The organism is Paenibacillus sp. FA6 (genome assembly GCF_051550225.1).
Lineage (GTDB): Bacteria > Bacillota > Bacilli > Paenibacillales > Paenibacillaceae > Paenibacillus_AQ.
Genome location: NZ_CP188820.1, coordinates 2,652,883 through 2,768,225, shown reverse-complemented (window position 1 = coordinate 2,768,225; position 115,343 = coordinate 2,652,883). Strand labels below are relative to the sequence as shown.

The following is a 115,343-nucleotide window of genomic DNA, read 5'->3' as shown; positions in this document are numbered from 1 at the left end:
CCAGTAAGTGGAATGGTCTGAGTAACTCCGCCGATGTTAATAAAAGCTTGAATAGCAACGAGACCCATGACTCCAATCCCTACTAACGTACCGAAGGGGTCTGGACATCGGAGTGAAACAATAATGCCGCGCCAGATGAAATATAAGTAAATCAAAAGGAAGAATGAAGTGCCGATAAATCCGAATTCTTCCCCAATAACGGCAAAGATAAAGTCATTGTAAGCATTCGGAAGATAATGAAGTTTCTGAATGCTTTGTCCGAACCCCGACCCGGTAATACCCCCTTGTCCAATTGCGGTAAGAGATTGGATAAGATTGTATCCTGAACCATCCGCGTCTTCAAAGGGGTCTAAAAAGGCAGATATACGATCCTTTTTATAGCTCTGATCTACAGTGGCCGAAGCTTCGGTATGAGAAAATGAACCAATGAGTGCACTCATTCCAAGCACGAGACCTGCACCTAGAACAATGAGTGCGATAGAACCCATAATATGCTTCATGCTAGCTCCACCTGCATAGATAATAAGACAACAGGTTGCGACTAGTATCAGACAAGATCCTAAATCAGGCTGCATCATAATGAGCCCAGCAACGGCCCCAGCAATCATGATGACGGGAATAAAGCCTTTCTTGAGATCGCGCATTCGCTCACCTTTTTTGGTGATTAATGCGGCAAGATACAGAATCGTTGCAAGTTTAGCAAATTCAGTGGGTTGAATACTGATCGGTCCGAAGCGGAACCAGCTTCGGGCACCATTTTGCAAGACTCCCAAATAAGGTACTAGAATAAGCATCAGAATAGTCACAATAAAAAAAGGGATAAATAATACTTTATATTTATTATAAGGAATATTCATAGCAATAAACATAAAAAAGGCACCTAGAGCAACGGAAATGAATTGACGCTTTGTGAAGAAAAGAGCATCATTGTTAAATTTCTCATTGGCAACGGCTAAGCTCGAGCTAGCACTAAAGACCATGACTAGTCCAAATCCTACAAGCAGTAGTGTTAGGATAAGTAATTGAAAATCCGGGGCCCCCTTTTTGGGAAGGGGATTATTTTCTTTCATCATTTTTTATTCACACTAAGCTTCAAGCATAGTTTTGAATTGTTGTAACTTTTTATTTGCAATAATAAGGATAGGACCCGGAATAGGTGTCTCATAATCTAAACCATGAGGGTATGTTGCTTTGCCCATGTATACGCCTTCTACTTCAAGAATGGTATCTGGATCTTCTAGTTTCCCTTGAACTGCTCTTGTATTGAATCGAACAAAATACTCGCTCTTATTACTTTTGTCCTCAATTTTATATTCGTAAGTTGCACGATAATATTCCCATTGCCAACGGAAAAAACCAGCCTTCTCCGCCGTATCATCCATATAAGCCAAATCACATTTAAGGCCATTCAAGCCCGTGTCTTCAATAATCATGCTTATTCATCTCCTTATTCGTTAATCTCTAAACTTCTTTATTCATGATATTATGTTTCGAGAACTTCTGCAAGCGAGAGTGTCGTGATGAATAGCCACTCTTAAGCCATTTCTGATACAATAGATGCAATATATTGTTGTTCCAACTTCATTGATTCATTGGCTACATGATTTATATATATTAGGTAACATCCTGAAACGGAGCGGATTGTAATGATAGAAGAATTATTGCTCAATGAAATAGAACTTAAGATGATACAGTGGAGAAGGCATTTGCACCGCCACCCTGAACTGTCTTATCAAGAAGAGAACACTGCCATCTTCGTAGCGACGATATTGCGTGAACTTGGATTAGAGGTACAGACCGGATTCGGTGGAGGTTACGGAGTCGTTGCTACCCTTAAAGGAACACTACCAGGCAAGACAATCGCTCTTCGTGCAGATATGGATGCACTTCCGATTCAAGATGAGAAGGGGTGCGAATATGCTTCTGAGGTGAAAGGTGTCATGCATGCCTGCGGGCATGATGGACATACGTCTATACTGCTAGGGGTCGCGACCTATTTCAGTCATCATCGAAGCAAGCTTCAAGGGGAAATTATTTTTATATTTCAACCCGCAGAAGAAGTGTGTCCTGGTGGAGCTCAGGGAATGATTAAGAGTGGGGTATTGAATGAAGTGGATGTCATTTATGGGTTACATTTATGGACACCACTTCCAGTAGGAAGTGTCGGGAGTGCTACGGGTGCACTTATGGCAGCAGCTGATGAATTCTTTATTGATATCATTGGAAGGGGTGGACATGGTGGGATTCCCCATGTGACGATTGATAGCATCGTAGCTGGATCAGCGCTTGTTATGCAACTGCAAAGCATTGTGAGTCGTTCGGTAGATCCTCTTCAACCTGCTGTCGTGACGGTAGGAACAATTGAAGGAGGAGGAGCTCAGAATATTATTTCAGAGAAGTGTAGAATAACAGGAACAGTTCGTACATTTGATGAGGACACGAGGCAAATGATTCGGCAACGGATTGAATCCATGGCATCACATACGGCTCAAGCTTACGGTGCGACAGCTGTTGTTGACTATGTTATGGGTTACCCACCGCTTGTGAATGACGATTTAGAAGTGGAGCGTTTCTTTGCTGTAGCAGAGAAGACTTTTGCAAGTGATCGTGTTCTGTCGTTGCCTAAGCTAATGCCCGCAGAAGATTTCGCTTATTATGTTCAACAAATACCGGGATGCTTCATGTTTGTAGGGGCAGGGAATAGTGACAAAGCGATGATCTACCCTCATCATCATCCGCTCTTCGATTTTGATGAAGAGGCGTTGCGTAACGGGCTTAAACTTTTCATTGCTATGGTTGAATCCCATAAGTCAAAGAGCTGAAATATAGAATACTCCACCTTCAATTGGGGAAAGCTATCTCTCAATTGAGAGGGAGGTCGTTATGGGTAACAGCAGAGCGTGTATTGTACAGCGTGATCGCACGGTATTACTAGAATGCGGGCATGAGGCATTTGAAGAAGCTCGAGAACAGCTTTTCTGTTATGCAGAATTAATGAAGAGCCCCTCTACTTTCCATACCTATCGGATTACGCCGCTATCCCTTTGGAACGCGGCCTCTTTAGGTTGGTCGGCTACGATGGTGACGGATAGTTTACAGTCTTTGTCACGCTGGGATGTTCCAGCAGGCTTAATGCAGGATATACATGAGATTGTTTCTCGCTATGGGAAGCTAACTCTTGAAATCGATGCTATCATTCCACATCAGCTTATTCTGAGAAGTTCAGAACCGCAGCTAATGGATGAAGTCATTCAGTGGGTGGGAAAACTCAGCGTTGGATTGCAACGAACCTCTTTAACAGAGATGACTTTAAATGTAGCTTCTCGGGGGTTGCTGAAACAAGAATTAACTAGGCTTGGATATCCGGTTCTAGATTTGGCTGGTTATGATGATGGGCAGACTCTGTTGCTGTCTTGGAAGTGCAAGGGTGGGGAGCCACTAGTTCAATTACGAGATTATCAGAAGGATGCAGTCAAAGCGTTTGAAGGCTTACCTGGAAGTGGTGGTAGTGGGGTGGTAGTTCTTCCGTGTGGCTCCGGTAAAACGGTGATTGGGATGGCTATTATGGCCCAATTGCAGTGTGAAACACTTATTTTAACCTCGAACACAACATCTGTGAGGCAATGGATGGATGAACTGAAACTCAAAACAACTCTAATATCTGCTGAGATCGGCGAGTATTCGGGACAAAAGAAAGAAGTTAAACCTGTAACGGTAGCTACGTACCAAATCCTTACGCATCGGCGGAATAAAGAGAGTGAATTTGAGCATATGAAGCTCTTTAATGAACGGCGATGGGGACTCATTATATATGATGAGGTTCATCTACTACCGGCACCTATATTTCGTGCGACTGCCGAGATTCAGGCGACACGTCGATTAGGTTTAACAGCTACATTGGTACGCGAGGACGGTTGCGAGCAGGACGTATTCTCATTGGTGGGACCGAAAAGGATTGATATTCCATGGAGACAACTGGAGACCAAGGGGTGGATCGCAAAGGTTGATTGTGTGGAGATCAGGGTGCCGATGACGATGGAAGTAAAGGAACAATATCATGGTGCTGAAGGTAAACATAAATTTCGGATTGCGGCGGAGAATCCAGGTAAAGTACCTGTGATCCATCGCATAGTGCAACGACATGCAGACGCTGGTATCCTCATTATTGGACAATATCTAGACCAATTGGAGTTGATCGCCTCATCTATTCAAGCTCCGCTTATTAGTGGGAAGATGCCACAGCAGGAGCGAAATCAGTTATATGATTCTTTTAGAAAAGGTGAGGTAACTGTTCTTGTCGTGTCTAAAGTGGCTAACTTCGCCGTAGATCTACCGGAAGCATCTGTGGCTATCGAAGTGTCGGGCAGCTTTGGATCTCGGCAGGAGGAGGCTCAGAGGCTTGGTAGAATATTGCGTCCCAAATCCCTAGATAATAAAGCGTATTTCTACACGTTAGTCTCCAAGGATAGTAAAGAGGAGTATTTCGCGATCCGGCGTCAAATGTTTCTGTATGAACAAGGATATGAATATGCTATTCAGATTCAACCAGATATAGAGTGCGTTCCGTATGCTAAAGATGATGACATAAAGGGGCGGATTCTCCAATGACAGTAGCGGATGAATTCAACGGCGAATATCGACCCATCTTAAGATCATTACATTCAAGTGAGCGAGAGTTGTTGAGAGTAATCTACATGGGTTTCGCAGGTCAACTGTTCAGTGATGTCCAATTCATGAATCTAAGAATGTTGGGACGTAGCGGGGCAGAGCATTATCTCTTGCTTATATCGCTAAGGAAGAAAGGCAGGATACGGGCTGTTATGAAATCATGGGGTGAGCAGTTGTATTACATCCCGATCGAACAGTTACCAAGACTTCACAATGAATTTTATGGGCATGTCCCAAAGGAAGTGAAAGAAGAATTCCGAATTGTAAAGGAAGCGAAACCTGGATTGGTGTTTGATATGTTCCAAATGCTAGTGTTTATCGGACAGGATCGGCTTTTACTCAGCGCTAAAGGGTTTATACATAAGAAAAGTATTCAAAAGATGGAGGAGAGAGTACATCTGCGGGCTGAGGACTTGAATCAGCTATCATTACAATTACGAGATGCTGGGGACGCCCCATTGCATATCGCATTTCTGTTAGATTTGCTTGATTGTCTAAAGCTTGTACATAGGAATAGTAGGAACATCGTTATCCAAGAGAAGGCTTTGTCTACCTGGTTAAAGATGAGTACGGAACAAATGACGAGCGTTCTTGTAAAAATAGTAAGTGAGCGATATTGCTCATATGATTCTGATATGGAGCATCTGTACTGTTTGATTTCTCAACCTGCATTGCTGTCAGGTCAATGGGTTGAAATTGAACTTCTTATTGAAGGGCTGGTTGAGCAACAACTACTTGATCGTTCACGAACACATCAGATGATCGAGCGTGCAACAGCTTGGGTATCAGCTCTTGCTGGATTGGGATGGATGGATGTGGGGATACTTGCAGACCATCGGAGTTGTTTTCGCTGGAGGATCTCAAGCGATCAAGTTCTGAATGCATTATTTTACGACACTGTGAAATATCGGACATCGGAACCTGAATCTGTCTCAACGAACCCATTTTATGTGCAACCTGAATTTGAGATCATTGTATTACCGGATGTACCTAATCTATTGCACTATAAATTATCGATGTTCACAAGTCTCCTTATAAGTGATCGCATGTCCATATATAAACTGACGGAGGATAGTGTTACTCAAGCTATACAAAAAGGGATTAGGGTTAAAGACATGATTTCTTTCATTTCTGTCAATAGTGAAGTGCCTGCTCATGTATTATTGACACTCCAGAAATGGGACGCAGAGATGAAGCCGAATGAGGACGTTTTGAATTCATTCCCAAGTCATCGTTGTCTTGAAATTTTGTCAGTAGATGATGAGCAAGAGTTAGGTGGCGTTGGAGGGTATAATTTGATCCTAGAAGATATTAGTCGGTATCCATATGATGTGAACGATGAACTTCCAACACCGCAATCATTATTTCCTGATCTTGAGCAAATACCTCTCAGATGGAGAAAGGATTTCAGAAGCTATCACTTATCCACGGTTAGACAAATGATAGAACAAGCTATTTTGTGGAAGACCAAGGTGAAGCTATCTTTTCATGGGAATGAGGTGGATTTCATCCCCTTAAAGGTTTCCAATAATTGTGATATAATTTCAGGAGAAATATTTAACCCTATAATACAACAGTATGAAGTGACTGAATTAACTTGTAGTGATTGGAAGGAAATGAGAATGGTGATTCCTGAATTTACCTAATATGAACCTGTTTCACGACATGAAAACCTCTTCATAAGCTGTGTAGGATATGTTATGATAAAATAGTCTACATGATAAATAGTAGAAAATCTTCAATAAGAATAGAGGATGAAGTTCATGAGCGTATCAGAATTACAAACATTTGACATGGCAGAAGTGTTGACATACGCCTATGAATTAGGCGATTTAATCAATCAGTCTGTCGACGTGTCAGATTATCTATATTGGAAGCGGCAAGTAGATGCCCATGAGGGAATCCAGGCCTTGGTTAAGAAATTAGCTACAAAGAAAGAATTGTTTGATGAAACGGAGCGTTTCGGGCATTTCCATCCCGACTATCATGCTGCTCAAGATGCTGTGCATAACGTGGAATTGGAACTTGAATCGCATGAGGAAGTTCGAAATTTCAAATGGGCAGAGAAGAAGTTGGATGATATGCTACACCAGATGTCTGAGACCATTGCGTTCTCAGTGTCAGATAGTATTAAAGTGCCTAGTAATGATCCACAGCCTAAGGGATGCGGTAGCGGCGGCAAATGTTCTTGTGGTTAATTTAAAATATAAGAAAGTATAAGTTTCACTTGAATCAATTTCATAATCGCCGATGCAGTTAAATCGGGTTGCGTAATTATGAAGTTGATTCTTGATACTCTATTTCTTATATTTCGGCAGAGACGGATACCTTAAAGTGATACGAAGTATCGCTAGCATCGGAAGCATAAACTCCTTCAAAAGGACGGCATAGCCGTTTCTGCTTGAGAAGTTGTTAAAAGAGAGGTGGCAAGCAGATGTTTGCGGAACGAACAGGTTTTATTATTTGGGTGAATGATATAAAAGCAGCTCGGAACCTGGAGAAATACGGAACGGTTCATTATATATCCAAAAAAATGCATTACGTAGTCATGTATGTAAATGGTGATCGTGCAGAAGAAACTGCCAAGAATATTCGTAGACTTTCTTATGTTCGTAAGATTGAACGCTCCTATCGTAATGAAATTCAGACTGAGTATAGCAGTGATATCCCGGATAAAACAAGCTATTATGGTCTCTAGAATCGCGTAGTAAGACAGTCAATACCAGTTCAACATTGTTTTAGATATGACAACGATACGGTCCTTATGGGCCGTTTTTTTAATATACTAATATCTATGAAATCTAACTTTACGTTACAATAGGATGACGAAGAAAGGGGAAGACAACTATGAACTTTCACCAACTCCATATATTCCATACGGTTGCTGAACGTGGGAGTTTCTCCTCAGCAGCCCAGATGCTACATATGACACAACCAGCTGTAACGATGCAGGTTCAAGCGCTTGAGGATTACTTTGGGACGAAGTTACTCAATCGGTCCACCAAAAAAATTGAATTTACGGAAGCGGGGATGACTCTTTTTCCTTACGCTCAACGAAGCATTGATATTATGAGAGAAGCGGATGTGGCGATGTCTTCCTTTACACATATGTTGCAGGGAAGATTACAGCTTGGAGCTAGCCTAACGATTGGTGAATATGTATTGCCGAGGTTGCTAGGTCCATTCGGGCAACAATATCCTGAGATTAATATCGTCATGAAAGTGATGAACACGACACAGATTATAGATGAAATATGTAAACACCAACTTAATTTCGGACTCATTGAGGCACCCATTCAGCATCCAGATATGGTCATTGATGTGGTTATGCAGGATGAGTTGAAGCTGATCGTACCCGCTGAACATCCGTTGGCTGAGCAAGATGTGGTCAGCTTGGAAGACGTGCTTGAGTACCCTTTTGTGTTGCGTGAACAGGGATCGGGAACACGTCAAGTTATGGAACATCAATTTCTTAATAAAGGAATTAACCTAGACCAACTTCAGGTGGTTATGGAGTTAGGAAGCACAGGAGCTGTGAAATCAGCTGTCGAGGCAGGACTTGGCATTACGATGCTGTCTCCTGCGTCGGTCAAGCATGAAATAGCACTGGGACTTGTTAAGATGATTGATATCCGAGATGTGGAGTTTAAAAGGCAGTTCTATGCTATACATTTAAAGTCGACACTATTACCTATTTCAGCAGTCACCTTTCTCACCTTTCTAAAGCAACAAAAGTAAGTGATGAGTTCTGACTATTTAGCTAAAATTCGAAGGGGATGACTAGATGAGCAAAGGGCAAGGGAAGTGTGATCTTCATACTCATACGCAAGCTTCCGATGGAATGCAAGCACCTTCGGTCAATGTTGTGCTTGCCAAAGATAGGGGACTTTCTGCCATAAGTATCACAGATCATGATACCGTAGCTGGAATTGAAGAAGCGTTGGCTGCGGGTGAAGAATATGGAATAGTCGTTGTTCCAGGCGTTGAAATCAGTACCCGATCAGGGGGAAAAGATATTCATATACTTGGATATTACGTAGATCATAAGGATGAACTATTTCTACAAAGGCTTGTGAAGCTACGTGAAACTCGGCAGTTAAGGAATGGGCGAATCATTGATAAATTGCAAGGGTTAGGTGTCAACATCACATTGGATGAAGTGATCAACGGATTAGGTCGTCCGTTATTAGCTGATGAGAGCATTGGACGCCCTCATATAGCAGATGTATTAGTTCATAAAGGGTATGCTTCCGATATGCGAGATGCGTTCGATCGTTATTTAGCTGAAGGAGCACAGGCTTTTGTATCCGAACCACGAATTTCTCCTGAGGATGCATGTTTATGGATTAGGGAAGCGGGAGGTTCGCCAGTACTAGCCCACCCAGGCATATATGGGGATGATACTCTTGTTAGAGATATTATAAAGAGAGCTAACCTAGCAGGGATTGAAGTCTACCATTCTGATCATAGGGAAGAGGAAGAATTACGTTATCTAGCCATGGCATTGAAATATGATCTGATTGTAACTGGAGGATCAGATTTCCATGGAGCAAGGCAAGGCGTTGTGTTCCATGGTGATATCGGTAGTGTCACGGTTTCCGTAGAGGTGTTAGAACAGTTGAGTAAAAGTATAGATAAATAGCAAAAGGACCTGACGATGCATGATCCGTCAGGTCCTTTTGCTATGATTTGATTGGTTATGGGCTTAATTTTTAATGATGCTTGGCATGTCTTTGATCCGTCGTTCGTCAGGAGTGACGAATAGCGTCTTCTGATGGTCATAAATGACAAAACCAGGTTTCGATCCGCTCGGTTTACGTACGTGACGAATTAACGTGGTATCGACAGGAACGCTACTGGATTCCTTGGCTTGACTGAAATAAGCAGCGAGCTGAGCGGCTTCATCTAACGTGGCTTCTCCGAATTTCTCACTACGGATGACCACATGAGATCCAGGGATATCCTTCGTATGTAGCCAAGTGTCATTAGGGCTAGCTAAACGATTGGTGACATATTCATTCTGTAAATTATTTTTGCCGACATAAATTTCTATTCCCTCAGATGATGTAAATACATGAAGTGTTGGACGATCTGTCTTCTTCTTGACCTTCTTCTTACGTGACTTTTTGCTTCTATCTCGCAAGTATTGTTGTTGAATTAATTCCTCGCGGATTTCTTCAATATCGTTCATAGAGGCATAGGAAAGTTGTTGCAATAGATCATCCATATAGCGAATTTCTTCACGGGTCTTTATCAGCTGTTGATCTATGACGACTAGACTATTTTTGTATTTATTATATTTCTTGAAATATCGTTGAGCGTTTTCGGTAGGGCTTATGAGTGGATCGAGTGGAACGGTGATCATCGCTTGTTCTTCATCATAGAAATTGGTTAATTCGACGGTTTTGTCACCTTTATGGATCAAGTGAAGGGAAGCGAAGATCAACTCACCCCAGATACGATACTGATCGGCATCACCAGCTTCGATTATATCCTCATGGAGATGATCGAGCTTCTTCAGGTTCTTAGCACGTTCATTGTGCAGGAAACGGAGTAGATCACTTACTTTCTGTTTAACCGTATCCCGTTCTGCTTTATCCCCGTAAAACTCTTCTAAACACTCACTTATAGAATGATAATGAGTGACTTCACTGTTAAGCATCGTGAGTAATATCGCAGAGAACACCAATTTGCCTTTGGCGTTGGTTCCAATCACCGGTTGATATTCGTGCTTCGCTACGGGCTCCATCACATGTGAGAAGGCACTCCATAGAAGTGATGCACTGATTCTATCCTCATCTACATTCGGATCTTGTTCTTGGCTAGCACGGAATACAATTTCTTGTGCTACTAATGGACTTAGACCGCTAAAAGAATCGACAATCCAAGAGATGGGCTCTTGCTCAGTCCCCATATAGGCTTCAATGAATGCAGCTTGATCCACTTCAAGGGGATTTCGTTTATGTTGCTCAGGTGGTTCTGTGTACGAGGCACCTGGCATGACAATGCGGAAGCTACTGATTGCAGGAGTGACGTGGTGGATTCCGTCTAGAATGATACCACTTGAAGTATCCATGAGAATGATATTACTGTGTCGACCCATCAATTCAATAATGATCTTTTTCAAAGAAACATCACCAAGCTCGTCACGTTGACGAATGGAAATATGAATGATCCGCTCCATACCTACTTGCTGGATATCTTCTATCGTACCGCTCTCACAATGTTTACGCATGAGCATACAGAACATAGGTGCTTCCTGAGGATTAAGAAAGGTCTTCTCGGTTAACTGGACACGTGGAAAAGTTGGGTTGGCCGAGAGCAATAACCTAGAGTTCCCTTCTCTAGAGCGCAGATTAAAAAGGATATCGTGACTGTTGGGTTGATATATTTTGTTAATACGGGCGCCTTTGTATATTTGAAGTTCCTGTACAATGGCCCTTGTTACGCTGCCGTCTAATGCCATAATCTATATCTCCCATCTACTATGATTAATATGATTCCATCATTTTAACATGTTTCGTTTAACATTCCATTCTCTATGATGCCATAGTTTAGGCAAAAACTTAAGAGGAGGGTCTGTGATAATTTAACACCTGTCCGAATATTATTACGATATACGAGGTGGAAAAGCTGTCGCGTCGCCAAAACTGCAGATAGATCGGGAGGGAACGGGAAGCATGGAATTGAAAAAGTGGCATCAGATGGATGTGGAAGAGCTACAGCATGTCATGGGTGTTCAACCGCAGCAAGGCCTTACCGAAGAAGAAGTGGGACATATTAGGACGAAGAGTGGTTTGAATGAATTGAGTGAAGGGAAGCGGGTTTCTCCCATTATTCTTTTTTTGAACCAGTTCAAAGATTTCATGGTCGTTGTATTAATGGCAGCAACTTTATTGTCAGGTTTATTAGGTGAATATCTGGACGCAATTACGATTATCGCGATCATTCTTTTGAATGGAATACTTGGGTTTATTCAGGAGTTCCGAGCAGAGCGATCATTACGGGCACTGAAGAAATTGTCATCCCCAAGCGCAAAGGTACTGCGCGGAGGCAAGTTGGATGTCATCTCAACAAGCATGCTTGTACCTGGAGATGTTGTTCTGTTGGAGAGTGGAGATCGTATTCCAGCTGATGTACGTTGGATTGAGACTAACATTTGTAGTGTTGAGGAATCTGCTCTGACGGGTGAATCTTTACCAGTATCGAAACATTGTCAAATGATTCGCGAAGATGACGTGCCACTGGGAGATCAGAAGAATATTGGTTTTATGGGAACGATGATGACTAGAGGTACGGCGAAGGGTATCGTTATACGCACGGGTATGGAAACGGAAATGGGTAAGATTGCCGATTTGATTCAAAGTACGGAGTCACAGGAAACGCCATTGCAGCACAGATTAGAACAGCTTGGGAAAATACTAATCATACTGTCATTGGCGCTCACGATTATGGTCGTTGTTGCAGGTATTCTGCACGGACAGCCTGTCATGGGGATGCTGATGGCCGGAGTTAGTTTAGCTGTTGCGGCTATTCCAGAAGGACTGCCAGCTATTGTAACTGTTGCCTTGGCGCTTGGCGTGCAACGGATGATCAAGCGTAAAGCGATTGTTCGTAAACTGCCATCTGTGGAAACGCTTGGGTGTGCATCCGTAATCTGTTCAGATAAGACAGGGACATTGACTCAGAATAAGATGACTGTCACTTCCGTATGGGTTGGAGGACGACAATTGGAAGTTACTGGGGATGGATATGCACCGATAGGTCAAATATTAGAGAAGAAAAGTCCTGTTGACCTCAAGAACGATCAAGGATTGCGTCGGTTACTTCAGATCGGAGCATTGTGTAATAACTCTGTGATTGTAGAAACTTCGACGGATGAGATACAGGGTAAGAAAAAGCTGAAAGGGGAGACAGGAGGTTCCTCTTGGGATTTGAAAGGCGACCCAACTGAGGGGGCACTTGCAGCTCTTTCATCCAAGATGGGGATGTCAGCCCACTCACTAGGTAGTCTGTATTCACGAGAGCGAGAGTTTCCTTTCGATTCAGAACGGAAGCTCATGTCCGTTATTGTAACTCATCAAGGGGGAAGGCTCCTGTATACCAAGGGCGCACCAGATGTGCTACTGAACCAATGTTCGTATATTTTGTGGGGTGGGAAGATTGTTCCACTTACAGGTATGATACGGCAGCAGGTGTTAACTGCGAACGAAGAAATGGCTTCGGGGGCGTTGCGTGTTCTGGGTACAGCCTATCGGGAGTTACGACCTCAGGATAGAGTGGAGAGTGAAGCGGAAGCGGAATCGCAACTTATCTTTGTAGGGCTTGCAGGAATGATTGATCCACCTCGACGTGAAGTTCGAGATGCGATAGCGACATGTCGCCGCGCAGGTATTAAGACGGTGATGATTACTGGGGATCACGGCACAACTGCTGAAGCTATAGCTCATCAACTTGGTATTTTACCACGAGGTGGTCTTTCTCTCAGTGGGCAGGAATTGACAAAGCTTAGCGACGATCAGCTTGATGCTAAGGTTGATCATATTTATGTGTATGCCCGCGTATCTCCAGAACATAAACTTCGTATCGTCAAATCACTGCAACGTAAAGGACATGTGGTGGCGATGACGGGTGATGGAGTGAATGATGCCCCTGCCATAAAGGCAGCGGATATTGGTATAGCGATGGGTATCACAGGAACGGATGTAACCAAGGAGGCATCTTCATTAATCCTTAGCGACGACAATTTCTCTACCATTGTTGCTGCGATCGAAGAAGGGCGTAACATCTACGAGAATATTCGTAAATTTATTCGTTATTTACTCGCTTCGAATGTAGGAGAAATTCTAACGATGCTCTTCGCAATGATGCTGGCACTTCCGCTACCGCTTCTACCGATTCAAATACTATGGGTCAATCTCGTAACCGATGGGTTACCCGCAATGGCGCTAGGGGTAGATCAACCCGAGAAAGATCTGATGGAGCACAAACCACGTGGTGCCAAAGAAAATATATTTGCCCGTCGTCTTGGGTGGAAAATTATTAGTCGCGGTTTTTTGATAGGTATGTGTACCTTAGCTGCATTTTGGCTCACGTTGCGCGTTGCCCCAGATCAACCCGGACAGTTACTGAAAGCACAGTCCGTTGCTTTTGCGACATTGGTTATGGCTCAGTTATTCCATGTGTTCGACTGTCGTAGCTCACGCTCTGTATTTCACCGTAACCCATTTCAGAATAAATATTTGATTGTGGCGGTTCTATCTTCCGTACTACTGATGCTAGGTGTGTTCTATATCGAAGCTCTTCAGCCTATATTCAAAACTGTGCCGCTCGGAATGCGTGAATGGGCGCTTACACTTGTAGCCGCGGGGATTCCTACGTTTCTAATGGGAGCAGGTAGTGTATGGGGTGGAAGAAGACACAGACGCAGTGGGTCACAACGAATTGTGGCGAAAGGTACAAAGATTTCAGCATAAAGTTAATTGAAAGCCTATGGTCCGGATATCGAAAGATATTTGGAGTATAGGCTTTTTGTTGAGATTACATGACAGGGACAGATGATGATGGTACACGTAACCTTGTAACATCTTAAAAAACCTCACTATATTCTATAAATAGCTACATGTCTTCGAGTAGAGAACTGTATTAGAATAATGACATAAGGTGACTTTTTGAACTTCCTCATAGGGAAAAGGAATGATCTACGAAGATAGATACATGGGTAAAGGGGACAGGAACTGATGGATGCAAGTCGATTACGATTTATGGCATTGTGGGCAATCAACGATGCGCTCGATCTAAAGGAGCTGACTGAGCAGCTGGACGAACTGAAAGCATCTGGGCTGGATGGTGTCGTATTCCATCCGCGATTTTATCCGGACGTACCAGAATATATGAGTCAAGCTTACCTAGATATTATCTCTGATTTAATTCTGTATGCGAAGTCTATTCATATGTCGTTCTGGATTTATGACGAGAACGGATGGCCATCTGGTACGGCAAGTGGACAAGTCATCGCGAGACGTCCGGACTTGACCTGTGAATGGCTGGAGTGGAATGAAGCCTCTGATAGTGAACACGAAGTGGTCGTACGGTCCAAGCATGCCGTTTCCTCGTTAGATTCTGAAGCGACGGAGCTATTTATAGAAATCACGCATGAGGGGTACCGGAAGGGACTTCACAAGGAGGCTTTCGCTTATGTAACGGGATTCTTCACGGATGAAGTGGCATTCCTTGATGGACATAGTGTTTCTGTCAGCCAAGGAGCCATCCCTTGGAGCAGTGGCTTGCCGCAGATGTATTACGAGCGGTTCGGCGAGCCACTTGAGCCGTTATTGCCGTTGTTATTCATGGATGGAGAATGTAGTGGAGCGTTTCGAACTCGTTACTGGGAGTTGCTTACAGATGCGCTTATCGAAGGGTTCTACAAACCGATTGAACACTGGTGTCAGGAAAACGGAAAGTTGTTTACTGGGCATCTAAAGGGAGAGGAGAATCCGTTCTTCCAACTGTCTTACAGCGGGTCGTGCTTCCATGTGCTGAAGGATCTTACCATGCCGGCGATCGACGCGTTGGAACGCTTCCCTGGTAATAACTTTTACCCTCGTATCGTACATTCGTTGGCTATGCAGCAAGGTAGAGAAAGCTGCATAGTCGAGGCGCATGGGGGAAGTGGCTGGGGAGTTACACCTGAGTCGTTTACGAATTATGTGATGTGGCTGGCGAGCCATGGTCTGGAACAATTTGTCCTTCATCTGGCTCAATACCGGTTGAAATCGAAAGCTGTTCATGACTGGCCACCGTCCATGCCTCTTCACCTTACTTGGCGAGATGCGTTTCCATCGGTGTTGGCAGAGATCCGACGGAAGGTGGCTACACTGCCGGATATTCGCACAGCAGAGCCGGAATTGTTGATTGTGACACCGACAAGAGGAGTGATGGCGGCATTCGATCCGAAGGAGGCCATGGTGATTAACGAGCATGATGGTTCCGACGTGCCTGCTACGGCTAGCGGTGTAATCAGCAATGACTTTATTGCTCTTGTAGAAGCTTGCCACGCTGCTGGTATTCACTACGAATTGACTGAGGAACGCACGATCGAGGAGATTGGAGTGTTTGCCGATGGAAAAGTATCTATAGGCAAGCGTGACTACAAGCAAGTGCTCCTTGCAGATGGATGCGTCTGGAACTGTGATGAAGCAGGAAGGACGAGTGTTGACCAGATGCGTGAAGTAGGGGTAGTTATCATTGAAGCGGATCAAGCGCAATTCATATTTACAGAAGTCCCCGCTGGAAAAGCTGTACAGGCTGTACCCATTGTGCTCGAACAGTCACCATGGCGAGCAGAGATGCCAAGCAGTAATCTTTATGCGCTCTATTTCAAAGCAGGGGTCGGCTCTGCACTTGTTGCTGAAGTGGAGACATCAATCCTGCCTACATCCGATTCCTTAACCCTAATATTACTAGATCAGGCGGCCAAAGCTACCGTCAACGGCAGTGTACTGGAGGGTACTTTCATCGGAGGGAAATACCGCTATGCGATTTCGGCCGGCATTCTGAATGTAGGACGGATCGTCGTTGAGTTAGAACAAGTAGATGGAGCTGAGCCGAACCCAGTCGCCTTCTTGGAAGGACCGTTTACAGTTCGGAGTTTGAACGACTATTGTGAGAAGGATGACAGGCAAATGATGACTACAGGACCATTCTGTCTAGTTTCTCCAGAACAATTGGATGCAGGAGATCTTATTACGTCTGGTCTACCCTTCTGTGCTTCAGCTGCAAGGCTGACGACAACGATGCAGTTGAACGAATCGATTCATGATGTGTCTTTGCAACTGACCAACGTTCACGCTGATGCTGCGAACGTATTGGTTGGAGATAGAGGCTATGGTTGGTGTTTCGGACCTGACTGGACGATGAATCTCCCTGAAGGACTTGAGGAGGGGGAACACGAAGTGACGGTATGGTTAGTTCCTAATACATACAACGTGTATGGACCACATTATCATGTTGATGGCGACAGGCATTTAGTGAGTCCGGCACAGTACCAAGGAATAAAGAATTTCGCCGACCACGATGTTGCGCCCGAATTAACATTAGGTGATGAACTTCACTTTGTTAAATGGGGAATGACCGGAGCTGTGCAGCTTGTTCCAAACGGAAAATGAAATATGGATTGGAAAACCGTCGATGACTTGTTGCTGACGGTTTTTCCATATGCGGAAATTCCCCTATTATGAGAAATAATGTCTACTATTATCATATTTCTATCATGTTTTCATATACAATGCTTATCTTTACAAGTGATATATGATACATTTATACGAAACTACTTTGAAGGTGGAGGGCAATCATGAAACCGGATTTGCGGAAAGTATTGGAGAATAATGTACTAGTCGGTGACGGTGCGATGGGTACCTTTTTATACCAAATGGGTTTTCCTGTGGGAATATCTTATGAAGAACTAAATCTAACTTCGCCCGAGGTCGTTGCGGATGTTCATCGCCGCTATGTAGCTGCAGGGGCGCAAGTGTTGGAGTCAAATACTTTTTCTGCTAATTACGATAAATTGTCCAAGTATGGGCTGGAATCTAAAGTTGAAGAGATTAATCGAGCGGGAGTTCGAATTGCTCGATCTGCAGTAGGTCCTGACGGATATGTGGTAGGTGCTGTGGGTTCTATTCGTGGAGGGAAACGAACGAATGTTTCTACGAAAGAACTGAAGAAACATTTTGAACAGCAAATATCTATTCTTCTCGATGAAGGCGTAGACGGCATATTACTTGAAACATTCTATGATGTCGAAGAGTTGCTCATTGCGCTGTCTAGAGTGCGTAAACTTAGTGATGTACCTGTTATTTGTCAGTTCGCTGTTGAAGATGTAGCACGGACACTAGATGGATATACGATGCCAGAGGCATTCCAGATATTACAGCAAGAAGGCGCTGATATCATTGGTTTTAATTGCCGCACTGGTCCTAATGGAATTATGAGGGCGGTTGAGAGCCTTAGCGGTCAATTAGCAGTACCTGTCTCTGTATTCCCAAATGCAGGAGTAGCGGACTTTGTGGATGGGGAGATTCGTTATACGGCAACACCGGAGTACTTTGGAGAAATGTCCTTGCGGTTTGCGGATATGGGAGCTCGAATTATCGGGGGATGTTGTGGAACAACTCCTGAGCATATTAAAGCGATATCAAAGGCTCTTAACGGTTATGTTCCGAAACCTATTGATCGAGATGTTGTGTTTAAAGTTGATACACCTGTCATCATACATGAGCATTCAGAGACTGGCACCGGAGATGATGAACCAACGATTGTTGACCTTGTAAAGCAACGGCACACCGTTATTGTTGAACTTGATCCCCCGCGTGATTTGGATATTAAAAAGTTTATGCGCGGTGCTGAAGCACTGAAGAAATCTGGATGCGATGCATTAACATTAGCTGACAACTCACTCGCAGTGACCCGTATGAGTAATATGGCATTGGGGCATCTTGTTCAAGATAAAGTTGGAATTCGTCCTTTAATTCATATTGCTTGCCGGGATCGCAATTTGATTGGTACACAATCTCATCTGATGGGTTTTGATGCACTTGGGATTGATCATGTCCTTGCAGTGACAGGAGATCCTGCAAAGTTTGGAGATTTGCCAGGTTCAAGTTCCGTATACGATCTAACTTCTTTCGAAATTATACGTATGATTAAACAGCTCAATGATGGAATAGCGTTTTCTGGCAAGCCACTGAAGCAGAAAGCTAAATTTATGGTCGGAGCGGCTTTTAATCCCAATGTGAAGCATCTTGATAAAGCTGTACAGCGATTAGAGAAGAAGATAGCTGCAGGGGCAGACTATATTATGACCCAGCCTGTCTATGATCCGAAGTTAATCGTTGCAATAAAAGAAGCGACAGCCCATTTGGATACGCCAATCTTTCTAGGGATCATGCCACTTGCAAGTGGTAGAAATGCTCAATACCTGCACAATGAGGTTCCGGGTATACTGTTATCTGAAGAGGTACTTGCACGGATGTCTGGTCTAGAAGGGGAAGAAGGAAGGGCTATGGGAGTTACGATAGCTACAGAATTGATTGAAGTGGCTATGAAACATTTTAATGGCATCTATATTATGACTCCTTTTTTATTTTATGAGATGAGTGTTCAATTGATGGAGTATGTATGGAAGAGGTCGGGTCGGGAGTTGTCCCCCTTGTTTCGATCATAATTATCAATTACAATAGGTTAATGGATGTGGTGCCGATGTCATTCAGTATGACCGGATACGGTCAATCTAGCCTGCAATATGCAGGATATAAGGTTGAAATTGAGATCAAATCCGTAAATCATCGTTACTGTGAAGTTGTACTCAGGTTGCCACGAGAATGGACGTGTTTCGAGGATGTTCTGAGAAGAACGGTACAGCAGTACGTGAAGCGCGGAAGGATTGATATTTACATTAATAAAGAGGCGGAATTGGAAAATGCGGCTTTTGCTACATTGAATCATTCCGCCGTTAAGGCGTATTTGCAAGCTGTTGATGTACTAAACGTCGAATATGGTCTGGAAGGCACGTTAACAGTGAAGGATATACTGTCTCTTCCAGACGTTCTACTGTCTTCGGATCATCTCTCTGTCGTTGATGAAGTGGATATGGAGAAGTGGGGTGAAGTTCTTCAGGAAGGGCTTCAGAAGGCTCTAGAAAGCTTGATGATGATGCGTTCTAAAGAAGGGCTACATTTAGTGCAGGATGTTGAACAACGACTACAGCGATTACAGGTTATACATGATGAGATGGTTACCTTTGCACCACATGTGGTGGAGGAACATCGGGTCAAGCTTAGACAAAGGTTATCTGAACTGCAAGATAATTCATTTACTTTGGATGAATCTAAGTTCGGGATGGAGATCGCTCTCTATGCGGATCGTTCTAATATTGACGAAGAATTAATTCGACTTGATAGTCATTTAGTGCAATGTAAGGAATTACTTCTTGCGGATGAAGCAATCGGACGGAAGTTAGACTTTCTTATTCAGGAAATGAACAGGGAAGTGAATACGATCGGATCGAAAGCGAACCATTTGTCTCTAGTGACCCGTGTTGTTGAAATGAAAGCGGAAATAGAGAAAATTCGTGAGCAAGCAGCAAATATTGAATAAGTGAGTGTGCATTTACGGACAGCATTGTGTCAAATGTATAGGGGGAAGAACTGAGATATGGCAATGGCAATCAAACTCATTAATATCGGCTTCGGGAATATTGTGTCTGCCAATCGTATTATTTCGATTGTTAGCCCGGAATCTGCACCTATTAAACGTATCATTCAGGAAGCAAGAGACCGGCATATGCTGATCGATGCGACCTATGGACGCCGGACGAGAGCTGTTATTATTACAGACAGTGATCATGTCATATTGTCAGCGGTACAACCGGAGACTGTTGCTCATCGTCTATCCAGTAAAGATGATGATAATGACGAATAAGATGGAGAATAGAATGTCTAGAGGATTATTAATTGTTTTATCCGGTCCTTCGGGAGTGGGTAAAGGAACGGTATGTAATGCGCTTCGCGGTAAAATTAACAATTTAGTATATTCAGTATCTGCAACTACACGTATTCCACGCTTAGGCGAAGAGGACGAAGTGAACTATTTCTTCAAGACTCGTGATCAGTTCGAGAACATGATAGAGAATGAGCAGTTGCTTGAATATGCTGAATACGTTGGTAATTACTATGGAACACCTCGTGATTTCGTGGAGAAGACGCTTCAGAGTGGCAAAGATATTATTCTGGAAATTGAGGTGCAAGGTGCACTTAAAGTGAAAGAGAAGTTTCCAGAAGGTGTCTTTATTTTCTTGCTTCCACCATCACTAGATGAACTAGAAGACCGCATTAAGGGTCGCGGTACGGAGAATCAAGCTACGATTGATCACAGGCTTGCGGTTGCGCTTGATGAGATCGATCTAGTAGAGCATTATCACTATGCGGTAGTCAATGATCAGATTGATGAAGCGTGTAAACGAATAGAATCTATTATGATTGCCGAACATTGTAAGGTTAGAAGTAGTGGGAACTAAAGTCTGCTGCCATTGAACTTCAATATAAAAGAAGAGGTGTCCTATCATGTTATATCCTTCCATTGATGAAATGATGAACAAAGTCGACAGTAAGTATTCGTTAGTTGTAGCATCTTCGCGTCGTGCAAGACAATTGCGTGAAGGCGGAAAAACCATGCTTAAAGATGCGAAGTCTCATAAGAATGTTGGCGTTGCGCTTGAAGAAATATATGCTGATCTGATCGTTATTACACCAGGTACTGAGGAAGAAAACAACAAGTAATTTTGATGAATAGTCCAGAGTTACGAGTTGTTGTATAGTAGCACAAGAAGTCACATTACCCAACAACCGTAAGGTTGTTGTTTTTTTATGAAATATAAGAAAATATAAGTTTTATCATATACTCTTATATTTATATTTTTCGCAGAAACGGGTACTGTCCTGAACAAAGGGACGGTACAGCCGTTTCTTCTTAAAATATAAGAAAGTATAAGTTTCACTTGATACTCTATTTCTTAAATTTCGGCAGAGACGGGTACCGTCCTTGTAAAGGGATGGCATAGCCGTTTCTGCTTGTCTATTCTAGATGAAAGGTGGAGGTATACATGCTGAACGGTAAAAAAATAGTGCTCGGTGTTACCGGTGGAATTGCCGCCTACAAATCAGCAACGCTAGTTAGTAAGCTTGTACAAAAGGGCGCGGATGTACATGTCATCATGACAGCTTCAGCACAGCAATTCATAACGGAACTAACATTACAGTCTCTATCTAAAAATCCCGTGTACAGTGATACTTTCGACGAGCGAGAACCTTCGGTCGTTTCGCATATTAATTTAGCCGATCTAGCCGATCTAGTGATCGTTGCACCAGCGACGGCTAATATGATCGCCAAAATGGCACATGGACTTGCCGATGATATGTTGTCCACGACATTGTTAGCAACGACTGCGCCGATTATGGTAGCACCAGCTATGAACGTGCATATGTATCAGCATCCGGCTGTCATTGAGAATATGAGGATCCTTAGCTCGCGGGGTGTATCATTTATCGAACCGGGTGAAGGCTTATTAGCTTGTGGTTATGTTGGCAAAGGACGTATGGAAGAACCTGAGAGTATCGTTCAAATCATCGAACAGTTTTTCTCTGAAGCTACATCAGCTACATCAAACAAACCTCGGCTTCTGGAAGGTAGAAAGATCGTAGTTACCGCGGGAGGGACGATCGAAAGGATTGACCCTGTCCGTTATATTACGAATGATTCATCAGGTAAAATGGGTGTTGCTATTGCTAAGGCGGCCCGTGATATGGGAGCAGAAGTGGTTCTTGTAGCAGGGCATATTGATGTAACGCCTCCAGCGGATATTCATGTGGTGCAGGTTCAATCGGCGCAAGAGATGTATGATGCTGTATTGGAGCTATGGGAAGACAGTGATATCGTGATTAAAGCAGCAGCAGTGGCAGATTACCGACCTCGAAAGGCCTCTGACCGCAAAATGAAAAAGTCTGGGGATACGATGAGTCTTGAATTAGTGAAAACGGTAGATATTTTGGAGCAGCTTGGGTTACGGAAGAAATCACAATTTCTAATCGGATTTGCAGCGGAGACGAATAATATGGAGACATATGCACGTGAGAAACTGGCTCGTAAAAACTGCGATTTGATGGTAGCGAATGATGTGACATCAGAAGGTGCTGGATTTCGGTCTGAAACGAATATTGTGCAAATCTACGATGCGCTCGGACTTGTTGAACAATTACCAATGCTCTCTAAAGAAGAAGTGGCCCACCGCTTACTTACCATTACGGCAGCACGTATAGGTGGAGCTCACTCTTGATGGAAATAGCGAAGGTTATCGTCGATGTACCCGTTAAGAACACGGACCGTCCGTTTGATTATCTGATTCCGGAATCCATGCGGGCTTGGATAGAGGTTGGAAGCCGGGTGGGAGTACCTTTTGGGCATCGTACCGTGCAAGGATTTGTAGTGTCGATACAGCCGCAGTCGCAGACAGAATCTTTTAAAATGAAACCTATAAAAGAAGTGTTAGATATGATCCCCCCTCTTTCTGAAGAGCTGGTGGAGTTGGCACAGTGGATGAGCGAGCAGTATGCTTGTCGCTTTATTACAGCGTTACAGGTTATGGTTCCCACCGCTTTAAAAGGAAAGGCTGAACGGTACATCTCTTTGGTCGAGTCTAGTGAGACTCTCTTTGGAGAAGGGTCTTTAGTGGGGAATGATGAAGAAGACATTATTCGTTTCATCGGGCGCAAGGTCGAAGTGACGATGCAACAACTTAGCAATGCTTTTCCGGATCATGCTATCCTGTTGAAATCTTTACTGAAAAGGGGCATTTTACAGGAAAATCAATATATTAAAGATAAATTGCAGAAGAAAACGCTCAAAGCTGTAAATTTAATAGTGAGTAGTGATGAAGCTCAACATATTATTGATCAATTTCCAGCGAAGGCAATACGCCAAAAGGAAGTACTTCAATTCATATTGGACTCGAAAGATCTTCTTCCACTCCCTATGAAAACAATTATCTCAGCCCTACAGGTCACTTCAGGAACCGTGAAAAGTCTCGTTGATAAAGGATATGTGAGTGTTGAAGATGTTGAAGTATTACGAGACCCTTATCAGGGTCGTCATTTCAAGGCAACGGCACCCCTTATCTTAACGGAAGAACAGCAGCTCGCTTATGACAGGGTTGTTCATACATTGGATGAGCGCAAACATGATGTGTTCTTGCTTCATGGTGTGACGGGTAGTGGAAAGACGGAGATTTATTTACAAAGTATACAGCGTTGTTTGGAACAAGGAAGACAGGCGATAGTGCTTGTGCCTGAAATTTCATTGACACCTCAAATGGTCGAGCGCTTCAAAGGTCGCTTTGGTAATTTGGTTGCTGTGATGCATAGCCGCTTATCTGGGGGAGAGCGTTACGATGAATGGCGCAAAATTCGCGAGGGTAAAGCGTCGGTCGTGGTAGGTGCTCGCTCTGCCGTGTTTGCCCCTTTTACAAACTTAGGTTTGATCATTGTGGATGAAGAACATGAAACATCGTATAAGCAAGAGGAAAGCCCGAAATACCATGCTCGAAACGTCGCTGTGCATCGCGCGCAGCAGCTTGGTGCAGCGGTCATTCTAGGTTCAGCCACACCCTCCTTGGAGACATACCATGCTGCTAAATCCAAAGCCAACCCTGATTTCTCACCTTGGTTACTTGAGATGCCGACACGTGCATTAGGTAATAGATTACCTGAGGTACAAATTGTGGATATGCGCGAGGAATTGCGTGTTGGCAATCGATCCATGTTCAGTCGGGCGTTGCATGAGGCAATTGTTACACGGTTAGAGAAGAGAGAACAGATCGTGCTGTTGCTTAATAGACGGGGATATTCTACATTTGTTATGTGTCGTAGTTGCGGGTATGTTGCCGGCTGTTCAGAATGTGATATCTCGCTGACATTCCATCAGAAGTCGAATAATTTACGGTGTCACTACTGTGGTTATGCAGAATCAGCACCTCAAGTGTGCCCAGAGTGTGGTAGCGAGCATATTCGTTTTTTTGGTACGGGTACACAGCGTGTTGAGGAGGAATTAGCAAAGCTATTTCCAGGAATTCGTGTGATCCGAATGGATGTGGACACCACAACGGAGAAGGGTTCACATGAGAAGCTACTGAAACAGTTCGGCGATAGGAAAGCTGATGTACTTCTAGGGACTCAAATGGTAGCTAAAGGTTTGGACTTCCCTGATGTTACATTAGTTGGGGTCATTACTGCGGATTCTGCGCTTAATCTTCCGGATTTCCGTGCCGCAGAGAAGACGTTTCAGCTATTAACTCAGGTAGCAGGGCGTGCAGGTAGACATCATCTACCAGGTGAGGTATTCATCCAGTCCTATACCCCTGAACATTATTCTATTATTCATGCGAGTGGTCATGATTATACTTCATTCGTAAGAGATGAGTTTCGGCACCGCAAAGGGCTTCATTATCCGCCGTATTGTCGGTTAATTCTTGTGACGATGTCCCATGAGCAGCTTCCACTCTTGCTGAGGATGGCTGAGAATATGGCGATTACCATACAAGGTAAGGCAAGACAACGTGGTTGGTTGGGTAGTCTTGATCGGTTAACGGCGGATGCGCTAGATATTCTTGGACCCGTCGCTTCACCTATTCCTAGGATTAAAAATAGATACCGATTCCAATGTATGATAAAATGGCGTGGGAACATCGATGCGATCGGGCTTGTCTTGGAGTCAGCAGAACAGATTGAAGATTCGGTTCATGATAAGAATTTTCAAATTAGTATAGACATTGATCCCCAAATGTTAATGTAAGTAACCTATAGACCAAATCGTAATATTATATACGAGTGTGTGATCAAAAGATGACTTTTTGAACAACCTCTATAAGACTTTTTTAAAGGGAAGGTGTTAGATTCGTGTCCATACGTATTATTGTTCTAGAACCTGATGATGTGCTTCACCAAATAGCTAAAGAGGTAAAGAAGATTACGCCAAACGTTCAGAAATTGCTGAATGATATGGCCGATACGATGTACGATGCAGAAGGTGTAGGTCTAGCTGCACCTCAAGTTGGCATTTTGAAACGATTAATTGTGATTGATGTTGGAGATGAGAATGGACTGATCAAACTGATTAATCCTGAGTTAGTCTCTTCTGAAGGAGAGCAGTTTGGTCCTGAAGGATGCCTTAGTATTCCTGGCGTAAATGGGGATGTGCGACGTGCTGAGACTGTGACAGTTAAGGGACTTGATCCAGAGGGCAAGGAAATCACAATAACGGGAAGCGGACTTCTAGCACGCGCATTCCTACATGAAATTGATCATCTGAATGGTGTGATCTTCACGGACATTGCGGAAAGTGTATATGAAGTTACCGCAGAACGGCTTGAAGTTACCGGAGAACGCCTTGGAAAGGAATGACGGCTTGATGAATATCATATTTATGGGAACACCGGCGTTTGCGGTTCCCAGTCTGCGTATGTTGCTTGAAGAAGGGCATCAGGTTGTTGCCGTTGTGACACAGCCAGATCGCCCGCAAGGTCGCAAGCGAGTGCTTACTCCAACGCCTGTGAAGGAAGTTGCTCTTGAATACGGAATACCTGTGTTGCAACCTGAGCGTATGCGCAATAAAGAAGCTGTGGAGCAACTAGCGGCTTATAAACCGGATTTGATCGTGACGGCAGCTTATGGGCAGATTCTTCCCAAAGCTGTGCTGGACCTACCTTCGTGTGGATGTGTGAATATCCACGGTTCGTTGCTACCTAAGTATCGGGGGGGTGCACCTATTCAACGTTCTATTATGAATGGGGAGGCTGTGACTGGCGTTACATTGATGTATATGGCTGAGGGTCTGGATACAGGGGATATGATTGCACAGATAGAGGTCGCTATTGAGGAAGAAGATACTTCTGGGACGATGTTCGAGAAATTGAGTCTGGTTGGTGCATCATTGCTTCAAACGCAGTTACCGAAACTTCTCGCTGGAGAAGTAAATAGAACGCCACAGAATGATCTTGAAGCATCCTATTCACCTAATCTCAAGCGTGAGGATGAGCAAATAGACTGGAATCGTAGTTCTAGAGATATCTACAATCAGGTTAGAGGTTTGGTCCCTTTCTCTGGAGCCTTTACCATCTGGGATGGTGAGGTATTCAAAGTATGGGCGGCTACTCCAACGTCGGACTCCCCATCCAATGATTCAATAGTTGCGGGTACCGTTATTCAGCTTAGTGAACGTGGAATTGAAGTTAGAACTGGGGACGGATCGATATGGCTGACTAAAGTTCAGCCAAGCGGTAAGAAAGTGCTGGAAGTTGAAGCGTTCATTCGTGGAACCAGCATGTCTAAAGGAACGGTGTTAACATGAGTAACGACCGTAAGCCATCTAAAGGTCATAAACTAACCGCTCGCGAATTGGCGATGGATGTATTAACTAAGGTGGAACAAGAAGGTGCATATAGTAATTTACAGCTGAATGCGGGACTGCAAAGAGCTTCGCTCATCCGGGAGGATGCTGCATTAGCGACGGAATTGGTATATGGCACGATAGCACGTCTGAACACACTGGACTATTTCTTGAGTCGATATGTGACGAAAGGGATGGACAAACTTCAGCCTTGGGTACGTAATTTATTACGAATGAGCCTGTATCAGTTCATGTATTTGGATCGAATTCCACCTCATGCGGTAGTGAATGAAGCGGTGAATATCGCTAAGAGCAGGGGGCATCAAGGAATCTCTGGTATGGTAAATGGTGTATTACGAAGCATATTACGTAGTAAAGACGAGCTAATCTTACCAGAAGGGCTTGCCCCAGCTAAAAGGATATCATTACAACATTCGCATCCGAAATGGTTGGTTAAGCGTTGGATAGAACAGTATGGGGAGCAGACAGCAGAGAATATATGTGCTGCCAACAATGAACCTCCTTCGATCAGTGTGCGTGTGAATACAACGGTGATTAGCCGTGAGAAGTTGCTTCAGGACATGGAGGAGCAAGGTGTCGTAGCGATCCCGTCCCCTTTAACCGCTGAAGGAATTCTCGTCATGAGTGGGGGGAATATGGCTCTAACAGACTGGTATCGTGACGGGATCTTATCCGTACAGGATGAAAGCTCCATGCTAGTCGCTGAAGCTGTCGGACCGCAGTCTGGAATGAAGGTTCTAGATTGTTGTGCTGCCCCAGGTGGCAAGACCGTCCATATGGCGGAGTTAATGAAAGATGATGGATGGATTGTTGCTAACGATCTGTATCCTCATAAAGAGAAGCTAATTCGTGAACAAGCGGAACGTTTGGGGCTTTCTTCGATTGAGACGATTGTGGGAGATGCCTTGGAATTAAAGGTGAAATACCCAGAGGCTTCCTTTGATCGTATTTTACTGGACGCTCCTTGCTCAGGGCTAGGCGTTATACGTCGGAAGCCTGATCTGAAATGGACGAAGACGCAAGCGGATATCGAAGAAATTGCAAGCTTGCAGTATGAGTTGTTAGAGACGATATCCCCACTGGTACGAGTGGGAGGTATTCTGGTGTATAGTACATGTACAATAGAACCACAGGAGAATGAAGAAATGGTGAGACGATTCTTGGACAACCATCCACAATTCGAAACGGCAACGGATCATCCATCTTCGTGGACTGAATTACAAAAAGTTGCTAAACCTTGTGCTGAAGGGATACAAATATTACCTCAAGATTTCAAAAGTGACGGGTTCTTTATTGCTCGAATAAAACGAATCTCCTAGTATATTATGATTAATTTCTAGTATTTTGATTGCTCATAACCCGCTAGCCACAAGGTTTAGCGGGTTTTCTCTTTTATTGTCCCTTTTATTTGTGTTAAAATAGGAAGAATGAGAAATGATATGCATATGAATAAAACAAGCGGGTGGGAAAAGAATGAAACCATTTATATATGATTACAGCCTAGAAGAACTACAAGAATGGGCTAAAGAGAACGGCGAACCAGCTTTTCGTGGTGGCCAAATTTTTGATTGGGTATATGTAAAAAGAGTTAATAACTTTGAAGAAATGAGTAACTTGTCCAAAGAGTTACGCCAGAAGTTGGAAGATCAATTTCAATTCGTAACCCTTACTGAGATTACAAAGTTTGAATCGAAGGATGGAACGGTTAAATTCTTATTCGGACTACATGATGATCATGCCATTGAGACCGTTATTATGAAGCATAATTATGGGAACAGCGTTTGTGTGACGACTCAAGTAGGTTGTCGAGTTGGTTGTACATTCTGTGCATCTACATTAGGTGGGTTGAAGCGGGATTTAACAGCTGGTGAAATTGTAGCTCAAGTCGTTCAGGCTCAAAAAATATTGGATGCTAAAAATGAACGTGTCAGCAGTATTGTCATTATGGGTACAGGCGAACCTTTTGAAAACTATGATGCTTCAATGAAATTTCTGAGAATCATGATTCATGAGAAAGGTTTGAATATTGGTCAGCGGCATATTACGGTATCCACTAGTGGGATTGTTCCGAACATCTATAAGTTTGCTGATGAGAACACGCAGATTAATCTTGCGATTTCCATCCATGCACCGAACGATAAGCTACGCTCTAAGTTAATGCCAGTTAATCGTCGCTTTCCTTTTGCTGACGTCATGGAGTCTTTGAGATATTATTTAGCCAAGACAGGTCGCAGAATTTCATTTGAGTATGCCTTAATAGGGGGCGTTAATGACCAGCCTGAACATGCTCAAGAGCTAGCAGATGTCATTAAAGATATGTTGTGTCATGTCAATCTAATTCCAGTTAACCATGTGCCTGAGCGTAAATATGTACGCACATCACGCAGTGACATTTTTCAATTTCAAAGGATTCTTGCAGACAACGGAGTGAATGTAACGATTCGCCGTGAACAGGGCCACGATATCGCGGCCGCCTGTGGACAGCTACGGGCCAAGCATATGGAGCTGAGGTGATATAATTGTGATCAAGTACGTCCATGTTAGCCATATCGGAAACGTTCGCTCGGTAAATGAAGATGCTGTGAGTGTGTGTCACACGGATGCTGGTTATACACTTGGGGTTCTTGCTGATGGAATGGGCGGACATCAGGCTGGAGAGAAGGCAAGCGAGCTTGCTGTGGAAACAGTATTAGCGGATTTATCTGCTCTTGAGAAAGGAATGTCGTCTGAAGGTCTACAAGCAGCTCTCAGCGATGCTATTCTTCATGCAAATGATGTTATTCATCGTGAAGCTGCCAATAATGAACAGTACCATAATATGGGGACCACTATCGTTGTATTATTGATAGATGGGCACTCGGGTTGGATTGGGCATATAGGAGATAGTCGTGCCTATAAGGTGTCTGAGGGTAAGGCTCTGCAGTTGACGGAAGATCATACACTTGTTAATGAACTGTACAAAAATGGACAGATCACGCAGTCTGAATTAGAGACCCATCCAAGGCGGAATGTTCTTACTAAAGCATTGGGAACAGATATCGAAGTTACTGCGGAATTCGATACTGTTACACTTGCTCAGCAAGAAGTATTGCTTCTATGTAGCGATGGTCTTAGCAATATGGTGAATTGGGAACGTTTGGGCCAAATTGCTGGAATGCAGGAAGTAACACTAGAAGAACGTGCAGATCGTCTATTGCAACTAGCGCTTCTCGCAGGAGGCGATGATAATATTACTATCGCCCTGTTTGAACTTCAGGATGAAGTCGTAGTGGCAAGCATAAAGGAGTGGGATTCATGATCGGACACGAATTGGGCGGTCGGTATGAAATTATAGAGCGAATCGGCGGAGGTGGCATGGCACTCGTATATAAAGCCCATGATATTTTGTTGGGCCGGAACGTAGCCATTAAAGTATTGCGCCAACAGTTCGTGGATGATGAAGAGTTTATTCGACGTTTCCGTCGGGAAGCACAATCTGCAGCGTCTCTGTCACACCCAAATGTTGTGAGTATTTACGATGTGGGGCAGGAAGGTGAAATTCATTATATCGTCATGGAATATATAGAAGGATTTAACTTGAATGAGATCATTAAGGATCGAGCCCCGTTACAAGTGGAGGAATCTGTTCGGATTGCTGCACAAATTTGTGATGCACTTGATCATGCGCATCAGAATCAAATTATTCACAGAGACATTAAGCCTCATAATATTCTTATTGGTCGGAATGGTCGCGTGAAAGTGACTGACTTTGGTATTGCTCGTGCGGTAACATCAACAACGATTACCCAAACGGGTTCTGTTCTTGGATCCGTTCATTATTTTTCTCCTGAACATGCTAAGGGTGTGATTACTGGAGAGAAGTCGGACTTATATTCTCTAGGAATTGTGTTATATCAAATGTTGACAGCAACTTTGCCGTTTTTGGGTGAAAGTCCAATTAGTGTGGCCTTGAAGCATTTACAAGAGGAATTTGATGATCCTAGAGGTGTAAATCCACTTATACCACAAAGTGTGGAAAATATTATTCTGAAATCTATGCGTAAAAATCCGAGTGAACGCTATCATTCTGCCAAAGAGATGCTTAAAGATCTCGATACTTGCTTGCTTCCTGAACGTCGAAATGAACCTAAGATTCAGTTCGCAGAAGCTGACGCGGATCAGACACGAGCTATGCCGGCGATTAAATCTATGAAAAGAGAAGCATCGTATAGCAGAGCAAAGAAGCTGTTTGATGAGGATGACGACGACGATAATAAAATAGAGGACAAACGTAATAAAAAGTGGGTGAGGCCCACACTGTGGATCACCTTGACTTTGGTCATATTAATAAGTATGGCTGGCGTTATCTGGTATGTGAATAATAAACTGGTGGTTCCAGAAGTGACCATACCCAACGTAATTAACTTACAAGAAGACATTGCTGTGGCTGAGTTGACTGAGCTTGGGATTGTGATTGAAGATCCTATCATTCGCACTTATAAAGAGGATTTTGAAGAAGGCGTTGTGTATGACCAGAGTAAGAAAGAAGGTACAGTGGTTAAGGCAGGATCTGTTATCAGACTGTTCGTGGGCACAGCTAAGCCACTTGCGGTTATGCCAGAGGTGAAGGGCAAGACGTTTGCAGAGGCTTCCGAAAAACTGATCGCTCTGAAGGTGAAAAAGGATAACATATCAGAGAATCCTGCATATAGTGATGAGCCTCCTGGTACGGTCATTGGACAAGAACCTGAAGCCGATGCTAAATTCAATGCGGAAACGGTTGAAGTTATATTAACAGTCAGCAAGGGGAAAGAAACGTTTGATATGCCAGATTTAGTAAGTATGACGCGCAGTAAAGCTGAAAGTGAAATTAAGAAAGTTGGCTTGAAGCTATTGGGAGTTGAGGAAGAATCTAGCTTTAAGTATGAAAAAGGATTGGTTACGAGACAGTGGCCTTATGATGCTAAATCCACTGTATCTATTGGTGAAGAGGTGAAAATATTTGTTAGCACCGGATATCCTCCTGAGGCGTTGAATTATACGTTCAATTTACCAGTAGCACCCGTGGAGGAAGGTAAGAATAGCAAGATTAGAATTGAATATTCTGATGCACGGAATGATGACGGAGAGAAAAAAGAATGGGGTACAAAGACTGTTAAATCTACACAAGTGTTCTCAGTTGATTTAGTTCTTGCACCTAATAAAGATGCCGTTGTGATCCTCTATCGGGATGGCGTGTTCTTCGACACGTATACGATCTCTTATGTGGATGCTAAGAATGGCTCGGTACCAGATGTGTTCGTTCCTCAAGAAGATCCAGTACCGCCTACAAGTGAAGAGGATTTAGAAATTATTCCTGATCCCGGAGATGTGAATCCGGAGGATACAACGACCATGCTACAATCTTCAAGTAAGGATAAAGCCCCAAAGGATAAGCCTGACAAATCCAAGAAGGGTAATAAAGGTATTGTTAAGACTTCTAAGAAACCATGAATGATCGTACAACCATCCGTAGTTATTTGGAAAGTGAGGCCATTCTAGTATGCCAGATGGTGTAATCGTAAAAGCGCTGAGTGGATATTATTACGTCAAGCCAATTGCTAACGGCAGGGCGGTAACGACGGAAGGGCAGCGAGCAATCCAATGTAGGGCGCGTGGAGTATTCAGAGATAGGGGGATCTCCCCCTTGGTGGGAGATCATGTCGTATATACATTGTCTGATCATGATGAGGGTACCGTGACTGAAGTTAAACCACGGCATTCTCAGTTAATTCGCCCTCCGGTGGCCAATGTGCAGTTTGCAGTTCTAGTGTTCTCGTTGCGTGAACCAGACTTGAATTTACCGCTTTTAGATAAGTTCCTTGTGCATATTGAGCATTCAGGACTGGATGCGATAATTTGTCTGACGAAGCAGGACTTGCTAGAGGATAAAGTGATAGATCAGAAAGATCCCATTACTTATGTACAGGAACTCTATGAACAAATTGGTTACGAGGTCATCCTAACGAGTTCGCGTTCAGGGATGGGACAAGAACAATTACGTGAACGCCTTGCTGGGCACATTTGTGTGTTCTCTGGACAATCAGGGGTGGGTAAATCATCTCTACTTAATGCCTTAATGCCAAGTCTTGCATTGGAGACCAATGAGATTAGCATGAAGCTCGGTCGAGGTAAACATACGACTCGTCATGTGGAACTGATTGAATTAGATAATGGAGCGTTTGTTGCAGATACGCCTGGATTTAGCCAGTTAGATTTCTTGGAAATGGAAGTGGGAGATTTATCTGCATGCTTCAGAGAGTTTAAAGCTTATGCAGATCATTGTAAGTTCCGGGGATGTAGTCATCTGCATGAACCCGGATGCAAGGTGACTGAAGCTTTGGGTAAAGGTGAAATTGCACAAATTCGCTATGATAATTATGTGCATTTCTACGCAGAAATGAAAGATAAAAAGCGGAGGTATTGACAGAGATGATCAAAATTGCACCGTCTATATTGTCAGCTGATTTTGCCAAACTAGGAATGGAGATTGCCGAAGTGGAAGCAGGAGGAGCAGACTGGATTCATGTTGATGTGATGGATGGTCATTTCGTCCCTAATATTACGCTAGGTCCACCTATTATTAATGCTATCCAGCACTATACGACGCTTCCCCTTGATGTGCACCTCATGATTGAACAACCAGAACGCTATGTGGCTGATTTCGTTAAGGCTGGCGCTAAGGTCATTACTGTACATGCTGAGGCATGTACACATTTACATCGTGTTGTGCATATGATTAAGGAAATGGGAGTACAAGCTGGGGTTGCGATTAATCCAGGTACACCTGCTTCGGTCTTAAAGGAAGTGTTGCCGGATCTCGATCTGGTATTAGTTATGACAGTGAATCCTGGCTTTGGAGGGCAGTCATTCATTCCACGCACTCTTCAGAAAATACGTGAAGTGCGTCAATCTCTAAATGAAGCTTTATTGCTGGATGTTCATATCGAGGTGGATGGTGGAGTTACAGTGGAGACTGCACCAATGGTGGTTAAGGCAGGCGCAGATGTACTGGTAGCGGGTAGCGCTGTCTTTGGACATCAGGACAGAGCGCTAGCGATTTCTCAGATTAGAGGAAGCATAGAAGGGATGTAAGGGTATGACTTTCAAAGAAGCCTGCTGGCTTACATTGGCTAGTATGGGTGCGGGAATGATGCTTGGTTCATTTGCACTACTCAAGTCTCCCTTTAATGCGCTGACATCACTCATAGCGGTAGTTATAACGATATACTACTTCCGTCATTTTGAGCGGAGAGGTCTGAGAATTGGATACGTTGTTTTTTCGTTACTCTATTTTATCTTGTTTATATTTATGGTGTCGGTTTATCAATACTATCAAGGCGTAGTTCCAGCAGTATAATTATGAGTTTTGAACAACCTCTAAAAGTTCGAGTTCAAAAAGTCAGGTTTTCAGCACCGAGAAGATTGAATGAAGCAAGGGAGTGAGGAGCGGAGCGTAGGCAGTACCTACGTGAGCACCGGAAGGACCGGCTGAATTCAATGTTCGATGTCGAATACGCTTCTTGATATACTTCGTGATCAAAAGATGACTTCTTGAACAACCTCTAAAAAGTCATAGGGCATGCTGTCCTCGCATAAACATGGTTACATGAGCAGAATTTTCATGTAGCCTTTTTTTTGTTGCCAGTCATAGTGAAGGCTCACTGGATTCATATGGAAAGGCATGAGAATGATGGGGAGGATGAGACATGAAATTTTACACATTCAAGTTACCAAGGTTCTTGGGGGGATTTGTCAAAGCCATACTTAACACATTCAATAAAAAATGACACCAATTCTACTTAAGTGTGTAGTCTACGAAAAGAACTCTGACCGAGGCTTAGGAGATCCGGTCAGAGGTGCCAAAAAAGCACCTACTGAAAAGAAGGTGCTTTTTGCTTATATGCTGTTGTAGATATTATACGCGAGCAACTTTACCTGATTTCAGTGCACGAGTACTAACATAAACACGTTTTACTTTACCATCCACCAAAATACGAACTTTCTGAACGTTAACGCCCCAAGTCCGACGATTGCGGTTGTTGGCGTGAGATACATGGTTACCAGTGCCTGGTTTTTTACCTGTTATATAACATTTGCGAGACATAGATTACACCTCCTTGTTCCAATACACTTACATAAACAATACTTATATATAGTATCACAGCAAAAAATGCTTCGTCAACCATCGGCAAAAACATTTATTTCTTTTCGTTCTTATAGTACAATGTTGTATAGCTTATATTAATACAGAATAAGTAGTAATATAAGCTGATTCTTTGATAGTAAATGTAGTATTATGAAATATAAATAACGAGGCTAGTTCTTGGTGTAACAAGCTAGGAAGGGGAATTCTCACTTGAGTAAGCGTTCTTTGAATGGAACAGATTTCACCGCGATGGTTATACTTGGCGCGGAACAACTACAACAACATGCAGAACATGTGAATGCTCTTAACGTATTTCCGGTACCTGATGGAGATACGGGAACCAACATGAATTTAACGATGACCGCAGGTGTTGCTGAATTAAAGAGAAATAACTCTGAATCTATTGGACATAATGCCGGTGTATTGTCTAAAGGTCTCCTAATGGGAGCACGAGGTAACTCGGGTGTTATTCTATCGCAGTTATTTCGTGGATTTGGACGTTATGTAGCTAATTCTGAAGAATTGAACACACAGCAATTTGCTGCGGCGCTACAGGTTGGCGTAGATACAGCTTACAAGGCTGTAGTTAAGCCTGTCGAAGGTACAATTCTCACGGTAGCTAAGGAAGCTGCTAAGCATGCTTTATACATCTCTAGACGGAGTAGCGACATTGTAGAATTGATGGAACAAGTACTTATGAAGGCTAAAGAAGCATTAGCCCATACGCCAGAATTACTACCTATTCTTAAGCAGGTAGGAGTAGTGGATTCGGGTGGACAAGGACTTGTGTATATTTATGAAGGATTTCTACAGCATTTGAAGGGTGGAACTGGGCTAAGTTTTGGAGGGCAATATTCTTCGGTAACAGCTTCAAAGGTAAATCAACCACCGCTTCAGGCAATTAAGTCTATCTCTAAAGTTCCTATGAGTGCTCAGTCGAGCTTAGTGACCGAAGATATTGAGTTCTTGTATGACATGGAATTCTTCATTAACCGTCAACTCGGAGGGGCACAAGTTAATCTGTTCGACGAAGAGGAATTCCGAAAGTCGTTGTCAGTAAATGGGGATTCTATCATCGTTATTGCTGACGATGAAATTATCAAAGTTCATGTACACTCTAAATCTCCAGGTGAAGTTCTGGATCTAGCTTTGAAATATGGTGAAATTACGCAAATTCATATTCTGAATATGCGTGAACAACATCGTGATCTACTCTCTACAGGGATGGAAAGTTCACCTATGCCAGAATTGTTTGCTGATATTCCGATGAGTGTAGGGATCACGGCACAAGCGCCAGCAGAACCTCCAGCCGATGAAATGGCTCCGTATGGTTTCATTGCCGTGTCTTCGGGACAAGGTATTACGGACATATTCACAAGCTTAGGTATTGACGCTGTTCTCTTTGGAGGACAAACGATGAATCCAAGTACGGAAGATTTCGTGAATGCGATTGCGTCTATTTCTGCTCAGCATATTTATTTGCTACCTAACAACTCGAACATTATACTTGCAGCTCAGCAAGCGCGGGAATTGCTTGAGGGAGAACGGAGTGTAACGGTTATCCCAAGTAAGAGTATTCCTCAAGGAATGGTTGCTGCCTTTGCTTTTTCGGAAGAAGAGAATGAAGATAACAATACTGAGAATATGTTGGCAGCCATTGCACATGTGAAGTCAGGTCAGGTAACTCATGCTATTAGAGATACTGTCATTGATGAGCTTGAGATTAAGGCGGGACAATACATTGGTATTCAGAATTCAAATATTGTAGCGGCTAATGAAGATCTACTTGGAACTTGTCAGAGTTTGCTTGCTCAAATGTTGGTGAATCAGGATGAGATTGTAACTGTCCTAGCAGGTGAAGAGGCCGATGCAGAGATGACAGCTCAATTAGAGGCTTGGTTACAAGAACAGTATCCAAAGGCAGAGATAGAGATTCATGAAGGTGGACAACCAATTTATTATTATCTGTTTTCAGTTGAATCCTAAATAATGATCATGTAAGGGGAGATTTCCTTGACTCATACCGTTATAGTTACGGATAGTACGGCTGATATTCCAGAAGAGTTAGCGAAGAAGCATGGTATTCATGTTATTCCGTTACGATTACAGATTGGCGAGGAATCGCTACTTGACGGTGTGGAAATCTCGGCTAAGGAATTTTATGATCGGTTGGATAAGGCTACAGAGTTGCCGACTACATCTCAGCCTTCCCCTGCGGATTATGTTCGAGTGTACGAGCAAATTCAACAAGAGCATCCTGGCGCATCGATTCTTTCCATTCATATTTCCTCGGGCTTAAGTGGGACATATCAATCAGCATTGATTGCGAAATCGATGATGGAGGAGAATCTTGATCTTACGGTTGTTGATTCTCTCTCAGCCTCTTATGGTTTTGGTCTACTTGTTGTACAGGCGGCGCGTCTTGCTAGTGAAGGTATGGCAGTAGAGGATATTGTAGTTGCCGTAGAACAGCTGCGTAAGGAACGCAAACTTTATTTCTTAGTAGATACATTAGAGTATTTGCAAAAAGGTGGAAGAATCGGTAAGGCAGCGGCATTATTTGGTACTTTACTTAATATTAAGCCGATTCTCTCTATTGATCCAGAAGGTATTATATATGCGGTCGAGAAGGTAAGAGGTCGTAATAAGGCTGTTGCACGTATGATTGAGTTATTCCAACAGGACCTTGGCAATATTGAAAAAATAAATGTGGCAGTGGGTCATACGGCAAATCCTGCATCCGCTGAGTCTTTCTTGGCAGAGCTCTCCGGTCATTTCAAACTGGAAGAAGTCGTATTAACTAATGTTGGTCCTGTCGTAGGAACCCATGTTGGTAGAGGGACTATTGCTGTATTTATATGGCCTGCTTGAATTGAGGTATAGATTATGAATATGAACCTTTCACTGGATCAGATTTCAGTTAAACAGGTACGTGGCGTGAGTGCTCTTAAAGAAGGAGAGCTTCACGCCTTTGGCATCTTTACGGTCAAAGATTTACTGGAGTATTATCCCTATCGTTATGAGGATTATCGTCTTCGTTCTTTGAGTGAGGTTCAGAGTGGGGATAAGATTACGATTCAGGCAAAAGTTATTGGGGTTCCCGTGCTGCAACGCTATGGAACTAAATCACGTCTGAGCTGCAAAATGATGGCGGAAGAGTGGATGTTTACAGCGACATGGTTTAATCGCCAATTTCTACGTGATCAATTGACAGCAGGTCGTGAAATTATTCTGAATGGCAAGTGGGAACAACGGCGAATGCAGCTTACGGTGTCTGATTCGGAGTTCCCAGATCAAGGGATAAAGCGTGGGGGCACCCTGCAGCCTGTCTATTCTGTAGGAGCTAAGATAACGCAGGCATGGATTCGTAAGACGATAGGACAAGCACTGACGCAGTATGGAGAGATGATCCCAGAAATACTACCGCAGGACTTGCTGAAGAAATATCAATTCTTATCGCGTAAGAAAGCTATTTCTATCATTCATAAACCAGAGGATACCGAGGAAGGACAGCTAGGTAGACAACGGATGGTGTATGAGGAATTATTCCTGTTTCAATTAAAAATGCAAGCGTTCCGTTCTTTGAGTAGAGGACGCATGGATGGCGTGATACATACCGTAGAGAATTCCGTGGTACGTGAATTTGTGAGAAGCCTTCCTTTTGAACTGACGGATGCCCAGAAGAAAGTAGAACTGGAAATCTTGCGTGATATGCGAGCGTCTTATTGTATGAATCGATTGCTCCAAGGGGATGTTGGATCTGGGAAAACAATTATCGCAGCGATCGCTCTCTTTGCAACGGTACGATCAGGATTTCAAGGTGCGCTGATGGTACCTACCGAGATATTATCAGAACAGCATTTGCGATCATTAGTAGGTTTGTTTGAACCCTTGGGCATCTCAGTTGGTTTACTCACGGGTAGCGTGACGGGACGTAAGCGTAAGGATCTACTGGCATCATTGCAAATGGGGATGATCGACGTAGTTGTGGGTACGCATGCTTTGATTCAAGATGAGGTGTTCTTCCGCAATCTTGGATTGGTCGTCACGGACGAGCAACATCGCTTCGGAGTCAACCAGCGTAGTGTGCTTCGGCGTAAAGGTTACAATCCCGATGTATTGACGATGACAGCGACACCGATACCCCGTACGCTAGCTATTACGGCTTTTGGTGATATGGATGTCTCTACACTCACGGAGCGCCCTAAGGGGCGTATACCGATCTCTACGTACTGGGTGAAACATAGTATGATGGAGCGTGTGCTTGGATTCATTTCCAAAGAAGTGGATCAAGGTCGGCAGGCGTATCTCATCTGTCCGTTGATTGAGGAATCAGAGAAGCTAGACGTGCAGAATGTGATTGATCTGCATATTCAGATGCAACAGGCCTTTCCAACCTACCGTGTGGGACTATTACATGGTCGAATGACACCAGCTGAGAAGGAAGAGACGATGCAAGCTTTTAACCGTAATGAAGTGCAGTTGCTTGTATCGACTACAGTGGTGGAAGTAGGGGTTGACGTTCCTAATGCTACGCTCATGATCATTATGGATGCGGAACGATTCGGACTATCACAGTTGCATCAGTTACGGGGACGTGTGGGACGGGGGCAGCATGCTTCTTACTGTGTATTGATTGCTGATCCGAAGTCTGAGGTAGGGCAAGAGCGAATGAGGGTCATGACGGAGACAGATGATGGATTCGAGGTATCACGTCGGGATCTCGAACTACGCGGACCTGGAGATTTCTTCGGGACGAAGCAGAGCGGTCTACCCGAATTCCGATTGGCGGACATGGTGGCTGACTTTGCGGTGTTGGAACAAGCGCGTGATGATGTCTCAGAACTTATTAGTGTACCTTCTTTCTGGACATCGCCCGCTTATGAAACACTTCGACATTATCTACAACAGGAGCAGATTTTTCAAGAAAACTTGATTGACTAGGTACATTGGACAACCCTCCCGTCATATACTGAGGAAGATTGTATTTGACGGGAGGTGCCGATGTTGGGTTATCAGCAGTATGGAATCAGCCCACAGTTAGTAGAGCGGATTAAACTTAAAATGAAAAATCCAGCTATGAAAGAGCGCGTCAAAGATCTCGTTCATGGCGTTAGTAAACAGGATTTGCAGAATGGCCCCAAGGTACAGCGATTGGTGAGATCAACAGCAAGCCTGCTGAAAGAGAAGTTCACACCTGCTGAAGAAGAAAAAATGGTTCGATTTATTCTAAGCCAGCGCATTGATCCTAACAATACATTCCATCTTATTAAGCTGTGGGGTATGTTTCGGTAGTTCATACTTAACTTGTAGAGCCCTCGGGGGGATGCCCCGGGGGTTGTTTTGATGTGAGAGTAGAGCTATAGATTTAAATTTAGCTTTACAGATTGTTCTTACGATTGCTGTTGCCGATCGTAAGAACAATCCGTTGCTGTAACAGTTCCGGTATAAATGGTTGTCGGATTTACAGTGGCACCATTTGATCGGTGGCGCTTTTTATCTTCTAACCCTACCATATCTAACATTAACAATTGTCTCTCATCCGTTTGTAGAACTGCTTGTGCAAGCATGATAATCATTTGTATGTTGAACTACCTTATAGTCATAAAAACTGTACCTGTTATAATTTCCTAAATCGCAATAAACTCGCGATAACGAAGCCAATGTGATTCCAATTGCTATCGTTTTCTGGACATTAACTTCAATTATGGGTGTGGAAAATGGATAATCATGGTTAGATGTTTATGTTTATATTTATATTTGTGTTATTTCGACAATATTCGCAAAAAAACCAGAGTATATTTAACTACATGAATATTTTATAAAGCGATGCTAGAGTATATTATTGGCAAATACTCAAGCTACGATTGTAAGGTTGAGCTGCTTTTCTAGTTGGAAATTACATATTATGAAAGTTTTGAAAAAGAGTCATTTGTACGGGCTATTATACGCGAAAAGTATTAGCGTAAATTAAGATCTGCTGACTGGAGTTGAAGAAAGTGAAGAGAAGTATTCCACTTATTACCCATAGAAAACTCTTAGCCCGGTATTTCAAACCCCAAATGAAAAAAGTATGTATTGTGGCATTTCTATTGTTGATAAGTGTAGGGTTACAACTTGCAAATCCACTGGTGCTTCGGGATTTTATTGAGATGATTACAGAGGATGTTAGTCAGAGAAAATTAGTGTTCACCGCTATTATCTTTATTTCCATAGCGATTACTAATCAAATGATATCTGTAGTTGCAAGCTATTTAGCTCAGAAAATAGCGTGGAAGGCCAAAAATGAGTTGCGTAAGGACCTTCTTGTTCATTGCTTGAATTTAGATATTTCCTTTCATAAGGAACATACTCCAGGTGAAATGATTGAAAGAATTGATGGCGATGTCAATGTGATGGGTAACTTTTTTTCGAATTTTCTTGTTTTGATTTTTACAAATTCAATCTTTTTATTAGGTGTTTTGTTAGTACTATTCAATGAGCACTGGTTAATCGGTATTTCGTTAAGCCTAATTGTTGTCACCGCATTTTTCTTGCTAAAATGGATTCGCAGCATTTCCACTCCGTATTGGGCTGAAGTTCGGGAGATTAGCACTAAATTTTTTAGTTACATAGGTGAACAAGTTGCAGGGGTAGATGATATTAGATCAAATGGTGCTTTGGGATTTGTGATGAACAAATTTTATATGATGCTGAATAAGTGGCTTCCTTCGAAACGAAAAGCTGCCATATCAGGTGCGGTTATATGGTCTACCACAATCTTCACCTTTGCAATATGTAATATTACTTCATTTATTGTTTGTTACTACCTTTGGGGGATAAACGAGATAACAGTTGGAACTGCATATATGGTATTCCTCTACACGGAATTTTTAATCAGACCTATAGAAGTGTTACGAACACAAATCGAAGATCTGCAGATGGTGGATGTATCAATCCAGCGATTTGATCAATTATTTAATCAAACTTCCAGTATTATAGATGGTCAAGAACCGTTAGCAAGCGGGTTTAACGATTTCTCGATTCAATTTGAGGATGTAACTTTTGGATACAATGAGAGGGATGTGGCCCTTCACAACATTTCGTTTAAGATTGAAAATGGGGAAACACTGGGAATCATCGGTCGTACCGGAAGTGGAAAGACATCCATAACTAGGCTGTTGCTTAGGTTTTATGATCCACATAAGGGTGAAATTCGTCTTGGAGATAGGCTATTGCAGGGCATTCCCTTAGTAGAACTTAGAAGAAGAATTGGTGTTGTAACACAGGAAATTGAACTGTTTAGCGGATCTATCCGAGACAATCTTACATTCTATGACAGCTCCATTACCAACGGGGAATTATCGCAAGTCATTGAGGAGCTCGGGCTACAACATTTAATGGATTCACTCCCCGAGGGATTGGATACTATGATAGATGCGGGTGGAAGTATATTTTCAGCAGGGGAAGCGCAATTATTATCAATCGCGAGAGTGTTTCTGAAAAAACCTGATTTAATTATTCTTGATGAGGCCGCTTCTCGTTTGGATCAAGCTACTGAAAAATTGATAGATCAAGCTTTAACAAAATTATTAAGAGGAAGAACATCTATTATTATTTCGCACCGAATTTCAACTTTGAATCGTGTGGATAAAATCATTATTGTTCAAAATGGGCGAATTATTGAAAGCGGGTATAAGAGGGATTTAGAGGAGAATAAGAACTCTATATTCAGAAGAATTCTAGCAGTAGGAAAAGATATGGATGATGATATCATTATGGATGATGTCGTTTGATAGAGGGAAGGTTAGGGAAATACATGAAAACTAACGTTTTTTTATGGAGACTTATTAAGTATCGTCCTGGATTATATCTTCTTAATATTATTTTTTGGACAGGAATATATATATCACCCATATTCGTAGGCTTATATACGAGGGATTTTTTTAATATACTGTCGAATGAAGAGGGAACCAATGGAAGTTTAGTTATTGCTCTCTTCGCATCGGTTATTCTTGGAAGAATCGTATTTATTTTTTTTGGTGTAATCATTGATACCAGCCATGGATTTATGGTGGCAAATTTGGTTAGAAGAAATTTGTTGGATATGATCCTCCACTTACCCGGATCACAAGGACTCAAGGGTTCCACGGGGGAGGTAATAAATCACTTGCGTGATGATGTTGAACAGGTTGTAGGAGCAATAAGTTGGATAGTCGATACGATAGGTATGGTTTTATTCGCCATCATAGCATTTATAGTTCTATTTCGTATCGATTCTCAGATCACGCTATTTGTGTTCATTCCGCTTATTATCGTATTTTCTGTAGTCCATATCACTTCTGCAAAGGTACAGGCATATAGAAGGGAAAGTCGCGAATCATCCTCTAAAGTTTCGGGAGCGATAGGAGAAATTTTCAGTATTATTCAATCCATTAAACTTGGAAATGCGGATAGTAGGTTTATTGAAAGGTTTGATGCTTTAGCGGCGAATCAAAAGAAGTCGATGCTTAAGGACAATTTGTTTACTAGTATACTGGATACTGTCTTTATGAATACCATCAATATTGGAACAGGTTTAATTCTACTGATGTTGGCGTTCTCAACACAAAGCAATACTTTTTCGATTGGTGATCTAGCGTTGTTCGTTTTCTATTTATCTTTTATCACGCAATTCATACAATTTTTCGGGAAATTCCTTGCTTCTTATAAACAAACTGAAGTTGCTATGGAACGTATGACATCTTTAGTTCAAGGACAATTACTGGATAAGGTAGTGGAGCATCATTCTCTTTATATTAACGAGATTGCTCCATTAGCAATTGACGATATTTACAAGGATACAGAACCACTAAGAATTCTCCAAATTAAAGATTTGTCGTTCACATATGGGTCTTCTTCCCGAGGTATACAAATAAAAAGTCTGGATATTAAAGTGGGAAGTTTTGTTGTCATTGCGGGTCGCATAGGATCCGGAAAAACAACATTAATGAAGACAATACAAGGGTTATTGCCTAAGGATAGTGGTGATATCCTATGGAATGGTCGCGTGGTAAATGATCTCTGTTCCTTTTTTATACCGCCAAGAAGTGGCTATACCTCGCAAATTCCACAGCTTTATAATGAAACGTTAAGAAACAATATTTTATTGGGTCTATCTGAAGATGATGTTGATTTAAATGAGGCCCTGTACGACGCTGTGTTGAATGAGGATATTAAGAGCTTAGAATTAGGGTTAGATACTATGATTGGTTCGGGCGGGAGTAAATTATCGGGAGGGCAAAAAATCAGAGCTGCTTCTGCCCGTATGCTTGTTCGAAAACCAGAGATATTGTTTATGGATGACATTTCAAGTGCGCTTGATGTGGAGACAGAAACTTTATTATGGAAAAGAATCACTCAGAAAAAAAATGTCACATCCATTGTTGTTTCTAACAAAATGGCAGCACTACAATATGCGGACCATGTAGTTGTGCTAAAAGATGGATGCATAGAAAGCCAAGGACCACTGCAAGAGATGATGGAATCATCAAGTGAATTACAGGCATTATTAAGCGGTTCCAATCAGGGGGGCGGTAACATGAGTTAACCTATGGAGGTTATTCAAAAGTTGACTTTTTGAACAACCGCTATAGGTGTTTAAAACAGTGTAGGAATGAATATCAACCCTCACTTACCCACCACCATCTCTTTCATCACCTCCGCCAAGCCTCCCACATATCTCCCAATCCTCACGCTGATCTCAGCTCGCATAAACTCTCTTGTCATCATGAAGCGATCCTCATAGCCTCGGCAAATGTAGCGGTAGGTGAGTTCGTCATCATCCTTGGTATCTTCGAATACGCGAATGCTTCTTTCGTGAAGAACCTTCTTGGATTTCTGCATATCGTCCCGTATATGGTTAGCCAGTACTTTCGCAGCTGTGGAGTATAGTAATTTTAGCATTTGAGGAGACCTCTCAACCTCCTGGATTTTCTTTTCAACAATGTGGAGCATGACCGGAAGAAGGATGTATTCCCGCATCATCTCGAACTCCTGTCTTGTCGGGGGTTCTTTCGATTGAGGAGAGCCGCTATTCTGTATGGCGATGGATAACGATTGTTCTTTATGCTGGGGAAGCATCATACGACTGGACTCCCACAAGCCGTTTCCCTCTAGTTTTTTACTCATTTATAATGCCCTCCGATTTTCTGCGATCTTTCTAATGCCTGGCCCGAAGCGGTGATGGATGATGCCCTCATGATAGCCGTACTGCCGTAACGTTCTTTGATGGTATCAGTGACTTTATCTAAAGCTCGGGACTTGATCTGATCCTCGAACAGTGTCAGCTGATATTCTTGATCATTCGCAAAGTGACTAAGGATTAATCCGATTCGACGCACAGGAAGTGTGTTCCAATAACGGTAAAAGAGTGCCTTGGCCGCTTCGTAGACGACGTTCGTGTTATTAGTTGGATCAGGCATCTTCATTTGCCGAGAGAAGCTTGTGGGGTCCTCGTAAGGACTACACATGCAACTGACTGAAATGACGGAGCCCATATATCCCTTGCGACGACAATCGCGGCACACCTCTTCTGTGAGCTCTAGAAGTATCGTATTGATCTGATCTTCATCAACGTAATCTTTAGGCAACGTGATCATATGGCCAACTGATTTGGGTGCGGCATTGAATGTACCTGGTGTAACAGGAGAATCATCCAATCCGTTAGCCGTTCTCCACATGACCTCGGCCTGGATATCGCTTTGCTTTCCAAATCGTGCTCGAAATTGTTCCTTTAATCGGGGTAAGGGTGTTCTTGCGATTTCGCCGATCGTATGCATTCCGAGACGTGAGAAGTGGGCTGTCATGCGAGAGCCTACTCCAAACATTTTGTTTACAGGTTGCGGCCATAATAAGGTTTCGATTTCCGACTTAGGTAAGGTGAATATGCCATTCTCGTTCTTTTTTGCCCAAATGTCAGTGGCAATTTTAGAAAGTATTTTATTGGAGCTGATCCCTACTCGTACTCTCACTCCGGTCTGTTTAAGAACCTTACGTTGTATGGATTCTGCCATCGTTATTGGATCTCCGAACATACGTAGACTTCCGGACACGTCTAGAAATTGCTCATCTATCGAGAATATCTCGACGAGGTCGGTATACTCCTTGTAAATCTGTGTGATCATCAGTGAAATATCAATGTAATGCTGCATTCGAGGACGCATGACGATGAGATCAGGACATTTGTTCAGAGCTTCGCCTAATCGTTCTGCTGAAGTGACTCCAAAGGTCTTGGCTAGGGGACAGGCCGCTAGAATAATGCCCGAGCGACGCGCGGGATCTCCAGCCACAACAAGAGGTTTATCCTTATATTGTGGGTAGTCCGCCTTTTCGACGCTGGCGTAGAAACTCTGGCAATCTGCTAGGAAAATAACCCGTTCACGTTTACCGTTCATGTCAATCACCTCCATGTAAACTCATAAGCAGGGTGAATAGTTCTGCTCGTATCAAACTTCTCAACATATTGAAATGGTGGATATAACCACGTACTTTATATTCAACCTCAATGCCGAGCGTATTCATGTCGGTGTTCAAGACTATAATCTGTCGTTGTTTCATTCTATTCTTGAGGCTTTGTAATACAGGATATATGGATTGCTCAACCTCTTTCAGATGATGAATAACATAATGGTATATGATCTTATCTTGATAGAACGTTAAATGATCGATATCCCTTGCTAACATATCCAGTAAAATGGGGAGCAAGGTATATTCTTTAATAATTTGAATATCTTCTTCTGTTTCTATGCTTGGATTAATACTCATCTTTCACACCACCATAATAAGAACGTACATTCCTGTTTCTATTATACTCCGAACATGTGTTCTTTATGCAAGTGTATATTCTTGGAATGTGTTAACTCATCCTATAAATGGAAAGAGAGCCCCCTTTGTTGGCGTCGGTGGTGAACAAATGCACCAGCACTACAAAGGGGGCTCTTCTATAGACGAGCTACAATAGTTAGGTCTTAATGGTGAAAGGGACAGGATGTTTGGGGCGACTGAATTTCTGGTCTAGGCGCCCCTATGTTATCACTATTACTCGGAATGGAAATAAGTTCGCTGTCATCCACACCTTGAAGTTCCGCTGGCTCATCCAACCAGCCCGCGTAGGCCGGCTTCTGGTAAAGGAAGCGGGGACTAAGGTCGAGTTCCTCTAAGGAGTCATCGTGCCAGATCGGGGTGGCCGACGGAGACATGGGCGGAATAAGCCAAGACCAGCGACCGGATACCTCACGATTCCGCTCCTTCTCTTGCCGCTGGAACCGAACGAATTGGTCAGCCGCGGTATGGTGGTCAACAATGCTGACCCCAGCTTGTTTGAAAGAATAAAGCACTGCCCGGTTCAGTTCAAGAAGGGCTCGGTCCTTCCACAACGTAGTGTTGGTGGATCGGTCCAGACCGATCAGATCAGCAACAGCCGGGAGGCGGTTATATCGCCCGGTGTCTCCAAGATTGCGAGATCCGATTTCAGTTTCCATATACCAGCCGTTAAAAGGAGCAGCCACGTACTTAATTCCACCGATTTCAAGCTGCATGTCCGAAATGATCGGTACGGAATACCAGCGTAGCTGAAGCTCCGGAAAATGTTCTATCTCTGGATGACTTAGCGGCACCTCCTGAACGAGATGCTTCGGGATGGGAAACCAGCGGGGTTGTCCATCACCGATAGTTATCACCAGAGGCAGTACATCATAATCTCCTCCCGTTCCCTGCCAACCAAGATGCTGGCATACACTGGTGAAGACATCCGATGCCGGATCACCGGAACGAGCGTGCTCTCCAATACGGGGATAACCAGCATAGCGAATCAGTTGATGGTTCCAAATACGGATACGCTGATCAGGGGCTTCGCCACTGCGGAATACCGTGATTAGCGGACGGATGCGGCCCCCATTGTTTGCCTTCTCCAAGTGCTGCAGCAGAGCTTCGGCTACTTGCTCCACAGTCTCTGCTGAGCGCGCATCGATTACCTCGAGCGTATGCCAGAACAGACGGCCGATACAGCGGCTGTTGTGGCGCCAAGCCATTCGCGCTCCATGCGTTAGCTCTTCCCCCGTATGACGGTAGGTGCCGGATATTTGTATCTCTTCACGTACGGCTATGATACGCTTCTTCATTTCGGCTTCAGATTTGTCCAGCTCTGCGTAACAAAGTTCTATGAAAGCCTCAGCCTGACAGGTCAACTCTTCGAGGTTCTTGCTATCCATGTTGCTCACTCCCTGATCTTGGTCAATATTGCCACAATTCTTTTCACACAGTATAACATTCAGGCTAACGGTGTTACAGCTTTCAACAAGGGGTGAATTTTTGGAAGAAGGACATGATCTTCTGTTATAATAGATTCAATGAGGTTAACCACGGCTTCTTTGAAAGTCTATAACATAATGGAGGAACGGAAATGATTCTACATAAAGGGGAAATTTTATTCCGTCAAGGGGATAGCGGGGAATACCTATACCATGTTAAAAGCGGGCTGTTTAAAGTAACTAGACTGCATGAGAATGGAAATATGGTATTGTTCAATATTTTATATTCGGGAGAAACGGTTCCACATCACTCTCTCATTACGCCTAAAGAAATGCATGGTACAGCCATTGCATTGATGCGTAGCGAGGTAGAGGTTATACCTGCTAATGATTGGTATCGTCAATTGCGCGAGGAGCCTGACAAGCCAATGGAGGTAGCCTTGTTACTACAGGCGAAGCTACGCTTTATGCAACAACGACTGGATCATCTGACCGTCGGCACTCCGGCGGAGCGTTTGGAGCTACTCACGGAATGGTTAAGTGATTTCTCCCATGGCGTGGATGTGACAGAACTGCTGACGCAAGAGGAGATTGGGCAGCTGATCGGGGTTCGGAGAGAAACGGTCAATCGTTTGTTGCGATTGAAGTAATGAATAATACAACGAAGGGGCTATTCCCAAGGGCGGTATTGACCTTGTGGAATAGCCCCTTCGCATGAATGAGGTCAACCGCGATTGCGGGTTGATCTTGTATACTAATCCTCCAAGCTACCCGCAGGGCCGAAGAATTCAAAATGGATTCTTTCCGCTGGCACCTTCCATTCTAGTAGCGCCTTAAATATGGCACTCATAAAAGGGGTAGGTCCGCAGAAATAGAAATCAGCTTGCTGATCTACGACCCCTTGAAGCCAAGGGAGATCAATATAACCAGATTTATGGCAGAGATCCTCTTCATTTGGAGATTCGTAGCACACATAGGATGTCAGATGGGGATGGCATTGCTCCAATTCCTCAATTAATCCTTTCATAGCATGCAATTTACCATTGATAGCAGCGTGAATATATGTTACTTCACGTTGAGGTTGTTCAGCAGCTAACGTCTCTAGCATACTCACCATTGGAGTGAGTCCGACACCACCGCTAATCAGGACTACCGGGATATCAATACTGCGATCTAGTGTGAAGTCTCCAGCTGGTGCGCTTACTTCCAGTACCGTACCTACATTAACTTCTTCATGCAGGTAAGTAGATACGACTCCCGCAGGCTTGTTATCTGCCTCGTCTTCTCGTTTGACGGTGATGCGGTAATAAGGTTGTCCCGATGCAGTTGACAGACTATAGTGACGAATGTGAGTGTATTTCTCACCTTCTGGTTGAACACGCAAGGTGATATATTGTCCCGGCAAATAAGAGGAAATAGCGCCTCCGTCCTGAGGAGAGAGGTAGAAGGAAGTAATAAGTTCACTTTCTTTTATTTTCTGACTGACGACGAAATTTCTGAATCCGCTCCAGCCACCTGGTGCCTCGGCAGCTTCACGATACTTCTCTACTTCAACACCGATGAATGCATCAGCAATCACGCCATAGGCCTCAGCCCAAGCATTCAGAATTTCTGGAGTTGCCGCATCACCGAGCACCTGAGCAATAGCGGCTAATAAGGTTTCACCGACAATCGGATAATGTTCAGGTAATACACCCAATGCACGGTGCTTCTCAGCGATCTGTTTCACCACAGGGAGAATATTTCCTAGTTGATCAATATTTACTGCCGCAGCTAACACTGCATTGGCAAGGGCTGTCTGTTGTTTGCCTTGGCGTTGGTTGGCATGATTGAATATATTCAATAGCTCAGGATGGTTCTCAAATAACATACCGTAGAAGGCAGTTGTGATCGTTTTCCCATGAACCTGCAACACGGGAACGGTTGATTTTATAATCTCAATAGTACGTTGATCTAACATATATATTACCTCTTTCCTACAATCAGATATTTGCTACTTATAAAGCGTATAGAAGGGGAGAGGGGAATAGTGTGCTTTTCGTCACATGAAAAATTGCTAAAATGTGAACAGGTTAAATATATCAATGACATTTATCACGATAAAGATGCAGAAAATGACTTGAAAACACAAAGAAACACAAAAAACCACCGTATTCTTCACGAACAGAGTGGTTATACTTCGTGATCAAAAGGTGACTTTTTGATCATTCAATTATACTGTGCTGATCTCAATATGCCATCGGTGTTGCTCCTGTATCCAAACCATCGGGGGTGACCCTCAGAATGGCAACCGCTCCTTTGGTGGCATCGTTGAACTGATGGGTTACAATAGGATAATCTCCGGCTTCGTTTACGACGAACTCTACAACTGCACCGCCACTAGCTGGGAGCATGACTGTTTGTAGACCATACATCATGTTCTTCGGATTGCCATCAATATAGACGCGATCCATGATCGTACCTACGATATGAAAAGAAGATACTTTATTAGGGCCAACATTGTTCACATAAATCCGTACCCTATCTCCGACTTTAGCCATTAAAGGATGCTCCTTCAATGTAAAGTCATCTCCGTTAAATACGACATACTCAGGCGAACCATCTAAAAAGGCATTGAAATCATGTTCGGCATACCACTCACTCTGTACAATAGTATACTCACGATCGACTTCATTATCCGTTGGATAACCATCTGCTGGTTCGACGATAATGACACCATACATTCCATTGGCGATATGCTCCAATACGGGGTCTGTTCCACAATGATACATGAATACACCGGGCATATTGGCAGAGTAAGTAAAGGACCCATGTTCAAGTGGCATAATATCGACGAAGTTTGTACTAGGAGAAGTTTGCACAGCATGGAAGTCCATGGAGTGTGGCATGTTAGGGTCGATATTATTCAGTGTGAAATGGAGGGTGTCCCCTTCTTTGACCCGAATAACAGGACCAGGTACTGTGCCATTAAACGTCCAGGCATTATAGAACACGCCAGAAGAAATTTCTACATCGGTTACCTGCGCAGTCATTTCAATCTTAACGATATTTCCTTCTCGTACGATGACAGGCTCAACTGGAGGCTGATTCACTGTTTCCAAGACAGGCTCTTCTTCGATTACGGGTATAGGGTTGGCGTAGAAACCAGATAAAATAATAGTGAAGCCGATCAAAACAACGATGTATAGCTTCCAGTTGAACATTGTAAACAGCCTCCAATCTGAGATTACATATATCCGAGATCCTCTTTTACTTCATCGGACATGAGACTTGGCGACCAGGCCGGTTCCCATACGACCTCTACTTCGACAGATAGAATCTCAGGCAATGCTTCGAGTGCCCTCTTCACGCCACCGACGATCATATCGTGCATGGGACAGCCTGGTGTGGTCAGTGTCATCACTACAGACACGATTCCATCTACGAACTGAAGATCATAAATAAGTCCAAGATCAACAATATTGACACCAAGCTCCGGATCATACACTTCTTTGAGGCAGTCTTTAATAAATTCCACTTTAATCCCTCCTATTTCGTAAATACACTGGCAATCAGGCTTATATAGAGGAGTGAGCTTAGAGCAAGTACACTTCCTCCAATGGAGGTGATCCATGGCTGATTCCAACTCAGACCTACCATAAGTATAAATAATGAGCTGACGATGACGGTTAATCCAATATGAACATGACGATCATTTATTAAATCGGACATGGTGGGTATCTTCTTTTTGCCTATTAAAGGACCATATTTATGTGTCCACCATAGAAACGGAACAATTTTGGATAGATAAGATAGAAGCGTGAGTCCGACCCAACCCCATAAGTACAGCCAGCCGAGGATGACGACCATCTGGGATTGTACCATAATGTCGGGCATGAAAGGAGAGAGGATAAGGATGGAGATCCCGATCACTGTCAAAGAATGTGTTAGTGCAAGAGTCCATTTCATACCAACGCCAGGATTAGGTTTATGTCGATGCTTAACAATTTGAGATAGATGAATGGAATAAGCGATCATGGCTAGTACAACTAATAGTAACCCTGACCATTTCAACCATGCAGGTCCATTAAACAGAAATGATAAAGCACCGACAAGTACGCCTGCATTCCATAGCGCAATCACGATTTTTTGCAATGTCTCTGGATATTCATGAGATAGATAAAACATAGGGAACATTTTATAGCTGAAGCCTGTAATGAGCATTCCGAACCAGCCAAAAGCTGCGAAACAGATATGGGCGCCAAGTAATTGCTCGTGAAAGTCACCCCACTGATCGAAGTAGAAGTTTAAACCCATGAGCATACCGGAAAGTCCAGCAAGCACGAGATAGGTGACAGAACAGGCAACGCTAATGGTGATGGTATTCCATTTCTTAGCACGTACAAGAGTTACACCAATATTAATAGCGAATAGTAGAACTCCAATGAAAGCAACGGTAGCGAATCCTGCGATCCACATCACCTGCATCGTTTGAAAGCCAATGAGTAACCCTGCCGTTCCAACTGTGAAAAAGCCATAATGAACGTATCCGAGATTTTTACTAAACAAGCTGTGGTTTTGTAGTACGACAGGAATGAGTTGATACACAGCGCCCATCGCAATCATCGTCGCCCAACCTAGAACGAGCAGATGGACACGGAACCATCCAGTTGGGTACCTAGGCTCCTCGCCAAACACTGCTAGCCATGTTGCGAAATCGAATAAGGAAAATAGCTGGAATAACGCAAAGCTGATGAGACCGGTAATAATGAACAGAAACGGCAGGCGAAACATGGACAAACACCACCTTACTTTTTGTGAATATGAATTCTTGCTGATCCGTCAGGCTGCTCTTCAACGTCATAGTCATACCCTAACGTATTAAGTTCTTCGATAAGAAACACAGGGACCCGATCGTTGTGAATAATAACCTCATCTCCGAGTGATGCGTCTTCGAGTTTCTTCAAAGTACGTATCATCGGCTGTGGAGGCTCTAAGCCGCGATTATCCAACTCATAGATCTGAGAAGGGGGAGAATCGGCTGAGCATTCAGGCGTATCAGGAGATTGCTGTACAGCTTGGTATTCTTCTATGTCCGTTAGTTCGTGTCCACTATTCTTGTGTATAAATGTGATGACCCAATGATCGGATTCTATTTTCTCAACTTTATGAGCATACCCCTTGGTTTTCATTAACCCAAAGAGAGGCGTCGGTTTGAAGGTAGCGTGCAGCACAAAGATATCATTCTTGTTTAGCGCTTTTACCGTATCCATAATAACTTTAAAGGGCTCTACTTTTTTACGTAAGTAGGGTCGAACATCTAACTCTACCGTCTGTCCTGTATGTTCCATGTCAACATCTCCTAAAAGTTTTCGTAGCGTTACCTCTTGAGTCAACTTCGTGAAAACTCACATCGGAAGCATAAGCTTTAAAGTTTTTGTAGCATTACCTCTTGAGTCAGCTTCGTGAAAACTCACATCGGAAGCATAAGCTTAAATTTCAACTGGATGAAGTTGTTTAGCTACGTCGTATAAAGCTGCCATCCCACCGTACAATGCATAGAAGAAAGAATCCGGTGCATCGAGTGAGAATGAGTTGTATTGTTTGGGGTCGATGTTTAGCATAAATTCAAATAAGGCTGCACTATCGTAAGCGTAGAAACAGAAATAAGTATATTCAAAAACAGGCAATTTCTCATAAATGGTTACAATATCAGAAGCATACAGGGGAATATCCCTGAACGCCTCTGTTACCATGAGGATCGCATCTTCTAAACGGACACTAATTTGGATTGTTTGTTCATTTACAATTGTAATTTCAGCCATACGATCTCACTCCTATAGTTTGCTGATTTTGACACGGAACATATCGGGACCTTGTTCGAGATACTCCCAAGTGAATCTACCGGAATGCATAGATTCGAATTGGAAACGAAGTGGAACCGGATCGTGATCGTTAACTAACAACATGGCCTCTGAAGGCTGAAGTTGGTTGAAAGTTTGGAAAATGACCTTATGTTTTAATTGAGGTGGGTACTCGGTAGCGTTGACGGTGACAGTAATATTATCCATTATTGAATTCCTCCTGAGAACTATTATCATTACAAACCCTATTATAAGAGATGTGAAAGACAGTATTGTGATTATAATCACAATTATGAAAATGAGATTGATCTACGATTGGAATATGACGAAACACTCTATATAGAGGTAACGATTAGAGGAGGGCTATTTGATGAATAAGTGGATAAAGTTGACTGTTCTCATAAGCATTTGTGTATTGTTCTTAGCTGCGTGTGGCAAAGAAGAAATGGAAAGTTCGAAAGAAACTGCAGCTGGAGAGACTCAGGAATTCACCATTGAAGCAACGTCGTTTGAATTTGATGTGAAAGTAATGAAGGTGAAGCAGGGTGACACGGTTAAAATAACGTTGAAAAACAAGAAAGGCTATCATGGGCTCAAATTGGACGGATATAAAAAGGAAGTTCGCCCGAATCGTTCTATTTCATTCGTAGCTACTGAAAAGGGCGAATTCGAATATAAATGTGCTGCTTACTGTGGTGCGGGTCATAAGAAAATGATCGGGAAATTAATTGTAAATTAACTGCTTAAATGGACAAGAAAACTAGAAAAAAAGCGATATTTTTAAATCGGAGGTTCAGAAATGCCCTAAATGGTGATATAATGGTATAGAACATATCCAAAAAGAGAAAGGATCAGGATACCATGTGTCCCCGAAGGAACATTCCCCAAAGGACGATCTGGAAACGTTATGATCTCTCATACACTTAGCTTGCTTCGTAGAGACAAAGTCGGGTATTAATGACAACCTCTGCGAAAGAAGGAAGCTAAGTATGCGAAGGACAAAGTCCTCAAAGTTTTCTCCTTGTAGTAGGTTGTCTCACTTATGACCACAATCTACGATAAAGAGGGAAACTTGTATGAGGAAAAGAGAACAACAAATTTCTATGTTGCCGCAAGTCGCTGTAATGCTATTAGGAACACTTTTAATGGCTTTTGCTTATTATCACATTAATTTTCAGAATCATTTAACCGAAGGTGGATTTGTTGGTCTTGCGTTATTGGGTAAATACGTATTAGGCCTACCACCAGCACTAAGTATGCTTGCATTGGATATCCCTGTGTTGCTGATTGCGTTATTCATTAAGGGGCGTAAATTCTTAGTAAATACGATAATCGCTACAACATCCTTTTCAATTTTCTATGCTTTGTTTGAACGTTATTCATTCATCGTTATTGATTTGCAGAATAATTTATTCGTTGCAGCACTCTTATCAGGTTTGTTGACGGGATTTGCTACAGGTCTTGTACTACGTTTTGGTGGGGCAAGTGGTGGGGATGATATATTATCACTACTTGTTAGTCGTTGGACTGGATTGAAGCTAGGCACCGTATTTTTTATATTTGATGCCATTGTTTTATTGCTTTCACTGTTCTATATGCCGCTAAGAGAGACATTGTACACGATTCTCGCTGTAAGTATCGCGGGGAAAGTAATTACATTGACTGTGACTTCGGGTAGAAAGAAACCAGAAACCAAACGCTCATTGTTTAAAGCTAAGACAAAGGAAACTTTACCTAAATCGCATCAATCGAAGACTGTACCTGCCATGCATAATGCACGTTAATAGTAAGGCACGATGGAATACTCTGATACGCAGGTTGATGAAGTACAGAGTCATCGTGTCCAATCCCCAAAAAGACCACGAAGTTCTTAACATGAACTTTGTGGTCTTTTTGTTTTTTATAGAGGAAAAAGAAGAAAGTAGTCGAACCTTTCTAAGTGTAGGTAAGAAGGAATAATTCATAATTCTGAACAGAAAGCAGGCGATGGTGAAACATGTGGAATGCAGATTTGTTATTAGAACAATTATATGATGAGGCTATGAATCAGCATAAGGCAGGGACTGAGTCAGAGACGCCACTGGAACGAAAAATAAGGCTCAAACAGCTATTGCAACAATTGAACGGCTCTTTCGAACCGAATAGAGAACATGTTCCGGTATTGTTAGAACGGACGATATGCGATGGTTATGTGAGAGAACGGGTTGAATTATCAGCGACACCTGGCTTGACCTTTGGAGCATATGTACTTATTCCAGAGGGTGCTCATGCCAATACGCCAGCTGTGCTTGCTATCCATGGACACGGCTATGGCGGTAGCCGAGAAATTATTGGTTTGAACCCAGACGGTACGCCTAAAGAAGGTGAAGCGGGTATTCATCAATATTTTGCAGTTGAGCTTGTGAAACGGGGAATGATAGTTATAGCACCCGATGTTGTAGGATTCGCAGAGCGGAGGTTATTGTCAGATCTGAAGAAAGATCCGAATATCGAGAATTCATGTCACAGAATTTCCGTAGGTCTTCTAATGGTGGGCAAGACGTTGACCGGACTTCGCGTTAGTGAAGCACAGGCTGCACTTCAGTATATTATTGCTCGTCCTGAGGTGAATCCTCAGGCAATCGGTGTCATGGGATTCTCAGGGGGATCGTTGATCGCATCCGTTCTAGCTGCGCTGGATGACCGGGTTAAAGCGACGGTACTTATAGGGTTCCCTAATACTTTTAGAGACAGCATATTGAATGTACGTCATTGTATTGATAACTATACGCCAGGAATTATGAACTACGCGGAGCGTCCTGAATGGATCGGCTTAATTGCACCTAGACATCTTTTTGTGGAATCCGGTGATAAAGATCATATTTTTCCGGCTGTAGGTTTTGAGCAAACAGTCCAAGAATTGAAAGAGATTTACACTTCTGAAGGAGTAGAGGAAAGATTAGAAAGTGATCTATTTCCTGGAGGCCATGAGGTTAGTGGAAGGCGCTCCTACGATTGGATGAGAAGAGTGCTCGACAATATGTGAATGTATGACTTGCGATAAGTCGATTATACATTCAAATACTAACAAGCCAGCGGAGAAATCGCTGGCTTGTCTTGTAGTGCCTTTTATATTTTATACAAACAATGTACGGTACTCTGGATATCCTTCTTCCTCGAGATCCTCTAGGGGGATGAATCGAAGTGCAGCAGAGTTAATACAATATCGCAGGCCCGTAGGATCAGGTCCATCGTTGAACACGTGACCTAGATGGGAGTCCGCTTCTTTACTACGTACTTCTGTGCGAATCATAAAGTGGCTTGAATCGGTCTTCTCTTTAACCACATAATCACGAAGCGGGCGTGTAAAGCTTGGCCAGCCGCAACCGGCATCGAATTTATCAAGTGAACTGAATAGAGCCTCTCCCGATACAACATCAACATAAATCCCGGTACCATCATGATCCCAGAACTCGTTCTGGAATGCGGGCTCTGTTCCATTGTTCTGTGTTACCGTGTATTGAATAGGTGTTAAACGTAGCTTCAAGTCATCTTTATCCACTGGAGTTGACCAATGGGTCTGAATATAGTCCTCACGTCCAGAGCCTTTGCGGTAGCGATAATAATGTCCTGGATTCTTCTTGTGATAGCCTTGGTGATGTTCTTCCGCATCGTAGAAAGGTTTAGCGGGCATAATTGGAGTGACGATAGGCTTATCGAAACGGCGACTTTGCTCCAATGCTTGTTTCGATTGTTCTGCCTTCTCACGTTGCTCTTCGTTATGATAGAAGATGGCTGTAGCATAAGAGTCACCTCTGTCATGGAACTGTCCGCCTGCATCGGTCGGATCGATCTGTTGCCAGAAGAGCTCCAGCAATTTGTCGTATGGGAAAATATTCGGATTGTAAGTTATTTCAACGGCTTCGACATGTCCTGTAGTATGTGTGCAAACTTCTTCATAAGTTGGATTCACCGTATGTCCACCTGTATATCCAGAGATCACTTTAATAATTCCTGGAAGCTCCTCAAACGGGCTTACCATGCACCAGAAGCATCCACCTGCAAAAGTAGCTTTCTCATGTGTGATTGATTGCAAATTGCTCACGATTTCACTCCGTTTCTTTGACTGTGAATAATTTAAGTCACTTCTATTATAATTCATTTAGTATTTAGAACCAAGGAGGAAGACGATTTCATCGTTAATCGAACGGATTCAGACTCCTACGAGAAATTCTTCTATATACAATAAGAACCAAGATGATCAATAACAGGTAAACTGACAGCACGATGAAGGAGGTAAAGGGATGACTCAGTAGATTCCCTCCTAAATAGGCGTAAAGGATGATGCCCGGAATTTTCCCGAGGCCTGAGGCAAGGGTGTAGGTCCACAAAGAAATAGATGCGACACCAGCAAAGATATTCACACCCATCTGTGGCAGAATAGGTAATAGACGAGCGATGGTGATCGCTAAAAAGGGATGGGTCTCGGTTAGTGTCGTAAACGAATGAAGAGATCGTTGCTTGCTTAGATAGCGTCTTCCTTGTTCGCGAAAGGCGTACCTTACGATTCCATACACAAGGATTCCGGCGAGCATGGTTCCCAGCCAAGCAATGAGCGATGCAAATACCGTTCCGTAAGCATAGCCCAAAGTAGCAATGACTACTTTATACGGAAGAATGGGGAAGATGGCTAATAGAGTAGCGATTAGAATCAAGACGGTTAGAGAGTTATTATTGTTGAACCAGCTCCAAATATTCGATTTGTATACAAAGGCTACTCCCAATATGAGTACATAGAGTAACAGCGGCAGCAACTTTTTCATAGGATATCCTTTCGTAAACATGACTTTTCTATATCATATCAAACTTTGCTATAATGTAGAAAAGTACAAGGGCTAAAAATTGGGTATGGAAGAGGTTGAAACGAATGGACGAGGAATACAACAGATCGATGGAATTATCCTTAGAAGAACAGATTAAGAAGAGTTATCGCGAAGATGAGGATATGATGATTCTGGTTTTTGCTCAGTGGTGCATTAATAATAATCTAGATCCGTTGGAATTATATAATGAAGCCTATCCACATCAAGTTCATAATGAACAATTAATAAAAGTGATGGCGTTAACGGTATCTAAAGAAGAGGCAGGAGACATTCCAGATGATACGGTGCTAGGGGTGCTTTCGCTTTTCGAGAATGATGATCTTGCTTATGTTGTTACCGAAGCGATCTCAAAAAGGGTTTAAGAGGTTGTTCAAAAAGTTGACTTTTTGAACACACATTTTAAGTGTAAGTGGTATCCCCTGAAGCTAAAAAGGGCATACCACTTTTTATATAATCGTTATTTCAGTTGTTCGCGGTTAGCGGTACGAAATTGTCTGGGAGACATTCCAAATCTTGCTCTGAACACACGGTGGAAGTATGTGTAATTCGCAAATCCGCAAGTTTCTGCGACATTTTCAAGAGACTGAGGGCTGAATATAATACGTTCTTTTGCCATATCGAGTTTTACGTCGAGCGTGTATTGCATGATGCTGGTATCGAATGTTTGCTTAAATAAGTGTACGGCTCGAGAGATACTAATTCCTACATGAGCAGCGACATCTTCTAGTTTAAACATATACGAAGCATTTTCCTCAATATAATGTTTAATCTGATAAGCTAAATGGGTCTTCTGGGTAGTTTTCGGCTGTTCTTTGAGCAGACGATCCACTTCTAAGCATAGAATTCTCATATAGTATCCTGAAATCTCAGGAAAAGGATTCACGATGCGGCGTTGCTCGAGTGCAATCTGTCGGAATAAGCTTAAGAAACTCTCATGGAGAGGGAAATTCATACGAGTAGGTCGAGCTTCAGATTTCCACCATCGGTCTATCCATTCTCCTCCGAAGAAAATATGGTAATCAGCACTGTCAATCATTAATTCACCGAGTGAATTGATTTCGTGATCCACTTTTAACTCATAAGGTTCACCTGGCGAATAAAGCAATAAATCGCCTGTCTCAATCATGCCCAACTTACCGTCATATCGCGCACGACAACGTCCATCCGTTTGGAAACGCATTAAGTATGTTTTGACGCCATCTAATTGTGAGGTATAGTAGGGTTTTGTATGGAAGGAATATCCTGCTAAATGCACTTGACAAGAGTCTTCGAGGGTCATTATGAGGTCTCCTTTCAGAAAAACAGAAAATTATGACCAGATTGTTCATGTTTCAATCATATTATTCATTTTAATATATAGCAATTCAGATTACTATGTAATTAGATTGTTACTGTATTAAATCATTTGTATAGTACGAAATGAGCCAAGGTTCAAAACTATTGTAAACAGGAGTGGATCAGTCATGTTGAAATTAGGCTTACAACTGTATACCGTTCGCGACCAAATGGAACAAGATTTCGAAGGTACGCTGAAAAAAGTAGCTGAGCTTGGTTACAAAGGTGTAGAATTTCATACTTTCTTTGGACGTAGCAGTTCTGAAGTTAAAAGGTTACTGGATGAAAATGGTCTTGTAGCTATTGGAACACATACACAATACGCAAGCATGCTGGAGGATTTAGATTCCATTATTACGTATAATAAAGCAATCGGTAGTAAATATATTATCGTTCCTTATTTGTCTGAAGAAGAACGCAAATGGGATGATGTATTCGCAAAACTTAAAATCATTGGTGAGAAGTGTAAAGAACAAGATATGGTTCTTCTGTATCATAATCATGATTTCGAATTCACGGAGTCTTATGGTGACAAGACTGTATTTGATGCAATGTATGAAGCAGTGCCAGCAACTTTACTTCAAGTGGAAATGGATACATGCTGGGTGCACTTTGCAGGCTTTGACGCTGTAGAGTATATTCATAAATATACGGGTAGGTTACCGCTTGTTCACTGGAAAGATGTAAAGAGACAAGAGGATGGCTCTCCACTAACTGTTGAATTTGGACAAGGTGAAGTCAATCTAGCTGCCATTGCTGAAGCTGCTGATCAAGTAGGGGCAGAATGGATTATAGTAGAACAAGATTTCTGTCTGAACCCACCTCTTGAGAGTATTGCTACAAGTATGAATTGGATAAAAGACTACATGAAAGATGGGGGAATCATACATGTCTAAAACATTAAAAATTGGAATTATTGGTTGCGGAGGAATTGCTACAGGTAAACATTTACCGAGTCTTGCGAAACAATCCAATGCAGAATTGGTAGCTTTTTGCGACATCATTCAAGAACGTGCAGACAAAGCTGCAGAGAAATATGGTGTTGAAGGTGCCAAAGTATATACTGATTTCCGCGAGTTGCTTAAAGATGGAAGTATTGATGTTATTCACGTATGTACGCCGAATGATTCTCACTCCGAAATCTCGGTTGCTTCGCTTGAAGCAGGTAAACATGTCATGTGTGAAAAGCCAATGGCCAAAACAGCAGCACAAGCAAGAGAAATGCTAGAAGCTGCAAAGCGTACAGGTAAAAAGCTTACGATTGGATATCAGAATAGATTCCGTAATGATAGCCAACATTTGAAGCAATTGTGTGAGAATGGTGAGCTAGGTGAAGTGTACTATGGTAAGGCATTGGCAACTCGCCGTCGTGCTGTTCCAACTTGGGGTGTATTCCTTGATGAAGAGAAGCAAGGTGGGGGTCCACTTATCGATATCGGTACGCATGCACTTGATTTGACATTATGGTTGATGGATAATTACAAACCGAAAAGCGTTATGGGATCAACTTTCCACAAGCTTGGACATCGCGAGAATGCAGCGAATGCTTTCGGACCATGGAACCCAGAAGAATTCAAAGTAGAAGATTCTGCCTTTGGTTTCATTACGATGGAGAATGGAGCTACTATCGTGCTTGAATCAAGCTGGGCCTTGAATATACGTGATTTCAGCGAAGCGCAGACGATACTTGCGGGTACTGAAGGTGGAGCAGATATGAAAGATGGTCTGACCATTAATGGTGAGAACTTAAGCCGTCTATATGAGACAAAAGTTGATTTAGGCGCTGGTGGCGTTGCGTTCTATTCAGGAGAAACAGAAACTGATTCAGATCGTGAAGCAAGATTATGGTTGCAAGCGGTTATTGAAGATACAGATCCTGTCGTTACACCTGAACAAGCACTGGTAGTAACTGAAATTTTAGAAGCTATCTACGAATCTGCTAAGACAGGTAAAGCTGTATACTTTGAATAAAGTTTAAAAAATCTATATTATTATGAAGTATGAATGAGAATAAGGGGGAGTAACAATGAAATTAGGAGTATTTATGGTGTTGTTTGGTGGTCGTAAGTTAGAGGATGCGTTAGACTATGTAGCTTCAAAGGGTCTGAAGGCTGTTGAAATCGGATCGGGTGGAAATCCGGGCAATGCACACTGTAATCCAGCAGATCTACTGAACAATGAGACAGAGCTTAAGAATTTCAAAAGAGCAGTAGAATCACGTGGACTTACGATCAGTGCACTTAGCTGTCATGGTAATCCGCTTCACCCACAGAAGCATCTAGCGAAGGCGGATCACGATGATTTCGTGAATTCGGTTCTACTTGCTGAGAAGCTTGAAATACCTGTGGTGAATACTTTCTCAGGATGCCCTGGTGACCACGAGGATGCTAAATATCCGAACTGGCCGGTTGCACCTTGGCCGAATGATTATCAAGAGATATTGAAATGGCAATGGGAGAATAAGGTCATTCCTTATTGGACTGAACAAGCTAAATTTGCTAAAGAGCATCATGTAAAAATCGGACTTGAGCTTCATGGAGGATTCTCCGTGCATACACCAGCTACTCTTCTTCGTCTACGTGAAGCAGCGGGTGAGACGATTGGTGCCAACCTAGATCCAAGTCATATGTGGTGGCAAGGTATTGATCCAGTACAGGCTATACACATTCTAGGTCGTGAAGGAGCGATTCACCATTTCCATGCAAAGGATACGGTGATTGATCCAATTAATGTGAATAAACATGGTCTTACAGACATGCAATCCTATGAGAAAATGCTTGATCGCGCTTGGCAGTTCCGTAGCGTAGGTTATGGTCATGACATCAAAACATGGGCTGATATCATGAGCGCGTTGCGTTTAGTTGGTTATGATTACGTCGTAAGTATTGAACATGAGGATGGTCTGATGTCCGTTGAGGAAGGCTTCTCTAAGGCTGTGGAGAATCTTCAACAAGTTCTCATTGAAGAGCCACTTGGCGATATGTGGTGGGTATAGAAATACCATTTAATCTAAGAGTAAATGGAGGGCGGCTACCGAGAGGTAGCCGTTTTTTTACACATAATATAAAGTGTGAATTTTTTGGAGGACTTCCCGCTCTATCCTTTATGATTTTTAAAAGTCTATAAGAGGTGTTGAAATCACTTGAATAGCCGATACGACAGCCACCAAATTCCATCTATATTCCATGAAAGATCTTAAATTGCGGATGTAATCCAGTGGAATAGGCATAGAGTGGGGAGGTTAGAGTGACGAACAATGCTTCGCGCATGAAGGTAGTGAAGGTGAGGCTAGAATAGATGCAGAAAGTACATTTAATTAGCAGTAAAAGTAGGGAAAGAGAGAATTAGTTGTACAAAGGACAGTTAAAAATGGCGATAACGCTGAAAAGTGGAGTTTCCAGTAATTTAGATGTACTCCATGCAACTAAAGTTAGCTTTAGAGGGATTGGGTTGAATTCAGTTGTACTTATTACACCTAATAGTGAATGGTGGAGGCGGAAGGTGACTATTGGTGATGGTGTTGGTGTCGCAGCTCATACCTGCTAGCGATACAATGTATCACTGGCATCGTAAATGTAAACTTCTTCACTATATGAACTCTTTCACCAAGTACGCCGAAAGGCAATTTTCTTAATAGTAACTAGAGAAATAAAGTTGAAAATAGGCTGAGTATATTATTAAACATCCAAATTGAATGTTTTAAAAAAGTGATGAATGTGGTAAAATGAAATATACTAACTAATCGAAAGCTTTTTAATGATATGATCATGTCATTTAATTAAAATATAAGAAAGTATAAGTTTTACTTGATACTCTATTTCTTATATTTCGGCAGAGACGGATATCAAAGTATACTTACAAAGAGGTGAAGAGTTCATGGAAATTAATCAAATAGTGATGTGTCCACGATTTGAAACAGCTTTCTCTTTTTTGGGCAAGCGTTGGAATGGATTAATCATTCAAGGACTGATGAATGGACCCAAAAGATTTAAAGATATTTCTAATTTAATACCTTCCATGAGTGATAAGATGTTATCGGAACGGATGAAGGATTTGGAATTAGAAGGAATACTTGTTCGTCATGTATATCCGGAAACTCCGGTGCGAATAGAGTATGAACTAACGGATAAAGGCAGAGGGTTAAAGCCTGTTATGGATCAGATCCAATCATGGGCAGAGAGTTGGATCGATTAAGCGAAATGGAAATTGAGCGGAAGTATCGACTTTGAAACCTCTTTTATTTATTGAAATGAGGTTTTTTTGATTTCCCTTGTGATTACAATCACAACCCTGTTGTCCTTCTAGGTATAGCCTGAATAGGTAAGACTAGAAAAGATACCTAGGAGGAATTAATCATGTCAGTTGAAGCTCTTCTTTTCAGCGCTGATCATATCGTAAGTGATATTGTTATAAAGTTTCCAAAGGCTAGTGATTATTTCCGAGATCATAAGATTGATTTCTGTTGTGGCGGTAAGCGCCCACTTATGGATGCCGTTCAGGAAAGAGGTCTGGACATTGATCAAGTACTAGAAGAGATAAACCAATTAGCTGCTAAGCACTCAGGTCTAAACGATGATAAGGATGGAATGAAGAATTTCGTAGAAATGGACTCTCCATCTTTGATTGATTACATTGTGAGTAAACATCATGATTACTTACGTGAAGAACTTCCTGAAATATATAAGAATGTTACAAGAGTTAACAGAGTTCATGGTAATCAAGATCTACATTTGGCACAATTGCACGTTCTGTATACAAGATTGAAAGATGAATTACTTGAGCATACAGCTGATGAAGAAGAACGATTCTTCCCTCGAATGGTTGCTCTAGAACAACAATTTGAAGAGTCTGCAAGTAAAGAACTTCAAGATTCAATTGCACAATTAGAAGATGAGCATGACCAAGCTGGCGATATTCTAAAAGAGATCAGGGAAATTACGAATGATTTCACACCTCCAGCTCACGCGTGTACTACATATCGTATCACGTATGAAAGACTAGCAGAACTAGAGCGAATGACGTTTGAACATGTGCATTTGGAGAATAATATTTTATTTCCACGTTTTCAAGCTTAATGGACAGCGAAAAAGGATAGAGATTGAGACTTCAAATCTATCCTTTTTCGCTATTTCTGTTCATGTCAATCGGATTGACGTTAAAAATATACGGATATAGTTTAAATTGTGAACATACTTGTGATATAATTCACATATAATGTGAACGAAATCACAATCTATATTTTTTAAGCTGTTATACTTTATTTAATAAGGCAAGAAGAGCACAGAAGGAGGGTTTCCAAACATGCAACAACAACAAAAAGAAAAGCTATTGGTGATTGGGAATGGAATGGCAGGCATAAGTACAGTTGAACAAATTTTGAAACTTAGCGATTCATTTGATATTACGGTATTTGGTAGTGAACCACATCCTAACTATAACCGGATCATGCTATCCTACGTTCTGGAAGGTAGTAAGACGGTCGATGATATTGTTTTGAATGATTGGAACTGGTATTCAGATAATCAAATTACACTGCATACGACAACTACGGTGACACATATTGATCCGGTAGGTAAGAAAGTGACTACGGACAATGGTATGACGGAGACGTATGATAAGATCATCATCGCGACAGGATCAAATCCTTTTATATTACCGATTCCTGGGAGTGATAAAGAAGGCGTTATCGGCTTTAGGGATATTAATGACTGTAACCAGATGATGGATGCTGCTCAGAAGTATAAAAAGGCTGCTGTCATCGGGGGTGGACTTTTAGGTTTGGAGGCGGCAAAAGGGCTAGTGAATCTAGGGATGGATGTAACGGTTGTCCATTTGATGGAAGATATTATGGAACGCCAATTAGATCGTAGTGCCTCTTCAATGTTGCAGGCAGAATTGGAACGTCAAGGGATAAAATTTGCTATGGGTAAACAAACCTCAGAGCTAATTGGGGAAGAGCGAGTAAGTGGGTTGCGTTTCAGTGACGGTAGTATATTGGATGCTGACCTTGTTGTGATGGCGGTAGGTATTAAACCGAACATAGCACTTGCCAAAGCTAGTAATATGGAAGTGGGACGAGGGATTGTTGTAGATGACTATATGCGTACTTCATTGGAAGATGTGTATTCCGTCGGCGAGTGTACGGAACATCGGGGAGTATGTTATGGGCTCGTAGCTCCATTATTTGAACAAGGACATGTATTGGCTAAGCATATATGCGGAGTTGCCACATCTCCTTATGAAGGTTCTATTGTGGCAACGAAGCTGAAAATCTCTGGTGTCGACGTATTCTCAGCAGGTGAGTTTGTTGAAGGACCGGAACATATCGTGATTTCTACTAAAGATGAGTGGAAAAGAACCTATAAGAAAATTCTTCTACGTGACAATGTCATTATCGGCGCTGTGCTGTTCGGGGATGTAACAGAGTCTGCAAATTTACAAAAATTGATTAAGCAACAATCTGAAATGACGGATGATATATATAGTACGATCATGGGAACTGGATGTAGCGGTGGTGGCGCTAATAAGCAATCATCGATAGAGACGATGGCAGACGATGAAATTGTTTGCGGATGTAATGGCGTTACTAAGAAGGCGATTGTCGATGTGATTACAGATCAAGGGCTAACAACGGTAGATGAAATTAAAGCTTGTACGGGCGCAACCCGTTCATGTGGAGGATGTAAGCCGGTTGTTGAGCAAATTCTACAGTATGTTCTAGGGGATGGATTCAAGACAGCGGCTAAAGAAGGCATTTGTGGTTGTACTGCACTCGATAGGGATGAAATAGTAGCAGAGATTACGGTTAAGGGATTATCTACAACTCGTGAGGTCATGAATGTACTTGGTTGGAGTAATCAAGAGGGATGCTCTAAGTGCCGTCCAGCAATCAATTACTATTTGAACATGTTAAATCCTGAGACTCATGAAGATGAGAAAGAATCGCGCTTTGTCAACGAACGAATGAACGCGAATATCCAAAAAGATGGAACGTATACGGTCATTCCAAGGATGTATGGAGGTGTAACAACACCAGAGGAACTTAAAAAAATAGCGGATGTTTCATTGAAATATGAGGTTAAGGTTGTTAAAGTTACCGGTGGGCAGCGGCTGGATCTGATTGGCGTCAAGAAGGAAGACTTGCCAAAAGTATGGGAAGAACTTGATATGCCTTCAGGTTATGGTTATGCCAAATCGCTACGTACGGTCAAAACATGTGTGGGTTCCCAATTCTGTAGATTTGGAACACAGGACTCTTTGTCTATGGGAGCACTGTTAGAGCGTAAATTCGAGCGCCTCGATTTACCTGCGAAATTTAAATACGCTGTGAATGGTTGTCCGCGGAACTGTGCGGAAGCTTGTACGAAGGATATCGGTATTGTTGGTAATGACGGGGGATGGGAGATCTTTATCGGAGGTAATGGAGGGATCAAGCCGCGAATTGCGGATAGCTTCTGTAAAGTGAAAACGGATGAAGAACTGATTGAAATTTGTGGAGCTATTATGCAATACTATCGAGAAACTGGTAATTATCTAGAAAGAACTTCCGAATGGGTAGAACGGATCGGGCTTGTGCAGATTCAAGCTGTCATATTGGATAATGAGGATAACCGTAAAGAGCTCGTTAAACGAATTGAAATTGCTCTACAACAAGTAGAAGACCCGTGGAAAAAGATGCTTAATGATGACAAAACACGTGCAGCGCTATTTGAAGATCATACAACTGCAGTACTGGTGAAATAATGACACTATCCGTACGTGTTCGAAACTTGCATTATAATTGCTATTTAGAAAGGAGATTTATCTAATGGAAATGACAACGAATTATTATTCTGTAGGATCGCTTGATGAGTGCTTGATGCAACTAGGTCGAGTTGTTATTATTGAAGGTCAGGAGATCGCTATATTTCGCATAACGGACGGGAATGTATATGCTGTGGCGAACAAGTCACCACATCCAAAGGGAGGACCATTGGCCGAAGCGATCGTATCTGGACATTATATCTATGATCCCTTGTATGACTGGAAGATTGATCTGATTACTGGTAAAGTGCAAGCGCCAGATACAGGGCAAGTTGTAACATATCCTGTCATTGTGAAGAATGAAGAAGTTCAAATTGGCTTTTATGTATAATGAATAGCCCAAGGTTAATGTAGCCTTATATCCAATTGAAGAGGTGATCCGCCTGTATACGCAAAGTGTAGAGACCATTGTAGAGGCAGCTGCTAAGAAAAAAGAAAAGATGAATGAAAGTTTAATACGATACACGATAGCTGCTGCATTAGCAGGTGCCTATATAGGGGTGGGGATTATTCTAATCTTTTCACTTGGTGGGCCATTAGCTGTAGTTAAATCTGCCTTTCAACCACTTGTTATGGGTGCTTCCTTCGGAGTTGCGCTTACATTAGTTATATTTGCTGGTGCAGAGTTATTTACGGGAAATAATATGTTCTTTACGGCAAGTACACTGGCAGGTAAGACTACGATTGGAGATACGCTTAAGAACTGGACTGTCGTATTTATAGGGAATTTATTAGGTGCCATTGTGCTGAGCTTACTAGTTCTAGGTGCAGGGATATTCAAGGATATCCCTGCGGAGCACTTACTCTTTGCGGCAACCGCAAAAAAGATGAACCTACCTGTGATGGAACTGTTCTTTAGGGGTATTCTTTGTAACTGGTTAGTATGCTTAGCGATTTGGATGTCAATGCGGGCAAAAGAAGAAGTCGCAAAATTAATTCTCATCTGGTGGTGTCTATTTGCCTTTATTGCGAGTGGGTTTGAGCATAGTGTCGCTAATATGACGCTGCTCAGTTTAGCTACTTTACTACCGAATCACCCAGAGACTATCTCAATCGCGGGTTGGTTTCATAATATGATACCTGTTACATTAGGAAATATTGTAGGTGGGGGTCTGTTCGTAGGTATGGCATACTGGTTTATTTCACCTGTGCGGAGTAAAAAGAAATAACATTCAAACTTGTAATGTTCTGAACCAAGCAACAAGCGAGCACAACTTTAAAACGACAGGCCAAGGATAACCTTATGGCTTGTCTTTTTTTTGCGGAGCCTTAAGAAGAGTCACTATTGTTCACGTTAAGAAGGACGCCGTTAGGCGTCCTTGAAATCTTAGTATTCCCTATATCCGGCAAATTTCATTTGGGCAAAGCTCACAGTGGCAGATCTCTCGGAGCATAGCGAGATTCTTAATAACGATCAGTCCGCCATCATATTCTACAGCGTCTTTTTTACGTAGATCACTAAGCATCCGATTGACGCTTTCACGAGTAGCGCCGATCATGTTGGATAAATCGGTATGGGTCACTTTTTTGTTAATGAGTATATTGTCACCTTGCTTCTCGCCGTAAGTGTTACCAAGTCGAATTAAAGTGGAGCAAAGGGCACCTGGTTTACCATACAACATCAAATCACGGAATTTAGTCTGTGTAAGACGATGATGGATACCCATCCATTTCATGAAATCAATAGAGAACTCAGAATGCTGACAGATCAACATTTCCAAATCTTTATGCTCAATGACACCGACTTCACTTTCTTCCAGTACTTCAGCATTAAAGCTGTGCTTGGTGCTAAAGAATAGATCGGCTTGACCTACCAAATCTCCTGTCTGATACATATATAGTATAAGTTCTTTACCTTCGTCCGTAGATTTGGTCAACTTAATGCGGCCACGTTTAATGTAATAGAGTTTATCAGACAAATCTCCCTCCCAAAAAAGGTGCGATCCCTCAGGAATAATGCGATCCTTCATAGCGACGAGTAGATGATTAAAATTGGATTCGGAAAAACAGCTTGTATTTCCACGGGCTTCGATAACATTCATATATGCAGTCATAGTCGTTAACCCCTTATCTTTAATTTTCTGTTAAATTTAAACTAATTATACCGCTAAAAATCACATTTGTGGGGGGATAAATCCCCCTAATAGTGGCGAATTATAAAACATTGTGATAAATTTCACTTTTATATACGTATAATAAGGAAAAACAATTATAAAGTCTATAGGGTAGAGTATAAACTGTGAGGAGTCTGTTTCACCTTGTATATAAAACGGTGTGGATAAATATGCATAGAATAGAAATGAAAGCGTTATGAAAGAAGTATGAAAATAATTTAAAGATTGTGAAATATTTCACTATGAATTGTTAAACGGATATGATATGATGAAATCAAGAAAGAGATAACCATATATTTACTGGGAGGATGAGACGAAATGGCAGTTAAAAATGAAGTTATCCAAGAGAAGAAACAAGGAGCAGAGGGATATATTCAGTCCTTGATTGACAAAGCGGATAAAGCGCAAGCAGCATTTATGGAAATGGACCAAGAACAAATTGATAACATTGTTAAAGCGATGGCGCTTGCAGGATTAGACCAACATATGTACCTGGCAAAATTAGCAGTGGAAGAAACAGGTAGAGGGATCTATGAAGACAAGATCACCAAGAATATGTTCTCGACAGAGTACATTTACCACAGTATTAAGTACGATAAAACAGTGGGTGTAATTGAAGACAATGAATATGAAAACTTCCAAAAGATTGCTGAGCCTGTCGGAACAATTATGGGAATCACGCCTGTAACGAATCCAACTTCAACAACGATGTTTAAATCGCTCATTTCCATTAAGACTCGTAACCCAATTATATTTGGATTCCATCCATCAGCGCAAAAGTGTAGTAGTGAAGCAGCAAGAATACTGCTAGAAGCTGCCGTGAACCAAGGTGCACCTGCTGATTGTATTCAATGGATTGAAGAGCCAACGATGGAGAAAACAAACGTCCTTATGAATCATCCTGGTATTGCTCTTATCTTAGCAACGGGTGGATCTGCAATGGTAAAAGCAGCATACAGTTGTGGTAAGCCGGCGCTTGGTGTAGGTCCTGGAAACGTTCCTTGTTTCATTGAGAAAAGTGCCGACATTGATCAAGCAGTAACCGATTTGATTCTTTCGAAATCGTTCGACCATGGTATGATTTGTGCTTCTGAACAAGCTGTTATTATAGAAGAACCTATTTTTGATCAAGTGAAGAAAAAGATGATTGCGAATGGTTGTTACTTTTTAAATAAAGAAGAAGTTGCCAAGCTGACAGCCGGTGCAATGAATGTAGAAAAATGTGCAGTTAATCCTGCTATTGTTGGTCAATCTGCAATGAAGATTGCTGAAATGTCTGGTATTCAAGTTCCAGTGGGAACGAAGATATTGGTAGCTGAGATTGAAGGTGTGGGTACGAAGTATCCATTGTCTGCTGAGAAGTTAAGCCCGGTATTAGCTTGCTATAAAGTGAAGAATGCTGAACAAGGGATTACTCGAGCAGTTGAAATTGTTGAATTTGGTGGTATGGGTCACTCATCTGTTATTCACTCGAATAATGAAGATGTCATCATGAAGTTCTCGGATCGCCTACAAACAGGTCGGATTATTGTGAATTCTCCTTCGACTCACGGCGCAATTGGCGATATCTATAATACAAATCTACCATCATTGACTCTTGGTTGTGGATCGTATGGTCGCAACTCCGTTTCTACTAACGTGGGAGCAGTCAACTTGGTTAATATAAAGAGGGTGGCACGTCGTACCGTGAATATGCAATGGTTTAAAGTCCCGAACAAGATTTATTTCGAAAAGGGTGCAACACAATACCTTGCCAAAATGCCTGATATTACTCGTGTAGCTATTATTACAGACCCAATGATGGTGAAACTAGGATATGTTGAGAAAGTTGAACATTATCTTCGTCAACGTCAGACTCCTGTCGCCATTGAAGTGTTCTCTGAGGTAGAACCAGATCCATCGACAGATACAGTAGATCGCGGTACTGCCATGATGAATAGGTTCAAGCCTGATTGCATTATTGCACTAGGTGGTGGATCTCCTATGGATGCTGCCAAAGCAATGTGGTTATTCTATGAGTATCCAGATACAGATTTCAACGGTTTGAAACAAAAATTCATGGATATTCGTAAACGGATTTACAAATATCCACGTCTTGGTCAAAAAGCTAAATTCGTAGCTATACCAACAACATCGGGTACGGGTTCAGAAGTTACTTCTTTTGCAGTCATTACAGATAAAAATCATGGTAACACGAAGTATCCTCTGGCAGATTATGAATTAACGCCTGACGTAGCGATTGTTGACCCTGAGTTCGTATACTCGTTACCACGGGTAGCAGTAGCTGATACAGGTATGGACGTATTAACACATGCGATCGAGGCTTATGTATCTGTTATGGCTAATGATTTCACAGACGGTCTTGCTATTAAAGCGATCCAATTGGTGTTCGAATATCTTGAGAAGTCGTCATTGGAAGGCGATAAGCTGGCTCGCGAGAAAATGCATAATGCGTCGACCATTGCGGGGATGGCATTTGCCAATGCGTTCTTGGGAATTAACCACAGTTTAGCGCATAAATGGGGCGGTAAATATCACACAGCCCATGGCCGTACGAATGCAATTCTATTGCCACACGTCATTCGTTACAATGCCAAGAAACCGACGAAGTTTGCTTCGTTCCCGAAATATTCGCACTTTGTAGCAGACGAGCGGTATGCTGAAATTGCACGCATCCTTGGATTACCTGCACGTACGACTGAAGAAGGTGTAAATAGCTTAATTAATGCCATTCGTAAGATGAACAAAACGCTGGGCATCGAAGAATCATTCCAACAATTAGGTTTTGATCCTAAGGAATTCGAATCTGGTGTTGAATACTTGGCAGACCGTGCTTTTGAAGATCAATGTACAACAGCAAATCCTAAGATGCCATTAGTTACAGAACTTGCAGATGTGTACAGAGATGCGTTCTACGGAAGATTTGAATAAAGTAGCTAATAAGTATAATTGAATAAGTTTTAATTTAACGTGACAAATATCACCTTGAAAGTGATATTTGTCACAGTTATTTACTAGTATTTAAAGTAAGCTAATAATAGATAAAGGATCTAGAATACTACTAGTTACATTAATTGTGAAAAAAATTACATTCTAGAATCCAAGAGACTTGAGATACCTTCAAACTCATGATCTCTAAATGAAATATAAATATATAGATGGAGGGATTAAGATGTCGGTGATTGAAAAAGAAATGAAGAAAGTACAGTCAGGTTGGAGAAGTTACAAAGAGGGAAAATGGTCTAGAAAGGTCGATGTTAATGACTTTATATTCAAAAACATTACTCCTTATACTGGCAATGAATCTTTCTTAGTTGGACCAACACAGAATACGACAGATTTATGGGAAATTGTATCAGACTTAACGAAGCAAGAGAGAGATAATGGCGGTGTGCTTGATGTTGATGTGAATACACCAGCTACAATTACTTCACACAATCCAGGTTACTTAGCTAAAGACAAAGAACAAATTGTTGGGGTGCAGACCGATGCACCATTCAAGCGTTCGATTCAACCATTAGGCGGTATTCGTATGGTGATTGACGCATGTGAAGAGTATGGCTTCAAACTATCTGAAGATGTAATTAATACATTTAGTAATATACGTAAAACGCACAACCAAGGTGTATTTGATGCTTATACATCTGATATGAGAGCTGCTCGTAAAGCGGGTATTATTACAGGGCTTCCTGACGCATACGGTCGTGGTCGCATCATTGGTGACTATCGTCGTGTAGCACTTTACGGTATTAGCTTCCTTATTCAAGACAAGAAGAATGAACTGAATGATATGGAAGTTGACGTCATTGATGAAGAGGTTATTCGCCTGCGTGAAGAACTTTCGGAACAAATTCGTGCCCTTGCTGAATTGAAGAAGATGGCTGAGATGCATGGGTTTGATATTTCTGGACCTGCTAATACAGCTAAAGAAGCATTCCAATGGTTATATTTCGCATACTTGGCTGCGATTAAAGAACAAAATGGTGCTGCGATGTCTCTTGGACGCGTATCCTCATTCCTTGATATATATGTACAACGTGATCTGGCTGAAGGTACTTTGACAGAAGAACAAGCACAAGAATTGGTTGACCATTTCGTTATGAAATTACGTATGGTTAAATTCCTTCGTACACCTGATTATAATGAATTGTTCAGTGGAGATCCAACATGGGTCACAGAGTCCATTGGAGGAATGTCCGTTAATGGGCAGACACGTGTTACGAAGAGCAGCTTCCGCTTCCTTCATACATTGTATAACCTAGGTGCAGCTCCAGAACCTAACTTGACTGTGTTGTGGTCAGAACAGCTTCCAGAGGCATTTAAGAAATATTGTGCTAAAGTATCTATTGAAACCAGTGCAATTCAATATGAGAATGACGATCTAATGCGTCCTATCTATGGCGATGATTATGGTATTGCTTGTTGTGTATCCGCCATGCGCATCGGTAAACAAATGCAATTCTTTGGTGCCCGTGCCAACCTTGCAAAATGTATGTTGTACGCAATTAATGGTGGTATAGATGAGAAATCAGGAGCACAAGTAGGGCCGGAATATCCAGCAATAACTGGAGATGTTCTGGACTACAACGAAGTCATGAAACGTTTCAAACCTATGATGCAATGGCTTTCTAAACTTTATATGAACTCTTTGAACGTTATTCACTACATGCATGATAAATACGCTTATGAAAGAATTGAAATGGCTCTACATGACCGTGATATTCTACGTACTATGGCATGTGGTATTGCTGGTCTATCTGTTGTAGCGGATTCACTTAGTGCTATCAAATACGCGACAGTTAAACCGATTCGTAACGAAAAGGGTATTGCAATTGACTTCATAATTGAAGGTGAATTCCCTTGCTATGGTAACAATGATGATCGTGTTGATAACATTGCCATAGAACTTGTAGAAACATTCATGAGTATGCTTCGTAAGAACAAAACTTATCGAGGCGCATTGCCAACACAATCTATCTTGACCATTACTTCAAATGTAGTATATGGTAAGAAAACAGGAACTACACCCGATGGACGTAAAGCGGGAGAGCCGTTCGCACCAGGTGCGAACCCTATGCATGGACGCGATAAGAAAGGTGCTTTAGCTTCATTAAGCTCTGTTGCTAAACTACCTTATGAAGATAGTTTAGATGGTATTTCTAACACATTCTCCATCGTACCTAAAGCATTGGGTAAAGAAGAAGAAACGCGTAAATCCAATCTTGTTGCAATGATGGATGGTTACTTTGGTAGCGGTGCTCACCATCTTAACGTTAACGTATTTAATCGTGAACAACTGATGGATGCGATGGAACATCCAGAAGAATATCCACAGCTGACGATTCGTGTCTCTGGATATGCGGTTAACTTCATTAAATTAACTCGTGAACAACAAATGGATGTTATCAATCGTACATTCCACGGTTCAATGTAATTAGTAATATACTTTTAAGACAGCGGATGCGGGAAGGATGACTTCATATGATTAAAGGGCATGTACATTCTTTGGAGACCTTCGGTACGGTTGACGGACCAGGTATCCGCTTTGTCCTATTTATGCAGGGTTGCCTTATGAAATGTCAATACTGTCATAACCCCGATACATGGGGGATGAATGAGGGCAAAGAAATGACTGTTGAAGAAGCTCTATCAGAGATTGAGCCTTACATTAACTACTATCAATCATCTGGAGGCGGCCTTACAGTCTCGGGAGGCGAACCTAGCCTACAACCCCGTTTCGTTGCTGAACTATTTAAAGAGGTTAAGAATCGTTGGAATCTTCACACGACTTTAGATAGTAACGGCTTTAATGATCCAGATAAAATTAAGGATTTATTGGATGTTACTGATTTGGTGCTTTTAGATATCAAGCACATAGATGATGAGAAGCATATCAAGTTGACCTCTAAAAGTAATGAGAAAACTCTCAAAACGGCACAGTGGTTATCAGAACATGGTCATAAGATGTGGATACGCCATGTTTATGTTCCAGGTATACATGATCAAGAAGAGGATCTTGTCCATTTAGGTCAGTTTATAGGTACATTAAATGGAGTAGAGAAATTTGAGATTCTACCTTATCATCAGATGGGCGTCTATAAGTGGGAAGCTATGGGTAAAGAATATCCACTACAGGGTGTTCCATCTCCTAGCGAAGAAGAAGTTCAGCGTGCCTATCGTCTTATTGCAGAAGGTCGCAAGCAATCATATGCAGTAAATTAGTTTAATAGTGGGGGTGTCCCAGAAACCATGAAATAGGGTTGGGGGACATCCTCTTTTTCTTGTGCGAGTAGTGTAGGGATTGTTATGAAAAGGTAGTAAATGTGTGAAGTATTAAATAGTTGTATCTTCATTGTTGCTTAACAGCAACCTTTTGTGTTAAATTGCGTCTATTACTTATGTGAGATGAGTATTAACATTAGACAGAAATAGGGAATAGAGGAGCATACTGATGAATTTCAAGAAACTTACTTTTTTAGCGATTTTTGCAGTAACACAGATTACTTTAGTTAATCCAGTAAATGCCGACGGTTTCACTCCGGTAGAGCACAATGCAGCAGTTACTGAGGCGGTATATGAAACGGATAACGATGAGGATACGCCTGTAATCATTTCCCCGGAAATGGAGGCAGATGGAACACAAAATGCTTCAGTTCATTCAGGTGAATTAATCATGATGATAAACAGTGCTAAAATGTTTCAAGATGGTAAGTTGTATACAGCGAGTCGGCCTATGGCGGTAAAGAGTGGTGTTTCTTATGTTGCTCTTCGTTCTATGGTAGATCGTGTAGGTCTTAATCTTACGTATAACAGTACGACTAAAGAGACTATTATTATAAGTGGAGATAATGAATTACGATTCAAAACTGACAGTAATAAATATACCGTGAATGGTGTTTCGAAAGAAATGAAAGGAGCGGCTTACCAGGACAACAATATATTTATGGTTCCATTGACTTCTATTACACAAGCACTTAATATTCCTTATTTCTATGATTCGGTACAAAAGAGAGTTATTCTTAGTCTTTCAACGAAACCTGTTGCTTCGTTTACGATCCAGCAGAAAGTGATTGTTGCAGGAGAAACAACTGTGACTTATGTAACCTACGCATCATCGCCTAAAGGACTGCCTATCGTTGAAGAACGTTGGGAAGGCCGAGAAGATATCTTTCAGGAGATTGGAACTCACAAGGTAACTTATTCCGTACTTGATAGTAATGGAGAATGGAGCGATCCGTATTCATTGACAATCGTAGTGAAAGCACCTAATTTACCACCTGTAGCTATGTTTACGACAGATAAAGATGAATATAAAATGGGTGAACTCATTACGATTAAAGATCAAAGTACGGATGATGAGAACAATATTGTGAAAAGAGATTGGATGAACAAACAGTTGGCCTTTTTTAAAGCGGGTCCTGTCAAGGTTCAACTGACAGTAACAGATGGGTATGGTGCAGAAGGACATTACGAGAAGACGATTAATATTACAAATGAAAGCTTATATAGCGAACCAGATTTCAATAAATTATTTACACCTATTGGAGGTCAATACAGATTTGATGGTGCCAATATACCTACGATGAATCAAGTGCCGTATCGGGTGTCTTCAGAACCTGTAACGTTGTTACGTAGTAATAGCCCTGAAACAGTCTATTCCGAAGGTGTAGTTTATCGTGAGACGACACTAGGTAAAGCGCGTTTTATGATTCATCACGTTAACGCTATGGCAGTTGATGTGAAAATGTATGTCATTGCTACGAATAAGAATGAATTACCAGCAACGATTGATGTTCTGGATTCTGGATTTGCTGGTCCGAATATATATGCAGCACTAGTAGGTAAGCTATCGGTGCAACGTTATTTCCAATCCATGCAAAATCCTTTAGTGAAAGAGTCCGTTTCGATTGCTCCGGGTGAAAGCAAAATTATTCTGAACGAATTAAATGCATTTAAAATGACCCCGACGCAGGTTATTTCATTATTAGCTGATGTAGAAAGTGATTCTCCTATTGAATATACAGTCATAATGCTTGAAGCGAATAAAGATCCTTTTGTGAGTCTTCCATACTTAATGGATCTTGGAAGAGATGTTCATACTCGTGGGACATATTCTGATTCAACACGTATTATTGAGTACGATGATGTAGTTGGTTTGACTCCTGCTCGTATTTCTTTGGGCGATAACAACGGAGATCCCAATCTTGTTGGTGTGGACCCTATGACAGGTGAGGTAGAGTCCAATCGAGGTAACTTTGGAGTTATGTATAAGATTAGTATGAACCGAGTTGCTGCGAATACACTTATCACGTTCAATCCACGTGGGGGAGAGTATTCGGGAATGATCTTGGTGAATGGGAATATCGTATCTGTTCCTGAAGGTAGTGGAGTCGCAGGATCACTCCTAACTCCTTATGACAACAGTGTGGTTTATCGCACAGGTGCCCAAGAGCAACGTGTCGAGATTTGGTTCACAGCAGCTCCAGGTAGTAATTTGCCAGTGAATCTCGTGTTTTCACAAATGCCTGAACGAAAGTAATAACATAGTTGCAGTAATCATAAAGGGACCTCGTAGAAATATGAGGTCTCTTTATTTTTCTCACGAAGACGGATAACGGTCATAAAAAATTCTCGTAAGGCGTCATTTTTTAGCTGAGAATCAATGTGGTTGTTATTGGCTACAGAATTGACGCTGACATAATAATGTTGCATTATTAGAAGTAGTAATATTGTAAGGATTTCCAGCAGTTGATGGAAGAGGATGGTAAGGTAAGCTTCTGCGGGTATGAATGGAGATTGATATTAATGACTCTTGCTCGTAAAGTGATGAAGGGACCTATAGTCGTTTACCGTAAAGTGATCTCACCCTTGAAACCAGCGACATGTCGGTTCTATCCAACATGTTCTGCATATGCTCTCGAAGCTATAGAGGTTCATGGTGCGGCTAAGGGAACTTGGCTTGCGATGAAGAGGATAGCAAGATGCCATCCTTTTCATCCAGGAGGCGTTGACCTAGTGCCTCAGCGGAAAGATAAGGCTGGAAAGGGAACGACTTCATAGTAACAAGGTGGAACGACTTGACAAATAACAACGTACTTAAGTATATTAGATAATATATGTTGATTTCCGAGGAACGGATGAGTACGAGAATTACGCATAGTGCAGAGAGCCGGGGGTAGCTGCAAACCGGTCTAAGCGGGTCTCAGAATATGGTCCGGGAGGAATTGTTTTCGAGCGCTAGGATACCGAAGGGTATTCTACGTAAGGGGACGACGTGTGCCAGCGTTAATGGACAGTTCTCGTGTGTATTCATATGCATAACGGGACTGATGAAGCCTGTCACCTGCAAAGGTGGAGGGAATTTGGGTGGTAACACGTGAGATAACTCTCGTCCCATATGGGGATGGGAGTTTTTTGTTGATTTTGGGGTCTACGGACCAAGGTACATTAACAACTAATTTGGAAGGAATGATTATAAATGACTGAGAAGAAGACATTCTATTTAACGACCCCGATTTATTATCCAAGCGATAAGCTACATATTGGGCATGCCTATACTACTGTAGCGGGGGATGCATTGGTTCGATATAAGAAACTTCGTGGCTATGATGTTCGTTATTTGACCGGTACAGACGAGCATGGGCAGAAGATTGAACGTAAAGCGGCAGAAGCAGGTAAAACACCTCAACAATTTGTAGATGAGATTGTAGCTGGAATTAAGGAACTATGGGGAACGCTAGATATTTCGAATGATGACTTCCTCCGTACGACAGAAGAACGGCATAAGAAGGTCGTGCAGGATGTATTTGAACGTCTATTGCAACAAGGAGATATTTATAAGGGGGAGTATGAAGGCTGGTATTGTACGCCCGATGAATCCTTTTTCCTAGAGCGTCAGCTTGTAAATGGGAACTGTCCTGACTGCGGTAGAGCTGTTGAACGTGTGAAGGAAGAGAGCTATTTCTTCAAGATGAGCAAGTACGTTGATCGGCTATTGAAGCATTATGAGGATCATCCTGATTTTATACAGCCTGTATCTCGTAAGAATGAGATGATTAATAACTTCATAAAGCCTGGTCTTGAGGATTTGGCTGTATCGCGTACGACTTACGACTGGGGGATCAAAGTTAAAAGCGATCCGAAACATGTCATCTATGTCTGGATCGATGCTTTGCTTAACTACATTACTGCTCTAGGATATGGCTCAGATAATACAGAGTTGTTTGATAAGTATTGGCCAGCGAATGTACATCTGATGAGTAAAGAGATTGTTCGTTTCCATACGATTTATTGGCCGATTATTCTAATGGCGTTAGATCTACCTTTACCTAAGCAGGTGTTCGCTCATGGCTGGTTATTGATGAAAGATGGTAAAATGTCCAAATCGAAAGGGAACGTTGTAGATCCTGTAACGTTGATTAGTCGATATGGATTGGATTCTCTACGTTATTATTTATTGCGTGAAGTGCCTTTCGGCTCAGACGGAACATTCACACCTGAGAGCTTCGTGGAACGAGTCAATTCGGACCTAGCGAATGATTTGGGGAATCTATTGAATCGTACAGTGGCAATGGTGGATAAATACTTTGATGGGATTGTACCAGCATATCAAGCTGGCGTAACACCATTCGACCGTGCGGTGGAAGATGCTGCCAAGACAACATATGATAAAGTAGAAGAGTCTATGGAAAATATGGAGTTCTCTGTTGCATTAACTGTAATCGGACAGTTTGTAAGTCGGAGTAACAAATATATTGATGAAACGCAGCCTTGGGTTCTTGCTAAAGATGAGTCTAAAGTAAATGAACTTGCTTCGGTTATGACTCATCTTGTCGAAAGTTTACGGATTGCATCGATTTTGTTACAGCCTTTCGTAACCCAAGCACCGCATAAAATATGGGAGCAACTTGGAATACAACAAGGAGAACTTACAACTTGGGAAAGTGGTAAAATCTTCGGATTATTCCCAGCAGGAACGAAGTTAGTTAAAGGAGATCCAATATTCCCGCGCTTAGATGTGGAGCAAGAAGTTGCTTATATCGCAGAGGCGATGTCCGGAGGAGTCAAGGCGGCAGAAGCAGCGGCGGCTGAGCAAGCAACGGATCAAGCCCCGGTCGAGCATAGTGAAGAAATCGGGATAGAGGACTTTGCTAAAGTTGAGCTTCGTGTTGCCCAAATTATTGCGGCAGAACCGGTGAAAAAAGCTGATAAACTATTGAAACTTCAACTTGATCTTGGATTTGAGCAACGTCAGGTCGTATCTGGTATAGCTAAATTCTACACTCCTGAACAATTAGTAGGTCGTAAAGTGATTTGTGTTATCAATTTGAAGCCTGTTAAGTTACGGGGAGAGTTGTCGCAAGGAATGATTCTAGCAGCAACGCACGGAGATCAACTGACCTTAGCGACCGTTCCGGATGAAATGCCAAATGGAGCCATTGTGAAATAAGTGTGCTAGATGGTTAGAGTTTTTGTTATAAGAGAACGGTATCCTCACGCGGGGATACCGTTTTATGTCATGTTTCTTCTGTTGACAATTGAATCTTGCTACCTTTATAATCAAATAGTAATGATTACGATTAATAAAAGTGGAGCTGAAAATTAACATGAAGAAGAATAATAGTAGGATGATCACGTTCATTGTAGGTTTGATTCTTACGATGATGATAACTGGATGTGGGAGCACCTCCAACGGGGCGATGCAAGAAGGTAAAGTGAATGTTGTGACTACATTTTATCCAATCTATGTATTTGCTCAAGCTATTGGTGGAGAGGATGCTCATGTCGTTAATTTAATTCCATTTGGTGTGGAACCTCATGATTGGACACCGAGAAGTCAAGAAATTATAAATACATCGAAAGCTCAGTTGTTTATGTATAATGGAGCTGGACTAGAAGGATGGGTTCCCGACTTTCTAAAAGGACTTAATAAAGATAGTAAAGTAAAATCGGTGGAAGTGAGCAAAGGTATAAAGCTTATAGAATCCTCCGAGAATGATGGGCATGACCATGGAGAAGCAGAGGATGCAGAAAGTGTAGCACAGCATCATATCGACCCACATACGTGGGTGAGTCCAAAGTCTGCACTCATCATGGCTGAGAATATCAAGAATAGCTTCATCGAAGCTGATCCAACGAATCAAATACAATACGAACAAAGGTATCAAGGATTGAAGGATCAATTGCTGGAATTAGATCATAAATTCGAATCAGAGTTAGCGAAACTAACGAAGAAGGAAATTGTTGTTTCCCATCAAGCTTTCGGGTACTTGACGCGTGATTATGGATTAACCCAATATGCCATTATGGGACTCTCCCCTGATGCAGAACCTCGTGCGCAAGATATTATGAATTTAGCTAATTTGGTGAAAGAAAAGGGTATCCGATATATCTTTTTCGAGGAACTGGTATCTGATCGAATTGCGAAGACCTTGGCTGGTGAAGCAAAGGTAGAGACGATGGTGCTCAATCCAGTAGAGGGTTTAACGAAAGAACAGGAAAAGAAAAAAGAAGATTACTTTACACTAATGGAGAAAAATTTGCAAAATTTAATTATAGCCTTAAAATAAAGGTTAGAACTTAATTAGAAGGGCGGAGTACTTATGAAGTCACTGGCGGCCCAGGATTGTCATCAGCATATTATTGAAATTGAAAACGTATCTTTCTCATATAGAAATCAGAAGGTATTGTCTGATGTGAATTTCTCTGTGAGAGAGCGTGATTTCGTTGGTATTATTGGCTCAAATGGAGCTGGGAAAACGACTTTAATGAAATTAATCGTGGGTCTTCTACCTATGGATAAAGGGAATATTAACCTATTCGGCAAACCCATTCATTCATTTAAGGATTGGGAGCGTATCGGATACGTTCCGCAGAAGAATAACTTCAATCCGTTATTTCCCGCGACGGTGCGCGAAGTAGTACTTTCAGGGATGTACAATAATAAGTCTCTCTTTCGTCGTGTTAGTCGCTCCATGCATCAACAGTGCGATGATGCATTAGAAGTGATGCGTATTCAGGATATTGCTAGCAAACGTGTAGGGGAGCTATCAGGTGGGCAACAACAACGTGTTTTTCTAGCTCGTGCGCTCATTAACCATCCAGACCTACTCGTATTGGATGAGCCTACGGTAGGAATTGATGCGGAGACACAGGCAAGTTTTTTTGAACTGATAACCCATATGCATGCACATCATCGTATGACCTTTTTAATGGTGTCTCATGATTTGGATATGATTGAAGGATACTTGGGAACCACACCTAAGCAGAAGAACGGCAATATTAATTTATTTGTTAGACATTCTCATGATCTTCAAAACTGTGAAGAGCATAATTTAGAACATTCACTATCTACTAATTGATGGAATCAGTTTAAGGAGTCGTTATTATTGCCATTTGAAATAATGTTTAGTGATTTTTTTCAAAGAGCTCTTGCCGGAGGAATATTAATTGGATTAACAGCCCCTCTTATTGGAATATTTCTAGTGCTACGCAGACTATCCATGATTGGAGATACCATTGCTCATGTGACCATTGCTGGTGTAGCCTTAGGGTTTCTAATTGAAGTGTATCCTTTGGGAGTAGGCTTGGTCTTTGCCATTCTAGCATCCTTTGCTATTGAGAAGTTACGTAAAGCGTATAAAAGCTATGCAGAACTTTCCATTGCGATTATTATGTCTGGTGGCGTGGCCTTGGCTTCGCTCTTTTTTACTTTAGGAATGGGTTATAATACAGATGTCATGAGTTATTTATTCGGGAGCATTTATACACTGGATACGATGGATCTATATGTGGTTGGCGGGGTTACTGTAATTGTTGTGCTGGTTGTGACTTTATTCTTCAAGGAGTTCTTTCTATTAAGTTTTGAAGAGGATGCAGCTAGTGTGAGTGGATTACCCGTTAAGTTGCTTAATATGCTGATTACGGTCCTTACGGCATTGGTAGTCAGTACGGCAATCAAAATCGTTGGAGCCTTACTAGTATCGGCTCTGTTAACCATCCCTGTGGCCATTAGTTTATTAATTGCTCGGAGTTTCAAAGCTTCCGTTGTATGGTCAGTCGTTATTTCGGAGATTGCTGTAGTCGTAGGGCTAGTAGTGGCCGGTATTTGGAATCTTGCTCCAGGTGCGACTATCGTATTATTGCTTATATCTCTGCTCGTTGTGACGATGCTCGGTAAGAAGGGGCTATCTATTTAGGAGGTGAAAATATGTCAGAAATTAGTATCTCACTTGCATTTATTGCAGGTCTAGCATCATTTATTTCGCCATGTTGTTTGCCGTTGTATCCCTCGTATCTCTCTTATATTACAGGGATGTCAGTTCATCAGCTTAAGACCGAACAGAATAAGAAAGAAGTACGTTTTCGGACGCTCACTCATACGCTGGCATTTATCCTTGGGTTTTCTGCCGTTTTCTACACACTTGGGTTCGGAGCGGGATTTTTCGGACAGTTTTTCTCAGATAATAGGGACTTGATTAGACAATTATCAGCTATTTTGATTATATTGATGGGACTCTTCTTATTAGGGATATTCCAACCGAAGTTTTTGATGAAGGAACGTAAGATAGATTTGAAATTTAAGCCTGCAGGTTATATTGGCTCGTTTATATTCGGAATAGGCTTCTCAGCAGGTTGGTCACCATGTATTGGACCTATTCTTGCCGCTATTATCGCTATGGCCGTTAGTGAGCCGGGGGCATGGTTCCCGCTTATTACTGCGTATACAGTTGGATTTGCGATCCCTTTCTTTATTCTTGCGTTTTTCATTGGCTCAACCAAATGGATTCTGAAGTATTCCAACCTGATGATGAAAATTGGTGGCGGACTGATGCTGTTGATGGGAATCCTCTTATTTACAGATCAAATGTTTAGAATTACGATTTGGCTACAACAAATAACACCGGAGTGGCTGAAGTTTTGAGTGAAATTATGAATGGTCATCTGGTTGTTATTGTTGCTACTCTAGACTGATGGGACTTGCCAAGTGTCTTATGGAACATGTATCATTACATAAGCGGGTATTCGGATTTAGGATTTATGTTTAATAGAGATGGATTGTTAAGTTAAGTGCGATAGGGCTTGACAATCCTTTAAGAGAAAAGAGGGATGAAGATGCCAACGCCTAGTATGGAGGATTACTTAGAGCGCATCTACAAGCTGATCGATGAGAAAGGTTATGCTCGTGTTTCGGATATTGCCGAAGGCTTAGAAGTTCATCCTTCATCTGTTACCAAGATGATTCAGAAATTGGACAAAGATGAATATCTTATCTATGAGAAATATCGTGGTCTTATATTGACGCCAAAAGGTAAGAAAATTGGAAAGCGTCTTGTAGATCGCCATCAACTGTTAGAGGAATTTCTGACGGTGATCGGTGTTCAAGAAGAGAATATTTATGCAGATGTCGAAGGAATCGAGCACCATTTAAGTTGGGATTCCATAACGCAGATTGAGATGCTATTAGAATATTTTCGCCGGGACGAACAGCGATTACAACAATTGCGTGACGTACACAAGGAATTAGTTAGTGATTCGTAAGCTTAGCATCTGTCGCGCCCTCAGAGACAGGTGCTTTTTTATTAGAGGTAGTTCAAAAAGTCACCTTTTGATCACGAAGTATATCAGGGGGGCGAATTCGACATCGAATATTGAATTCAGCCGGTCCTTCCGGTGCTCACGTAGGTACAGCCTACGCTCCGCTCCTCACTCCCTAGCTTCATCCAATCTTCTTGGTGCTGAAAATTTGACTTTTTGAACTCTCACTATTTCATGTAAATTATTATTGTGGAGGTAAAAAAGTGATGAAATTAAAAAAATGGTTCTTGCTAGTGCTCATGATGATCATCTTATTTCCGGGGATAAATCATACTGCTGAAGCACAAATGACTAAACGTATAAGTGTTTTATTAGATGGGGTACCACTAACAAGTGATACGGCACCTTATATTCTCCCTAAACTAAATATTACGATGGTTCCTTTACGGGTCATTAGTGAAGGCTTGGGTGCGACCGTTGCATGGTCACAAAGCACAAAAACAGTAACCATAGAGAGCAATATTGCAATGATTCAACTCACGAATGGTAAAACTACAGGATTGATAAATGGTTCAACTGTATCACTTGATGCTTCGGTGCAGATTAGAAATGGTCGTACTATGGTACCGCTTCGCTTCGTGGGAGAGGCACTTGGACTACAAGTTAACTGGGATCAAGCAGACCAGACCGTTACGTTAATTAGTGGGGCGGTGCTGCCGGATTTTGGGGATGAAAATGAAGGCATAAATAATTCTGCGCTTCGTGGAGCGTGGGTATCCACTGTGTATAATTTGGATTGGCCATCAGCGGCTTCCTATGTGGATATGCAAAAGCAGAAGGAAGAGTATATTTATTTAATTGAAAGTCTGCAAGCGATAGGATTAAATTCGGTGTTCGTTCAAATTCGTCCAGCGGGGGACGCACTCTATCCGTCGGCATTGGTCCCATGGTCTAAGACGCTGACCGGGAAGCAAGGAAATGATCCTGGGTATGATCCTCTTCAATTTATGATTGATGAGACTCATGCGAGAGGAATGGAATTTCATGCGTGGTTTAATCCATTCCGCGCGAATACGGATACGAATACGGCCACATTGGCAAGCAATCACGTAGCGATCCAACACCCTGAATGGATCGTGAATACTAAGAATCAGCTCATAATAAACCCTGGTATTCCAGAGGCACGGGCTCATGTGATTGATGTGATTATGGAAGTAGTTAACAATTACAATATTGATGGTGTTCATCTCGATGATTATTTCTATCCAACGGGAGTGATCTTTAACGATGAAAGCACGTTTAAGACATATAATTCAAAAAAAATAGCTACGAAAGACAACTGGCGTCGTGACAATGTGAATCAATTTGTTCAGCAATTAAATACATCTATTCAATCTGTAAAACCACATATAGCCTTTGGAGTTAGTCCATTCGGAGTATGGCGTAATAAAGCATCTGATCGGACAGGTTCAGACACCAAAGCAAGTATTACGTCTTATGATGATTACTATGCAGATGTGCGCACGTGGATTAAGAATGACTGGATCGATTATGTAGCTCCGCAACTATACTGGAGTCTATCCAATAAGATTGTACAGTATGATACGTTGGTGAATTGGTGGGTAAATGAAGTGAAGGGAACGGACGTAGAGTTGTATATAGGTCATGCACCTTATAAGTTGGGTACTACTGAGATTGGCTGGCAGAATGCCCAAGAGATCATTAATCAACTGAAATATAATGCTAATGATCCAGAAGTAGGCGGAAGTATCTTTTTCAGTGCAAGACATATTCTGAATAATCCACTTGGCTTGATTCCCGCACTTACAACATATTATAAGCAGTAATTATAACTATAGGTCGTGAAAAGTCCCCCATTCTCATATATACAATATATGAGAATGGGGGACTTTTAAGTGATTTCACATTGTGGTTGTTCGATGGCGAGGTTTCGAGGTCCGTTTAGTATGCTCCAAGCGATGGTTGAGACGATGTTGTCAGCACATGATGAAAGGTATATCGAGCAGGATAAAGAATTTCGCACGATTAAAATCCCTTGAAATCATTAAAAAAAGGTAACCTCTACAATCCATAAGGATATTAGAGGTTACCTTCTTTGATGCGGAAATGGATCTTTCCTAATAAGGACGACAGATCCGTTTCCGCCTATCTAATGATATTTAGGCATATGATCATCGTTTTTTCCTTTTTGACCTTCGATCAATTGAAAAGGATAATCTTTATTCTTTTTGGAAGACGAACTTGAGGTTCCTTTTCTCATTCCAGCAGCTTTGGCCATCGTCCTACGAGATGGCTTCACCTTAGGATGTCTCTTGAATCGACTAGGCTGGTAATGTCTGAATAATAGAAATATCACAATGAACACAATGACTGGGATAAGGAGATTCTTCAATAGAATGAATTGGTTGAATAAGATGTCGCTTAGCAAACCGATCCCTGCCAATACGATCATTGTCCATGCGATAATAGATTGACTCTTCATCTCATTCTCACCCTTTCACAGCATCTAATGCTCCTGTTCTGACGGAGGAACTAGCTTTGGAGTTCTCAAGCTCAGCGTCCAACTCCCTCATTCGGTTAAAAGAAGCGATTGAAACTTCTACTTGTTCGTCCAGAGGTTCCTTTGTTGTCAGCAACTGTAACCAAAGCCCTGGATAGCCTAGATAGCGTAAGACCGGGGTTTCTCTCATAGCATTCGTAAGCTTTAGAAATTCGAAGGAAACAGCTATAACGACAGGTAATAAAACAAGACGTTGCAACACACGATCCCACATATTGTCCCATGGTACGATCGAATAAATGATAACACCCAACACGATGGTAAGCATCATGAAGCTACTACCACAACGATAATGAAGTCGACTATGCTTCTGAACATTCGCTACAGTTAATTCATCCCCTGCCTCGTAGGTAGAGATAACTTTGTGTTCTGCACCATGATATTGAAATAGTCGTTTGACAACTGGTGTTAAAGTAATGGCCCAAAGATATACAAGCAGTAGTGCTAGTTTGATGACACCTTCTACTAAGTTATGCAAGATGTAGTGATCAAACAACCCACCAAATATGAAATCTTCAAGAAATACGGGTACGAGTGTGAAGATTAGCTTACTTACGATGAAAGAAAGCACACCTACTGCTGCAACGCCAATCATCATCGTTAGACTTAATCCAGATTCTTCTTTTTCTTTCTGTTTGGTCCGTTCTTCTGGTTCAATCTCATCATCCGCATAGGCGTCCGCTGAGTAATTCAAATGCTTGGATCCTTTCGCACTGGAATCTATAATACCGACAATACCGCGAATAAGGGGGATTTTACGTAGCTTTTTCACCCATGATTTGTCTTGGCGTGGCACTTCCAAAAATGTTATTTCATTGTTCTTTCGTCTCACGGCAGTGACATTAATATTTTTTCCGCCAAACATAACGCCTTCAATGACGGCTTGGCCACCATAGCTGACAGATTTAGACTCTTGAGGCAACCATTTCACCTTCCCTAAGTTGGTTTATTTTTTTGTGAATATTGAATTGTAAAGCCATATCGCAAATGTCTTGACAATCCATCATATATATTCACTCTATTGTATCGAATTTTCTCATCAATATCTAGTTTCAATGAAATACAGGAACAAATACATTCATTTCGATCTCCAGGCGAAAGGATGAGTATTGGACAATAGTAACTAACTTTCATGTCGAAGTTGTGGTTTGCCTGCACATGAAATGAACATACTAGCAGAGAGGAAATTGGATGAATAGTCATATGACTAGGAGGATCACTTTATGAATCAACATCAACAAACAAAGAGTACATATACGAATAAGTATGCTTTTGCCTTGGAACTTGGATTTTTTGCAGGTCTGTTCTGGGGGACGATCCATTGGATATTTTACGTTTTTAAATTTACAAAAGTCATTCCAGCTTATTTAGCGGAACCATTCTTTAAACATGAATTTTTAAAGAGTGGGGCGGGACATTTAGTAGGCTTGCTGGTCTTTATCGCTTTTTCTATAGCGGTTTCTTTTATCTATGTGTTATTGTTTCGAAAGATGAAGGGGCCCTGGCCTGGAATGCTCTATGGAGTGTTCTGGTGGTTGATTATCTTTGTGGTGGTGGGTCCAATATTCGATATGGTCAAGCCATTATCAGCGCTGACGGCAACAACGGTGATCAGTGAATTCTGCTTATATCTCTTGTGGGGATTATTTATTGGATACACCATTGCTATGGAATTCACTGATGAGAGGATGAGAGAACCAAAGAAAGTAGAAGGCTGAACTCGAAATAACTTCTCAAGAATGCATCACCTATGGTAAAATAGCAGATGGTTATTTTATAAAAGTTAGAGTTCAAAAAGTCAGGTTTTCAGCACCAAGAAGATTGGATGAAGGTAGGGAGTGAGGAGCGTAGCGTAGGCAGTCCCTACGTGAGCACCGGAAGGACCGGCTGAATCCAATATTCGATGTCGAGTAAGCTTCTTTGGTAAGCTTCGTGATCAAAAGGTGACTTTTTGAACACCCTCTAAAAAGGTGGTAATATCATTTTGACAACTATATGGGTAATCAATGGACCGAACCTCAATCTCCTAGGAGTAAGGGAGCCTGGAATTTACGGGTCACAAAACTTACAATCTATTGAAGATAACATTCGGAAACAAGCGAGCGATCTAGGTGTTGATATTTCTTTCTATCAATCAAATCATGAAGGAGTCATGATCGATTGGATTCACGAAGCAATGGATAAAGCGAATGGGATTATTCTTAATCCTGGGGCGTTAACCCATTATAGCTATGCATTACGTGATGCGATTAGCTCTGTACGCATTCCAACAGTAGAGGTACACTTATCAAATATTCACTCTAGGGAGTCTTTTCGACATACGTCTGTGATTGCTCCAGTTGCCATCGGACAGATTGCTGGATTTGGTGCATTAAGTTATGAACTTGGACTGATTGCACTGGTACGCCACTTGGAAGATCAGGGACAGTAGTACTGCTCTCCTTAAAGTGCGAGTTCAAAAGATGACTTTTTGAACAACCTCTTAAAGTGTAGAAAGGGAGATAGCATAATGGGAAATTCAAGAGTACTTAAGTTACGTGAAGCTATGCACAAGAAGAATGTGGAAGCGGTATTCATTACAAGTCCAATTAACCGCCGTTACTTAACAGGATTCACTGGATCATCAGGTTATGTTCTAGTGACACTGTCTGATGCATATTTGCTAACAGATTTTCGTTACATGACTCAAGCTCCGCAACAAGCGAAAGGCTTCACTGTTGTGGAACATGGGACTCAAGTGATGGATCATGTTAGGGAGTTGCTTGTAAGCAGTAAGATTGATCAGCTTGCTTTCGAACAGGATGATGTTTCTTACAGCGCATATATTACCTATAAGGAACAGCTAGAGCCTGTGATCAAGCTTGTCCCTGTTAAGGGATTAGTAGAGCAACTGCGCATATTTAAGGATGAGGAAGAAATGAAGATCATGCAACGCGCAGCCGACCTAGCGGATGAAACATTCAATTATATATTGGGTGTCGTAAAGCCAGGAATGACGGAGCGCGAAGTTGATCTAGCTATGGAATTCTATATGCGTAATCAAGGGGCAACATCATCATCATTTGATACGATTGTTGCTTCAGGTGAACGGTCCGCTTTACCTCATGGTGTTGCCAGCGAACGTTTGATCCAAGGGGATGAATTTATTACCTTTGATTTCGGTGCATTACTAGATGGGTATTGTTCGGACTTAACACGAACCATTGCTTTGGGAAAACCTAAACCCGTATTGAAGGAAATCTATGATATTGTATTGGAAGCGCAACTTCATACACTGGCACATATTAAGTCAGGAATGACGGGGCGTGAAGCGGATGCACTTGCCCGTGATATCATTACGAAATACGGATATGGGGATCAATTCGGTCATAGTACTGGGCATGGGTTAGGTATGGAAGTGCATGAATCTCCTCGACTATCTAAGATAAGTGATGATATTCTACAACCAGGTATGGTTGTTACGGTTGAACCAGGTATTTATTTACCGGGTATCGGTGGAGTTCGTATTGAGGATGACATTCTTATTACAGAGACGGGTATTGTTATATTGACGCATTGTAGTAAAGATTACACTGTGTTAACTAATTAATATATTGATAAAAAAAACTTTCAGGAGGTTATTATTTTATGATATCAGTAAACGACTTAAAGACAGGATTAACGGTGGAAGTTGAAGGGGATATTTACACGGTAATCGATTTTCAACATGTTAAACCTGGTAAGGGTGCGGCATTTGTACGTTCTAAATTGAAGAACCTACGTAATGGTAACACTGTTGAGCGTACTTTCCGTGCAGGTGAATCGATCGGACGTGCAGTTATTGAGAATCGTCCTGTACAGTATCTATATGCTAGTGGCCAAGAACATGCTTTCATGGACAATGAAACGTACGATCAATTTACATTGACCAGTGATCAGCTTAAATGGGAACTTAACTTCATTAGAGAGAATATGGTAGTAACTATCGTTAGTTATAAGGGAGAAATTCTAGGTATTAACTTACCGCATAGTGTTGAACTTAAAGTAACAGAAACAGAGCCAGGAGTTAAAGGTAATACTGCTCAAGGGGCTACTAAAAATGCTAAATTAGAAACAGGTCACACGGTTCATGTTCCTCTTTTCATTAATGAGGATGATGTGTTATTAATCGATACACGCGATGGTAAATATATTTCTCGTGCCTAATCATCGCTAAGAGTTGGATAAAAGAGAATCGCAATAGAGTGATCGTGTTTATTATGAGTGGGGAGTGAATCAAAGTTGTCACTGTACGTCATGAAATTCGGAGGTAGTTCTGTTGGAAATACGGAACGGATGCAGCGTGTAGCAAGACGCATCGTTGAGAAGCAAGATGAAGGTCATCAATGTGTGGTCGTAGTCTCAGCTATGGGGGATACCACAGATGAGTTAATTGACCAAGCTAAGTTATTGAACCCGGAGCCGCCAGCACGGGAAATGGATATGTTAATGACAACAGGTGAGCAAATATCAATGGCCATGTTATCGATGGCTATTCATCATCTAGGTCGTGAGGCTGTTTCTTTTACAGGGTGGCAAGCTGGATTCCGAACAGAGTCGGTACATGGTAAAGCAAGAATTATGGATATTATGCCAGATCGTGTTCAAGCTGCACTGAAACAGGGGAAAATTGTTGTAGTTGCTGGATTCCAAGGAATGACGGAAGATGGAGAGATTACGACATTCGGACGTGGTGGTTCGGATACTACAGCAGTGTCATTGGCAGCTGCGATTAATGCAGATGTATGTGAGATTTACACCGATGTAGATGGTATTTACTCTACTGATCCGCGTATTGTGAAATGTGCTACCAAGCTTAAGGAAATATCTTATGATGAAATGCTGGAGCTTGCTAGTCTGGGTGCGGCTGTATTACATCCACGTGCTGTAGAGTATGCGAAGCATAATAAAGTCCGCCTCGTGGTGCGGTCCAGTTTCAATAATAATGAAGGTACCGTTGTTAAGGAGGAAGCAAGCATGGAACAAGGGGTCGTAGTAAGTGGCATCGCTTACGATAAGAATGTGGCTCGTATTAGTATTTTGGGTGTATCTGATACTCCAGGTGTACTAGCGGAAGTATTCGGAGCATTGGCACGAGAAGGTATTAACGTTGATATTATCGTACAAAGTGGCGTTCAAGATGGTGAGGCAGACTTCTCATTTACAGTTTCGCTATCTGAATGTGACAATGCATTGTCCGTCATCGAAAGTCTCAAAGGGAATCTTCCATATCGAGAAGTTACATCCGAAGATAAGTTAGTTAAAGTATCTATTGTGGGTGCAGGAATGATTAGTCATCCTGGCGTTGCAGCTAAGATGTTCGATGTTATATCTAAACAAGGTGTTAGTATCAAGATGGTTAGCACATCTGAGATCAAAACCTCATGTGTTATCGATGGGAATAACTTAAATGAAGTTATTAAAGCTCTTCATACCGCTTATAATCTAGATAATGATAGTCAAGTATTTATTGGAGGTCCTGAGGACCGCCGCTGATCATAAACGTTATAAGGAAGTAATATGTGGGGCCTGACGGTGAACTTTCCGTTAGGTCCTTTTTTTGTTTCCTTCTAACTAATTAAATGAAAGAATCTGCGAAACTGTGCATCTAAAAAAAGAGATTTGAGCATATCTTAAAATATAAGAAAGTATAAGTTTCACTTGATACTCTATTTCTTATATTTCGGAAGAGACGGATACCTCAAAGCGAAACGAAGTATCGCTAGCATCGGAAGCATAAACTCCTTGGAAAAGGACGGTATAGCCGTTTCTGCTTGGATGGGAGGAGTGAAATAAAGGAGGATAATGATTGTGGACAAGTTCGTAGTCAGCATGGCCACCCTGCGTATTCTCTCAGGAAGCATTGAGATTGCAGCAGCGCTGTTCATGTTAAAGGTTGGACAAGTAGATAAAGCATTGACGATCAATACGATGTTGGCCTTTGTTGGACCGACTGTGTTGATCATTACAACTAGCATCGGGTTGATAGGGATGGCGGATAAGTTATCATGGGCGAAAATGAGTTGGATTCTGCTTGGAGTGATCTGTCTCTTAATTGGTATTTTGAAAAAATGATAGACTCAGTGGTCATAAAAGTGGAGTACAGGCATACATATGAGGTATGAAAACAATGAGTGACTCTACTGACTGAGTAGCAATTGAAATGAGAAATTAAGCGTATATTTTTCGAAGTGTTTTTCACAAAAATGAAGGTAAATGCTTTCGAAGTATTTTTGTTTCACAAAAATTGTAGGAGGGTTTATTCATGAAAATGAATTGGTTGGAGCTATTTCCTGAACCGATCAAGTCGCTCCTTGAACAATTACCATCCTCCATGCTGGATCGATTGGAAGAAGTTCGAATAAGAGAAGGGCGACCACTTGAGATTAATGCCGCCGGAGATCATCATTTCGTCACTCCGGGTGGTAAATTGACATACCGTGTCGAGGATTCGTACAAGCCGGCAAGAGAAGATAGTCATCGGCTCTTAGACAGGATTAGCAACCATTCCCTTTACACCATGGAAGAGGAGTTGCGTAAAGGATTTATAACGATACCTGGTGGCCACCGCATCGGATTAGCAGGTAGAACGGTGCTAAGCGGTGGTAAGGTGGAACACTTACGAGATATTAGTGGGTTTAATGTCCGGATTGCGAAGGAAATTCATGGAGCGTCTGATGAAATTCTTCCACATTTGCTGGATAGGAAGGAGAAGAGAATGAAGCATACTCTGATTCTATCTCCTCCTCAGCATGGTAAAACAACACTAATCAGGGATATGGCCAGACAAATTAGTAATGGTAGTTATGGTAATACAACGGTGAAATGGCCAGGGATGAAGGTTGGAATCATAGATGAACGATCGGAGATTGCCGGAAGTATACGTGGTGTACCCAGCTTCGATGTTGGATCAAGAACGGATGTTATGGACGGTTGCCCAAAGGCTGAAGGAATGATGATGATGATTCGATCGATGTCGCCTGAAGTCCTGCTCGTAGATGAAATTGGTCGTTCTGAAGATGCTGAGGCAATTACAGAAGCCCTTCATGCGGGTATATCCGTCATTGCAACAGCCCATGGCTCCTCTGTGGACGAACTCTCACAACGTCCGGCGTTGGCCGCTCTGATGGAGAATCAGATGTTTGAGGTATACGTCATTCTCAATCGGGTCGAGGGTCACTTGAACTTTCGCATCCTGGATAGGCAACAGCGATCTATCCAACTGTCCTTGCCGAATCAAAAAGGAGTTGATGTCTATGGTTAAACTGATTGGGATACTGATTATAGTGGTCTCAGGAGCACTAGCAGGTCTCAATAAGGCTAGGCAGTATGAAAGTCGGCCACGGCAGATTCGTGAGCTCATTCTAGCTATGCAACGACTGGAGACAGAAATATCCTATGGATACACACCGTTACCAGAGGCGCTCGACAAAATGGGAGAACAGGTGCGAGAACCATTGAAATCTTTCTTTCAGAGTGCAGCTAGGTTCATGAATCCTCCACACGGATTGACAGCTCAAGAGAGTATACAACAGGCATTATCCGACCATTGGAAGCATACTTCTATGAAATCTACTGAGAAGGACGTGCTTCATCAACTTAGCTTCACTTTAGGTACAAGTGATCGTCAAGATCAGATGAAACACCTTGCGTTAGCTGCACAGCAGTTGAAACATGAAGAGTCGACTGCGAGGGAGGAATTAGATAAATACGGTAAACTGAGCAAAAACCTAGGGCTTTTAGTTGGGATATTGGTCGTCATTTTGATCTTTTAGTGAGGTGCAGAATATGAATATTGACGTGAACGCCATCTTTCAGATTGCGGGAATCGGTATCATCATCGCCATGATTCATACGGTGCTCAAACAGATGGGAAAAGAGGATATGGCACATTGGGTGACGTTAATCGGTTTTATCGTGGTGCTGTTCATGGTTGTTCGTATGCTCGATGACCTGCTACAAGAGATCAAATCCATCTTTCTGTTCCAGTAGGAGAGCCATTATGGAAATCATACAAGTTGTTGGGCTCGGGCTAATATCTACGATTCTAATACTAATCATTAAAGAGCAAAAACCGATGTTTGCGTTTCTGCTAACCGCCTCTACAAGTATTCTGATTTTTCTGTTCTTGATCGGCAAAATCGACACCGTCATTAGTGAGCTAGAACGAATGGCAGAATCAGCAGGGGTTCAGATGATTTACTTAAAGACCATTCTCAAAATCATTGGTATTGCTTATATTGCTGAATTCGGATCCCAGATTGTAAGGGATTCAGGCCAGGAAAGTATCGCAACTAAGATCGAACTAGCAGGGAAAGTACTAATTATGGTGCTAGCTATACCCATAATAGGAATCATCATTGAAACTGTCATGAAGCTACTGCCTCACTAGAAAGTAGGATCTTACTATGTTAGGAAGCAGACGTTCTCCAGACGTTAAACATATATTTGTATGTATAGTGCTCATTCTACTGATGTGGGGAGGCAGTGTTTACGCTGAATCTCCGGGTGAACACCTTATTCAACAGCAAGCTAATAACTTACCCAAGGATCAGGTCGAAAGTTATTGGGATGAACTGATGAAAGATTACGGTGGATTCTTTCCTGATCAGAAAACACCTTCCTTTATGGATATGTTACTTCCCGGTGGAGAAGGGTTTGGCATTAAGAACGTGATGTCCGGTCTGACATCCTTCTTCTGGCACGAAGTGCTCTACAATGGGAAACTCTTAGTTACGATTGTGATGCTAAGCATCATGAGTTTAATCCTAGAGACTTTACAGACCGCATTTGAAAGAAATAATGTCAGCAAGGTTGCGTATTCACTATGTTACATGGTCATTATGGTGATTGCGATTAACAGCTTCTCCGTCGCTATTGGTTACGCCAAGGAAGCTATTAATCATATGATTGAATTTATGATGGCGATGATACCACTACTATTCTCGCTACTGGCATCTATGGGGAATCTCGTCACGGTATCTGTTACGCATCCCTTGATCGTATTCATGATTCACACGGTAGGGGCGGTTGTCCATACGACCGTATTTCCACTTCTATTCTTCTCGGCACTACTACACATTGTAAGTTCACTGTCTGACAAATATAAGTTGACGCAAATGGCGAATCTATTGCAAAAAATAAGTGTGGGGTTACTTGGAATATTACTAACCATATTTCTTGGAGTCATATCCGTTCAGGGGATTACAAGCTCCGTAACAGATGGTGTGACGATTCGCACAGCAAAATATGTATCTGGAAATTTTATCCCAGTCGTCGGAAAGATGTTCGCGGATGCGACAGATACGGTAATATCCGCTTCGTTATTAGTGAAGAACTCGATCGGGTTGGCTGGCGTTATTATTCTTCTCTTCCTATGTGCGTTTCCCGCTATCAAAATATTAACACTTGCTCTTATTTATCAAATGGCAGCAGCTGTATTGCAACCACTTGGAGATACTCCGATTGTGACCTGCTTGCAGACGATTGGTAAAAGCATGATTTACGCATTTGCTGCTATGGCGGTTGTAGGATTAATGTTCTTTCTGGCTATTACGATCCTGCTAATGGCTGGGAATGTAACGGTCATGATGAGGTGATGAAGGAGGGTAGCTATGGCTTGGTTAAACGAATGGATGAGAGAGGTCATCATGGTTGTGCTTTTAGCTACTTTTGTCGATCTTATTCTACCCAGTCGTTCTATGGAGCGCTATGTCAAGCTGGTTCTCAGCCTGCTCGTTCTGCTCACTCTCATGCAGCCCATCATCAACCTTCTGACGGATTCACCGGAAGTGAAGTTGAGTGCAGCATTTCAGAATCAAGATGTGAATGCAGCGTATTTCACCAATGGTAAAGAGAGTACATTACAGCAAATTCTGGCTCAGGGAGAGAAAATACAACATCAGCAACAAACCCAAAGTCTCCAGTGGGCTGGGGAAGAAGTCGCAAGACAAATGAAGGTACAAATCGAATCGAAGACAGGCAAACAAGTCCAAGAAGTGAAGGTGTTGCTTACATTACCTCCCATGAAAGAAAAGGATGAACAAGCATCACCTTCCATCACTTCGGTTGACGTTGTTTTACTGTTAGAAACAGAAGATTCTCAAGGACAGCCAGATCAAGATCACTCACAACAAATTGCTGTAGCCCCCATTGCTCCAGTAAAGGTGGAAGTTAATGTGGAGCCCGTGGAGGCAGGAAACGGTCAATCAGATGGTCGTAGTACAGGTACGAGTCAATCCGATGAGGCATCGGCTCAACTTATAAATGGGGCAGAAGATATTCAAAAGCTCCTCAGTAGCGAATGGAATTTAAAAGCCGAACAAATCAGGATTCTGGTAAATGAAGAAGACGCCAAGGTATAAAGGGGGTGATTGGTTTTGGGGAACTGGTATAAGAGGCTAGAGCAATGGGTAGGTGGGGGCGCGAGTGGAGCTAAAAAGATATCTGCGTTTCGTTGGCTCATTATTCTAGGGTTAGTAGGAGTAGCTATTGTGTTATTTAATTCCTTTGTGAATGTGAAAAAAATTGAGAATGAGAATATAGGAAGGGAACCACCGAGTTCAACTCCTATACAGGAAACGTTTCAAAATACGAGTTCGCAAGTGGATTCCTTTGGCAGTATAGAAGAGGTATTCGAGAGTAACATTAAAGAGATTTTGGAAAAAATAGTGGGTGTAGGTACGGTCGATGTATTAGTTACTGTGGATTCAACCGAAGAAATTGTTATTAAAAGCAATGTGCGAGATTCCCAACAGACATCTGAGGAGAATGATTCAAATGGGGGTAAACGGAATACTACCCAATATACCCGTGATGGCGAAATTGTAACCTATGAATCATCTGGAAGTGTGTCACCTATCATTACTAAAAGAGTCAAGCCGCAAATCAGGGGTGTGCTAGTCGTTGCTAAAGGAGCAGAGAATCAAGTGGTACGCAATCTTGTTGTAGATGCTGTATCCAAAGGACTGAATGTACCCAGTTTTAGAATTTCAGTCGTTCCACGTAAACAGGAGTAATATGTCATCCATTTCTTGAGAAGACGAAGGAGGAAGTTAGGAATGAATAATAAAAGACAAACAATATGGTTGGTTTCTATGCTCAGTTTGATGGTGATATTATCGGCTTATTATCTTTTTACAGAAGACTCGGGAACTTCAAAAATTCCAGTTGCAGATAGTAAACAGGTGTTAGAACTGCAACCCGTTGATAATAAAGAGCTTGTTATTACGGAAGTAGTAACGGATGGGCAAGTTAGTAATGATCTCACAGCGACAACAAAGACTCCAGATGTAGCCATTGGATCTGATACAGGATTAGAAGAAAAGGAAAAGACGAGTGAGAAGGCAACGGAAGAAACAGCGAAATCAAGCGAGAGTAAAAATGATGATGAGGTACTGAAAGAGGTTGCTTCCCAAGCGGTATCAGGTAGAAATATTTTGGACTCTTTTCAATGGGAGCGCAAAGAAAGTAATATAAAAAAAGAGACTGATTTATATGTAAAATTAGACAATCAGAAAAGTACCCCGGAAGAATTAGCTAAAGCGGATAATGAACTTAAGAGTTTAGAAGAAAAAGAATCCATTATTACGGGCATTGAAGAGGAGCTTCATGAGCAATTCGGTGAAGTCGTTGTAAAGGAAGAGAATGATGAGTATGAAGTGCTAGTTCTAGCCGATAAATTAGATGTGAATCAAGCTGTAAATATCGTGGAACTAGTCATGAAAGAGTTGAATGTATCGCAGAATAAAATTAGTGTAAGGAATGTAAAACCTTAATAATAGCCAAAAGTAGACATAATTAGATAAAATAATGATGGAGTCCAGGTAAGTCTGGGCTCTTTCCATTTCTTGCGTTTATGATATAATACATATCTATAATGTAAATGTAGTTTGTATACGGTTCCGATAGTTGAAGGAGTGAATTGATAATGTTTAAGTTGAATGAAATCAAAGAATTGATCAAGTTAGTAGATGAATCATCTCTTCAAGAGCTTGAGATTGAAGTGGAAGGTAACCGATTATCCATTCGTAAGCCTGGGCAAATGGAAGTAGTGAATGTTCAACATTCCGCTCCACAGGCGTATCCGATGGCACCAGTACATTTTCAGCAAACAAATCATGTATCTGATCCAGGTGTGACTGGGGTTGAACAGTCCATAGTTGCGGATACGAAATCATCATTACATAAAATTGTTTCTCCTATGGTGGGAACATTCTACAGAGCCGCATCTCCAGATGGAGCTCCTCTTGTGAGCTGTGGAGACAAGGTGCATTCGAAATCAACGGTATGTATCATAGAAGCTATGAAGTTAATGAATGAATTGGAAGCGGAAGTAAAGGGAGAAATTGTAGAGGTATTGGTTGATAATGGTCAATTGGTGGAATTTGGTCAGCCATTATTCCTGGTAAGAGCAGAGTAAAACATTTTAAAACATAAGTAATGCTTTCGAAGTGAGTTTTCCTTCGGAAAACATAAGAAATTGCTTTCGAAGTGAGTTTTCCTTCGGAAAACTTTTAGGAGGATGGTACCTGCAATGAAATTTCATAAAGTGCTCATTGCGAACCGCGGAGAGATTGCGGTTCGTATTATCCGAGCTTGTCGGGAACTTGATATATCTACGGTAGCGGTTTATTCAGAGGCAGACAAAGATTCTCTGCATGTTCGACTAGCGGATGAAGCTTATTGTATTGGTCCAGTCTCGTCTAAGGACAGTTACCTGAATGTCACTAATATTATGAGTGTTGCCACATTAACAGAGTGTGATGCGATCCACCCAGGATATGGATTTTTGGCTGAAAATGCAGACTTCGCTGAAATTTGTGAATCATGCAACATTACTTTTATCGGTCCTTCAGCAGAGGCTATTTCTAGAATGGGAGATAAGTCTGTTGCTAAGTTGACGATGAAAGAAGCGGGTGTACCTGTTATCCCTGGTTCCGATGGAATCGTGGATAATCTGGTTGAAGCCATTGTGATTGCTCGCGAAATTGGCTACCCATTAATCATCAAAGCAACTGCTGGTGGTGGGGGTAAAGGAATTCGAATTGCTGAAGATGAGGAATCATTAGTCAAGCAAATAACGGCTGCTCAGCAAGAAGCTCAGAAAGCCTTTGGTAATGCAGGGGTATATTTAGAGAAATACTTGACTGGCATGAAGCATGTAGAGATTCAGATTATTGCTGACAACTATGGTCATGTCGTGCATCTCGGTGAGCGGGATTGTTCGATACAACGTCGTAGACAGAAACTACTTGAAGAAGCTCCATGTCCTGTGCTTTCACCAGAAGTTCGTGAACAAATGGGTGAAGCGGCCGTTCGAGCTGCAAAGTCAGTTCAATATTCAGGAGCAGGAACACTTGAATTTCTTCTTGGTGAAGATGGTCAGTTTTATTTCATGGAGATGAATACTCGTATTCAGGTAGAGCATCCGGTGACGGAAATGGTGACAGGTGTGGACATCATTAAGGAAATGATCTCAGTGGCAGAAGGGCATGCTCTTTCTTTTGACCAAGAGGATATTGCGATTAATGGTTGGTCTATCGAATGTCGTATCAACGCAGAGGACCCTGAAAGAAACTTCATGCCATGTCCCGGCGAGATTACATTTTATCTACCTCCTGGTGGTCCTGGTGTACGTATCGATAGTGCCGCTTATCAAGGCTACTCGATTCCACCTTACTATGATTCTATGATTGCAAAGCTAATCGTATGGGCGCCAACACGACGCGAAGCCATCGCCAAAATGAAACGTGCTCTGTCTGAGTTTACAATAGGTGGAATTCATACAACCATTCCTTTTCACCAGAAACTGCTGAATCACCCTACATTTATCGAGGGGGATTTCGATATTAAATTCCTTGAAGAGAACGAGATTGTTTGAAATCTGAGTTCGTAAACTCAGATTTTTGAATATTCTCTTGAACCTTTAATTGTTTTAAATAACCCTAAATGATATAGTATGAATAGCTAATTTTGCATACTGAGACTGTGTTATGCAATCGTAATTGATGTCAGAAAATTTACTTGGAGGGTGTGACGAATTTATTATGAGTACATTACCGACTGAGTTTGAACGTACGGATATCGGTGAAATCCAGATTGCTCCTGAAGTGATTGAAGTGATCGCTGGGTTGGCTACAGTTGAGATTAGTGGAGTAGCAGGTATGAGTGGAGGATTTGCGGGTGGTATTGCTGAACTTTTAGGTCGTAAGAATCAATCCAAAGGCGTAAAAGTGGAAGTAGGGCAAAAAGAAGCAGCAATCGATGTATCTGTCATTGTAGAATACGGTTATCGTCTACCTGAAGTGGCTTCTCAAATTCAGAATAATGTCAAACGTTCAATTGAGAACATGACGGGTCTAACTGTGATTGAAGTGAATGTTCATATTCATGATGTTATTTTTAAACAAGTTGAGAAGAATAACGAGGACGTTGATTTTAGCCAACGTGTTAAATAACGGATTTCGATAGTCATTTAAACCCCCGACAGTTCATGTCGCGGGTTTACTATAATTTTAGGAGGTTGGATTGTCTCGTGGCTAAAATACTTGATAGACTTTTGCTGTTTGTTTATAGCTTGAGTATCGCTATTCTTTCTATAGCTGCAATCCTTCATCTAAGTGGAATATTACCTTCGGATTGGATTAATGAATCGGATTATGGTGTGTTCATTACTGCCATTATTGTATTGGTTGTATTGTTTCTTCTTAGTCTTCGTTTCTTTTATATTTCTATTCGAAAAGATCGTAATCGTACTCCTTCCATTGATCAACGGACTGAGTTTGGTGATATTCAAATATCAATAGAAACGATTGAGAATTTATGTCTTAAAGCAGCATCTAGAGTACGTGGCGTTAGAGATTTGAAATCTCGAATCAAGGTCGATCAAGCGGGCATTGATATTGAGATCCGTGCTGTTGTGGATGGAGAATATTCAATTCCTGTTTTGTCATCAGATATACAGAAACAGGTCCATGATTATTTGCAAGAAACAACTGGAATTCCAGTAGCCAATGTAGCGGTATTTATTGCTAATGTTGCACAGTCACCAAGTTTTAAGAGTAGAGTGGAATAGAGGTGGATTTCCCGATGCTTTGGAAAGAGATGTGGGAGAGTCACAGAGGGCGAATTGTCGGAGTAACGGGTGGAGTTTTATTCGGTATTGTATATTTAGTATCGGGTTTTTGGGATATGTTGTTCTTTGCATTAGTTGTGTTCATTGGATATATTTTCGGTAAAAGAAAAGATTTGCACCAAGGTTCCTTGCCTCAATGGAAGGAAGCTGTGCAACGGTTATCGGAAAAGTGGCGTCCTTTTAAATGAACCCTAAGATATGCTTTCTCCGGAAAAAGAGCTGCAGTTTAACCAGGCCCATTTTTTGGAGGAAGATTTCTTTGGGTTTTTTTTGTGAATATTAAGAAGAATATGAAAAGTCTGAAATTTTAAGATAAAGTAAAGTCTGGGAGGAACGATATAATAATGAAAAGACGTGTAGCTAGAGAGATCGTGGTACAAAGCTTGTATCAAATGGAAATGAACTTGGTTGAAAGTGAGGAGGCTGTATCCACCTTGTTGGTGGAAGCTTCTGAAGAGAATGAGACGGAAAGAGTCATCAAAGATGAGGTCAAGCTGAAGGAATACGTTCTGGAGTTAGTCAATGGAACATGGAGCAATAAAGTGGCGATTGATGAATTGCTTGGTCATTATTTAGTTGGATGGCAAATCAGTCGTTTATCCCGTGTAGATCGTCAAGTATTGCGTCTAGCTGCTTATGAAATGGTATATCAAGAGGATGTTCCAGCCAAAGTTGTCGTGAATGAGGCGATTGACCTTGCTAAGCATTTCGGTACAGAGGATTCTGGTAAATTCGTAAATGGAGTTCTAGGTAAGATGATTGGTGACTTGATTGAACTTAAAGAAAAACGTCAATAGAAAATCAAATGAAATCATAACATAAAGTTAGGGGAGATTATGATGGCGGCAACGATTATTAGTGGTAAACAGATATCGAATGAAATTCGTGGTTTATTGACAGAAGAAGTGAAGGAACTTTCAAGTAAAGGGGTTGTTCCCGGACTTGCTGTTGTATTGGTAGGGGAAGACGCCGCTTCTCAAGTTTATGTCCGTAATAAAGAGAAGGCTTGCCAAGATCTAGGCTTCTATTCTGAAGTACATCGCCTATCTAGAGAAACTTCACAAGAGGACCTATTGGCTTTAGTAAATAAGCTTAACCATCAAGAGAATATCAATGGGATACTTGTACAATTACCTCTTCCTGGACATATTGAGGAGAAAGCTGTCATTAATGCAATCTCTGTGGAGAAAGATGTGGATGGATTCCACCCCATCAACGTAGGGAACTTAGTCATTGGTGATGAGAGTCTTTTACCTTGTACACCAGCAGGTGTTATAGAACTCATTAAGCGTGCTGGGATAGAGATGTCAGGTAAGCACGCAGTTGTAATTGGACGTAGCAATATCGTTGGGAAGCCAGTATCGTTATTGCTTCAACGCGAGAATGCTACAGTTACCATGTGTCATTCCCGTACAGCTAATATGGCTGAAATTGCTCGTCAGGCTGATATCCTTGTAGTAGCTATTGGTCGGGCTAACTTTATCGATGCAAGCTTCGTGAAACCTGGAGCTGTAGTTATCGATGTCGGAATGAATCGCTTAGATAACGGTAAACTCGCTGGGGATGTTGATTTTGAGAGTGTTAAAGAAGTATGTGGGCCTATCACACCTGTTCCAGGTGGCGTTGGTCCGATGACGATTACTATGTTAATGAAGAATACACTGATTGCTGCCAAACGGCATCACAGATTGTCATAAAGGGGTCTACCATGGACCAACAGAAGGTATTATCCATAAAAGATCTGAGCCGATACATCCGTATGAAGTTAGATTCGGATTCATTGTTGTCTGATGTATGGATTCGTGGAGAAATATCTAATTTCACTCATCATTCAAGCGGACATATGTACTTTACGCTGAAAGACGAGAGCAGTCGGATTCGAGCCATAATGTTCGGGTCTCATAATCAGAAGTTACCCTTTCTACCCAAGGAAGGGGCTCGTGTTATTGCAAGAGGAAATGTTACCGTCTACGAACGGGATGGTCAGTATCAGTTCTATGCTACACATATGCAGCCGGATGGGATTGGTAGTCTGTATCTTGCCTTTGAACAGTTGAAGAAGAGGCTGGAAACAGAAGGGCTATTCGCTACGGAACATAAACAGAAATTACCTGCTTACCCGCGATCCATTGGCGTGATTACTTCGCCAACCGGGGCCGCAGTCAAGGATATTATGATTACATTGCAGCGTCGTTATCCTCAAGTACATATTATTTTATATCCTGTACTCGTCCAAGGTAAAGATGCAGCACCATCTGTTGTGCAGGCAATAAAGGTCATGAACAAGTTGGCTGAGGTCGATGTGATCATTGTTGGTCGAGGTGGGGGCTCTCTGGAGGAACTGTGGGCATTTAATGAGGAGATCGTTGCGCGAGCTATTTATCAATCTAAAATTCCGATTATTTCAGCTGTTGGTCATGAAACAGACTTCACGATTGCTGATTTTGTTGCGGATCTCAGGGCGGCTACGCCAACTGCAGCCGCAGAATTGGCTGTTCCGAATATGGCAGATGTAAAAGCTTCTCTTCAGCACATGGAAAGGCAGTTACGCCAGTCACTGAGACAACGAGTATCGTATTATCGTGAGCGGCTTGGAGCTTTGCAGCGTTCACCTGTATTGGTGAATCCTCGAAGAACATTACATCAACATACAGAGCGATTGGACAAGCTACAACAACAGCTTACTCGGTCGATGCGATCTGGAGTGAAATTGAGCAAAGAGCAGAAATCACGTGTCCATCAGAGTTTGTTGCGGTTCAATCCTAAGGATCAGGTTGCTGCTGTCAAGAAACAAAGAGAGAAGAATGAGCATCAGCTCCATATGGCGATGGCATCCATTCTTAAAGTGAATAAGAATCAATTAGGCACTGCTATGAAACAACTTGATGCACTTAGTCCTTTAAAGGTGATGTCTAGGGGTTACAGTCTTGTCTATGATGAGCAGGAACAACATTTAATTAAATCACTTAACGATGTCAAGCTAGGTGATTTGGTGAAAATAAGGGTGAATGATGGTCAATTCGACGCTCAGGTATGGGCAATGAAGGAGGATAAGCTAGATCATGGCGAAGGTCACTGAATTGAAATTCGAACAAGCAATGAGCCAATTAGAAGCCATTGTAGATGAGTTAGAGCATGGGGACGTCCCATTAGAAAAAGCGATTGAGCTATTTCAAAAAGGGATGGGGCTATCACAGTTGTGTAGCCAAAAGCTAGAGCAGGTAGAGCAGAAGATCGAAATGATTGTGCAGGAAGATGGCGAGATTCGAAAGAAACCCTTTGGTGCTTCACTGGAGTCAGAAAGCGGGGATTCGAATGGCTAACCGTCCCTCATTGCAAGATTATATTGAAGATGTGACTGATATTATCACATCTTCTTTACTAGATATTATTCCATCCGCGTGGGATGTGCCGGTTCATTTGAAGGAATCGATGACTTATTCTCTTCTTGCTGGAGGGAAACGTTTACGGCCACTGTTAGTGATTGCCGCATGCGAAGCTATGGGTGGCAATCGTGATGCCGCCATAGATGCCGCATGTTCTGTTGAAATGGTTCATACATACTCACTTATACATGATGATCTTCCAGCGATGGATAATGATGATTATCGTCGTGGTAAGTTGACGAATCACAAAGTATATGGCGAAGCTATGGCCATTCTTGCAGGAGACGGGTTACTCACACACGCCTTCTTCCACTTGGCTCAAATATCTCGAAAGTATAGTATTCCGGCAGATCAAGTTCTTGCTATCATCTCAGACTTATCAGAAATGGCTGGGCCTAGAGGAATGGTTGGGGGTCAGGTTGCTGATATGGAAGGGGAACAAGGATTAACTGATTTATCTCAACTGGAGTACATACATCTTCATAAAACGAGTGATTTGATCATATTCTCTCTTGTTGCGGGAGGACGAATTGCTGGAGCGGATGAGGACAGTATCGAAGCGCTTCGCTCATTTGGGCATCGTCTGGGGCTTGCTTTTCAGATTCAAGATGATATTCTAGATCTCATTGGTGACGAGGCGAAGCTTGGCAAAAAGACACAAAGTGATGTCAAACAAGATAAGGTGACTTATCCTTACTTTATTGGACTAGAGAAATCACAGATGGAAGTCGCAAGACTGACAGAAGAAGCAAAGAAGATTGTACTAGATGCACGAATTCCTCATCCAGAACTTCTTCTAGAAATTGCAGATTATTTGGTCAGTAGAGACCACTAATTCTGTAAGATTGTAATAAAAAGCTTCATATGTGATATAATGAGCGGAAAGTTTCCAACTGAAACAATAACAAATCCTATTGAAGAAAAGTGGGGAGATTAAAGTGCAGCTTCCACAAATAGATCAGCCAGAACAATTAAAGTCTCTATCGGTAGATGAACTAACTTCTCTTGCAACTGAAATACGACAGTTTCTTATTGAGAAGTTGTCGGTAACAGGTGGACATCTAGGACCCAATTTAGGAGTAGTGGAGCTTACAATTGCTCTTCATTACTGTTATAACAGCCCTAAGGATAAATTCATATTTGATGTAGGACATCAAGCGTACGTCCATAAAATACTTACAGGCCGCATGGATCGATTCGATACTTTGCGTAAGTATAAAGGATTATGTGGGTTCGTGAAGAGATCTGAAAGTGAACACGATGTCTGGGAAGCAGGGCATAGCAGTACTTCTCTTTCTGCTGCCATGGGAATGGCTCTTGCCAGAGATTTGAAAGGTGAAGACAACAAAGTAGTTGCAGTAATCGGTGATGGTGCTCTTACTGGTGGTATGGCGTTTGAGGCGCTGAATCATATTGGTCACGAGAAGAAAAAGTTAATGGTCATTCTTAATGATAACGAGATGTCCATTGCTCCAAACGTAGGTGCGATGCACAATTATTTAAGTAAGATACGTTCGGATCGACATTATTTACGTGCAAAAGACGAAGTTGAAGTGTTGTTGAAGAAAATTCCAGCGATTGGCGGTAAGTTAGCTAAGACTGTAGAGAAATTAAAGGATAGCCTTAAATATATGGTTGTACCTGGTATTCTTTTTGAAGAATTAGGATTTACGTATCTTGGTCCGGTTGATGGACATGACCTTCAGAAATTAATCGAGGCTTTCCGCCAAGCAGATAATGTAGACGGCCCAGTATTTGTTCATGTTCTTACAACCAAGGGCAAAGGGTACACACCAGCGGAAACTGATTTCTACAAATGGCATGGTATTACACCTTACAAAATAGAATCTGGCCAAGTTTTGAAATCTGCGGGAAACCCGATGTATACGGATGTGTTCGCACAGACATTAATAGAGCTGGGTGAACGTGATTCAAGAATAATAGCTGTAACACCGGCGATGCCCGGCGGATCTGGACTCTTTCCATTCGCTAAAAGATTCCCAGAGCGGATGATTGATGTGGGTATTGCGGAACAACATGCTGCAACGATGTGTGCTGCACTAGCAATGGAAGGTATGAAACCTGTATTTGCAGTGTATTCTACCTTTATGCAACGTTCGTATGATCAAATTGTACATGATATTTGCAGACATAACGCAAACGTGATGTTTGCTATAGACCGAGCTGGTTTCGTTGGAGCAGATGGAGAAACGCATCAAGGCGTATATGATATTGCTTTCATGCGTCATATCCCCAATATGGTTCTTATGATGCCCAAAGATGAGAATGAGCTTCGTCATATGATGTTCACAGCGTTAGAATACAATGACGGACCTATAGCGTATCGTTATCCACGTATTAATGGGCTAGGTGTCTCTATGGATGAGACGTTAGTATCTATTCCAATTGGAACATGGGAAACGGTTCGCGAAGGAGAGGGATATGCTGTTCTTGCTGTAGGACCGATGGTTCAAGTAGCATTAGACGCCGCTGAACAGCTAAAGCGCGATGGAATTCAGCTACAAGTTGTAAATGCGCGTTTCATAAAACCACTGGATGAAGATATGCTGCGTTCCCTTGCTAAATCAAGAACGAATATGATCGTATTAGAAGAAGCGTGTGAGGCAGGAAGTCTAGGTAGCGCGGTTCTTGAATTCTACGCAAGTCAGCATTTATTCAATACAACGGTATCCATCATGGGCATTCCTGATCGTTTTATTGAACATGGAAGCATTAAAGAACAACGTGAAGAAACGGATCTAACGGTGAAGGCAGTATGTGAAGAGATTCATGCACTAATGTCACTTCATCCCTATGAATATAGTCAAAGAAACTTTCCGTCTTAAGGCGTGAAGACGAAAATTAGGTGAATATATGGAAAAAGAACGTATTGATATACTGCTTGTAGAGCAGGGTTTATATGAAAGCCGTGAGAAAGCTAAAGCAGCGATTATGGCGGGATTGGTTTTTGCTGCTGAAGAACGTATTGAGAAGCCAGGAATGAAGATTCCTAGAGATGCTGTGATCAGGGTAAAAGGTGCTGTTCATCCATATGTAAGTCGTGGCGGGCTGAAGCTTGCGAAGGCTATCGATCAATTTGAAATTGAATTGCAAGATGCTATCATGCTTGATATTGGGTCTTCAACAGGTGGATTTACCGATTGTGCACTTAAGCATGGAGCGAATTACGTGTACGCTATCGATGTGGGAACCAATCAATTAGATTGGTCTCTTCGCAGCGATGATCGAGTATGTGTTATGGAAAAAACAAATTTTCGATATATGACACCTGAAGATTTAAAAGGACCGATACCCAATTTTGCGAGTATTGATGTCTCTTTTATTTCACTTCGAATCATATTACCTCCTTTGATGGCACTGTTGAATCAACCTTCAAGTATTGTCGCTTTGATCAAGCCACAATTCGAGGCAGGACGCGATAAGGTGGGGAAATCTGGTATCATCCGTGATTCTGCGGTCCACCGTGATGTGCTATCGACGATTCTAACGTTTGCTGAAGAAGTAGGTTACCGATTGCAAGGTCTGACCTTCTCACCCATTACAGGTGGGGAAGGTAATATAGAATTTTTGGCTCACTGGAAATTGGATACTTCAACACTTGAAGAACTCCCTATGGATAAAGATAAGATCAAAGTTCTCATAGATCGAGTGATACAAGAAGCCACATATACGTTTAAGGGGAACTCATCTAAGTAGATGGGTTTCTTTGCTGAAAAAAGGTTTTTTTCCGGTATTCGCGAATACTTCTAAAGAGGTGATTCACATGGGAGAGAAAACTGATTTATTTGTTATGATAGTCATTGGTATTGTCCTCATGATGGGTGTAGTCATCCTAGCTAAAAATTGGATTCAGGATCCAACAATCGATCATAGATTGAAGATCCCTTTTAATGAGTACATACCGGAACACCCTGCGGTAGATTTAATGCGAAGTAAAGGATATGAAGTGATCGGCGGACGAGTCAAAATCCCCCTTTATTTCGAAGTGGATCAAGAGGAATACTTTAGCAGATTGTTTATAGATTATGTAGCATTGAATGAAGAGGGTGCTGTATATCTGGTCAAGACAGCGCGTAAGCGACTGCCCTTGGAATGGACTGGAAGCTCACTTAGAGATCGTCTATTACCGTATTTTTTGTTATATCCAGATAGTGCAGGAGTGCTTTATGTCAATATAAACGAAGAAGAGGTACGAGAAATCTACTTTGACTGGGATGAAGAAGAATATATTGGTGAGAATGAGTAAAATATCAGCTTACCTCAGGAGGCATTTATGAAGGGACAACGACATATTAAAATTCGTGAAATCATTTCACAACGGGATATTGAAACGCAAGACGAATTGGTTGATGCGTTAAGAGAATCTGGATTTCAGGTTACACAAGCGACAGTATCTAGAGATATTAAAGAATTAGTACTCATTAAAGTACCAACGGATGAAGGGAAATATAAGTACTCCATGCCTACGGATCAGCGCTACAACCCTGTTATTAAATTGAAGCGAGCACTTGTAGACAATTTCGTTCATATCGATCATACAGGCAATCTTGTCGTTATGAAGTGTCTTCCGGGAACAGCCAACTCCGTGGCCGTGTTATTGGATAATATGGAGTGGAATCAGATTATGGGAACCATTTGTGGAGACGATACGATTCTTATGATCTGTCGGGTTGAGGAAGACAGTCTTTACGTCATCACTCAAATTATGAGTTTTATTTCTTAATATTGGAACGTAGTAAGAGCCAAAGGTGGGATTGATTCATGTTAGTAACGTTATCCATTCGGAATTTAGCTGTTATTGAAGCGATTGATGTACAATTTTATCAGGGATTTCATGTACTTACAGGTGAGACAGGAGCAGGTAAATCCATCATCATTGATGCACTCGGTCTTTTGGCCGGTGGCAGAGGGTCTGCTGATCTTATTCGTTATGGATGTGATAAGGCTGAGATTGAAGCACTGTTTGAGCTACAAGAAGGACATCCCATATGGGATGCACTTCTCAAGATCGGCGTAGACGGCAATCACGAAGAGCATTTGGTGATCAGACGTGAAATAACATCTCAAGGGAAGAGTACTTCTAGAATTAATGGACAACTTGTAAATCTTACGATGCTACGTGAAGTGGGTGATCATTTGGTGAATATCCACGGTCAGCATGAGCATCAAAGTTTGCTACGTCCAGATAGACACTTATTCTTTCTGGATACATATGGTGAAGAAGTCATCGGTCCGTTGAAAGAAAGGTATCAAGCGCAATATTCCGTATTTATTAAAGTTGAAAAAGAACTCCGTGAGTTGCAAAATACTAGCCAAAAGTCATTCCAAATGCTGGATTTGTATCGATTCCAATTGGAGGAAATTACTGCGGCAAATTTAAAATCAGGAGAAGATGAATGGTTAGCCGACGAAAGGGTCAAGCTATCCCATAGTGAGAAAATGATGGATTCTGTGTCGGGTGCGTATGATATTCTGTACGGACAACATGGTATAAGTTCCATTAGTTCCGCGGTTACTCTTCTGAAAGACATTGTTCATTATGATGAGAGTGGATTAAAGTCTATGCTTGAGCAGATACAATCTGCTTACTTCCAGCTTGAAGATGTAACGTTTCAGTTAAGGGATTACCGTGAGAATATTGAGTTTAATCCTGAGCGATTAGAAGAAATTGAACAACGTATTGATAAGATCATCACGTTAAGAAGGAAGTATGGAGATAGTGTTGAACAAATTCTAGATTATTACGCGAAGATAAAACTGGAAAGTGATTTGATTGAACATAAAGATGAGCATGTGGAGAACCTTCGTATACGACGGGATGACCTGCTTGTTGATTTACTTCAATCTGCATTTGAATTAAGTCAGGCCAGAAGACAATGTTCAGCCGATTTGGGGATGCAAGTTGAAGGAGAGCTTAAGGATCTTCAAATGGAACGTACATCCCTTCAGGTGAAGCATGATCTGCTTGAGGATCCACGTGGATATGAAGTGGAGGGTCATAAGGTTCGATTAACGAAACAGGGAATGGATAACGTCGAATTTATGATATCCCCTAATCCAGGCGAACCGTTAAGACCTCTTGGCAAAATTGCATCAGGTGGAGAGCTTTCAAGAATTATGCTCGCCATGAAGACGATATTTGCGCGTCATGATCGGATCCCCGTTCTTATATTTGATGAAGTGGATACCGGGGTCAGCGGTAGAGCAGCTCAATCGATTGCAGAGAAGCTCTTTAAGCTATCGGAGAGTTGCCAAGTGTTCTCCATTACCCATTTACCACAAGTGGCTTGTATGGCCGATAACCAGTATTTAATTGAGAAGAACATTATAGATGGACGAACGATGACAAGGGTAGACAATCTGTCTGAAGAGGGGCGGATTGAGGAACTTGCTCGTATGCTTGGTGGTGTTGAGATAACGACAAAAACTCGTCATCATGCTCAAGAAATGCTGAAGTTGGCTGAAGCGAGAAAAGCTGCCAGGTAAGGGATTGGAGTAATGATTGACAGTAATAAAAGCCTGAGGGCGGGGTTATCTTAAAGGTACGCAATTGGCGACCACCTTTCGTCAAGCGAAAGAAGCAAAAGGGAGTGTGACAGCCATTGAGCTCCAACCTCAGGAAGAAATTATTTGGCCTATTATCTGCCTGCGTTCTGTGTTTCGTTGGTACAAGTGAACCTGTACAAAGTTTTGCTGCTTTGCCTAACGATGTAAGGTTATTTACGGGTGATTTATCTACACTTCAGTTGGCAGTTCCGGTTCATGCCCAAGCCTCTGTAGATAGACCTGATGTACTACAAATGAATGGCACGGCACAACCAACGCTCCAAGTGTCCCCTAGTCATCCTTTGCAGCTCAGTTCCAAGCGTAGTGGCAATGCTCGTCTTACCCTGAAAGCATTCGGTACCATCCCTTTTAAGACGATGAGAGTTCAAGTTATTCCAGGATTAAAAGTGTACCCCGGAGGACAAACCATTGGAGTGAAAGTGAAATCAGCTGGTATTCTGGTTGTAGGACATCATTTAGTCAACGTAAGTCACGATAGTCGAATATCTCCAGGTGAAAATGCTGGTATTCAATTAGGTGATTTAATGACACATATGAATGGAGTTCCCCTCACGGATATAAGTAAAGTAGGAAGCATGGTCGATGAAGCTGGATTAAGTAAGAGAAAGCTTGATATTTCTTTTAAAAGAGGAGATAAGGTGTTATCAACCAAGTTGACGCCTGCTTATGATGATGAGGACAAAGCCTGGAGGCTTGGCCTTTATATTCGTGATTCAGCAGCTGGTGTGGGTACTCTAACCTTCTATGCACCTGATCAAGGCGTATATGGAGCACTTGGACACGTCATCACTGATATGAACACGCAAACCCCAATCGTTGTCGGTAGCGGACAAATTGTTGAATCCAACGTAACTTCAATTTCTAAAAGCCAAGATGGTGAACCGGGTGAGAAAAGAGCTCATTTTCTGAAGGAAAGCAATATTATTGGTAATATTGTAAGTAATACTCATTTTGGAATTTTTGGTAAAATGACAAAGAATCCTGAACACAGTGTATATAAAGAACCGATTCCAATTGCTTTTGCAGAAGAAGTGAAGGAAGGACCTGCAGAAATATTGACTGTCGTGGATGGTCAGCAGGTTGAAAGGTTTAAAATTGAGATTGTTCATGTGGCAAGGCAAGATGCACCTTCAACGAAGGGACTTGTCATAAAAATTACGGATCCGAAACTGATTAGCAAGACAGGTGGTATTGTTCAAGGCATGAGTGGTAGTCCGATTATACAGAATGGCAAATTAATTGGTGCAGTAACACATGTATTTGTGAATGACCCTAAATCAGGCTATGGATGTTTCATCGAATGGATGCTTCAGGATTCCGGAGCTATACCCAAAACTTCAAATCAACAAAAAAACCTTAAAGCGAGTTAGCTTTAAGGTTTTTTGTCATAAATAGTTGAATAAGATCATATGCTGTAAAAAAGGAATCAATTATATAGGAAGATGATAAAAAAATAAACAAAAATAATTTTCGACAGAAGGGATTTGGATTTCGATGTCGAAACTATGTTTGGAGAGGAAAAAAATCACAGTTAAATAATTATCAAGGGAAACCAAGGAGGAACCAAAATTGCAAAAAATCGAGATCTTATTAGCGGATGACAACCGAGAATTTACAAATTTGCTTGCCGAATACCTGACGGATCAAGAAGATATGGTTGTTACCGGAATCGCCTATAATGGCGAGGAAGTGCTCAATATGATCAATGAATCTAGAAAAGCACCTGATGTGTTAATTTTAGATATCATCATGCCTCATCTAGATGGTCTTGGGGTGCTTGAACGTCTGCGTGAGATGAATCTCTCGCCACAGCCCAAAGTCGTTATGTTAACGGCGTTCGGTCAAGAGAACATCACCCAGAGAGCTGTGCAACTTGGTGCTTCCTACTACATATTGAAACCATTTGATATGGAAGTTCTTGCGAATCGTGTTCGTCAATTGGTGGGTCAACCCAATGTGAATTCACCAAGTATGTCCTCCATGTTACACAACAGATCTAACGTGCTTCCATTGGGCAAAGGAA

At 41.9% G+C, this 115,343-nt stretch carries 111 protein-coding genes and 1 pseudogene (2 of these 112 only partly in view); 90 read left to right on the top strand and 22 right to left on the bottom strand.

Annotated features, from left to right (window positions below; genetic code table 11):
• Window positions 1-1,070 carry the 5' portion of a putative lipid II flippase FtsW gene (ftsW, locus tag ACP8HI_RS13085; protein ID WP_438351814.1) on the bottom strand. The gene continues 154 nt to the left of window position 1, outside the view, so only the first 1,070 of its 1,224 coding nucleotides appear in the window; it begins with the start codon at window positions 1,068-1,070; the stop codon falls past the left edge of the window.
• 15 nt (window positions 1,071-1,085) lie between these two features.
• Window positions 1,086-1,433, bottom strand: coding sequence for a YugN family protein (locus tag ACP8HI_RS13080; RefSeq protein ID WP_438351489.1), 348 nt, complete (start codon window positions 1,431-1,433; stop codon window positions 1,086-1,088).
• Between the two features lie 213 nt (window positions 1,434-1,646).
• On the opposite strand from ACP8HI_RS13080, the gene ACP8HI_RS13075 reads away from it, so the two are divergent.
• The 7 genes from ACP8HI_RS13075 to ACP8HI_RS13045 all read left to right on the top strand — a co-directional run bounded on the left by ACP8HI_RS13075 (window position 1,647) and on the right by ACP8HI_RS13045 (window position 9,310).
• Window positions 1,647-2,822: an amidohydrolase gene (locus tag ACP8HI_RS13075; RefSeq protein ID WP_438351488.1), complete on the top strand. Its 1,176-nt coding sequence runs from the start codon at window positions 1,647-1,649 to the stop codon at window positions 2,820-2,822.
• A gap of 61 nt (window positions 2,823-2,883) precedes the next feature.
• On the top strand, window positions 2,884-4,608 hold the full coding sequence (locus ACP8HI_RS13070) for a DNA repair helicase XPB (protein ID WP_438351487.1): 1,725 nt from the start codon (window positions 2,884-2,886) through the stop codon (window positions 4,606-4,608).
• Window positions 4,605-6,314, top strand: a complete 1,710-nt coding sequence (locus tag ACP8HI_RS13065; protein WP_438351486.1) for a hypothetical protein — start codon at window positions 4,605-4,607, stop codon at window positions 6,312-6,314. The genes ACP8HI_RS13070 and ACP8HI_RS13065 overlap by 4 nt, the downstream gene beginning before the upstream one ends.
• A 117-nt stretch (window positions 6,315-6,431) precedes the next feature.
• Window positions 6,432-6,866: a YlbF family regulator gene (locus ACP8HI_RS13060; RefSeq protein ID WP_438351485.1), complete on the top strand. Its 435-nt coding sequence runs from the start codon at window positions 6,432-6,434 to the stop codon at window positions 6,864-6,866.
• Between the two features lie 236 nt (window positions 6,867-7,102).
• Entirely contained in the window at window positions 7,103-7,366 is a 264-nt protein-coding gene (locus ACP8HI_RS13055; RefSeq protein WP_438351484.1) for a YlbG family protein, read from the top strand.
• Between the two features lie 149 nt (window positions 7,367-7,515).
• Window positions 7,516-8,406 (top strand): selenium metabolism-associated LysR family transcriptional regulator, encoded by an 891-nt coding sequence (locus ACP8HI_RS13050; protein ID WP_438351483.1) that lies wholly within the window; start codon window positions 7,516-7,518, stop codon window positions 8,404-8,406.
• Between the two features lie 46 nt (window positions 8,407-8,452).
• A complete protein-coding gene (locus ACP8HI_RS13045; protein WP_438351482.1) occupies window positions 8,453-9,310 on the top strand; it encodes a PHP domain-containing protein in 858 nt (285 codons plus the stop codon).
• 63 nt (window positions 9,311-9,373) lie between these two features.
• On the opposite strand, the gene ACP8HI_RS13040 is transcribed toward ACP8HI_RS13045, so the two are convergent.
• A complete protein-coding gene (locus ACP8HI_RS13040) occupies window positions 9,374-11,134 on the bottom strand; it encodes an Rqc2 family fibronectin-binding protein (RefSeq protein WP_438351481.1) in 1,761 nt (586 codons plus the stop codon).
• A gap of 214 nt (window positions 11,135-11,348) precedes the next feature.
• Between ACP8HI_RS13040 and ACP8HI_RS13035 the strand changes: the two genes are divergently transcribed.
• The 19 genes from ACP8HI_RS13035 (at window position 11,349) to spoVM (ending at window position 34,490) form a co-directional block, all read left to right on the top strand.
• Entirely contained in the window at window positions 11,349-14,144 is a 2,796-nt protein-coding gene (locus ACP8HI_RS13035) for a calcium-translocating P-type ATPase, SERCA-type (RefSeq protein WP_438351480.1), read from the top strand.
• Window positions 14,145-14,408: 264 nt separating this feature from the next.
• A complete protein-coding gene (locus ACP8HI_RS13030) occupies window positions 14,409-16,835 on the top strand; it encodes a hypothetical protein (protein ID WP_438351479.1) in 2,427 nt (808 codons plus the stop codon).
• Window positions 16,836-17,020: 185 nt separating this feature from the next.
• Window positions 17,021-18,892, top strand: coding sequence for a bifunctional homocysteine S-methyltransferase/methylenetetrahydrofolate reductase (locus tag ACP8HI_RS13025; protein WP_438351478.1), 1,872 nt, complete (start codon window positions 17,021-17,023; stop codon window positions 18,890-18,892).
• A 35-nt stretch (window positions 18,893-18,927) separates the two neighbouring features.
• On the top strand, window positions 18,928-19,824 hold the full coding sequence (locus ACP8HI_RS13020) for a YicC/YloC family endoribonuclease (RefSeq protein WP_438351477.1): 897 nt from the start codon (window positions 18,928-18,930) through the stop codon (window positions 19,822-19,824).
• Between the two features lie 63 nt (window positions 19,825-19,887).
• Window positions 19,888-20,148 (top strand): extracellular matrix/biofilm regulator RemA, encoded by a 261-nt coding sequence (remA, locus tag ACP8HI_RS13015; protein WP_006209218.1) that lies wholly within the window; start codon window positions 19,888-19,890, stop codon window positions 20,146-20,148.
• A gap of 13 nt (window positions 20,149-20,161) precedes the next feature.
• Window positions 20,162-20,743 (top strand): guanylate kinase, encoded by a 582-nt coding sequence (gene gmk / locus ACP8HI_RS13010; protein WP_438351813.1) that lies wholly within the window; start codon window positions 20,162-20,164, stop codon window positions 20,741-20,743.
• A 46-nt stretch (window positions 20,744-20,789) separates the two neighbouring features.
• Window positions 20,790-21,005 (top strand): DNA-directed RNA polymerase subunit omega, encoded by a 216-nt coding sequence (gene rpoZ / locus ACP8HI_RS13005; protein ID WP_438351476.1) that lies wholly within the window; start codon window positions 20,790-20,792, stop codon window positions 21,003-21,005.
• Between the two features lie 323 nt (window positions 21,006-21,328).
• Window positions 21,329-22,558, top strand: a complete 1,230-nt coding sequence (gene coaBC, locus ACP8HI_RS13000; RefSeq protein WP_438351475.1) for a bifunctional phosphopantothenoylcysteine decarboxylase/phosphopantothenate--cysteine ligase CoaBC — start codon at window positions 21,329-21,331, stop codon at window positions 22,556-22,558.
• The gene (gene priA, locus ACP8HI_RS12995) at window positions 22,558-25,068 is read left to right on the top strand and encodes a primosomal protein N' (RefSeq protein ID WP_438351474.1); all 2,511 of its coding nucleotides are present in this window, start codon (window positions 22,558-22,560) and stop codon (window positions 25,066-25,068) included. The genes coaBC and priA overlap by 1 nt, the downstream gene beginning before the upstream one ends.
• Before the next feature lie 104 nt (window positions 25,069-25,172).
• Window positions 25,173-25,676: a peptide deformylase gene (def, locus tag ACP8HI_RS12990; protein WP_438351473.1), complete on the top strand. Its 504-nt coding sequence runs from the start codon at window positions 25,173-25,175 to the stop codon at window positions 25,674-25,676.
• 7 nt (window positions 25,677-25,683) lie between these two features.
• The gene (fmt, locus tag ACP8HI_RS12985; RefSeq protein ID WP_438351472.1) at window positions 25,684-26,622 is read left to right on the top strand and encodes a methionyl-tRNA formyltransferase; all 939 of its coding nucleotides are present in this window, start codon (window positions 25,684-25,686) and stop codon (window positions 26,620-26,622) included.
• Window positions 26,619-28,001, top strand: coding sequence for a 16S rRNA (cytosine(967)-C(5))-methyltransferase RsmB (rsmB, locus tag ACP8HI_RS12980; RefSeq protein ID WP_438351471.1), 1,383 nt, complete (start codon window positions 26,619-26,621; stop codon window positions 27,999-28,001). The genes fmt and rsmB overlap by 4 nt, the downstream gene beginning before the upstream one ends.
• Before the next feature lie 154 nt (window positions 28,002-28,155).
• Complete coding sequence (rlmN, locus tag ACP8HI_RS12975; RefSeq protein ID WP_438351470.1) at window positions 28,156-29,196, top strand: 23S rRNA (adenine(2503)-C(2))-methyltransferase RlmN; 1,041 nt, start codon at window positions 28,156-28,158, stop codon at window positions 29,194-29,196.
• A 7-nt stretch (window positions 29,197-29,203) separates the two neighbouring features.
• Window positions 29,204-29,980, top strand: a complete 777-nt coding sequence (locus tag ACP8HI_RS12970) for a Stp1/IreP family PP2C-type Ser/Thr phosphatase (RefSeq protein ID WP_438351469.1) — start codon at window positions 29,204-29,206, stop codon at window positions 29,978-29,980.
• On the top strand, window positions 29,977-32,154 hold the full coding sequence (gene pknB, locus ACP8HI_RS12965; RefSeq protein WP_438351468.1) for a Stk1 family PASTA domain-containing Ser/Thr kinase: 2,178 nt from the start codon (window positions 29,977-29,979) through the stop codon (window positions 32,152-32,154). Before ACP8HI_RS12970 ends, pknB begins: the two co-directional genes overlap by 4 nt.
• Window positions 32,155-32,203: 49 nt before the next feature.
• A complete protein-coding gene (gene rsgA / locus ACP8HI_RS12960; protein WP_438351467.1) occupies window positions 32,204-33,127 on the top strand; it encodes a ribosome small subunit-dependent GTPase A in 924 nt (307 codons plus the stop codon).
• 5 nt (window positions 33,128-33,132) lie between these two features.
• Entirely contained in the window at window positions 33,133-33,795 is a 663-nt protein-coding gene (rpe, locus tag ACP8HI_RS12955; RefSeq protein ID WP_438351466.1) for a ribulose-phosphate 3-epimerase, read from the top strand.
• A gap of 4 nt (window positions 33,796-33,799) precedes the next feature.
• Window positions 33,800-34,060, top strand: coding sequence for a hypothetical protein (locus ACP8HI_RS12950; protein WP_438351465.1), 261 nt, complete (start codon window positions 33,800-33,802; stop codon window positions 34,058-34,060).
• A gap of 349 nt (window positions 34,061-34,409) precedes the next feature.
• Entirely contained in the window at window positions 34,410-34,490 is an 81-nt protein-coding gene (gene spoVM / locus ACP8HI_RS12945) for a stage V sporulation protein SpoVM (protein ID WP_438351812.1), read from the top strand.
• A 128-nt stretch (window positions 34,491-34,618) separates the two neighbouring features.
• On the opposite strand, the gene rpmB is transcribed toward spoVM, so the two are convergent.
• The gene (rpmB, locus tag ACP8HI_RS12940) at window positions 34,619-34,807 is read right to left on the bottom strand and encodes a 50S ribosomal protein L28 (protein WP_438351464.1); all 189 of its coding nucleotides are present in this window, start codon (window positions 34,805-34,807) and stop codon (window positions 34,619-34,621) included.
• Window positions 34,808-35,059: 252 nt separating this feature from the next.
• Here rpmB and ACP8HI_RS12935 point away from each other — a divergent pair, with 252 nt between their 5' ends.
• The 4 genes from ACP8HI_RS12935 to ACP8HI_RS12920 all read left to right on the top strand — a co-directional run bounded on the left by ACP8HI_RS12935 (window position 35,060) and on the right by ACP8HI_RS12920 (window position 40,144).
• Window positions 35,060-36,835, top strand: a complete 1,776-nt coding sequence (locus tag ACP8HI_RS12935; protein WP_438351463.1) for a DAK2 domain-containing protein — start codon at window positions 35,060-35,062, stop codon at window positions 36,833-36,835.
• A 27-nt stretch (window positions 36,836-36,862) separates the two neighbouring features.
• The gene (locus tag ACP8HI_RS12930) at window positions 36,863-37,720 is read left to right on the top strand and encodes a DegV family protein (protein ID WP_438351462.1); all 858 of its coding nucleotides are present in this window, start codon (window positions 36,863-36,865) and stop codon (window positions 37,718-37,720) included.
• A 21-nt stretch (window positions 37,721-37,741) separates the two neighbouring features.
• Window positions 37,742-39,793: an ATP-dependent DNA helicase RecG gene (gene recG, locus ACP8HI_RS12925; RefSeq protein WP_438351811.1), complete on the top strand. Its 2,052-nt coding sequence runs from the start codon at window positions 37,742-37,744 to the stop codon at window positions 39,791-39,793.
• Between the two features lie 63 nt (window positions 39,794-39,856).
• Window positions 39,857-40,144: a stage VI sporulation protein F gene (locus ACP8HI_RS12920; protein ID WP_438351810.1), complete on the top strand. Its 288-nt coding sequence runs from the start codon at window positions 39,857-39,859 to the stop codon at window positions 40,142-40,144.
• A gap of 98 nt (window positions 40,145-40,242) precedes the next feature.
• On the opposite strand, the gene ACP8HI_RS12915 is transcribed toward ACP8HI_RS12920, so the two are convergent.
• On the bottom strand, window positions 40,243-40,428 hold the full coding sequence (locus ACP8HI_RS12915) for a hypothetical protein (protein WP_438351461.1): 186 nt from the start codon (window positions 40,426-40,428) through the stop codon (window positions 40,243-40,245).
• Between the two features lie 420 nt (window positions 40,429-40,848).
• Between ACP8HI_RS12915 and ACP8HI_RS12910 the strand changes: the two genes are divergently transcribed.
• Window positions 40,849-42,624 (top strand): ABC transporter ATP-binding protein, encoded by a 1,776-nt coding sequence (locus ACP8HI_RS12910; RefSeq protein ID WP_438351460.1) that lies wholly within the window; start codon window positions 40,849-40,851, stop codon window positions 42,622-42,624.
• 23 nt (window positions 42,625-42,647) lie between these two features.
• Window positions 42,648-44,417, top strand: a complete 1,770-nt coding sequence (locus tag ACP8HI_RS12905) for an ATP-binding cassette domain-containing protein (RefSeq protein WP_438351459.1) — start codon at window positions 42,648-42,650, stop codon at window positions 44,415-44,417.
• Between the two features lie 80 nt (window positions 44,418-44,497).
• Here the strand turns inward: ACP8HI_RS12905 and ACP8HI_RS12900 are convergent, their stop codons facing one another.
• From ACP8HI_RS12900 to ACP8HI_RS12885, 4 genes are all read right to left on the bottom strand, one after another.
• Complete coding sequence (locus ACP8HI_RS12900; protein ID WP_438351458.1) at window positions 44,498-44,998, bottom strand: hypothetical protein; 501 nt, start codon at window positions 44,996-44,998, stop codon at window positions 44,498-44,500.
• Window positions 44,995-46,263: a DNA polymerase IV gene (locus tag ACP8HI_RS12895; RefSeq protein WP_438351457.1), complete on the bottom strand. Its 1,269-nt coding sequence runs from the start codon at window positions 46,261-46,263 to the stop codon at window positions 44,995-44,997. Before ACP8HI_RS12895 ends, ACP8HI_RS12900 begins: the two co-directional genes overlap by 4 nt.
• Before the next feature lies 1 nt (window position 46,264).
• Window positions 46,265-46,633 (bottom strand): hypothetical protein, encoded by a 369-nt coding sequence (locus ACP8HI_RS12890; RefSeq protein WP_438351456.1) that lies wholly within the window; start codon window positions 46,631-46,633, stop codon window positions 46,265-46,267.
• Window positions 46,634-46,836: 203 nt separating this feature from the next.
• Entirely contained in the window at window positions 46,837-48,078 is a 1,242-nt protein-coding gene (locus ACP8HI_RS12885) for a nitric oxide synthase oxygenase (RefSeq protein WP_438351455.1), read from the bottom strand.
• 191 nt (window positions 48,079-48,269) lie between these two features.
• Between ACP8HI_RS12885 and ACP8HI_RS12880 the strand changes: the two genes are divergently transcribed.
• Window positions 48,270-48,767, top strand: a complete 498-nt coding sequence (locus ACP8HI_RS12880) for a Crp/Fnr family transcriptional regulator (RefSeq protein ID WP_438351454.1) — start codon at window positions 48,270-48,272, stop codon at window positions 48,765-48,767.
• 104 nt (window positions 48,768-48,871) lie between these two features.
• On the opposite strand, the gene hmpA is transcribed toward ACP8HI_RS12880, so the two are convergent.
• The 7 genes from hmpA to ACP8HI_RS12845 all read right to left on the bottom strand — a co-directional run bounded on the left by hmpA (window position 48,872) and on the right by ACP8HI_RS12845 (window position 54,167).
• On the bottom strand, window positions 48,872-50,077 hold the full coding sequence (hmpA, locus tag ACP8HI_RS12875; protein ID WP_438351453.1) for an NO-inducible flavohemoprotein: 1,206 nt from the start codon (window positions 50,075-50,077) through the stop codon (window positions 48,872-48,874).
• Window positions 50,078-50,345: 268 nt separating this feature from the next.
• Window positions 50,346-51,320 carry a multicopper oxidase domain-containing protein gene (locus ACP8HI_RS12870; protein ID WP_438351452.1) on the bottom strand — a complete coding sequence of 325 codons (975 nt, stop codon included), beginning with the start codon at window positions 51,318-51,320 and terminating at the stop codon, window positions 50,346-50,348.
• Between the two features lie 23 nt (window positions 51,321-51,343).
• Window positions 51,344-51,634 (bottom strand): metal-sulfur cluster assembly factor, encoded by a 291-nt coding sequence (locus ACP8HI_RS12865; RefSeq protein ID WP_438351451.1) that lies wholly within the window; start codon window positions 51,632-51,634, stop codon window positions 51,344-51,346.
• Window positions 51,635-51,645: 11 nt separating this feature from the next.
• Complete coding sequence (locus ACP8HI_RS12860) at window positions 51,646-52,890, bottom strand: hypothetical protein (protein WP_438351450.1); 1,245 nt, start codon at window positions 52,888-52,890, stop codon at window positions 51,646-51,648.
• 14 nt (window positions 52,891-52,904) lie between these two features.
• On the bottom strand, window positions 52,905-53,447 hold the full coding sequence (locus ACP8HI_RS12855) for a DUF2249 domain-containing protein (RefSeq protein WP_438351449.1): 543 nt from the start codon (window positions 53,445-53,447) through the stop codon (window positions 52,905-52,907).
• 141 nt (window positions 53,448-53,588) lie between these two features.
• Complete coding sequence (locus tag ACP8HI_RS12850; RefSeq protein ID WP_438351448.1) at window positions 53,589-53,921, bottom strand: hypothetical protein; 333 nt, start codon at window positions 53,919-53,921, stop codon at window positions 53,589-53,591.
• A gap of 12 nt (window positions 53,922-53,933) precedes the next feature.
• Window positions 53,934-54,167 carry a DUF2249 domain-containing protein gene (locus tag ACP8HI_RS12845; protein ID WP_438351447.1) on the bottom strand — a complete coding sequence of 78 codons (234 nt, stop codon included), beginning with the start codon at window positions 54,165-54,167 and terminating at the stop codon, window positions 53,934-53,936.
• Window positions 54,168-54,330: 163 nt separating this feature from the next.
• On the opposite strand from ACP8HI_RS12845, the gene ACP8HI_RS12840 reads away from it, so the two are divergent.
• The 3 genes from ACP8HI_RS12840 (at window position 54,331) to ACP8HI_RS12830 (ending at window position 56,985) form a co-directional block, all read left to right on the top strand.
• Window positions 54,331-54,699: a cupredoxin domain-containing protein gene (locus tag ACP8HI_RS12840; RefSeq protein ID WP_438351446.1), complete on the top strand. Its 369-nt coding sequence runs from the start codon at window positions 54,331-54,333 to the stop codon at window positions 54,697-54,699.
• A 337-nt stretch (window positions 54,700-55,036) separates the two neighbouring features.
• The gene (locus ACP8HI_RS12835) at window positions 55,037-55,744 is read left to right on the top strand and encodes a YitT family protein (protein ID WP_438351445.1); all 708 of its coding nucleotides are present in this window, start codon (window positions 55,037-55,039) and stop codon (window positions 55,742-55,744) included.
• A 212-nt stretch (window positions 55,745-55,956) separates the two neighbouring features.
• Complete coding sequence (locus tag ACP8HI_RS12830) at window positions 55,957-56,985, top strand: dienelactone hydrolase family protein (protein ID WP_438351444.1); 1,029 nt, start codon at window positions 55,957-55,959, stop codon at window positions 56,983-56,985.
• A 90-nt stretch (window positions 56,986-57,075) separates the two neighbouring features.
• Here ACP8HI_RS12830 and msrA read toward each other — a convergent pair whose 3' ends face one another.
• Window positions 57,076-58,044 (bottom strand): peptide-methionine (S)-S-oxide reductase MsrA, encoded by a 969-nt coding sequence (gene msrA, locus ACP8HI_RS12825; RefSeq protein ID WP_438351443.1) that lies wholly within the window; start codon window positions 58,042-58,044, stop codon window positions 57,076-57,078.
• Window positions 58,045-58,138: 94 nt separating this feature from the next.
• Complete coding sequence (locus ACP8HI_RS12820; RefSeq protein ID WP_438351442.1) at window positions 58,139-58,762, bottom strand: TVP38/TMEM64 family protein; 624 nt, start codon at window positions 58,760-58,762, stop codon at window positions 58,139-58,141.
• A gap of 104 nt (window positions 58,763-58,866) precedes the next feature.
• On the opposite strand from ACP8HI_RS12820, the gene ACP8HI_RS12815 reads away from it, so the two are divergent.
• The gene (locus ACP8HI_RS12815) at window positions 58,867-59,184 is read left to right on the top strand and encodes a hypothetical protein (protein ID WP_438351441.1); all 318 of its coding nucleotides are present in this window, start codon (window positions 58,867-58,869) and stop codon (window positions 59,182-59,184) included.
• A gap of 95 nt (window positions 59,185-59,279) precedes the next feature.
• Here the strand turns inward: ACP8HI_RS12815 and ACP8HI_RS12810 are convergent, their stop codons facing one another.
• Window positions 59,280-60,101, bottom strand: a complete 822-nt coding sequence (locus ACP8HI_RS12810) for an AraC family transcriptional regulator (protein ID WP_438351440.1) — start codon at window positions 60,099-60,101, stop codon at window positions 59,280-59,282.
• Between the two features lie 184 nt (window positions 60,102-60,285).
• Between ACP8HI_RS12810 and ACP8HI_RS12805 the strand changes: the two genes are divergently transcribed.
• From ACP8HI_RS12805 to ACP8HI_RS12765, 9 genes are all read left to right on the top strand, one after another.
• Complete coding sequence (locus ACP8HI_RS12805) at window positions 60,286-61,053, top strand: sugar phosphate isomerase/epimerase family protein (protein ID WP_438351439.1); 768 nt, start codon at window positions 60,286-60,288, stop codon at window positions 61,051-61,053.
• The gene (locus ACP8HI_RS12800) at window positions 61,046-62,128 is read left to right on the top strand and encodes a Gfo/Idh/MocA family protein (RefSeq protein ID WP_438351438.1); all 1,083 of its coding nucleotides are present in this window, start codon (window positions 61,046-61,048) and stop codon (window positions 62,126-62,128) included. The genes ACP8HI_RS12805 and ACP8HI_RS12800 overlap by 8 nt, the downstream gene beginning before the upstream one ends.
• Before the next feature lie 55 nt (window positions 62,129-62,183).
• Entirely contained in the window at window positions 62,184-63,152 is a 969-nt protein-coding gene (locus ACP8HI_RS12795; RefSeq protein WP_438351437.1) for a sugar phosphate isomerase/epimerase family protein, read from the top strand.
• Window positions 63,153-63,526: 374 nt separating this feature from the next.
• The gene (locus tag ACP8HI_RS12790) at window positions 63,527-63,703 is read left to right on the top strand and encodes a hypothetical protein (RefSeq protein WP_438351436.1); all 177 of its coding nucleotides are present in this window, start codon (window positions 63,527-63,529) and stop codon (window positions 63,701-63,703) included.
• A 330-nt stretch (window positions 63,704-64,033) separates the two neighbouring features.
• A complete protein-coding gene (locus ACP8HI_RS12785; protein WP_438351435.1) occupies window positions 64,034-64,351 on the top strand; it encodes a winged helix-turn-helix transcriptional regulator in 318 nt (105 codons plus the stop codon).
• Between the two features lie 161 nt (window positions 64,352-64,512).
• Window positions 64,513-65,232 carry an iron-sulfur cluster repair di-iron protein gene (ric, locus tag ACP8HI_RS12780; RefSeq protein WP_438351434.1) on the top strand — a complete coding sequence of 240 codons (720 nt, stop codon included), beginning with the start codon at window positions 64,513-64,515 and terminating at the stop codon, window positions 65,230-65,232.
• A 226-nt stretch (window positions 65,233-65,458) separates the two neighbouring features.
• Window positions 65,459-67,900, top strand: coding sequence for a nitrite reductase large subunit NirB (nirB, locus tag ACP8HI_RS12775; RefSeq protein ID WP_438351433.1), 2,442 nt, complete (start codon window positions 65,459-65,461; stop codon window positions 67,898-67,900).
• 64 nt (window positions 67,901-67,964) lie between these two features.
• Complete coding sequence (locus tag ACP8HI_RS12770) at window positions 67,965-68,291, top strand: nitrite reductase (NAD(P)H) small subunit (RefSeq protein WP_438351432.1); 327 nt, start codon at window positions 67,965-67,967, stop codon at window positions 68,289-68,291.
• A 52-nt stretch (window positions 68,292-68,343) separates the two neighbouring features.
• Window positions 68,344-69,129 carry a formate/nitrite transporter family protein gene (locus ACP8HI_RS12765; protein ID WP_438351809.1) on the top strand — a complete coding sequence of 262 codons (786 nt, stop codon included), beginning with the start codon at window positions 68,344-68,346 and terminating at the stop codon, window positions 69,127-69,129.
• Between the two features lie 168 nt (window positions 69,130-69,297).
• Here the strand turns inward: ACP8HI_RS12765 and ACP8HI_RS12760 are convergent, their stop codons facing one another.
• Entirely contained in the window at window positions 69,298-70,014 is a 717-nt protein-coding gene (locus ACP8HI_RS12760) for a Crp/Fnr family transcriptional regulator (RefSeq protein WP_438351431.1), read from the bottom strand.
• Window positions 70,015-70,392: 378 nt separating this feature from the next.
• Between ACP8HI_RS12760 and adhE the strand changes: the two genes are divergently transcribed.
• The 13 genes and pseudogenes from adhE to ACP8HI_RS12695 all read left to right on the top strand — a co-directional run.
• Complete coding sequence (gene adhE / locus ACP8HI_RS12755) at window positions 70,393-73,005, top strand: bifunctional acetaldehyde-CoA/alcohol dehydrogenase (protein WP_438351430.1); 2,613 nt, start codon at window positions 70,393-70,395, stop codon at window positions 73,003-73,005.
• A gap of 241 nt (window positions 73,006-73,246) precedes the next feature.
• Window positions 73,247-75,508, top strand: coding sequence for a formate C-acetyltransferase (gene pflB / locus ACP8HI_RS12750; protein WP_438351429.1), 2,262 nt, complete (start codon window positions 73,247-73,249; stop codon window positions 75,506-75,508).
• Between the two features lie 47 nt (window positions 75,509-75,555).
• On the top strand, window positions 75,556-76,296 hold the full coding sequence (gene pflA, locus ACP8HI_RS12745; RefSeq protein WP_438351428.1) for a pyruvate formate-lyase-activating protein: 741 nt from the start codon (window positions 75,556-75,558) through the stop codon (window positions 76,294-76,296).
• A gap of 229 nt (window positions 76,297-76,525) precedes the next feature.
• Window positions 76,526-78,613 carry a copper amine oxidase N-terminal domain-containing protein gene (locus tag ACP8HI_RS12740; RefSeq protein ID WP_438351427.1) on the top strand — a complete coding sequence of 696 codons (2,088 nt, stop codon included), beginning with the start codon at window positions 76,526-76,528 and terminating at the stop codon, window positions 78,611-78,613.
• 266 nt (window positions 78,614-78,879) lie between these two features.
• Window positions 78,880-79,134, top strand: coding sequence for a membrane protein insertion efficiency factor YidD (yidD, locus tag ACP8HI_RS12735; RefSeq protein WP_438351808.1), 255 nt, complete (start codon window positions 78,880-78,882; stop codon window positions 79,132-79,134).
• A gap of 418 nt (window positions 79,135-79,552) precedes the next feature.
• Complete coding sequence (gene metG / locus ACP8HI_RS12730; RefSeq protein WP_438351426.1) at window positions 79,553-81,523, top strand: methionine--tRNA ligase; 1,971 nt, start codon at window positions 79,553-79,555, stop codon at window positions 81,521-81,523.
• A gap of 157 nt (window positions 81,524-81,680) precedes the next feature.
• Window positions 81,681-82,643, top strand: coding sequence for a metal ABC transporter solute-binding protein, Zn/Mn family (locus ACP8HI_RS12725; RefSeq protein ID WP_438351425.1), 963 nt, complete (start codon window positions 81,681-81,683; stop codon window positions 82,641-82,643).
• A gap of 33 nt (window positions 82,644-82,676) precedes the next feature.
• On the top strand, window positions 82,677-83,435 hold the full coding sequence (locus tag ACP8HI_RS12720) for a metal ABC transporter ATP-binding protein (protein ID WP_438351424.1): 759 nt from the start codon (window positions 82,677-82,679) through the stop codon (window positions 83,433-83,435).
• A gap of 42 nt (window positions 83,436-83,477) precedes the next feature.
• Window positions 83,478-84,272 (top strand): metal ABC transporter permease, encoded by a 795-nt coding sequence (locus ACP8HI_RS12715; RefSeq protein WP_438351807.1) that lies wholly within the window; start codon window positions 83,478-83,480, stop codon window positions 84,270-84,272.
• An 11-nt stretch (window positions 84,273-84,283) separates the two neighbouring features.
• Window positions 84,284-84,997 carry a cytochrome c biogenesis CcdA family protein gene (locus tag ACP8HI_RS12710; protein ID WP_438351423.1) on the top strand — a complete coding sequence of 238 codons (714 nt, stop codon included), beginning with the start codon at window positions 84,284-84,286 and terminating at the stop codon, window positions 84,995-84,997.
• Between the two features lie 191 nt (window positions 84,998-85,188).
• Window positions 85,189-85,614, top strand: a complete 426-nt coding sequence (gene mntR, locus ACP8HI_RS12705; RefSeq protein ID WP_438351806.1) for a transcriptional regulator MntR — start codon at window positions 85,189-85,191, stop codon at window positions 85,612-85,614.
• 263 nt (window positions 85,615-85,877) lie between these two features.
• A complete protein-coding gene (locus tag ACP8HI_RS12700) occupies window positions 85,878-87,458 on the top strand; it encodes a family 10 glycosylhydrolase (RefSeq protein WP_438351805.1) in 1,581 nt (526 codons plus the stop codon).
• 105 nt (window positions 87,459-87,563) lie between these two features.
• Window positions 87,564-87,668: pseudogene (locus ACP8HI_RS12695) on the top strand (patatin-like phospholipase family protein); the annotation flags it as partial.
• 113 nt (window positions 87,669-87,781) lie between these two features.
• On the opposite strand, the gene ACP8HI_RS12690 reads toward ACP8HI_RS12695, so the two are convergent.
• Both ACP8HI_RS12690 and ACP8HI_RS12685 read right to left on the bottom strand, forming a co-directional pair.
• Entirely contained in the window at window positions 87,782-88,114 is a 333-nt protein-coding gene (locus tag ACP8HI_RS12690) for a hypothetical protein (protein WP_438351422.1), read from the bottom strand.
• A 7-nt stretch (window positions 88,115-88,121) separates the two neighbouring features.
• Window positions 88,122-89,114 (bottom strand): DUF1385 domain-containing protein, encoded by a 993-nt coding sequence (locus ACP8HI_RS12685; protein WP_438351804.1) that lies wholly within the window; start codon window positions 89,112-89,114, stop codon window positions 88,122-88,124.
• 301 nt (window positions 89,115-89,415) lie between these two features.
• Here ACP8HI_RS12685 and ACP8HI_RS12680 point away from each other — a divergent pair, with 301 nt between their 5' ends.
• The 31 genes from ACP8HI_RS12680 to spo0A all read left to right on the top strand — a co-directional run.
• The gene (locus ACP8HI_RS12680) at window positions 89,416-89,910 is read left to right on the top strand and encodes a YqhR family membrane protein (RefSeq protein WP_438351421.1); all 495 of its coding nucleotides are present in this window, start codon (window positions 89,416-89,418) and stop codon (window positions 89,908-89,910) included.
• Between the two features lie 266 nt (window positions 89,911-90,176).
• On the top strand, window positions 90,177-90,623 hold the full coding sequence (gene aroQ, locus ACP8HI_RS12675; protein ID WP_438351420.1) for a type II 3-dehydroquinate dehydratase: 447 nt from the start codon (window positions 90,177-90,179) through the stop codon (window positions 90,621-90,623).
• A gap of 78 nt (window positions 90,624-90,701) precedes the next feature.
• Entirely contained in the window at window positions 90,702-91,781 is a 1,080-nt protein-coding gene (locus tag ACP8HI_RS12670) for a M24 family metallopeptidase (RefSeq protein WP_438351419.1), read from the top strand.
• Between the two features lie 38 nt (window positions 91,782-91,819).
• Entirely contained in the window at window positions 91,820-92,377 is a 558-nt protein-coding gene (gene efp, locus ACP8HI_RS12665) for an elongation factor P (RefSeq protein ID WP_438351418.1), read from the top strand.
• A gap of 75 nt (window positions 92,378-92,452) precedes the next feature.
• A complete protein-coding gene (locus tag ACP8HI_RS12660) occupies window positions 92,453-93,706 on the top strand; it encodes an aspartate kinase (RefSeq protein WP_438351417.1) in 1,254 nt (417 codons plus the stop codon).
• Between the two features lie 312 nt (window positions 93,707-94,018).
• The gene (locus tag ACP8HI_RS12655; protein ID WP_438351803.1) at window positions 94,019-94,285 is read left to right on the top strand and encodes a YqhV family protein; all 267 of its coding nucleotides are present in this window, start codon (window positions 94,019-94,021) and stop codon (window positions 94,283-94,285) included.
• Window positions 94,286-94,475: 190 nt separating this feature from the next.
• Complete coding sequence (gene spoIIIAA / locus ACP8HI_RS12650) at window positions 94,476-95,474, top strand: stage III sporulation protein AA (RefSeq protein WP_438351416.1); 999 nt, start codon at window positions 94,476-94,478, stop codon at window positions 95,472-95,474.
• The gene (gene spoIIIAB / locus ACP8HI_RS12645; protein WP_438351415.1) at window positions 95,467-95,985 is read left to right on the top strand and encodes a stage III sporulation protein SpoIIIAB; all 519 of its coding nucleotides are present in this window, start codon (window positions 95,467-95,469) and stop codon (window positions 95,983-95,985) included. Before spoIIIAA ends, spoIIIAB begins: the two co-directional genes overlap by 8 nt.
• A gap of 13 nt (window positions 95,986-95,998) precedes the next feature.
• Window positions 95,999-96,202 (top strand): stage III sporulation protein AC, encoded by a 204-nt coding sequence (gene spoIIIAC, locus ACP8HI_RS12640; protein ID WP_438351414.1) that lies wholly within the window; start codon window positions 95,999-96,001, stop codon window positions 96,200-96,202.
• A 10-nt stretch (window positions 96,203-96,212) separates the two neighbouring features.
• Window positions 96,213-96,602, top strand: a complete 390-nt coding sequence (gene spoIIIAD / locus ACP8HI_RS12635) for a stage III sporulation protein AD (protein WP_438351413.1) — start codon at window positions 96,213-96,215, stop codon at window positions 96,600-96,602.
• Between the two features lie 16 nt (window positions 96,603-96,618).
• On the top strand, window positions 96,619-97,809 hold the full coding sequence (gene spoIIIAE / locus ACP8HI_RS12630; RefSeq protein WP_438351412.1) for a stage III sporulation protein AE: 1,191 nt from the start codon (window positions 96,619-96,621) through the stop codon (window positions 97,807-97,809).
• 15 nt (window positions 97,810-97,824) lie between these two features.
• Window positions 97,825-98,574, top strand: coding sequence for a stage III sporulation protein AF (gene spoIIIAF / locus ACP8HI_RS12625; RefSeq protein WP_438351411.1), 750 nt, complete (start codon window positions 97,825-97,827; stop codon window positions 98,572-98,574).
• Window positions 98,575-98,589: 15 nt separating this feature from the next.
• Complete coding sequence (spoIIIAG, locus tag ACP8HI_RS12620) at window positions 98,590-99,228, top strand: stage III sporulation protein AG (protein ID WP_438351410.1); 639 nt, start codon at window positions 98,590-98,592, stop codon at window positions 99,226-99,228.
• A gap of 42 nt (window positions 99,229-99,270) precedes the next feature.
• Window positions 99,271-99,987: a SpoIIIAH-like family protein gene (locus tag ACP8HI_RS12615; RefSeq protein ID WP_438351409.1), complete on the top strand. Its 717-nt coding sequence runs from the start codon at window positions 99,271-99,273 to the stop codon at window positions 99,985-99,987.
• 152 nt (window positions 99,988-100,139) lie between these two features.
• Window positions 100,140-100,631, top strand: a complete 492-nt coding sequence (gene accB, locus ACP8HI_RS12610) for an acetyl-CoA carboxylase biotin carboxyl carrier protein (RefSeq protein ID WP_438351408.1) — start codon at window positions 100,140-100,142, stop codon at window positions 100,629-100,631.
• Window positions 100,632-100,745: 114 nt separating this feature from the next.
• Window positions 100,746-102,092 carry an acetyl-CoA carboxylase biotin carboxylase subunit gene (gene accC, locus ACP8HI_RS12605; RefSeq protein WP_438351407.1) on the top strand — a complete coding sequence of 449 codons (1,347 nt, stop codon included), beginning with the start codon at window positions 100,746-100,748 and terminating at the stop codon, window positions 102,090-102,092.
• 166 nt (window positions 102,093-102,258) lie between these two features.
• Complete coding sequence (locus ACP8HI_RS12600; RefSeq protein WP_438351802.1) at window positions 102,259-102,669, top strand: Asp23/Gls24 family envelope stress response protein; 411 nt, start codon at window positions 102,259-102,261, stop codon at window positions 102,667-102,669.
• A gap of 77 nt (window positions 102,670-102,746) precedes the next feature.
• Entirely contained in the window at window positions 102,747-103,286 is a 540-nt protein-coding gene (gene amaP, locus ACP8HI_RS12595; protein WP_438351406.1) for an alkaline shock response membrane anchor protein AmaP, read from the top strand.
• Between the two features lie 14 nt (window positions 103,287-103,300).
• Window positions 103,301-103,534: a DUF2273 domain-containing protein gene (locus tag ACP8HI_RS12590; protein WP_438351405.1), complete on the top strand. Its 234-nt coding sequence runs from the start codon at window positions 103,301-103,303 to the stop codon at window positions 103,532-103,534.
• A gap of 156 nt (window positions 103,535-103,690) precedes the next feature.
• On the top strand, window positions 103,691-104,143 hold the full coding sequence (gene nusB / locus ACP8HI_RS12585; protein WP_438351404.1) for a transcription antitermination factor NusB: 453 nt from the start codon (window positions 103,691-103,693) through the stop codon (window positions 104,141-104,143).
• A 42-nt stretch (window positions 104,144-104,185) separates the two neighbouring features.
• Entirely contained in the window at window positions 104,186-105,043 is an 858-nt protein-coding gene (gene folD / locus ACP8HI_RS12580) for a bifunctional methylenetetrahydrofolate dehydrogenase/methenyltetrahydrofolate cyclohydrolase FolD (RefSeq protein WP_438351801.1), read from the top strand.
• An 11-nt stretch (window positions 105,044-105,054) separates the two neighbouring features.
• A complete protein-coding gene (gene xseA, locus ACP8HI_RS12575; RefSeq protein ID WP_438351403.1) occupies window positions 105,055-106,425 on the top strand; it encodes an exodeoxyribonuclease VII large subunit in 1,371 nt (456 codons plus the stop codon).
• On the top strand, window positions 106,409-106,669 hold the full coding sequence (gene xseB, locus ACP8HI_RS12570) for an exodeoxyribonuclease VII small subunit (RefSeq protein WP_438351402.1): 261 nt from the start codon (window positions 106,409-106,411) through the stop codon (window positions 106,667-106,669). The genes xseA and xseB overlap by 17 nt, the downstream gene beginning before the upstream one ends.
• Window positions 106,662-107,567, top strand: a complete 906-nt coding sequence (locus ACP8HI_RS12565; protein WP_438351401.1) for a polyprenyl synthetase family protein — start codon at window positions 106,662-106,664, stop codon at window positions 107,565-107,567. The genes xseB and ACP8HI_RS12565 overlap by 8 nt, the downstream gene beginning before the upstream one ends.
• Window positions 107,568-107,670: 103 nt before the next feature.
• A complete protein-coding gene (gene dxs / locus ACP8HI_RS12560) occupies window positions 107,671-109,578 on the top strand; it encodes a 1-deoxy-D-xylulose-5-phosphate synthase (RefSeq protein WP_438351800.1) in 1,908 nt (635 codons plus the stop codon).
• A 28-nt stretch (window positions 109,579-109,606) separates the two neighbouring features.
• Window positions 109,607-110,449: a TlyA family RNA methyltransferase gene (locus ACP8HI_RS12555; RefSeq protein WP_438351400.1), complete on the top strand. Its 843-nt coding sequence runs from the start codon at window positions 109,607-109,609 to the stop codon at window positions 110,447-110,449.
• Between the two features lie 67 nt (window positions 110,450-110,516).
• Complete coding sequence (locus ACP8HI_RS12550) at window positions 110,517-110,999, top strand: hypothetical protein (RefSeq protein ID WP_438351399.1); 483 nt, start codon at window positions 110,517-110,519, stop codon at window positions 110,997-110,999.
• Window positions 111,000-111,026: 27 nt separating this feature from the next.
• Window positions 111,027-111,476 carry a transcriptional regulator AhrC/ArgR gene (gene ahrC / locus ACP8HI_RS12545; protein WP_438351398.1) on the top strand — a complete coding sequence of 150 codons (450 nt, stop codon included), beginning with the start codon at window positions 111,027-111,029 and terminating at the stop codon, window positions 111,474-111,476.
• Window positions 111,477-111,514: 38 nt separating this feature from the next.
• Entirely contained in the window at window positions 111,515-113,239 is a 1,725-nt protein-coding gene (recN, locus tag ACP8HI_RS12540) for a DNA repair protein RecN (protein WP_438351397.1), read from the top strand.
• Between the two features lie 116 nt (window positions 113,240-113,355).
• On the top strand, window positions 113,356-114,690 hold the full coding sequence (gene spoIVB, locus ACP8HI_RS12535; protein WP_438351396.1) for a SpoIVB peptidase: 1,335 nt from the start codon (window positions 113,356-113,358) through the stop codon (window positions 114,688-114,690).
• Between the two features lie 199 nt (window positions 114,691-114,889).
• Window positions 114,890-115,343: the 5' portion of a sporulation transcription factor Spo0A gene (gene spo0A, locus ACP8HI_RS12530; protein ID WP_438351395.1), read on the top strand. Its footprint extends 353 nt past the window's final position; 454 of the gene's 807 nt are visible here — the first part of the coding sequence; its start codon is at window positions 114,890-114,892; its stop codon lies beyond the right edge, outside the window.

What these genes read in the sequence shown, in the direction of transcription:
- coaBC (WP_438351475.1), top strand. Translation starts at nt 21,329, where the DNA reads ATGCTGAACGGTAAAAAAATAGTGCTCGGTGTTACCGGTGGAATTGCC.
- ACP8HI_RS12770 (WP_438351432.1), top strand. Translation starts at nt 67,965, where the DNA reads ATGGAAATGACAACGAATTATTATTCTGTAGGATCGCTTGATGAGTGC.
- fmt (WP_438351472.1), top strand. Translation starts at nt 25,684, where the DNA reads ATGAATATCATATTTATGGGAACACCGGCGTTTGCGGTTCCCAGTCTG.
- ACP8HI_RS12590 (WP_438351405.1), top strand. Translation starts at nt 103,301, where the DNA reads ATGCTTTGGAAAGAGATGTGGGAGAGTCACAGAGGGCGAATTGTCGGA.
- yidD (WP_438351808.1), top strand. Translation starts at nt 78,880, where the DNA reads ATGACTCTTGCTCGTAAAGTGATGAAGGGACCTATAGTCGTTTACCGT.
- ACP8HI_RS12840 (WP_438351446.1), top strand. Translation starts at nt 54,331, where the DNA reads ATGAATAAGTGGATAAAGTTGACTGTTCTCATAAGCATTTGTGTATTG.
- ACP8HI_RS12790 (WP_438351436.1), top strand. Translation starts at nt 63,527, where the DNA reads ATGGCGATAACGCTGAAAAGTGGAGTTTCCAGTAATTTAGATGTACTC.
- accC (WP_438351407.1), top strand. Translation starts at nt 100,746, where the DNA reads ATGAAATTTCATAAAGTGCTCATTGCGAACCGCGGAGAGATTGCGGTT.
- xseB (WP_438351402.1), top strand. Translation starts at nt 106,409, where the DNA reads ATGGCGAAGGTCACTGAATTGAAATTCGAACAAGCAATGAGCCAATTA.
- ACP8HI_RS12880 (WP_438351454.1), top strand. Translation starts at nt 48,270, where the DNA reads ATGATTCTACATAAAGGGGAAATTTTATTCCGTCAAGGGGATAGCGGG.
- spoIIIAD (WP_438351413.1), top strand. Translation starts at nt 96,213, where the DNA reads ATGGAAATCATACAAGTTGTTGGGCTCGGGCTAATATCTACGATTCTA.
- ACP8HI_RS12670 (WP_438351419.1), top strand. Translation starts at nt 90,702, where the DNA reads ATGGGAAATTCAAGAGTACTTAAGTTACGTGAAGCTATGCACAAGAAG.
- ACP8HI_RS12715 (WP_438351807.1), top strand. Translation starts at nt 83,478, where the DNA reads ATGTTTAGTGATTTTTTTCAAAGAGCTCTTGCCGGAGGAATATTAATT.
- ACP8HI_RS13020 (WP_438351477.1), top strand. Translation starts at nt 18,928, where the DNA reads ATGTCATTCAGTATGACCGGATACGGTCAATCTAGCCTGCAATATGCA.
- ACP8HI_RS12950 (WP_438351465.1), top strand. Translation starts at nt 33,800, where the DNA reads ATGACTTTCAAAGAAGCCTGCTGGCTTACATTGGCTAGTATGGGTGCG.
- ACP8HI_RS12795 (WP_438351437.1), top strand. Translation starts at nt 62,184, where the DNA reads ATGAAATTAGGAGTATTTATGGTGTTGTTTGGTGGTCGTAAGTTAGAG.
- ACP8HI_RS12800 (WP_438351438.1), top strand. Translation starts at nt 61,046, where the DNA reads ATGTCTAAAACATTAAAAATTGGAATTATTGGTTGCGGAGGAATTGCT.
- ACP8HI_RS13080 (WP_438351489.1), bottom strand. Translation starts at nt 1,433, where the DNA reads ATGATTATTGAAGACACGGGCTTGAATGGCCTTAAATGTGATTTGGCT.
- ACP8HI_RS12820 (WP_438351442.1), bottom strand. Translation starts at nt 58,762, where the DNA reads ATGAAAAAGTTGCTGCCGCTGTTACTCTATGTACTCATATTGGGAGTA.
- ACP8HI_RS12550 (WP_438351399.1), top strand. Translation starts at nt 110,517, where the DNA reads ATGGGAGAGAAAACTGATTTATTTGTTATGATAGTCATTGGTATTGTC.
- ACP8HI_RS12565 (WP_438351401.1), top strand. Translation starts at nt 106,662, where the DNA reads ATGGCTAACCGTCCCTCATTGCAAGATTATATTGAAGATGTGACTGAT.
- rpmB (WP_438351464.1), bottom strand. Translation starts at nt 34,807, where the DNA reads ATGTCTCGCAAATGTTATATAACAGGTAAAAAACCAGGCACTGGTAAC.
- ACP8HI_RS12890 (WP_438351456.1), bottom strand. Translation starts at nt 46,633, where the DNA reads ATGAGTATTAATCCAAGCATAGAAACAGAAGAAGATATTCAAATTATT.
- ACP8HI_RS12615 (WP_438351409.1), top strand. Translation starts at nt 99,271, where the DNA reads ATGAATAATAAAAGACAAACAATATGGTTGGTTTCTATGCTCAGTTTG.
- ACP8HI_RS13035 (WP_438351480.1), top strand. Translation starts at nt 11,349, where the DNA reads ATGGAATTGAAAAAGTGGCATCAGATGGATGTGGAAGAGCTACAGCAT.
- ACP8HI_RS13040 (WP_438351481.1), bottom strand. Translation starts at nt 11,134, where the DNA reads ATGGCATTAGACGGCAGCGTAACAAGGGCCATTGTACAGGAACTTCAA.
- ACP8HI_RS12740 (WP_438351427.1), top strand. Translation starts at nt 76,526, where the DNA reads ATGAATTTCAAGAAACTTACTTTTTTAGCGATTTTTGCAGTAACACAG.
- mntR (WP_438351806.1), top strand. Translation starts at nt 85,189, where the DNA reads ATGCCAACGCCTAGTATGGAGGATTACTTAGAGCGCATCTACAAGCTG.
- pknB (WP_438351468.1), top strand. Translation starts at nt 29,977, where the DNA reads ATGATCGGACACGAATTGGGCGGTCGGTATGAAATTATAGAGCGAATC.
- ACP8HI_RS12555 (WP_438351400.1), top strand. Translation starts at nt 109,607, where the DNA reads ATGGAAAAAGAACGTATTGATATACTGCTTGTAGAGCAGGGTTTATAT.
- ACP8HI_RS12700 (WP_438351805.1), top strand. Translation starts at nt 85,878, where the DNA reads ATGAAATTAAAAAAATGGTTCTTGCTAGTGCTCATGATGATCATCTTA.
- spoVM (WP_438351812.1), top strand. Translation starts at nt 34,410, where the DNA reads ATGAAATTTTACACATTCAAGTTACCAAGGTTCTTGGGGGGATTTGTC.
- pflA (WP_438351428.1), top strand. Translation starts at nt 75,556, where the DNA reads ATGATTAAAGGGCATGTACATTCTTTGGAGACCTTCGGTACGGTTGAC.
- remA (WP_006209218.1), top strand. Translation starts at nt 19,888, where the DNA reads ATGGCAATCAAACTCATTAATATCGGCTTCGGGAATATTGTGTCTGCC.
- folD (WP_438351801.1), top strand. Translation starts at nt 104,186, where the DNA reads ATGGCGGCAACGATTATTAGTGGTAAACAGATATCGAATGAAATTCGT.
- spoIIIAC (WP_438351414.1), top strand. Translation starts at nt 95,999, where the DNA reads ATGAATATTGACGTGAACGCCATCTTTCAGATTGCGGGAATCGGTATC.
- accB (WP_438351408.1), top strand. Translation starts at nt 100,140, where the DNA reads ATGTTTAAGTTGAATGAAATCAAAGAATTGATCAAGTTAGTAGATGAA.
- ACP8HI_RS12885 (WP_438351455.1), bottom strand. Translation starts at nt 48,078, where the DNA reads ATGGATAGCAAGAACCTCGAAGAGTTGACCTGTCAGGCTGAGGCTTTC.
- ACP8HI_RS12905 (WP_438351459.1), top strand. Translation starts at nt 42,648, where the DNA reads ATGAAAACTAACGTTTTTTTATGGAGACTTATTAAGTATCGTCCTGGA.
- ACP8HI_RS12915 (WP_438351461.1), bottom strand. Translation starts at nt 40,428, where the DNA reads ATGATTATCATGCTTGCACAAGCAGTTCTACAAACGGATGAGAGACAA.
- ACP8HI_RS12725 (WP_438351425.1), top strand. Translation starts at nt 81,681, where the DNA reads ATGAAGAAGAATAATAGTAGGATGATCACGTTCATTGTAGGTTTGATT.
- ACP8HI_RS12680 (WP_438351421.1), top strand. Translation starts at nt 89,416, where the DNA reads ATGAATCAACATCAACAAACAAAGAGTACATATACGAATAAGTATGCT.
- ACP8HI_RS12895 (WP_438351457.1), bottom strand. Translation starts at nt 46,263, where the DNA reads ATGAACGGTAAACGTGAACGGGTTATTTTCCTAGCAGATTGCCAGAGT.
- ACP8HI_RS13065 (WP_438351486.1), top strand. Translation starts at nt 4,605, where the DNA reads ATGACAGTAGCGGATGAATTCAACGGCGAATATCGACCCATCTTAAGA.
- ACP8HI_RS12785 (WP_438351435.1), top strand. Translation starts at nt 64,034, where the DNA reads ATGGAAATTAATCAAATAGTGATGTGTCCACGATTTGAAACAGCTTTC.
- nirB (WP_438351433.1), top strand. Translation starts at nt 65,459, where the DNA reads ATGCAACAACAACAAAAAGAAAAGCTATTGGTGATTGGGAATGGAATG.
- ACP8HI_RS12690 (WP_438351422.1), bottom strand. Translation starts at nt 88,114, where the DNA reads ATGAAGAGTCAATCTATTATCGCATGGACAATGATCGTATTGGCAGGG.
- adhE (WP_438351430.1), top strand. Translation starts at nt 70,393, where the DNA reads ATGGCAGTTAAAAATGAAGTTATCCAAGAGAAGAAACAAGGAGCAGAG.
- spoIIIAA (WP_438351416.1), top strand. Translation starts at nt 94,476, where the DNA reads ATGAAAATGAATTGGTTGGAGCTATTTCCTGAACCGATCAAGTCGCTC.
- ACP8HI_RS12860 (WP_438351450.1), bottom strand. Translation starts at nt 52,890, where the DNA reads ATGTTTCGCCTGCCGTTTCTGTTCATTATTACCGGTCTCATCAGCTTT.
- spoIIIAE (WP_438351412.1), top strand. Translation starts at nt 96,619, where the DNA reads ATGTTAGGAAGCAGACGTTCTCCAGACGTTAAACATATATTTGTATGT.
- rpoZ (WP_438351476.1), top strand. Translation starts at nt 20,790, where the DNA reads ATGTTATATCCTTCCATTGATGAAATGATGAACAAAGTCGACAGTAAG.
- rlmN (WP_438351470.1), top strand. Translation starts at nt 28,156, where the DNA reads ATGAAACCATTTATATATGATTACAGCCTAGAAGAACTACAAGAATGG.
- ACP8HI_RS13045 (WP_438351482.1), top strand. Translation starts at nt 8,453, where the DNA reads ATGAGCAAAGGGCAAGGGAAGTGTGATCTTCATACTCATACGCAAGCT.
- ACP8HI_RS13025 (WP_438351478.1), top strand. Translation starts at nt 17,021, where the DNA reads ATGAAACCGGATTTGCGGAAAGTATTGGAGAATAATGTACTAGTCGGT.
- xseA (WP_438351403.1), top strand. Translation starts at nt 105,055, where the DNA reads ATGGACCAACAGAAGGTATTATCCATAAAAGATCTGAGCCGATACATC.
- ACP8HI_RS12720 (WP_438351424.1), top strand. Translation starts at nt 82,677, where the DNA reads ATGAAGTCACTGGCGGCCCAGGATTGTCATCAGCATATTATTGAAATT.
- spoIIIAF (WP_438351411.1), top strand. Translation starts at nt 97,825, where the DNA reads ATGGCTTGGTTAAACGAATGGATGAGAGAGGTCATCATGGTTGTGCTT.
- ACP8HI_RS13070 (WP_438351487.1), top strand. Translation starts at nt 2,884, where the DNA reads ATGGGTAACAGCAGAGCGTGTATTGTACAGCGTGATCGCACGGTATTA.
- ACP8HI_RS12810 (WP_438351440.1), bottom strand. Translation starts at nt 60,101, where the DNA reads ATGACCCTCGAAGACTCTTGTCAAGTGCATTTAGCAGGATATTCCTTC.
- ACP8HI_RS12760 (WP_438351431.1), bottom strand. Translation starts at nt 70,014, where the DNA reads ATGACTGCATATATGAATGTTATCGAAGCCCGTGGAAATACAAGCTGT.
- metG (WP_438351426.1), top strand. Translation starts at nt 79,553, where the DNA reads ATGACTGAGAAGAAGACATTCTATTTAACGACCCCGATTTATTATCCA.
- recG (WP_438351811.1), top strand. Translation starts at nt 37,742, where the DNA reads ATGAACCTTTCACTGGATCAGATTTCAGTTAAACAGGTACGTGGCGTG.
- spoIIIAB (WP_438351415.1), top strand. Translation starts at nt 95,467, where the DNA reads ATGGTTAAACTGATTGGGATACTGATTATAGTGGTCTCAGGAGCACTA.
- rsmB (WP_438351471.1), top strand. Translation starts at nt 26,619, where the DNA reads ATGAGTAACGACCGTAAGCCATCTAAAGGTCATAAACTAACCGCTCGC.
- ACP8HI_RS12855 (WP_438351449.1), bottom strand. Translation starts at nt 53,447, where the DNA reads ATGGAACATACAGGACAGACGGTAGAGTTAGATGTTCGACCCTACTTA.
- efp (WP_438351418.1), top strand. Translation starts at nt 91,820, where the DNA reads ATGATATCAGTAAACGACTTAAAGACAGGATTAACGGTGGAAGTTGAA.
- ACP8HI_RS13075 (WP_438351488.1), top strand. Translation starts at nt 1,647, where the DNA reads ATGATAGAAGAATTATTGCTCAATGAAATAGAACTTAAGATGATACAG.
- ACP8HI_RS12830 (WP_438351444.1), top strand. Translation starts at nt 55,957, where the DNA reads ATGTGGAATGCAGATTTGTTATTAGAACAATTATATGATGAGGCTATG.
- ACP8HI_RS12815 (WP_438351441.1), top strand. Translation starts at nt 58,867, where the DNA reads ATGGACGAGGAATACAACAGATCGATGGAATTATCCTTAGAAGAACAG.
- priA (WP_438351474.1), top strand. Translation starts at nt 22,558, where the DNA reads ATGGAAATAGCGAAGGTTATCGTCGATGTACCCGTTAAGAACACGGAC.
- ACP8HI_RS12805 (WP_438351439.1), top strand. Translation starts at nt 60,286, where the DNA reads ATGTTGAAATTAGGCTTACAACTGTATACCGTTCGCGACCAAATGGAA.
- ahrC (WP_438351398.1), top strand. Translation starts at nt 111,027, where the DNA reads ATGAAGGGACAACGACATATTAAAATTCGTGAAATCATTTCACAACGG.
- ric (WP_438351434.1), top strand. Translation starts at nt 64,513, where the DNA reads ATGTCAGTTGAAGCTCTTCTTTTCAGCGCTGATCATATCGTAAGTGAT.
- ACP8HI_RS13055 (WP_438351484.1), top strand. Translation starts at nt 7,103, where the DNA reads ATGTTTGCGGAACGAACAGGTTTTATTATTTGGGTGAATGATATAAAA.
- rpe (WP_438351466.1), top strand. Translation starts at nt 33,133, where the DNA reads ATGATCAAAATTGCACCGTCTATATTGTCAGCTGATTTTGCCAAACTA.
- gmk (WP_438351813.1), top strand. Translation starts at nt 20,162, where the DNA reads ATGTCTAGAGGATTATTAATTGTTTTATCCGGTCCTTCGGGAGTGGGT.
- recN (WP_438351397.1), top strand. Translation starts at nt 111,515, where the DNA reads ATGTTAGTAACGTTATCCATTCGGAATTTAGCTGTTATTGAAGCGATT.
- ACP8HI_RS13050 (WP_438351483.1), top strand. Translation starts at nt 7,516, where the DNA reads ATGAACTTTCACCAACTCCATATATTCCATACGGTTGCTGAACGTGGG.
- ACP8HI_RS12845 (WP_438351447.1), bottom strand. Translation starts at nt 54,167, where the DNA reads ATGGATAATATTACTGTCACCGTCAACGCTACCGAGTACCCACCTCAA.
- ACP8HI_RS12710 (WP_438351423.1), top strand. Translation starts at nt 84,284, where the DNA reads ATGTCAGAAATTAGTATCTCACTTGCATTTATTGCAGGTCTAGCATCA.
- ACP8HI_RS13060 (WP_438351485.1), top strand. Translation starts at nt 6,432, where the DNA reads ATGAGCGTATCAGAATTACAAACATTTGACATGGCAGAAGTGTTGACA.
- ACP8HI_RS12850 (WP_438351448.1), bottom strand. Translation starts at nt 53,921, where the DNA reads ATGGCTGAAATTACAATTGTAAATGAACAAACAATCCAAATTAGTGTC.
- rsgA (WP_438351467.1), top strand. Translation starts at nt 32,204, where the DNA reads ATGCCAGATGGTGTAATCGTAAAAGCGCTGAGTGGATATTATTACGTC.
- nusB (WP_438351404.1), top strand. Translation starts at nt 103,691, where the DNA reads ATGAAAAGACGTGTAGCTAGAGAGATCGTGGTACAAAGCTTGTATCAA.
- hmpA (WP_438351453.1), bottom strand. Translation starts at nt 50,077, where the DNA reads ATGTTAGATCAACGTACTATTGAGATTATAAAATCAACCGTTCCCGTG.
- pflB (WP_438351429.1), top strand. Translation starts at nt 73,247, where the DNA reads ATGTCGGTGATTGAAAAAGAAATGAAGAAAGTACAGTCAGGTTGGAGA.
- ACP8HI_RS12900 (WP_438351458.1), bottom strand. Translation starts at nt 44,998, where the DNA reads ATGAGTAAAAAACTAGAGGGAAACGGCTTGTGGGAGTCCAGTCGTATG.
- ACP8HI_RS12870 (WP_438351452.1), bottom strand. Translation starts at nt 51,320, where the DNA reads ATGTTCAACTGGAAGCTATACATCGTTGTTTTGATCGGCTTCACTATT.
- ACP8HI_RS13030 (WP_438351479.1), top strand. Translation starts at nt 14,409, where the DNA reads ATGGATGCAAGTCGATTACGATTTATGGCATTGTGGGCAATCAACGAT.
- ACP8HI_RS12600 (WP_438351802.1), top strand. Translation starts at nt 102,259, where the DNA reads ATGAGTACATTACCGACTGAGTTTGAACGTACGGATATCGGTGAAATC.
- ACP8HI_RS12835 (WP_438351445.1), top strand. Translation starts at nt 55,037, where the DNA reads ATGAGGAAAAGAGAACAACAAATTTCTATGTTGCCGCAAGTCGCTGTA.